The sequence below is a fragment of the Methylocystis echinoides genome (assembly GCF_040687965.1).
Classification (GTDB): Bacteria; Pseudomonadota; Alphaproteobacteria; order Rhizobiales; family Beijerinckiaceae; genus Methylocystis; species Methylocystis echinoides_A.
In genome coordinates this window covers 2,032,967-2,148,309 of the sequence record NZ_CP156084.1, presented here as the reverse complement: position 1 = coordinate 2,148,309, position 115,343 = coordinate 2,032,967, and the positions used below count along the sequence as shown (strand labels likewise).

Below are 115,343 nucleotides of genomic sequence, written 5' to 3'. Positions count from 1 at the left end.
CTCGAAAAAGCGCAGCATGTCCGAGACGATGTCGATTCCGGGATCCGTCTCGGAGCGGTTGTGCATCACGACGACCCCCGCCCCCGCCTCGGCGATGGCCGGCGCCATGTCGGGATCGCGCTGCAGGCCCCAGACGTCGTTAACGACCGCGACGCCGACCGACAGCGCGCGCCGCGCGGTGATCGCCTTATAAGTGTCAATCGAAACCGGAACGCCCGCCTCTCGCACTAGCGCGGAGAGCAGCGGCTCGAGCCGCGCCCATTCCTCCTCCGCCGGGACCGGCGTGTGTCCGGGCCGGGTCGATTCGGCCCCGACGTCGACAATGTCGGCCCCGCCGGCGGCGAGCTTCGTCGCCTGGGCCAGCGCCGCCGCCCTCGAGACGAACAGTCCCCCGTCCGAGAAGGAATCGGGGGTGACGTTGACGATGCCCATGATGACGGGACGCCGACCGATGGGCTCGAAAAATCGATCCCGGGCGGCGGCGATCGCGGCCCGGTCGAACGACAAAGGCTCAGTCATATTTAATGTAGGCGAAGCGCTGATCGGTCTCCGGGGTGCCTTCGAGCGGGCCGCCCTCCTTGCCGGGCCGCCAGCCGACGACTTCCTCGATCTTCTTTGCGAGGTCGAAGTCCTTGTCGGTGATGCCCTTTGCGGTATGGGTCATCAGCTTGACCTCGACCCAGGCGTAAGAGGCGGCAATATCGGGATGATGCCAGGCGGCCTCGGCGAGATGGCCCACGGTATTGATGACCATCAGCGTGCCCTTCCAGCTGTGGGTCTTGTAGCGTCGGCGAATCCAGCCGTTTTCATAGCGCCAATGCGGCAGCTCCCGGCCCAGCCGCTCGACCACCTCATTCTCCGGCAGCGCTTTTTCTTCCTTGCTCATGAAAGCTTTCCTCCCCGGCGCCCGCGGTCGGCGGGCGGCTTCTTTCGCCAAAGGCAGATATAGCCTAAACGAGCGTGAAGTCTTGCGCGATCGACGGACAGGAGCCCCATGTCGGCACAAGTGAGCGTCACGGCGACGGCCCGGCTGCATCTGGGTTTTCTCGACATGAACGGCGGCGTCGGGCGCAAATTCGGCAGCCTCGGCCTGTCGCTCGACGCGCCTGCGACCCGACTCACTCTCTCCCCAGCGCCGCAGAATAGCGTTACCGGGCCGGAACAGGCGCGGGCGGCGCAGCTTTTGGCCAAGGCCGAGGCGGCGCTTGCGCCGGGAGACTGTCACGAGCTGACGATCGAGGAAGCCATTCCGGCCCATTCTGGCTTCGGCTCCGGCACTCAGCTCGCGCTCGCCATCGCGGCTGCGATGCGGCGGCTTCACGACCTGCCGCATGACGCCGCCGCCGACGCCGCGCTCATGTCGCGAGGCGCCCGCTCGGGGCTCGGCGCCGGGCTGTTCGTCACCGGGGGCCTCGTTGTGGACGGCGGGCGCGGGCCACAGACGCAGACGCCCCCCGTCATCGCGCGCGCCGAATTTCCGGAGGACTGGCGCGTCTTGCTCGTCTGCGACCCGACGGCCGTCGGCCTCCATGGGACGGATGAAAAGGAGGCTTTCGTCGCTTTGCCTCCGTCGAGCGCCGCCGAAAGCGGCGAACTGTGCCGGCTGGTGCTGATGCAGGCGCTCCCGGCGCTGGCCGAGCGGGACCTCGGCCCCTTCGGCGCCGCCGTGACGCGCATCCAGGAAATCGTCGGCGATTATTTCGCCCCGCGCCAGGGCGGGCGGCGCTTCGCCAGCGCGAAAGTCGAGGCGGCGATCGGCGGCTTGACCCGCGCGGGCGCAACGGGCGGCGGCCAGACCTCCTGGGGGCCGACAGGCTTCGCCTTTGTGGAGAGCGAAGCCGCGGCGCGGCGGCTGCTAACGCAGATTGAGCCAGAGGCGCGCGCGGCGGGGCTGGAAATATCGATCCGCAAGGGGCTCAACCACGGCGCGAGGATCGACGCAGTTTATGCGCAAGTGGCTTAGCCCCCGATCTCCCGCATCAACCCCGCGAAAGGCCTGAACACAAAGCGCACCTCATGGCGCCCCTCGGGGATCGGGACCGCGCGAAACATCGCATTCGCCCGCAAGATTTCGGCCTCCTCCCCGTCCCGTGTCGCGAACCACCAGGGATGCCAGACATCATACAGGACGAGCCAGCCGCCGCCCGACGGCGCTTGGGCTTCGACCAAGATCTCCGTATTGCCATAAGAAAGAATCCGCGCCCGCGCGGCGTCGGGCGGCAGGCCCTTGCGTGAATGGCAGATCGGCGGCTCTTCGAGCAGAACGGTTTCGCGGTAGTCGGCCTCGGGCCATTCGCCGCTTTTCTCCAAAGCCGCGAAATCGACGTGCAGGGCGCAGGTTGCGACCATCACGCGCGGGAAGGCGCTTTTGTTCTCGTAGATGCGCACCTTGCCGATGCGGGTCAGCTCAGCGAAGTCGCCGGGCCGGTAGCGCTTGTCGATTGCTTCGATCGGGACCCCGGTCGCGACGTACCGAAGACCGAGCATGTCGGAGAGCGGCGAGCGGTAGCTGGGATAAAGCTTGGTGAATTCGCGCTGCTCGGGCAGCGCCAGATGGTCGCCGGCGCCAGTCGCGTCCTCCAGCACCTTCAGGCGGATGGGATTATAGCCGAGGTCATGTTCGAAGCCATGGACGAGCGGGACGTTGGGCCAGTGGAAGTCGATTGCGGCGAGTTCGATGCGGTCGCGCCGATCGGGCGCGGGGTTCTCGGCGAGCTTGCCCTCGAGAAACTGGATGACGGGGTCCTTCGAATTGGCGCGAAGCGCCTCGAATTGCTCGGGCGGCAAGGCGGTTGATTCGTTCGGGCCGTTGTTGAAGGCGAGATCCCCCGTCACCAGGGCGGCGACGGCGAGGACGCGCGCGGCGCCGTTGAGCTTGCCCATGCGCGTGAGAATGATCAGCGCGCCGGCCGCGGCGGCAAAAGCCGCGCTTGTCGCGAGAGGGACCGCCGCTTGCGCGAGATGGTCCCTCGAGGCGGCGTAGAAGGCGGCGAGCCCGAAGAGGCAAGCGAAAATCAGCGTCAGCCAGCCGGCGCGCGGCTGCGCGTCGCCGCGCTCGATCAGGGTGAAGGAATAGCCCGCGAGGACTGCGAGGGCGATGTCGAAGAGGAAGGTGGCGTCGGCCGGGCGACGCCACAGGTCGACGCCGGGAATATGATAGAAAAGCGCGAAGGCGGGCGTATAGCGCCCGAGCGCATAGAGCGTGAAAAAGACGAGGGCTCCGAAGAAGAAGCGCGCTTCCCTTTGCGCGAGACAGCGGCGCCCCATCGCGCCGACGATCGCCGCGACGGCGAGCGCGCTCGCGTAAACGTCCGTCATGTTGCGCGCGAGATAGAGGTCGGGCTCGCCGACGGGCGGGCCCCAAAAGTCGGCGAGCGGGCCGTCTGTGCCGAACATGTTGGCGGAAAGCAGTGTGAAAAAGGAGGCCGGCGGCAGCGATCCCTTATGCGCGCCGTCGAGGCTGATCTCCGGACGGTTGGAATGGGCGGCGAGTTCGAGGGTGAAGGCGAGCGGCAACGCGACGATCGCCGCGCCGACCACGCCGCCGGCGAGGAGCGGCGCGACGGCGCTCTCGAGGGGCCTCGCGTCGGTGGCGACGCGATACACGGCGTAAGCGGCAAGCAGCAGCGCGCCGAGAAAAGCGACCTGATCGCGCCCGAGGACCATGAACGCCGCGACCGCCCCGGCCGCGGCGCCATAGGCGGCCGAGCGCCGATCGAGGGCGCGCGCCAGCAGCCACAAAGCGACGGGGAGCCAGGAGAAGCTCATGATCTGCCCGGTATGCTGAATGCGCCAGGCCGCCGACCCGCCGAAAGCGAAAGCCAGCGCCGCCAGAAGCCCGCCCGCCGCGCTCCAGCCGCGGTCGCGGACATAGGCCATGAACCCCAGGCCGCCCATGATGAGCATGCCGAAGACAATGGCGTCTTCCAGAATGAAGGAGGGCTCCGGAACGAGCGCCGCGGCGATCAGGAAGAAGGGCGCGAAGATCAGCGACTGCGGGTCGGCGATCTGCGGCATGCCGGCGAAGACGTTCGGCGTCCAGAAGGGCGACTGGCCGGAATGCAGCGCATGGGCGAGAAAAGCGAACTGCGGCTGGAAATGCGCCTTGGCGTCCCAGGGGATCGTCACGCGGCCCGAAAGCCAGGGAAAGGCGAGCAAGAGTCCGCAGGCGACAAAGAGCGCGGCGGCGAGCGCATAGGGCTCCTCGCGTGTTTCGGTTGCTGGCTTTCGCGAAAGGGTCGTCGTCATGCGCGGCTTCTTAGCGCCTTCGCGCCGCCGCGCAAAATGTGGCGGCCCCTAGGGGGGAAGCGCGAAGACGCGCGTTCCGGTCGTCACCACGAGCTGGCCCCAGTCGCGCGGATCAACCGCATGGCCGCCGGTGAATTCGCCAAAGCAGGGCAGAACGATCTCACGTCCACGCAGGCAGAATACGGGCAGCCGCAGCCTGTCCCGGCCCGGCCCGGAGAGCCACGCGACCGGGTGGATGTGGCCGGAAAGGAGCGTCGGACCGTCGATATCGCCGGGCGGCGGCGCATCGTGCCACCCTTCGACGCCGTTGAGCGCAAAGGGCTCGTCGACGCTCGTGAACCCGCAATCCGCGGGCGGGTCGCCGGCGCGCGCGTCGTGATTGCCGCGCACGACGATGCAGTCGAGATCGCCGCGCGCAGCGCGCCACTCCCGCAATTGCGCGAAAAGGCCTGACGAGCGCGCCAGCCGCCCGTGCAGGAAATCGCCGAGCACGACGAGACGGCGCGCGGCGTGGGCGTCGATGAGCGCGCCGAGCCGGCGCAGGTTCTCCTGCGTGGTGCCGCGCGGCACGGGCTGACCGAGCGCGCGAAAGCTTGCCGCCTTGCCGAGATGCAAATCGGCGATCCACAGCGTGCGCGTCTCCGCCTGCCATGCCGCGCGCTGCGGCAGCAGCGCGAGACCGCGATGGTTATAAGACAATGCGCCTGAGGTCATGCGTCGGCGGCGGAATTGAGCTGCGCGAGCAGGCGCTCGATGCGGGCGTTGAAGCTTTCCGTGCTCAGGCTCTCGCGGAAGCGCTCGGCGATGAGCGGAAAGGCCAGGGGCGAGCAGCGCCTCAAAGCGACGCAGTCCAGACGCCGCGCGTTCATTCTCGTCAACGCCTCATGCAGCCGCCGCACGTCGAGCTCGTCTTCCAAAAGCTCCCGCTCGGCCTGTTGCAGCAAGCCGTTCTCGGGATCGTATTTGCGAAAGACGTCGTAGAACAGGCTGGACGAGGCTTGCAACTGCCGTGCGCTTTTGCGTTCGCCGGGATAGCCCGTGATCACGAGCCCGGCGATTTGTGCGATATCGCGGAACCGGCGGCGGGCGAGTTCCGCGGCGTTGAGGCTCTGGACGACCTCGTCGCGCGTCGCGCCGAGACTGTGGGCGGCGATGAGGCGCGGCAGATCAGCCGCCCAGTCGCGCGCGCCGGCGCTCAGCAATTCGAAGCCGTAATCGTTGACGGCGATGGAGAACGTGCCGGGCGCGATCTGCGCGGCGCGCCAGGCGATGAGGCTCGCGAGACCCAGATGCGCATTGCGCCCCGCGAAGGGATAGAGAAAAAGATGCCAGCCTTCGCGCGATTTCAGCGTCTCGGCGAGCAGCGTCTGCGGAGTCGGCAAGGCGGACCAGCGCTGCTGCAATTTGATGAGCGGCGCCGCCGCGCGCATTTCCGGAGAGGCGATGTCGCCTTCGGCGGCGCGCGCGAGGGTTTCGACCATTTCGTCGGCGAGCGTCGTCGACAGCGGCATGCGCCCGCCCATCCAGCGCGGCGTCGCGCCGCCGCCCGCCCCCTTCTTCACAAAGGCGGTAAGGTCGCGCACGCTCACGAGTTCGAGCAACCGGCCGGCGAACCAGAACTTGTCGCCGGGCTTCATGCGCGCAACGAAGCTTTCCTCGACGGTCCCGAGCTTCTGCCCGCGCGGCGCATATTGCACCATGACGCTCGCGTCGGAGACGATGGCCCCGATGTTAAGGCGGTGACGCAATGCAAGCCGTTTGTCGCGCACCCGCCAAACGCCCTTGGCGTCCGGAACGACGCGGCGGTAATCGGGATAGGCCCGCAGCGTCGGGCCGCCCTGCCGGACGAAATCGAGGCACCAGCGCCAGCTCTCGTCCGAGAGAGTTTCGTAAGCGACGGTCTCGCGCACTTCCGCCAGGAGATCATCAGGCAGGAAGCCGCCGCCCATTCCAACCGTCACGAGATGCTGCGCCAGCACGTCGAGCGGCGCGACCGGCGAGACGCGGCTTTCGACGCGGCCCCTGCGGATCGCCGCCTGCGCCGCGGCGGATTCGACGAGTTCGAGACTGTGGCTCGGGACCATCGTCACGCGCGAGACGCGGCCCGGCGCATGGCCGCTGCGGCCGGCGCGTTGAAGCAGACGCGCCACGCCCTTCGGCGAGCCGATTTGCAGCACGCGCTCGACAGGAAGAAAATCGACGCCGAGATCGAGACTGGAGGTGCAGACGACCGCCTTGAGGTCGCCGACCTTCAGGGCTCGCTCCACCGCGTCGCGCTCCTCCTGCGCAAGCGAACCGTGATGGATGGCGACGCAATCTTCCCAATCGGGACGCAGCCGCAACAGATGTTGCCGCCACAGCTCCGCCTGCGCGCGTGTGTTGGTGAAGACGAGGGTGCTTTTGTGCGCCTCGATCTCGGCGACGACCTGCGGGGCCATTTTGACGCCGAGATGGCCGGCCCACGGAAAACGCTCCGGCGCGTCGGGGATGAGCGTGTCGATGATGAGCTTCTTCTTCAATCGCGCCTCGACGAGCGCCCCCGCGCCGCGCGGCCCGAGCAGCGTGCGTTTTGCCGCTTGAAGATCGCCAAGCGTCGCCGACATGCCCCAGGTCACGAGGCCGGGACGCCAGCGGCGCAGGCGCGCCAGCGCCAACTGAGTCTGCACGCCGCGCTTGTTGCCCAGGAGCTCGTGCCATTCGTCGACGACGACAAAGCGAAGATGTGAAAAATAGTCCTGCGCATTCTCGCGCGAGAGCAGAAGCGACAGGCTTTCGGGCGTCGTGACGAGGAGCGTCGGGGGCTTGCGGCTTTGCGCGGCGCGCTGACTGGACGAGGTGTCGCCGGTGCGAAGGCCCCGGGTCCAGCGCGGGCTCGTCGGATCAAGCGTCTCCAAAGCGTCGAGCGCCTCGCCGAGCGCGCGCATCGTGTCGGCGGCGAGCGCGCGCATCGGCGTGACCCAGAGCAATGTCAGGCCCTGGACCTCTTCCTGAAGCAGCGCGTGCCAGGCGCCGAGCGCGACGGCGAGGGTCTTGCCGGAGCCGGTCGTGGCGTGCAGCAGGCCGCTCTCGCCCGCCGCCATGCGCGCCCAAACGTCTTTCTGAAAGTCGAAGGGCCGCCAGCCGCGCGCCTTGAACAATTGCGCAACCGCGTCCGCCGCGTCGATCCGCTCAAGCATGTTGCGCCGGCAAGAGTTCGCGCAGCGTCTGCAGCGTGTCGGCTTCTTCAACCGGCTTGTCGAGCCGCCAGCGCAGCATGCGCGGGAAACGCACGGCGACGCCGCTTCTGTGACGCTTGCTCTCGGCGATGCCTTCGAAGCCGAGTTCGAAGACGAGCGTGGGTTTCACGCTGCGCACCGGGCCGAAAGTTTCAACCGTCGTCTTGCGAATGATGGCGTCGACCGCGCGCATCTCTTCATCTGTCAGCCCCGAATAGGCCTTGGCGAAGGGAATGAGCATGCGCTCGCGCGCCTCCGGCGAATCGCTCCATACGGCGAACGTATAATCACTATATACGCCGGAGCGCCGCCCGTGGCCGCGCTGGGCGTAGATCAGCACCGCGTCCACGCTCATCGGATCGAGCTTCCATTTCCACCACACATTGTCGCGATCGGAGCCCTTGCGACGCCCGACGCCATAAGCGCCGGCGCGCGCTTTCAAGATCATGCCCTCGACGCCGAGCGCGCGCGCGTCCTCGCGCCTTGCATAAAGCGACGGCCAGTCCGGCGCTGTCAGGAGAGGACTCAAGCGCAGCGGCAGAGCGACGCCGAAATCGCAAGCGCGCGACAAGGCGCCGGCGATGAAGGTCTCGAGTAGCCGGCGCCGTTCGATCTGCGGAGACGGTCGCAGATCGGCGCTGTCCTGTTCGAGAAGATCGTAAGCGATGAACGCGACCGGCAGCTCGCGCAAGATTTTCGCGGTGACGACCTTGCGCCCCAAACGCTGCTGCAACAGCGCGAAGGGTCGCAGTCCTGCAAGATCCTGCGGCGAGGCGGCTCCCTCCGTGCGCATCACGACGAGTTCGCCGTCGAGCGCGACGCCGTCTGGAAGCCAGCGGGAAAGTTCGGCCAGCTCGGGATAGGAGTCCGTGACAAGCTCCTCGCCGCGCGACCACAGCGCGAAGCGCCCGCCGCGTTGGACGTATTGGGCGCGGACGCCATCAAATTTCCATTCGACGATCCAGTCGTCGACGGGCCCCAGGACCTCGGCCATCTCCTCGACCGGCCGCTGGAAAGGATGCGCGAGATAAAAGGGATAGGGCTGGCCTTCCTTCAACGCCGCGTCTTCGTCGGCGCTTGCGGGCGCGGTCAACGCCGCGAAATCCGTGGCGGTCGGCGCGCGCCCCGCCTGCGTATAGCCCATCATGCGTTGCGCCATGCGCGTCTGATCGACGCCGGCGGCGAGCGCCAGCGCCTGGGTCACCTGCAGCCGGGAAACCCCGACCCGCAGTTCGCCGGTAATGAGCTTGAAGAACACGAGCCGCTGCGGCTGCGGCAGCGCGCGGGTCCATTCACAGAGCTGCGCGTATTTCTCCTCTTCCGGCAATAGACGCAGCGGCAGAAGGCGGACGCGCATCCACGCGTCGAGCGAGACCTCCTCGATCGCGCCGCCGAGCGGCAAGAGCAGCGCCAGGGTCTCGGCAAGATCGCCGACCGCGTGATAGCATTCGTCGAAAAGCCATTCGGGAAGCTCGGCCTCCTCCTGCGCGAGGCGGCGCAGCAACTTTGTCGGCGCGAGCTGGCGCGGCTTGCCGCCGGCGAGAAAATAAACCGCCCAGGCGGCGCTCGCATGTTCGGTCGGGTCATCCATGGCGGCGCGCAGATAGTCTCCGAGCGCCTGCTGCTTGCGCTTGATGGCGGTCGCGGCGTCAAGCGCGCGATAGAGCGCGGCGAAGGCCTTCACGACGCCTCCTGCGCGTCCTGCGCCCCGCTCTCCGCTTCCTCCTCGCCATATTCGGTATGCATCGTGCGCGCGTCGAGGCCGGTTTCGCGCAGGTAGCGCGTCAGCGCGCCAGCGGCGCCATGGGTGACGTAAACACGCGTCGCGCCGGTCGCGTGGATCGCGTCGAGAAGGCCGGGCCAGTCGGCGTGATCGGACAGGGGAAACCCCTGGTCGAGGCCGCGCCGGCGCCGGTTCCCGCGGATCTGCATCCAGCCGCTCGCGAAGGCGTCCGAATAATCGCCGAAGCGACGCATCCAGGCGGTCCCAGCGGCGGAGGGCGGCGCAACAATAAGGGCGCGGGCGAAGGCGTCCTTGCCGCTCATCTGAGAAACGAGCGTCGTTGGCGGCAGCGCGACGCCTTGGGCGCGGTAGATGTCGGTGATCGGCTCGATGGCGCCGTGAGAGACGATCGGGCCGATGGCGGGATCGAGATGGGCGAGGAGCCGCTGCGCCTTGCCGAGCCCATAGGCAAAAATGACGCTGGCGCGGCCAGCTTCCGCGTTTTCCCGCCACCAATCATTGATCTCGGTCATGATATCCGCCTGCGGACGCCAGCGATAGATTGGCAGGCCGAAGGTCGATTCCGTGATGAAAACATCGCAACGCAGCGCCTCGAAGGGCGCGCTCACCCCGTCGGGCTCGGTCTTGTAGTCGCCGGAGGCGACCCAGACCTCCCCGCCATGGTCGACGCGCACTTGCGCCGAGCCCAGCACATGGCCGGCCGGATGAAGCGAGACGGCCACGCCATTAATATCGATCCGCTGACCATAATCGACCGCCTCGACGGAAATATCGCCCAGGCGCTTACGCAGGATCGGCGCGCAGTCGCGCTGGCAAAGGTAGCGCTCCGAACCCCAGCGCGCATGATCCGAATGGCCATGGGTGATAATGGCGCGCGCGACCGGCCGCCAGGGGTCGATGTAGAAGTCGCCTCTCGGGCAGTAGAGGCCCTGCGGCGTCGCGGTGATCAGATCCATCCAGTCGCTGCGCTATGATGCTCGACTGTCAAAATGGGTTTTGCGGAGAAGTCCGGCAAGGCGTCGTCGAGGCGTCGTCGAGGCGTCGTCGAGGCTTCGCCGTTTGGGCGCGACAAAGTAAGCTTCGCGCCAGATTGCTGGCGCCATGTTTGCGTGCCGTCTCATCGGGAAACACCTTGGATGGATTGCAACCAACATGGATATTTTTCGCGAAGCCGAAGGCGTCGATTTTGGCGGCCTGCCCGGCCCGGTCGATACGCTCCTGCAACAGGGCGTCGTGGCGTATCGAAGCGACAGGCTGCGCGCCGATCGCCTCTTCCGACAGGCGCTCGACCTCGCGCCGGAGGCCCTTCCCGCCTATTTCTGCCTTTATAAAATCCACACTTACATGGGCAATCTCGAAACCGCCAAAGCCGCGGCCCTGGAAGGCCTGCGGGAAGCGGCGCGGCAGGCGGGCTGGCCCGGCGATCCCAAGCTCTGGCCGAAGGGCCAATCCCATGCGGACGGGCCGGCGCGTTTCGCGCTCTTCACCCTCAAGGCGTTGAGCTTCATCGAACTGAAGCGCGGCGATCGGTCGGCCGCCGACGCGCTCCTGAGAATTCTCGCGGACGTCGATCCGGCGGGGAGCGTCGGCTGGCCTGTGATCGCGGCGCTCGCCGAGGGCGCTCATTGACCGGCTTTTTGACGTAAATGTCCTAAAGCCGACGGGCGCCGCGCGAGGCTTTCGCCTATATCAGGATGCGGACCTGCCGGGCAGGTTCGCGTCCTGAACCGCCAGCCAGAAGGCCCGCCGCTTGAACGCCTGTACGGCAAACGCCGAGTCCACTGCGCGCAATCCGATATCTCCTTTGCTCAGCGTCGTCGGTCTGCGCAAATCCTATGCAACGCCGCAGGGGCCCCTGCCCGTGCTCGCGGGCGTCGACCTGTCGCTTGCCGCAGGCGGAACCCTGGCGTTGATGGGCGAGTCGGGGAGCGGCAAGAGCACCCTGCTCCACCTCATCGGGGCGTTGGACGACGCCGACGGCGGCGCGATCTTCATCGACGGCGTCAATATTTGCCGCCTGTCCGAGGCGGCGCGCGCGGGACTGCGGCGCGAGACGGTTGGCTTCGTCTTCCAGCAGTTCAACCTCATCGCCAGCCTCACGGTCGCGGAAAATCTCGCCTTTCAGGCGCGGCTCGCCGGTCGCTTCGATCCGCTCTGGCAAGAGCGCCTGACCGATCGGCTCGGCCTCGCGGCGCTCGAGTCGCGCTATCCCGAGGAGTTGTCGGGCGGCCAGCAGCAGCGCGTCGCCGTCGGCCGGGCGCTCGCCGTGCGGCCGAAGCTGCTGCTCGCCGACGAGCCGACGGGCAATCTCGACGAGGCGGCGGGGGACGCAGTGCTGGCGCTGACGCTCGACCTCGTCGCCGAGACGGGCTGCGCTTTCCTCATGGTGACGCATAGCGCGCGGCTCGCGGCGCGGCTCGAGCGCCGCGTGGTTCTGGAAGCGGGGGCGCTCGCGTCGGCATGAGAGAGGCGCTCTATACCTTTCTTGCGCTCATGAGCCATTGGCGCCGCCACAAGGCCAATCTGGCGACGCTCGTGATCGGACTCGCCATCGCCACCGCGCTGTGGAGCGGCGTGCAGGCGCTCAACGCCCAGGCGCGCAAGAGCTACGACAGCGCGGCCCGCGTCTTCTCCGGCGGCGAGACGCAAAACCTCGTCGGGGCGCGCGGCGGCCCGTTCCCGCAGGAGGTTTTCGTCAAGCTCAGACGCGCGGGCGTGAAGGTCTCGCCGGCGCTCGAAGGCGCCCTGCGCATTGGCGACAAGAACGCCCGGCTCATTGGCGTCGAGCCGCTCACGCTTCCGCGCTCGACGCCGCTTGGGCCCCTGCGCGACAACGACGAGGCCGAGAAAATTCTCACCGGCGCGGGCCGCGCTTTCGCCAGCCCAGAGACGTTGAGCGCGCTGCAGTTGGCGGAGGGCGCGCAGGCGACGACGGAGCGCGGCTTCCGGCTGCCGCCTGTCGCCGCTTTGGAGGCGGCGCCGCCGGGGACGCTTATCGTCGATATCGGCGTCGCGCAGAAAGCGCTCGACAAGCCCGAGCGGCTCTCGCGGCTGCTCGTCTCGCCCGAGACGCCGCTCGACGCGGCGCGGCTGCGCGACCTCGCGGTCGAGGATCTGCGACTCGTCGAACCCGACGAGGAAAGCGACCTGTCGCGTCTCACGGACAGCTTTCACCTCAATTTGACCGCCTTCGGCCTGCTCGCCTTTCTGGTCGGCTTCTTCATCGTCTCGGCCTCCTTCGGCCTCGCCTTCGAGCAGCGCCTGCCCATGGTGCGCACGTTGCGCGCGCTCGGCGTCTCAGCGCCGACGCTCGCCGTCGCGCTGTTCTGCGAGCTTCTCCTCTTCACGCTGGTTGCTGGCGGATTGGGCGTCGCCGGCGGCTATCTCATCGCCGCCGCGCTGCTGCCCGACGTCGCGGCCAGTCTCGAAGGGCTCTATGGCGCGGCGCTCTCCGGCGAACTCGCGCTCGGCACGCGATTCTGGCTGTCGGGCCTCGCGATGGCGGGCGCCGGCGCGCTGTTCGCCGCCGGCGGCGGCCTTGCAAAGACATTGCGCCTGCCGGTGCTGTCGGTCGCGCGGCCAATTGCCTGGCGCGCGGCGCATTACCGCTATTTGTGGCGCCAAGCCGCGTTGGCGACGCTGGCGCTGACCGCCGCAGCAGTCTTCTATCGCGCGGCGGATGGGCTGCTCATGGGCTTTCTCGTCATCGCGGCCGTCCTGCTTGCGGCGGCGCTCTTCCTGCCGATCGCCCTCGCCGCGCTCCTCGCCCTTGGCGAGCGCTTTGCGCGGCGGCCGCTCGCGCGCTGGTTCTTTGCCGACGGCCGCCAGGAAATCGCCGGCCTGTCGCTCGCCCTCAAGGCGCTTTTGCTGGCGCTCGCCACGAATATCGGCGTCGGCGGCATGGTCGAAGGCTTCCGCCAGACCTTCACCGGCTGGCTCGACGCACGGCTGATCGCAGAGATTTACTACGAGGCGGCGACGCCGGCGGACGCCGCCGACATTGAGGCCTGGGCGCAGAAGCGGCCAGAGATCACAGCAATTCTTCCCGTCTGGCGGGCGAAGACGCGCCTGTCCAACTGGCCGGTCGAAATCATCGGCCTCGCGCCGCATGAAACCTATTCCGCGCATTTCACGCTGCTCGACGGCGGCGCAGGGGCCTGGCGCGCGCTTCACGAGGAAGACGCCATCCTGATCAGCGAGCAGCTCGCGCGCCGTCTCGGCGTCGGCGTTGGATCGACGATCGACGTCCCAACGCAAAGGGACGCGTGGCGCGCGCGGATCGTCGGGGTTTTTCCCGACTACGGCAATCCGCGCGGACAAATGCGTCTCGATCACGCGCGACTCGCGCAGCAATTCAGCGACGCGTCGCGCGTGCATTATTCGCTGCGCGTGGCGCGGGACGACGTCGCCCGCGTGATGGAGGAGATGCGCCGCCGCTTCGGCGCGCGGATCGCGCGGCTCATCGACAATTCCGAAGTGAAGAGAATCTCGACGGACATTTTCGAGCGCACCTTCACGGTGACGGCGGCGCTCGATACGTTAACGCTCATCGTCGCCGCCATCGCCTTGTTCTCGAGCCTGCTGACGCTGAGCAATCTGCGCATCGCCCATATTGCGCCGGTCTGGGCCATCGGCGTGACGCGTCGCCGCCTGGCCGGCCTGGAGCTTTTGCGCATTTTGCTCTTTTCCGGGGGCGCGGCGCTCGTCGCCATTCCGCTCGGGCTCTTCATGACATGGGCGCTCGTCGCCATCGTCAATGTCGCGGCCTTCGGCTGGCGCTTGCCGATGCATGTCTTTCCCGCGCAATGGGCGGAAGTTGTCGTCGTCGCATTGCTCACCGCGCTATGCGCCGCGCTCGTCCCGGCGCTGCGGCTTGCGCGCAGCGCGCCCGTCGATCTCTTGAAGGTTTTCGCCAATGAAAGGTAAGAAGCTCGCCTTTCTCGGCCTGCTGCTGCCGGCGCTCGCGCAGGCGCAAGGCTATGGCGGTCTTTCTTCGCCCGCGCCGGGCTTCGACGCGCCGAAGCCCGGAACCCCCATCGTTTTTCCCAAAGACCACGGGCCGCATCCGACCTTTCGCACCGAGTGGTGGTATCTCACCGCCAATCTGCAAGGCGCCGATGGCGCGACATACGGCGTGCAATGGACGCTTTTTCGCCATGCGCTGGAGCCCGGCGCCGGCGCGGGCTGGGGCGACCGCAACGTCTTCATGGGCCACGCCGCCGCGACGAGCGCGACGCGACATGAATTCGCCCAGACCATGGCGCGGGGCGGCGTCGGGCAGGCCGGCGTCGCGGCCGCGCCCTTCTTGGCCTTTATCGACGACTGGGCGTTCGAGGCGAAGGACGACGGCTTCACCCAGGCCCGCGTCACGGCGCGCGGCCCGCATTTCTCGTATAATCTTGATCTGACGCGCCAAGGCCCATTCGTTCTGCAGGGCGACGTGGGCTTCAGCCTGAAAGCGAGCACGGGTCAGGCCTCGCATTACTACAGCGCGCCCTTCCTCTCCGTTGACGGCGCGCTTTCCTTCGACGGGCGTGAGATAAAGGTCACCGGCCGCGCCTGGATGGACCGCGAGTGGAGCAGCCAGTCGCTCGCGCCGGACCAGAAAGGCTGGGACTGGTTTTCGCTGCATCTGGCGAGCGGCGAGAAAGTCATGGTCTATCGCTTCCGCGGCGCCGACACGCATTGTTCAGGCAACTGGATCGCAGCGGACGGAACGACGCGCCTGTTGGCCGATGAGGATATCTCGCTGACGCCGCGCGCCGAGACGGCGATCAACGGGAAAAGCGTGCCGACGCGCTGGCGCCTGCAGGTGAAAAGCCACGGGCTCGATGTCGAGACCTCGCCGCTCAATCCGAAAAGCTGGATGGGAACGACCTTCTCTTATTGGGAAGGGCCGATCTCCATCGCCGGCTCACAAAGCGGCGAGGGCTATCTCGAGATGACAGGCTACTGATCCTCCATCCTCCGGCGTCAAAGCGCGCCCGGGTCGACGATAACTATAAAAGCCGAAATCGATTGAAACTCCCTGACTTGAGCTTAAGCATATGGTTGCGAAAAGCTCACAGGGCGAACGACGATGAACACACCCGATCTGCAAACCGTGATATCCGATCTCATCGAGATCATCCGCAAACATACGCAGAACGCCGGAGAGAGCTGGAACGGCGCGACGAAGGTTCAGGATGCCGGGCTCGACTCGTTCGACGTTGTCGAACTCGTGTTTCAGGTTGAGGATAAATATGGGATTGTCGTCAGCCTCAACGCCAACACCAGTCTGACGTCGGACACGACGATTCAGGAACTCGGCAGCCTGATCGTCGGCCAGATCGACAACGGCGCCGGCGCTCTCAAATGACGCGCGTCGTCGTCACGGGCATGGGCGTCGTTTCTCCCTGCGGCGCGACTCTCGACGACTATTGGCAAGCGCTGCTGACCGGGAAGGACATTTTCTCGGTCACAGACGCCGCCCCGGGGTTCGCGCTCCGCGTCGGCGCAATCGGGGAAAGCGTCGCCTTCGACAGGCTTTCGCCTTCCTCGCTCGCCGCCTGCGACCGCACGGCGCTTTTCGCGTTGAGCGCGGCGGAGAAAGCGCTGGCGTCCGCCGGTCTTCTGACGGAAGGCTGCGCTGCGGAGCGCATCGCCGTCGTCACCGGCACAGCCGCCGGGGGGATGAATAGTATCGAGGCGCAGTATGAGCGCCTTTTCCGCCAGGGCGTGCCGCGCGCGCATCCCCTGACGATCGTGCGCTCGATGATCAGCTCGACGGCAAGTTGGGTGGCGCTCGCCTTCGGACTGAAGGGGCCGGCGTTCACCGTCTCCAGCGCCTGCGCCTCCTCGGCGCACGCCATCGGATTCGCGGCCCAGCTGATACGCGGCGGCCTCGCCGACGTCGCCGTCGCCGTCGGAACCGAAGCGCCTTTGTCTCAAGGAACGGTGCTCGCGTGGCACGCTTTGAAAGTCATGAGCTTCGTGAAGTGTCGGCCGTTCTCGCGCACACGCGACGGCTTGATGATTTCGGAAGGCGCCGCCGCGCTCGTTCTCGAATCCGAAGCGCATGCGCGCGCTCGAGGACTCAGGCCGGATGTCGCGGTCGCGGGCTTCGCCTGCAACTCAGACGCCGGAGACATTGTGGCGCCGACGCGTGACGGCATGGCGCGCGCGATGCGCGACGCTTTGGCCGACGCCCGGATCGAACCGGGCCGCGTCGATTACGTCAACGCGCACGGCACCGGCACCCGCTCGAACGACGCAACGGAGACGCAAGCGCTGAAACTGCTCTTCGGCGCGGAGCGGACGCCGCCCGTCTCCTCCACAAAAGGCGTTACCGGCCATCCGCTCGGCGCCGCCGGGGCTTTCGAAGCGGTCGCCACGATATTGGCGATGCAGCGAAGCGTTGCGCCCCCGACCGCCAATTTCGACGAGCCGGATCCCGCCTGCGGGATCGACGTGATCCCAAATCAGCCGCGCGCCATGGAGATCGATGTCGCCTTGTCGAACTCTTTCGCCTTCGGCGGTCTGAACGCCGCATTGGCCTTCCAGAAAATCTAAAGCGCGCGCCTCCGCTGAACGCGCCGGCCGGCGGGCGGGCGCCGGATTTCTGCGACCTCCATCGAGCAGCCGCCAACAGACGCGATTGCGCGCCCAAAGCGGGCCTTGCGCCTGTGACGCGCTCGATTTTCACGCGTGAACGCAGCGCGACCGTCCCGAACACTCCCCTCACGACTGCCGATGCGGCGGCGCCAGGAAGGCGGCGCGTTAAGGAAAAGCTGTACCAGGTCCGTAAAGAGAATTGCACGCTTATTTTGACACAAGAATAGAATTAACAAGGATCGTAAATGTATCGCACTGAAATACTAGCTGTAATACATCGAAACAGCGAATATTTTTCAGGTATTTATGGATTTTTTTATTGCAAAGTCTAAGTAGTTTTGCAATACTGCTGAAGGGTTGGATTAAGCCTTCCCCGGCGGCGGATACGCCGCCAAGCTCAAAGGGAGTTATCAAATGAAGAAGCTCGACACCAAAGACCTCAAGCAGATCACCGGCGGCTGCGGCGGCGGCAACGGTTGCTCGGATGGCTGCAATCAGCCCAAGCACAAAAAGAAGAGATGCTGATTTTTGACCAGGCGCACCCGCGCGCGCTCCTTTCCGCCCGAGTTGCACGGACTCGGGCGGGGTCTGATCGTTGACCCGGCTCAATGGGAGCCGGGCGTCGTCCGGCGCGGCTCCGCTGACCCGCCGGTGGCGACGCGCCGAACCCGGCGCGCGCGAAAGCGCCCTCCTGAAATCCCTTCATGACGCAGTTGCGGCGGCGCCAGAAACGCGCCGAACAAGTCTTGCGCTGCGCGTTAACCTTAACACTGAGTTTATTCTCATGTGTAATTGACACGAAGACTGGCGCCAACTGTATCAAAAAGGCACATATGCTTGTAACGCATTGAAACAATGCAATTTTCTAGAGCTTTTTACTAATTTTTTATTGCAGCGCTGAAGTAGTTCTGCCATACTATTGAAGGGTTGGATTAAGCCTTCCCCAGACGGCCCGTTACAGGCCGTCGAATTCGAAGGGAGTTGCCAGATGAAGAAGCTCGACACCAAGGAACTGCAGCAGATCGTTGGCGGTGGCGGCGGCGGCAATGGCGGCGGCTGCTGCGATCAGCCCAAGCACAAGAAGAAGAAGTGCTAATTCGGATTGAATGCTCTTGCGTTCCATCCCGCCCGCCCGAGCCGCTGGACTCGGGCGGGCTTTTTCTTGAGCTTGGCCGTTAACCAGACTCAAACGATGGCCGACTTAATTCTCTGAGGATGAGAGTCGACTCGCCCGTAATCGAATCGGTCGCACGCCTGCCATTGTGGGCGCGACGGCGCGCGTTGCGGCTGGCGTGGCGATACCAGCAATTGGCGAAGCGGCCCGTCGGATTTGGCTACAACCGCTATTTCCGCGATGTGCTGAGGCTGTCGCACGCCGAAGCGCAAAGACTCGACAGGGAGTCGATCTATCACGACGATCTGCTCAGTCTCGAATGGCTTGCGATGCTCTTGCGCAGCACGGAGCAGGTCTCGCAAGACGCGAGCTGCGTCGATATCGTCGACCCCAACCTTCTTGCGCAACTGTCTCAATCGCAAAAGTCGGTCGTGCTCGCTCCCGTGCATACGGGGTTTTTCGCATTGGCCTTTGCACGCATCATGCGCGACTACTTCCCGGGCCGGCGCATGCTCATTCTGCGCGCGAGCGACGACAGCGAGATCGAAACGCGAGTCATCAAGCGCATCTGCGAAATCGGCGTGGACATTCGTTTTTTGAATATCGCGCACAAAAATAACTACATCGACGCCGCCCGTTACGGCCGAGAAGGCGCGATCATCGTGTTTTTTATCGACCTGCCCGGCACCTTCGGGGGCGCCTATGACACTGAACTTTTCGGCGCGCCCGCGCAGCTTGCGCTCGGGGTCGTCTCCTTCGCGCGGATGATCGAGGCGACGGTCGCGCCGCTCGCCATCCATTCCTCGCTCGACGGCGACACGCTGTCGCTGGGGCAACCGTTCGAATGCGTCGATGTCGGCGAACGGGAGAAGGCCCGTGTCTGCGCCATCCTGCGCCGCCACATCGAACGCTCCGTTCTCGCCGCTCCGGACCAATGGATCATGTGGAGTCGCTTTTCTGAATATGTCCCTCCCGGAGCCGCCGCGTGAGCATCGACGAATTCGCCACAGTCGGGGGCCGGTCGCCAACGGAGAGCGTCCGCGCGCCGGCGGTGAGCGCGGATCCGATCAACGATCGGCAGAGCTTTTCGCGCGTTGCGCAGACGATCGACGTTCGCCAGAACCTGACTTCCAAAATCCTCGCCGGCCTGTTTGCGGCGCTGGTTCTCTCGGTTCTTGCCGGCCTCTGGTTGGGACGCTTTTCGAAATTCGAAACCGTGCGCGGCTACGTCGCAACCAGCGGCGGCTTTTCACGCCTCGATGCGCCGCAGGCCGGCGTCATTCGCGAGATATTCGTCAAGCAAGGCGACAGGGTGACGATCGGCCAGCCGATTTACGCGCTGCGGCTGCGCGAGGCGACGTCGGGCGGCGAGACCACGGTCGCGGCCGAGATGCGCAATCTCGAACAGACCCGGCTGCGCCATGTCGCCGAGGTCGCGAGGCTCGAGGCCTTTCTCACGCAGGCCGAGATAGAAAAGCACGACCAGTTGCGCGAGGAGAAAGCCTTGCTGGAAGCGCTCGATCGACAGGAAGCCTCGATCCAGCGCGCGCTCGGCAACGCCCAGTCGGTCGTTCAACGATTGCGCCGCTACGTCGAGACCGGCTATGCGACGCGCGACAATCTCGAAAGCCATGAACGCGTCAGCTTCGATTACGAACGGCAGCTCTCTGAAATCCATCTGAAGCGCATCGAATATAAACGGCTGAAGATGGAGAAGGAGCGACAGCTCGCCAGCCTTATCGCCGACAAGCTCAGTCAGAAGACCGCCGCCGAAAACGCGATTTCGTCGATCGACAGCAAGCTTGCCTCGGTGAGAGCCGATAGCGCGCTCGTCGTCCAAGCGCAGTCGGACGGAACCGTTCTGGCGCTCATGAACAAAGTCGGCGACTCCGTGCAAACGGGACAATTCATCGCCGGGATCGGCGCCCCCGACTCCGATCTGATCGTCATCCTCGACGCGCCGGCGCGCGCCGTCGGTCTTGCCAGGATCGGCCAGCGGGTCGTGCTCAAATACGACGCTTTTCCTTTCAAGACATTCGGAGTGTATCACGGCACGATCAAATATATTTCGTCGGCCGCGTTCAACATCCCGACGTCGTTGCGCTCGGCTGAAGGCGCCGATCCGCGGCCCCCTGCCCCTTCAATCCGAATATCGCATCGAAGTGCAGCCAGACGAGCCTTCGGTCATCGCCTATGGCCAGAAACGTGCGTTGACCGTGGGCGCCACGCTGACTGCTGAAATCGTCGTCGAAAACCGGCAGCTGATCGACTGGGTCCTCGATCCGATCCGGGCGATGCGGCGGCGTGGATGAGCCTGCAAATTCTGCAGATGCGGAAACGCGTCAAGACGATTCTTCAAAATGAAGCGATGGAGTGTGGTCTCGCCTGCGTGGCGATGATCGCCAATTACCACAAGCACGATATCAGCGTCTCTTACTTGCGCTCTCTCGTGTCGGTTTCCATGCGCGGGCTGAGTCTTGCCGATATCGTCGAACTGGCGGGACGGCTCGATCTCGACGCGCAGGGCTTCGCCGTATCGAATGTCGGCGAGCTGAAGAATCTCAGATGCCCGGCGCTGCTTCATTGGAACGGCGACCACTTCGTCGTGCTCGAAGAGGTCTCGCGCGGCGGCGTCTTCAAAATCCACGATCCCGCCTTTGGTCTGAGGATTTACACCCGCGACGACGTCGAGCGTCACTTCAGCGGCGTGGCGCTCGAATTCGAGCCGAGAGTCGATTTCAGCAGCGTCAAGGCCAAGGACAATTCCGTCTTCTGGGAAGTCTTCCGCTCCTGTCGCGGCCTGGAACACGTCATCGCGATCATTACGGTCCTTTCCTTTGCCGCGAGTCTATTCTCTCTGGCGACGCCCATCCTGCTGGAGATCGCGCTCGACGTCGTCATTCCTCAATTCGATCTCGACCTGCTCACCATCGTGATGTTGGGCCTCGGGCTGTTCATGTCGTTCGAGGCGCTGAGCAGATGGCTGCGGGACGTCGTGACGGCACGCGCCGCGACGATGTTTGAAATCCACTTCACGCGCAATATCATCGGGCACGCCTTCCGGCTGCCGCTCCGCTATTTCGAGGCGCGCCACACTGGCGATTTCGTTACGAGGCTGTCATCGATCGACCACATCAAGACCTTCATCGTCTCCGGATTTATCGACACGATCGCGGACGGCGTCATGTCCTTCATGGTCGTTCTGCTCATGTTTTATTATTCGCCGTCCATGGCCTTCGTCTCCATCCTGACGCTGGCCGCGGCGATTGTCTTGCGCCTCGTCACCTATCCGAAAATCGCCATGCGCACCCTCGAAACGCTCGAGGCGCGCAGTGAGGAACAGGCGCTCCTGCTCGACGGGCTTCGGCGCATCGACTCGCTCAAGGCGCACAACACGGCCGAGTTCTTCGGGCTGAAATGGTTCGAGAATTTCGCGCGCTTTGCAAATAAGAGCTACGCCTCGAAAAAACTGTCGATCGACACAGATCTCCTGTTGCATCTGATTTTCATGATTGGGACCGTCGTCACGTTGTATATGGGCGTCAGCGACACGATGAAGAGCACGATTTCGCTCGGCGTCCTCTATGCCTTCTTCACCTTGCGCAATTCGTTCTTTTTCAACATGAACGCCATGATCCTCAGCCTTTTGAACCTGTCGATCATGCGGGTTCATTTCAATCGGCTCGACGACATTCTCAGCGAAAAGACCGAAACTCATACGACCGGCGCGACCATCGCCCGCCCGATCCGACGCAAGGTCAGCCTGCGCGGCGTGTCGGTGGCGTTTGGGCAGAATACGAAGCCGTTGCTTTCCAACGTCGATTTCGACATCGACATCGCAAGGGGCGAGTCGCTCGCCATTGTCGGCCCTTCAGGATGCGGCAAATCTTCGCTTCTCAAAATCGTCGCCAGCCTCCACCACGCCGAAAAAGGCCAGTTTCTGGTGGACGATCGGCCGCTGGAAGAATTCGGCCTCTATCCGTATCGGATGAACATTGGAGCCGTTTTCGCGGATGACGGCGTCATCGCCGGAAGCGTTCTGGATAATCTGAGCATGTTTTCTCCCTCGATCGCCATGTCGACGATCGAGGAGGCGCTCGAAACCGTCGGGCTTCTCGACGACGTGCTCCGGTTGCCGCAGGGACTTGCGACGCGCGTGACGAATGAAAGCGCGATCCTCTCAACCGGACAACGGCGTCGTCTGCTGCTCGCACGCGCGCTCTGCCGTCGGCCGCGCCTGCTCCTTCTCGACGAGGTCACCGCGAATCTCGACGCGGCGTCCGAAGAACGGCTGGTGAAGTCGCTGATGGCCTTTCCGGCGGCCAAATTATTCGTCACGCACAGTGAAAAACTGCTGCCGATGGTGGACCGGGTCTACAGGATCGAAAACGGCGGGCTCAGCGCGCTCACCGCGAAAGCAGCGTAAGTCGGGGGCTTGCTCGAATACGAAAGCGGCGACGTTTTGCGCCGCTTTCGCTCGTGCGCTTACCAGCCGTAATAGCCGTATCCGGGATAGGCGTAGTACCCCGGATAATTATAGTAATAGTTGTTTTGCGCGGCCGCCGCGGCGGCGGCGGCGCCAGCGATGCCGAGAACGGCTCCGGCGGCGACGGCGGCGCCCGGATTATAGCTGTAGCCCCTGCGGTAATAGCCGGGATAATAGCCGCGACGGTAATAGCCGCCGCCTCGATACCAGACCTGCTCCGTCGACCCCTGCAGTCCGACTGTCGCAGGGCTCGTTATCGACAGGGGGCCGGCGAAAGCGTCTGTCGTCAGCGCCGGGAAGGCGGTCGCAGCGGCAAGAACGGCGGTAAGCACACTCTTGGATGATATGGTCATGCGAATTCCTCCTCCGTGACAGCGCGGATTGGCGGCGCTTACGCCTTTTTGATCTTGTCGTTTTTTTCCGTCCGACGTCCGAATGGGACGACAGAGCTCTGCGCACGGTGGCGCGCGGTGAGGCGGCCTCGGCCCGTGCCGGTCAGCACGTAACGGCCCCGCGCGTCGTCCCAGCGCATCAGATCCGCCAGCAGGGCCCGCTGCCGAAGCACCATGGTCATCGGATCCTGCACATGGGCCGGCGCAATGTCGCCATAATCGTCGACCTTGGCCAAGGCCTCGATAAGAATTTGTTCCTGTCGATCCATGTGTCCTCTTGGTCGTTCCGGGCCTCGATCCGAGGCGCATTGGCGTGCGCGTCCCGAATTCAGGAAGTCTTAGCAGATTTTCGCGCCGTCCGCTCGAACCGCGTTTACCTCTCCATATTCGACTTGCCTTCGGTGGCGTTCATCAGAGCGGTAGGGGGGCCAAAGCCTTTTTGCTGCGCTGCGGAAGGAGCGCCTGACGCGTTCGGGGCCGCGGGCGGCGGCGTGCGGGCGGCTGAGGAGACCGCGGGCGGCGGCGTGCGGGCGGCTGAGGAGACCGCGGGCGGCGGCGGCCGGGCGGCTGAGGAGACCGCGGGCGGCAGCGCTTTCGCCCGTTTCGCCGGCGGAGGCGAGACGGCGCGAGGCGCTGGCGACGCAATCACAGCGGCCTTCCGGGCGACGGGGGCGGCTCGGACCTCACGCGATGGCCGCGTCGCCCGAGGCGCCGCGCGCAAGGGGCCCGCTTTCACCAAGCTTCTCCCTGCTCGGGGGCCTGGCGGAGGCGGCTCCCAATGACGCGGGCGGCGCCAATCCGGCTCGTCGAATTCTGGAGCGACAACCAGACCGCGGCGCCTGTGATACATCATCTCCTCTGGATCGAGCTCCGGCGCGTCGAAATCGTCGTCATCCGGGCCGTCGATCGGATGCGCATGGGGAGCGATCGGGGCCGGCGGCACGGGATCGTCATAGGGAGAAGGCGGCGGGCCATAGATCTGCGCCAGAGCGTCGCCTGAGCAAGAAAGCACGAAGAAGGCGGCGCCGCCCATGGCGCGCCATAAGGCGTCGAGCCCCTTTAATCCGCCGGCTTTCACCTGGAACTCCTCTTCACAGGCGTCATATATGCGGCGCCTTCGGCTTTTTTTAGCGTCTTGCCGGCAAGGGCGGCTCGAGGGCCGCCATCGTCGCCTTGATCTGGGTCATCCACTTGCGCTTATCCTCGCTCAAATGCCCGGAATCCGCCAGAGGTTGCAGGATCGCGAGGGCTGCGGCGAGATGTTCGCGCGTCTTGGCCTTGTCCAAGTCGGCGAGCCACCAATGCGGGACGACCGCATAGGCGGCGGTTTGCGCGTCGCCGGGGTTGGCGTGCGCAAGCGTCCGGTAGATTTCCAGCGCCCCCTCGAAAGCGGCGATCGCCTGGGGAACTTCGCGCCGTTTCGCGAGCGTCACGCCAAGCTTTTCATAGCTGACGGCAAGGCCGCGCCGCCAGGCTTCATTCTCGGGATTTGCGGCCGTCAGCGCCTCCCGGATCGCCCGGTCGTTTCCATAGGACTCGAGCGCGCCGTCGACGTCCCCTTGCGCGAGCTGAACGTCGCCCAGTTTTTCGTAGCTTACCGACATGTCCCAGCGTCTTTGCGGATTCTCGGGCGCAGCCGACAGGAGCTTTTTCGCGATCGCAAGATCGTCCGCATAGGATTTCCGGGCCCCCGCCAAATCTCCCGACGCGGCCTGGGCGTCGCCGAGCTTCTCGTAACTGACCGACAGATCGCGCCGCCATCCGTCATCCGCAGGACGAGACTCGGACAGCGCTTGCATTAGAGCGACCGAGCGACCCGCCGCGGCGCGCGCGCCTTCAATATCGCCCTTAGCGAGGCGCACCTCCGAAATATGGTTGAGCGCGACCGACTGACTGCGGCGCAGCTCGACGGCGTTTGCCGGGTAGGCCCCGAGCTTCTCTTGCAAGGAGTTGAGCTGGTTGAAAACATCCACGACGAGCGACGCCTGGCTTTCCGGCTGGCCGGCGAGTTTTCGCGCAAGACCGTCCATGCTTCGATTGATCGAGCCGACCGCAGCCGCAAGCGCCGCTTCCGATTCCTCGAGCCTGGCCGCTGCCTGCCGCTCACTTTTGGCCAGTGATTGCCAGAGCCAGGCGGCGACCGCGACGGAAGCGAGCGTCGTTGCGAGGCCAGCCCAAGCAAAGATTTTCAAGCGTCGAACGCTTTGCGCGTCGCGTTGGGCATAGGCGCTCGTCTTGGCGGCCCGCTCCTCTTCCGGGATCCGCAGCCGATCGGACTTCTGGAGAGATTTTTCCTTTTCTCGACAGGCGAGCAGATAGGCGCGGTCCGTGGCCTCCAGGCGCGACAGGAACTCCGGTTGCGCGTAGAGACTTTCCGCGCCCTGGAGCTCACTTCCGGCATGCTTCGCCCAGTCATGGGCGCGCCCATGCGCGTCCCAATCGCGCGCTGCGCGCTGCAGGGTCTCCAGCGTCGCGTCGAGGCGGCGTTCAGCGGCGATCCAGTCCCTCAGAAGCGTCCAGCGATCGAGCAACACATCATGTGCAAGTTCGTAGGTCGCTTCGCCCGAAACCGCATCGACGCCCCGCGTCGCCAGCCGCTCTTCGACGAGAAGCTCGATCATGGGAATCGAGTCGAGCGGGATTTCCCTGGCGCGCGCGCGGCGCCGCTTCGCGGTCGACGATCCCGGAACGCTGCACGCCAGCCAAGGAACGAGTCCCCTGCGCAACAAGGACAGGCGGGCGTCGCGGTCTCTCGGCAAGTCGGGATCGGCGCCAGCTATCGCAAGGACGCGACCTGCCGCAGCGTCGATTGCTCCCTGCAGCCGCCCGCATCTTTGATAATCCGCCGCCATGACGAGCTTTGCGTCCGAGCAAAGGCGGTAGAGCGCCTGTAAGGCGAAAGCGAGAAGCGGCAAGGCGGCGGCGCCGGTCTTGTCGAGGTCGGCGAGGAGAGTCTCCACCAAAGAGGGCTCGATCTCCCAGCGCCCAGGCGAAGGAAGCCGTTGCAACGGGCCCTCGATCGCCGCTCTATAGGCGTCTTTGGACATGTCCGGCAGCATAAAAAGACGGGGCCGGAAGCGGCTGAAAGGCCCCCTGCGCCAAAGCGCGCCGAACTCCCCGGGGCGAATCGTGAGGATCACGATTGCGGCAGGACGATCTTCGCTGGCGAGGCCAGCCAATAACGTCAGAAATTGCCCGGTCTCTTCATCGTCGCGAAGCAGCTGTTCCGCGTCGTCGACAGCGAGGACGAGCGTGGGGGGACCCTCCTGCCTCGAGAAATCCGCAAGCAAGTCTCGACAAGATTCCGGCCCGCCAGCAATTGCGTCGCGGATGCGGGTCTCGGAAAGCTCGCGCCCGCTGTGACGGGCCGCCTCTGAGAGCGCTGCAGCCAATCCCTTCGGCCCGAACAGCGGTCCTCCGTCGGGTCGGATGACCGGAAGAGGGAAGAAATGTTCACCGTCGCGAGCCAGCCGAGGCCAGAGGCCCGCACTTAGAAACGAGGTTTTCCCGACGCCCCCTTCGCCGATGAGCGCAAGAAACCGCCCCGGCCCCGCCTGCGCCAGGCTGCGAAGCCTGTCGAGCGCGTCGAGCAGCTCGGCGTCCCGGCCGAAGAAAATGCCGGCGTCCGCCGCCTCCAAAGGCTCGAGCCCGCGATAAGGCGCGCGATCGGGTTCGTCCTGAGGCGGCCAGGCGAAAACGTGCGCCGTCAGCCGGGCCTCGCCGAGCGCGGCCTTGAAAGCGTCGAGCCCCTTGGACGAAAGGACGACCTCAAAGGCGTCGCCGTGCTCCGTTTTGCCGCCAAGAACCGCGCGATCGTCGGCGTCGCTCGGAGCCAATGGGAAAATCTGCCCGCGCTTGGCGACCCATTTGGGCAGGTCATCGAGCGAGAGAGGCTCGACCAGAGCGCAGAATATCCGCTTGCCAAGACTGCTCGAGAGCCAATAGGCGAACCGACAGCGATCGTCCGCCAGCCAACTTCGCGTCACGAGGAACACGACGGCTTCGCAGCGGACGAGTCGCTCATCCGATCGGCGATCGCCGCCCTGATCATCAGGCGTCCAGGCGGTTTCTGTGTAGACGCCGGTCCATCCGCTTTCTTCGAGCCAGGCGCGGACCGCGTTTCCTTCCCGGCGGTTATCCTCTGAATACGACAGGCACACGGGCAGCATCATTGGTCCCCAGACGGGCGTCCGACCCAGTGTGACGGTACGACGCAAGAATGGCGAAGCGGGGGCAGATCGACGGAAAGACCGCCTCTACTTTGGCCCAATGCAAGGAGGAGTAAAGCCGCGCTCGCGTCTCTTGCGCGTGACGCGGGCGGCGGCGCCAACCTTGTGGAAAACGTCATATCCGGGCATGTTGGAGCCTAAAATGCGCCGCAGGCCTCACATTGCCTGCAAGCGCTGCAATTTCGAGCGACGAAGGCTACGGAGAATAGGTAGGATGGGCGATATTCTGGCGCGATTACTGCTTCCAATCTTGAGCAGCCTCAACCTTTATTCATCGTGGCTGTACAAAAGGTGTCTGGCTGCGAGGGTGAAGCATCGCAAGGAATTGAAGGCGGCGTCGCCGTTCAAATATACCGACTCTCCGAATTTGTCCTTGGTGCTCTTGTCGTTCAACCACCGAGGGAACATCGTTCCGATTACGTCGCGTCTCAGACAGACTCAGGCGCAAGAAATCATCATCTGCGAGGATGGCTCAATCGATGGATCGGAGAGAGAATGGCTGCGGCGGCTGACCCGTCCCAACGATTTTGTGATCAGATCAAACGATATCCACGAGATCCGGTCCTATAATCGCGCCATCGATTATGCGCGAGGCGATATCGTCTGCGTGCTGCAAGACGACGATCTTCCAGATCCAAGCGGTAAATGGGTCAGCGACGCGCTTGCGCTCTTCGAGCGTTATCCCAAGCTCGCGATCCTGGGAAGCTGGATTGGAATCATGTGGGATCTCTCCGCGCCCGATCCGAGCGCCGCGACAAAGCTCTTCGGACATCAAGCGCTTCCGCTCGCCGCGCATTGGAATGTCCGGCCCATTCCATTCGTTGAGCCAGATTTGAACATGCGCTTCATGTTTGTCCATAGCGTGGGGATCGGGCCGATTTTCTTCAGGCGAGACGTGTTTCGATCTCTCGGAGGCTTCGATCAGAGCTTCAGTAAGCCCGGCCAGCCGGGCGTCCATCTCGACCATGACATATGCTTCAAAGCATGGCTTGCAGGCCACCATGTGGGGTTACATGACGCCCCCGATTTTGAGATCGGCGTAGGCGGGCAAGGAACGCTGATGTTCGGCGCTCAAGCGAGAAGCGCGAACGACAAGCGCAATTTCGAAACAATAAAAGAAAGATATGCCGACAAAACGGAAGCGATCGAGCGCGTGATCGAGCGCTTGAACGGCGACTTGCGCAGTTGCGACGACATTCCGGTCGCTCGGGAGCTTTCTTAGCCCAAGCCACGCCTCAAAAAGCGTAGGTCGAGGCTCTGAAGGCGGCGCCTCGGCCTTGTCGAAACGACCGGATAAGGGCATGCTGGCGTCGCCAACCCGCGAATTCTTCACCGATGCTTTTTGCCAACTTCAAGTCGTTTCGACGCTCGATCGGATTGATCCTCTTTCTGCCCGTCCTGCTCGCGGCCTGCTCTTTGCTGGACAGACAGGCCGCCGTCCCACCCGGGGAGAGGCGGGCGGCGACTGTGCTCGGGATCCCGGACGCCCGCTTTTTCGGCGATGAGCTGGGGTCGATCGAGCGCGTGCAGGAACAGGCGCTCCTTCGCGAGGCCAGACATCTGGGCGTCAAGAGAGGCGGCGTGCTGCCGACCGCTCATCTGCTCGCTTTATCAGGCGGGGGAGATAATGGCGCGTTTGGCGCAGGGCTGCTCGTGGGGTGGACAGCGCATGGCGACCGGCCGGCCTTCAAATTGGTGACGGGCGTCAGCACGGGCGCTCTCATCGCCATCTATGCCTTTCTGGGACCGGAATATGATCCTCTACTGACTGAAGTTTACACCCAAATGGACGCGTCGCGCGTTTTCGAAGAGAGGTTTTTGCCCGTCGCCGCCGTTGCGCAGGACGCGTTGTCAGATACGACCCCGCTCTATCAAACCATTTCACATTACTTCACCGAAGCGCTGATGGAGAAAGTCGCGGCCGAGTATCAGAAGGGCCGGTTGCTCGCGATCCAGACCACCGATCTCGACGCGGGGCGGCCCGTATTCTGGAATATCGGGGCCATAGCGGCGAGCGGGCGCCCGGAGGCCCTCGAGCTCATCAGACACATCCTCCTCGCATCGGCGGCGATCCCCGCCGCGTTCCCGCCCGTCCTCTTCGACGTCGAGGTCAACGGCAAGCGCTATCAGGAACTTCACGTGGATGGCGGCGCCGTCAGTCAGTCGTTCATCTCCCCTTCCGCATACAATCCCGAGAAGGCGCGGGAAGCCGAGGGCTTTAGAAGAAAAGTCGAGACCTACGTCATCAGAAATGGGAAGCTGAGAGCGGATTGGAGCGACGTTGATCGCCAGACGCTGTCTGTAGCGCAGAAGGCCGTCTCTGTTCTCACGAGTTACAGCGGCGCCGGTGACTTGTATAAAATGTACATGATCGCCAAGCGCGGCGGCAGCTCTTTCAGAATCGCCTATATCGGCGAGGATTTCAACGCCCCGCATCCGGCGGACTTTGATCGCGCTTATATGACGGCTCTCTATCGCTACGCATTCGACAAAGCGAAGAACGGCTACCCATGGGAGAATGCTCCCCCCGGCTTCCAAACAAAGTAATTATTGGCCCGCCAAGATGTCGTGATGGCGTTCGGGAAGGCCGTGGGCCAACGCTGAGTTATGGGCGCGGGAGCCGCACGCGCGCCCGCCCGCGTGGCGCTTCATAGGCGTCCCTTGAGCGGCAAGCGCTGCGCGAATTAATTGGACGCCTTGCGGCGAAGTACGAACCGACGGACGCCAGAAAAGTTTGCTCCGCGCAACGTCGGAGAGACCCATGCCTTTTAATCCACTCGCAGAGCACGGCTTGCCGCTGGAACGTCAGCTCCGCTCCTGGTCCGAGCTGAATGTCGAGCCGTATTCGGCTTTTTGGAGGATTTTGACCATCTCTACCGCTACGCCAATCTGATGGACCTCGTGGGCAATGGGCGTAAGTGTCGCTGCGCGCTTACCCGGCGGGTTGCGGGGTTTGACAGGAGGATCTAGCCAATGACCATTCGTCTCAACCACACGATCGTTTCTGCTCACAACAAGCAGGATGCGGCGCGCTGGTTTGCTGACGTCTTTGGTCTAGCCTTCGTAGAAGCGGATGCCGACCACTTTGCGCCAGTGCGGGTGAATGACACTTTGACGCTTTTGTTCGCCGACGCGGCGTCATTCGACGCTCAGCATTATGCTTTCCATGTCAGCGACGCTGAATTCGATGCTATTCTCGGACGAGTCAAGGATAAGGGGTTGGCCTTCGGCAGCGCGCCCTGGAGCCGAAGCGACCGAAAGCTGAATGACTGGGGCGGAGGCCGGGGAGTGTATTTCGAGACGCCAGACAGCCACCTCATGGAGCTCATGACGGTTCCACAGTGACGGACCAGCGCGAGCGGTCTTGCAATTCTCGTCGAGAAAAACGCTAGAACGACAGTCCTACGCATCCGACATGGCGGCGACGCGCTCCGCCTTTTGCGGCGCGGGGGCCGTCGCGAGGCTGGGCTCCCAATAATTGCCTTTCTCGAACATGTAGCGCGCTTGGGCGTATTGGAACATGATGCGGCCAACGATGGTCATCGTCTCGGGCTTACGTACGGCTGCGCCCCAGATTTTGTTCCACATCCGACCCTCCGACTCGCCATAATTACGCACTTGCATGGCGACCTGCATTGACTGCCTTTCGATCTCGCGCAGCGCGTTCGAATCGGTCGGCTCGGACGCCGGTCCATTGCGACGTCGCCCGAAGCTGTCGATCAGACGGAGCATGCGCGCGGTTAAGGCCGGCGGCGAATAAAGCGCATTGCAGAGGTTCTGCATTCCCTCATGCAGCTCTTCCATGCTCATGGTTTTGCACTTGATATTGGAGCTCCATGGCACGGCCTGGGTCTCGATGCCGCCCGTGAGGAGTCGTCCCTCGCGCAAGATGCGATCGTATAGGGGCGTCGCCTCGGAAGCCATCAGACCGCCAAGGCTGAATATGGGAATGGGCGTCGCCATCGCGAATTCATACTGCTGTCGAAAGATGTCGGGCCCGTCATGGTCGAAACCAACGATCATTCCTCCCATGACCGAGATCCCGCGCTCGACGAGCTTTTGAACCTCCTCAATGAGGCTGATCTTGAGGTTCTGCCTTTTTCCCGTTTCACGAAGGCTTTCCAGGTTCGGCGTCTCGATGCCGATGAACACTTGCGTCAACCCTGCGGCCACACACAGATCGATCAATTCGTCGTCACGCGTCGCGTCGATGGAGATCTGGGTGACGAACTCCATCGGGTGGCCGCGACGCCACTTTGCGATTGCCGCAAGCAGCTCCTTGCAATGCGCCCGATAGGCGGTGAAATTATCATCGGCCAGAAACGTCGTGCGATAGCCCAGGGCCCAGAGCGCCTCGAGCTCGCTGATGACATTGGCGATGGGTTTGTGCCGCTGCTTGCGCCCGAGATATTGGATAACGTCGCAGAATTCGCATTCGAACGGGCATCCGCGGGAAGTTTGCACGGCGCCAAGCATGGCGCGGTCGTTGCGATAGAGGTCCCAGCGGGGCGCGGGAGACAGCGCTAAAGACGGCTTGTCGCCAAAATAAGCGTCCTTAGGCTTTCCGGCCCGCAAATCTGAAAACAGGGCGCTGGCGATCTCCTCTGCTTCTCCGCACACCATGACGTCACAATGGCCGCGCAGCCGTTCCGGGGAGAGACTTGCATAAGGACCGCCGATAATGACGCGTTTGCCGCGCCTGCGGAATTCGTCAGCGATCGCCGTCATGCGCTGGCGCTGGCTGACCTTGCCCGTGATCGCGATCCAGTCGGCCGGATGATCGAAGTCGACGCGGGAGGCGCTCTCGTCGCAAATCTCGACCTTGAAATCCGAAGGGGCCAACGCCGCAACAGTCGAACAGGCGAGATCCGCCATCATCACGCCGCCCGGCCCGCCTCGAGCCGCGAGCGCCTCGGCGCCAAAGTAAGTGGGAAAATCGGCCATTGGATTAATAAGATAAACCGTAGTCATGACCGAACCCGCCGCCATTAATTACTCCAATATCTCACTTCGAAATTGGGGAGACAAGCTGAAGCGTTTCCTCGCTGGAGGCTATGAATCCCTTAAATCTTCTGCTCCTGCTCTTTACTGTTGAGATGACTGCCGCGATCCCGCCGAGCTCGGATCGTGCGACGGCGCACGCCGCTGCGGACGGACGGCAGCTACGTTCTTTCCACTAAAACATCGACTTCCTTGGAGGGAACAATGAACATTCGCAAAGTCGTCGCCGGCGCCGCCGCCGCCGCCATCCTCACATTCACCGCTGCGGCGTCCACGACGCCCGCTTCTGCCGCCATCTCATCCGAGCACACCAGATCACATCGCACAGCCGTCTTCGAAAACGTGGCCCCGGGCACGATTGTCGTCAGCGTCTCCCAGCGCCGCCTCTTCCTGGTGCAGAATGACGGCAGCACGATCAGCTACCCGGTCGCAGTGCCGAAGCACGGCAAGGAGTGGTTCGGGGTCACTTCGATCCGCGAGAAGTTCACCAATCCCGACTGGACGCCGCCGACCGATGTCCGCGCCGACCACCCCGAGTTGCCCGATGTGATCCCCGGCGGGGCGCCGAACAATCCGATGGGGACCCGCGCGATGCTGCTCGATGGCGATCAGGTCGCGATCCACGGCACGACCAACAAGATGCGCGCTTCGATTGGCACGGCCGCGTCTTATGGCTGTATCCGCATGCGTAACGAGGACGTGACCGATTTGTTCGAGCGCGTGAGCGTGGGGACGACTGTCATCATGCAGCCCTGATTGAGCGTCGCCCCTCATGACATGGCCACTGCCCTCTTCACGGAAGACGTCGGCGAGCAGCTACATTGCGGCCAAGATGGACCATGGAGAAGGGGCGCTCGTCAGGGCATGTGCACAAGGCGCAATCGAGTTGAGCGGCGTCGCGCTACGCATCCAAGAAACGTCTCCCCCGCATGCATGTGTACGGCGAAAGAATATTGCGCCCCTGCCAATAGGCGCTTCGATCCTCTGCAAGCGCCGGGTGCGCGCCACGAGCCCCGTTAGAAGAGAACCGCATCACGAGAGCCTTACTGCTCAATGAAGGTCGGAACCGCAATCGACGACCGGATTCGGTTTGTCTCGGCTTCGAAGGCGTCGAGCGCGTCCTCCTCGAACATGGACCTCAGCTTGCCATGCCCCAGATGCATTTCATCTGCGGCAAGATCGCGCTGGGTCTCGAAATCCTCGATCTCGGTCGGGCATAGTCGCTCGAATTCCTGCGGCGGCGTCGTCAGCGCGAGCAGCGTCAAGCGCCGCGCCGCAGACAAGGCGAGTTCTTTGGCGGTCTGGCTGTGTAGACGGCTGTAGCGCATGGCGATGTTCCTCTCCGTTTAGCTGGGGCAAAAACCCCCGGCGGGAAGCGGCGGGCGCTAAGCTGCAGGCCATATTGGCGGCTGCCGCCAGCTGGAGCGTCACGCCACAGTCGGTGGCAGACATGTTGAAAACAATCGAGATCATCGATGGTTTCTCGAGGCGAAGCGCGTCGGGAGGGAAATGTTGCGAATGTAATACTCCTCAAGCGGAGGTCGCGCCGGCTCTTTGGCTTCAGCTTTGTTTTGCGCGCGTCTTCGCTCGCGAATGATTAGTCGTTGGAATGCACGGCGGAAAAACTAGAACTTGCAAATAACGCTCCCCGACACGGACCTGGGCTCGCCGTGATAGAGCGCGCCGTTGGAGGTCCAATTTTGCTGGTTGGTGAGATTTGCGGCGTTGACCTCGAATTTGAAATTGTCGCTGAGCTTATAGCCAAGCGACGCGCCGAGCATTTGCTGGGGCGGGAGGGTGAAGCCGGGGGTGTTCGGCAGGGTCGCTTCGGCGCGGCTGGCGTAATAATAGCTCGCGCCGAGTTCGAGGCCGTCGAGGAGGCCGAAATCCAGCGTATAGGCGAGCGAGACATTGTAGACGCGGCGCGGCGCGCCCAGAAGATCGCTGCCTTGCTGGGAGGGGACGTTGTCGTCTTTGGTGACGAGCGCATGCAGAAAGGTCGCGCCGGCGGTCAGACGCAGATTGGGCGTAAACTGCGCCGTTACATTCGCCTCGATCCCATGGCTGTGCTGCTGGCCGGTCACGACCGAATAGAAGCCCGAGGGATTGGCCGGATTGGGGATGGCGACATTGTCGCGAGTGATGTCGAACAGGCCGATCTCGACGATCGCGCGGCGGTCGAAGAGCTCGCGCCGCACGCCAAGCTCATATTGCGTATCCTGCTGCGGCGGCGGCGTCTCGCCGCCTTGAACCCGCACGCCGGTATTGGGAATGAGCGACTTGCCATAGGCGGCGAAGATCTGCGTCTCGGCGTCGGGCCGAAACAACAGGCCGGCGCGCGGCGAGAAATAGCCGTCGATTCCCTTGCTCAGGCTCGCCGTCGGCTCTCCCGTGAGCGCGCCCGAGGGATCGAACACGCGCTCGCGCTGTGAAAGAAGATCGTAGCGTCCGCCCAGAAGAATGCGCCAGTTTTCATTGAGGTCGATGAGGTCCTGGCCGTAGACCGACCGGCTGATTGCGCGGGCGACGCCGTTCGACCAATAGGCGCCTGCATAATCGACGCCCGGCGGATAGACGGGGAAGAAGATGTTGAGCGGCGCCGCTTCATAGCGGAACATGTCATTGGAATAGCCGAAAAAATAATCCCAGTGCTCGGCGGCCATGAACACCGTGTGGGAAAGAAAGCCCGTCTCGAACCGGCCGTTGAGCCGCAGTTGCGCGTCGAAGCTGCGGTTGGCGGTGCGGCTGCGCGCCGGATTGCCGAAGACGACGGACTGAAAGCCGTCATAGCCCCAGCCGGTGAACCAACCCCAGCGACTGGCGTAGAGAAAATAATCCACGACGGCGGAAACGCTCCAGTTCGGGCCGAGCGCATGCTCATAGGTGAAGGTTAGATCGTCGAAGAAGGGCGTTTCATGTTCATTGGCGGGAATGCCGGCGTAGAACTCGCGCGCAATTCCAAAGAAGATCGGATCGGCCGGCACGCCGTCCCGCCACACCAGCCGCGCGCCATTGTGCTCGGCGCGCAGCGTGGCGCGGTCGCCATTGTCGGCGGTGAAAGCGAGCATCGGCGCGACGTCGAAGCTGCGCGTGCGCACGAAGTCGACGAAGCTGCCCAGACTCTGCGCCGAGCCGGTCAGCCGGAACAATAGGTTCTTGTCGTCGGTGAGCGGGACGTTGATGTCGACGGTGAGACGCTTGAGGCCGAAGGAGCCGAGGCTCGTCGCCGCGCGGCTGAAAGTCTCCAGCGTCGGCGCCTTGCGAATATAATTGGCGGCCCCGCCATAGCCGCCGAGAGCCTTGCCGAACAGCATGGCGCTCGGCCCCTTGAAGAACTCGACGTGGTCGACGGTCGAGAGATCGACGTCCTGCGCCGTGAAGCCATGCGCAGCGCCCTCGAAGAGCGTAACGCCGGAAGGAAAGCCGCGCATGACGAAGCTTGGCGAATAGGCGGCGTTGGAAGCCGACTCGTTGACGAAGACGCCGCTCTGATCGCGTCCGAGCGTTTGCGCGCGCGGCGCGGCTTTTGGTTTGTCGTCGGCCGTCTCCCGGCGCTGCGCGCGAGATCTGTCCTGGTCCCGGCCCTCGCCTGTCTCCTGCGGGTCGCGGTCGCGTCGGTCGCGCGCCGCACGCGGCCGCTGTTTGTGTGCGCGCCGCTCGTCGCGCGCGCGCGAACCCTGTGCGGCGGCAATCTCTTCGCTGGCGTCGCGGCGCTCGTCCCCGCCTTCGGCGGCGGACGCGGGGAGGCCGCCGCAGAGAAGCAGGACGAGAACGAGGCGCGCCGCCCTCATGCAGCGGTCGGCGCGCCGTCGCAGACGAGCCGCACGAGCGCGCGCGCCGCCGGATATTTGCGGTCGACGGCGATGTGCTTCAACGGCGCGACAAAGCTCTGCGCGCGCGTGTCGCCGCAAATCGAGAAGCGGCACATCGGCCCATGCGCGCCGCCGCCGTCGAAGACGTCGATCACCAACAGGCGCGGCGTACGCCGTCCAGCGGCGCCCTGGGCGCAAAGATAGGCGAGCAGCGCTTGCCGCGGATAGGCTCCGATCGGGCCGGCGCGGCGCAGGCGGTCGATAAGGCGGGAAAGGCCTTCGTGATCAAAAATCATGCTGATCTCCACGCGCAATTGCAGAGTTCAAATCAAGGGGTGCGTCGGCTTGAAAAAACTCAACAAGCGGCCTCCTCCCGTTCACGCGCCCGGCCAGGCGCCGGGCGCCGACCGCGCTCCCGCCGCGCCGAACGCTTCTTCCACCAGATGTAAACGCCGGTCACGGAGAGCATGATTATCAGCAAGCCGAAAAGGCTCACGAAAATTCTGTAGGTCAAACCAAAGACATTGGCTTTGTGCAATTCGTAAAGCCACGTCGTGATCGTATTGCCGGCGCGATGCCCTGTTGGCAGCGAGACGTCACGCAGCGCCCCCGATGAGGCGTCGAACCACACCGACGTCTGCCCGTATTTGTCGCCGATGTCCCGCGACGACCGCACGCGATATTCCCACACGCCTTTGTCGCGGAGAATATAGAGCGCGAGGTCGCGTTCGATCTCGAACCCATGCGCGCGAGCCTGCTCCGCCATAAGTTGACGCCCTCGAGATTGCGCCCGTTCCCAGGACAGCGGTTCGATATCGCGCGGCGGCGATACAGTTGGCGCGAAATAATAGGGTTGCTCGTAAGCGAAGACGAGCGACATGACGCGCGAATAAAACCCGTTGAGATTCATGTAGACGCTCGACCAGGCGAAAATCAGCAAGAACGCCCAGAGCCATAGGCCTCCGGCCCTGTGCAGGTCGAAGTTCACTCGGTAGAACGATCCCGCGACCTTGACCAGCCATGCAGGCTTCCAGCGTGCAAGAAAGCTCTTGCGGCTGCGTTCGCCGGCCGCTGGCAGCGTCAAATAGAAGGCCACGAAGCAATCGAGCGTCCAAACGAGCGCGGTGAGCCCGAGTAGCCAAGCCCCGATTTCACCGGCGGCAAGCGTCATATGAACGCGATAGACAAAAGGCATGACGCCCGCCCGCGTCGTCGGGAAGGCGCCCCAAAACAGGCGTCCGAGTTCTGCGCCCGTCCGCCGGTCGAGATAAATGTAGTCGAAACCGAGCGGCGCTGCGCCGCTCTTCGACTCCATGCTCATCTCGACGAGAGAATCATAGCCGAAATAGACCGTATTGACCTGCCCGTTGGGCGCGAGCGCTTCGGCGCGCTGCGCGAGCGCGGCGGCGTCGAGGCCTGCCGTCCCCGGCAGGTCGGCGTAGAGTTCAGGCGCTAACAGATGGTTCAATTCTCCGTAGAATGCGAGGAGGCTCCCCGTCCCGCCAACGATGATGAGGAAGCCCGCCATCGCCAAGCCGGTCCATCGATGAAGCAAAACCAGGAGCGCGCGCGCCATGACTAAAACTCCATTCTTACCGTCCCCGTCGCGGTGAAGGGCTTGGCGGGAATGCTGGAGTACGGCGCGGAAAAGTTGTTGAAGAAGTTGTCCGGCCCAACGAAATACTGCGCATTATTGATATTCTTCAAATTCAACTGCGCGGTTAGCTTGTGGCCTTCGAACAAGGTCGCATAACTTGCAAAGGCGTCTAGCCGCGCCCACCCAGGCAGCAGGAACGTATTCTGGATGTCGCCCCACGCGCGCGTCGCGGCGGTGACGCCTCCGCCTACTCGGAAACCAAGGCCGTTGTCGCCAAAATCATACGTCAGGAAGACTTTGCCGGAGTGACGCGGGACATTGTCTCTGTGACGTCCGAGCAGACCGCCCTGTTGCCCGAAAATCAAAGGATCGAGAATGCCGAAGGGATTGAGCGGGTTGAAGGGATTGTCCGCAATAACCTTGGCGTCGATATAGGCGTAGTTCGCGGTAACCGCGAGCCGGTCGGTGATCGCGCCGAGGACGTCGAGTTCGACGCCGCGGCTGCGCTGCAGGCCAGCCAGGATGAAAGCCCCAGGACCACCCGCGAAATCGCGGGTCGGCACGCCCGACTTGGTGATCTGATAGAAAGCGAGGGTCGCATTAAGGCCGGGAAGAGGTTCGGCTTTCAGTCCAGCCTCCCACTGCAGGCCCCTTTGTGGTCCAAGCGGCGCGCCGGTGGCGGAGAAGCCATTTCCGACGCCGAAGGAGCGCGAGTAGTTCGCATAGACGCTCACCTGCGGAAGGACATCGAGGACGAAACCGGCGCGCGGGCTCCAGGCTGTGTCAACGGCGGTGTCCGCCGCAAGGCGCGCGTCGATCGCCGCCTGCTGAGTCGCTGTGTAATCGCCGCAACAGCTGCTAGAGAAGCCGGCCGTCTGATCGGCGACGTCATAGCGGGCCCCCAGCAAAATGTGCAGACGCTCAAAATAGGTGACCAGATCCTGAACGTAAAAGCCTTTCTGACGCGTCAGGGTCGAGGAATGATATTTGAAGCCTGAGCCTGCAATCGCGTCCCAATAGGCGTAGTCGGGCACGCCGCCGTAGACGGGGTTGACTATATTGATCGGGTAAAGCCCCGCGCCACCGCCGGCGTAATAGGAGAAGTTATTGTTGTAATAGTCGAGGCCCATCAGAAAATTATGTCTTCCGCCGAGCGCGAGGAATTTTCCTTCGAGGTCGATGTTGGTCGAAAATGTCTGGCCGCTGACCGTTTGGGTTTGGGTGAGACGTTGGAGAGTCTGCCAGTCGGGGTCGACACAGAATGGCGTCGAGCAGGACGCCGACAGGTTGACCCCTTGCAGACTGCTATGGGCGTAAAGAAACCTGTTCGTGACCTTCCAGTCCTCGTTCAGGTTTTGTCGAAAGCGATAGCTAACAGTTACGTTATCGCTCGAATCAATGGGATCGGTCGGCTCCTGAAAGGAGCGGCTGAGCGGAACGGGAGCGGGAGCGGGGCCGATTGTGGGTATCCCGACGTCGGACTGCGCCCTTTGGCCGAAATATTGCGTGTCTAGTGTAAAATCTGTCCATTCCGTCGGCCGGTAGGCGATGACAGGCGCGACAAGGACGCGTTCGCCGCCCTGGAAGGTTCGGAACGAGCCGTTATTCTGATAAGCGCCCGACACGCGGTAAGCGAGGCCCTCCACCTGGTCGATCGGCGCAGACAGATCCCATTGCGTGCGATAATAGTTGAATGAACCGAACTGCTGCTCCAAAACGTAGCGCGGGGCGCCAAGCGGCTCTTTGGTAATCAGATTGATGATGCCGCCAGGCTCGGAGCGTCCGTAAAGCACCGACGCGGGACCCTTGAGCACTTCGATACGCTCGATATTGGCGGTATCAAAGTTGAAACCGTCGGCCTTCAGATTGTTGCGGAAGAAATTCAGAACCTGGAAGCCGCGAATGTTGAAATTATATCCGGCCGTGTCGGTGTTGTTGGACTGGACGCCCGAAACGTTCTCGAGCGCTTCCTGGACCAGCGTCGTGTTCTGGTCGACGATGACCTGCCGCGGAACGACGCCAACCGAGACGGGCAATTCTCTCAGCGGGACGTCCATCTTCGCGCCGGTGGTCACGTTGTGGACGACATATCCCTCAGTCGGCGTTCTGGGCACGCTCGCAAAGCGCGACGCGACGGATGATCCCGAACCGGCATTGGGACCGGGCGCCGCGGCGCCCGTGGCGGCGCCGCCGCTGCCGCCGTTTTCGCCGGGAACGGGCTTCGGCTTCCCTCGCACGCCGCCGATCTCGATCGTCGGGAGGGTTTGCTGAGCCATCGCCAGGGAAGAAGGGGCAAAGGCAAGCGCGCCGGCGCAGACGCCGCGCGAAAGAAGCAAGCGTAACATTTGTTATCTCCTGCGGCGCATCGGCGCCCGATCGTCGGATGTGAGCGAGGGGGATCGATCAGGAGACAACAGGCGGCGCTTGAGCCGACCAGACGCTCCCCCAGCCTGACGGCCGCTCGCAGGAGAGCGAGACAGAGACATTTATTGGCGCGAGATGGACAAAGAGGGCGCGGCTGCTGATGTCGCGTTCGGGGGAGAGCGGCGCTTTGGCGTAGGCCGCGGCGCCGCAAAGGATGCAGCAGACAGACGCCTTCCCGGAAGGCGCTCCCGATCCGTCGGCGCCGGATGAACTCTTGCACGGGATATCCAGCAACGAAGTTACGGCGTCGCCGTCTGCGAAACGGGACTTCGGTCCCCCGGAATGAGCGGCAATGACGCCTTGAGCGAAGAGAGCAATCGCGATCAGCAAAGCCAGCAGGAAGCGACGCGCGAACCGCTCCGTCTCCCGGCTGGTTCCTGATCTCGTCACGTCGCCTCGCATCTCGATCGCTTTGCCCTCTGCTCCACGCCGTCCGTCGAAACCGCTTCATTCGGTTGGAAGCAGGCGCAATTCAGGGATAACGAAGAAAGATCGCAGGAACCTCGCAAGCGGAGCCTCCGCGCGGGAAATTGCATTCTGTTGCAAGAATGCAACAGCTGCAGCGATGTCGTCACAGCCCGGTCTTGGCGATCGACAGGCTTTGCAGCGATAATGGCGGTTGCGTCGGCGTCCGCCGCCGCCAGTCCAGCTTGGGAGCGGCGCCCATGCGTATCCTTCTGGTCGAGGATCACCCCGACCTATCGCGCCAAGTGGCCGAAAAAATCCATCGAGCCGGCTACAATGTCGATAGCGTCGACACGATCGAGGATGCGGATCGCGCACTCGAGCGCTGCGCCTATGCGCTCGCGCTGATTGATCGCAGATTGCCGGATGGCGACGGCATCGCGCTGGTCCCGCGGATGCGCAGAAAGAGACCCGACATAAGAATCTTGCTGCTGACTGCGCTCGACGCCGTCGACAACAGGATCGAAGGGCTCGAGGCAGGGGCCGATGATTATCTTACAAAGCCTTTCAATCTCGACGAGCTCGTTGCACGCATTCGCGCGAATCTGAGAAAGCATAGCAGTGGACCGACCCCGCCGGTTCAAGTCGGCGCTCTCAGATTCGATCTCGAAAACCGGGCCGTCCACATTAGCGGAACGCAGGCGCTTCTGTCGCGCGGGGAGCTTGTCCTGCTCGAGACCCTTGTCAGGCGGGCCAATTGCGTCGTCTCACGGGAGACCCTGCACGCCGAGCTTTACGGATATGGCGAGGAAGTGCAGGATCATGCGCTCACGTCGCTCGTCTCGCGTTTGCGAGCGCGTCTTGCCGCAATGAACGCCGGCGCTGAAATCTTTTCTGCGCGCTCGCTCGGCTACATTCTGCGTGAAACTAGGGAGCGCGAGGAGCGACGGTGAAGGCTCACTCTTCGCTCGCCCGGCGCACCGTCGGCTATCTGGTCATCGCTCAGTTCAACGCATTTTTCCTCGCCTGGGCGGCGACGCTCGGCTTGGGTCTCGCCGGCGTCGAGAGGTTCACGCAGTCTTGGGACGAACTTGCCGCTTATAGAACGGCTAGCCTTGTCGTCGACTCGTTGAAACGGGGCGCGGACGGCCATATTGAAATCGAGCCATCGTCCGGGTTGCAGGATGAAGTTGCGCGTATTCCAAAACTGAAATTTGCCGCTTTCGAATCGAAAAGCAAAACGCCGGTCGACGGCTCGTCGCCTGAGCTCGTCGCGAGACTCGAAAAGGTCATCGAGGTCAATTCCTCTCACACGCATTTCGTTTTGCCTAGCGACCCCGAAACGCCCGCGCTTGGCTTCATGGGACCGGCGCGCACGCCCTATGGGCGATTCCACATCGCGACGTATCACGCCACATTTCGACTCGAAGACCTCTTTCATTCAATGCGCGAAGATCTGCTGACTTATGCAGCCTATTTCGTCTTTGCCGTGCTGCTCTCTGGGGCGACGGCCTGGTTTGCTGTTCGACAGGGACTCGCGCCGTTGCGAGACGCGGCTGCAGAGGTGGCCAAAATTGAACTGGACAGCTTGTCGAAGCCGCTGCTGCCGACCGACGTCCCCGTCGAGGTAAGCCCCTTCGTGGATGCGGTCAACGAAGCGCTCCGGCGCCTCGATGCATGGGCCATTCGGCAGCGTCGCATTACCGCGAACGCCGCTCACGAATTGCGTACGCCGCTCGCTGTCATGCGGGCCCGGCTGGAAAACGCCAAAGCTAGCGCTCTTGCTTCCGAACTCCTTAGCGACGCCAGTCAGTTGCGCTCTATCGTCGAGCAGATGCTCGTGGCGTCGCGTCTGTTCGAGGGGCAAGTAAGCATGGATCAGGAAGTCAATTTATCGAATCTGACTGCCGGCGTCGTGGCTGGTCTTCTCCCCTTGGCGATGGATTGCAACAGGTTTCTCGATTTCGAAGCCAATCCCCCGCACGCGATCATTAAAGGAAACCAGCGAGCGATTGAATGCGTTCTTACGAATCTTCTCGATAATGCCATTCGCGCGGAGCCTAAGAATGGAACGATTTTTGTCGAAGTAAACGCCGAAGGCTTGATATCGATCATCGATCATGGAGAGGGTGTTTCTCCTGACCACACAGACATGATTTTCGAGCCCTTCTGGCGGAAGAGCGAAAAGCTCCCCGGAACAGGCCTTGGCCTGGCTATTGCCAAAGAGATTGTCGATACCCACGGGGGCAAAATCTGGGTCGAGGAGACCCCGGGCGGCGGCGCGACTTTCAAGCTGGTTTTTCCGAAAGTCTCCGATGTCGGGGACGCCGTGGCGTAGGGGCCCTTCCGATTGGCGTCGATGGCCTGGAAACACTTCCTTGGCTTCTTGTCGGGCGGGATGGAGAGGAGCCATCAGACAACGAGACCCGCTCCACCTTGCGCGCAAGCTTTTCCTTTGGAATGAGCGGGCTGTCTTTGCCTTGGAGAAAAGGCGCCAGCCCGTCGCGTCGCTGCCCTATCCGGGCTTAAACTATACTTGGCCAAAGTTAATCTCTGCAAGACCGGAGGAACCTCTATCCGAGGCACCTGTCGTGCCTTAGATGTCCTCTGGGAGGCGGAGGTCGTCATGGGGTCTGATCAAGCTCGTGCGTCGCCTGAGCCCGGCGATTTCGTAGCTATGGTTGAACACTTGCCTGTCCTTTGTTGGATGGCTGACGCTCAGGGCTATATTTTCTATTATAATAAGAAATGGTACGAATATACTGGAACCGCGCCTGCCCAAATGGAGGGCTGGGGCTGGCAATCCGTGCACGATCCTGATGAACTTCCGATCGTCATGGAGAGATGGCGGAGGGCGCTCGCAACGGGGCAGGTCTTCGAGATGACGTTCCCCTTGCGGGGGGCCGACGGCGTGTTGCGGCCTTTCCTTACCCGCGCCGTTCCGCATCGCGCGCCGGACGGCTCAATTCTGCACTGGTTCGGCACAAACACCGATATAACGGAACTGGAGAACGCCGAGGCGAAAGCGCGGGAAAGCGCGCGCACCCTCCAAAGCGTGATCGATGAAGTTCCGGCTCTTGTCTACGTAAAAGACCTGGCAGGACGCCTCAAGCTCGCCAATGCAGCCGTCTTCCGTCTACTCGCCCAGGACGGGGGGAGGACGGGGCAGCAGGCGCAGTGGTTCAGCGAGGCGCAGGCCAAGAGCATTGCCGACAGCGACCGACGAGCGATTGACCTTGGCCAGACCCAGGAAGTCGAGGAGCAGGCGGGGTACGACGAACGGGGCCCGCGTGTTCTTCTCACGCGCAAGAGTCCGTTCCGTGATGAGACGGGCCGCGTCGTTGGCGTGATCGGGACGTCGATCGACATAACGGAACGAAAGCGGGCCGAACAGGCTGTAGCCGAGAGCGAGGCTCTGCTTCGCCAGGTTCTCGATCAACTCTTCGCCTTCGTCGGCCTTATGACGCTGGATGGCGTCCTCATTGCCGCAAACGAGGCTCCGCTCAAGGCTGCGGGGCTTTCATCCAGTGACGTCTTGGGAAAGCATTTCTGGGAGACTTACTGGTGGAGCTATTGCGCGAAGGTCCAGGCGCGAATCAAGGCTGCGACGATCGCCGCCGCTAAGGGAGAAACGAGCCGGTTCGATGTGGACGCTCGCATCGCAGGCGGAGCGCTTCTCACCATCGATTTTCAGCTGGCGCCGCTGAGAAACGCGGAAGGCGTGATCACTCACCTGGTGCCGTCCGCAGTCGTCATTGAGGAGCGCGTGCGTCTCGAAAAAGCGCGCCTCTTGCTCATTCGCGAGCTCCACCACCGCGTTAAAAATCTTTTTGCAGTCGCAGTAAGCATGGTCAATATGGGCGCCCGATCCGCCGGCGATGTGCGAGCATTTGCCGATACGCTGATTGACCGTCTTATGGCGCTTGCTCGAGCCCATGAGCTCATCGCACCTTCCTGGGACAGGGAATGCGATGCGACGGATGCAAAGACGACGATTGACCGCGTGGTCAGCACAGTGCTTGAGCCGCATATAAGAGATCCCGCTCAGGCCAGGATCTCGGGGCCGCCCGTCCTTGTCGGACCGAGCTCCCTCACCAGCCTGTGCCTCATTCTGCATGAGCTCGCGACAAACGCTTCGAAGTATGGGGCGCTGTCGGCGCCTCAAGGGCGCGTTACGATCCGCTGGGAACAGGCCGACGAAAAAATTCTGCGCTTGAGCTGGAGAGAGGAGGGCGGCCCGGCAATATCCAGATCAACCGAGAAGAAAGGCTTTGGAAGCCAACTGATGGAATTGAGCGCGAAAGGCCAACTAGGCGGCGAGTTGAGGACAGAGTGGCCCCCCGGCGGAGTGCAGGTGACGCTCACCGCCTTGCTCGACCGCCTTCCCCGTTAGGAATTTGCCGCATGCCCGCAGCCAATGCTCTCGCCGATCGGCTCGTCCTCGTTGTTGAGGACGAGGCTGTGATCGCCATGGATCTTTGCCTGACCATCGAGGAATGGAGCGGCAAGCCGGTCGGGCCCGCGTCTTCCGTGCGGGAAGCGCTCGATCTGTTGTCTGATACGCCCGAATGCAGGGCTGCGATTGTCGATGTCAATTTGCCGGACGGGGATATCGGACCCGTGCTCGACGTTCTCAAGGAACGCGGCGCTGCTGTCGTCGTCAGCACGGGCTTCGCTCTTCCGCCCGATGTTCAGGCCCGGCACCCGGACACGATGCTCTTAAGAAAGCCAACGCCTTCAAAGCGAGCGGTTGAAACTCTCATCGCGCTGATGGCCGGCCCCTAGAACGAGGGCCTCAATGCTCCTGAGCTGCAACTTGTCTGTTAGTGCGACGCCCGCATAAGAGGCACACCGGCGCTTTGGTCGTGGAGCGAAATTCGGGAATGAATCTCGCATTGTGACTTTCATGCCATTTCCCAGTGAACGGGAATCACCAAACTGAACCAGCCGGCCGAAGGGGGCAAGCAGCGCGCCTGCGACATTTTCCATTTCGAGCCCGGATCGCAATTCTATTGTCTTTCGCTCAAACTGGACCAGTCCTTGCGGCAAGAGCGCCGTGACGGCAAGGATGAAAGCACATTCTTCGCAAGGACCGCAACATCAGCCGCCCGCCTGCGGGTTCGGAGCCGGGGCGCGCGATCGCGAGAAGCTTTAATCCAGGAGAAGCGCGAAGGCGAAGCAAGGAAAGACCCCGGCTGTGACGAAGGCTGTCAACCCTGCGGGCGCTTACGATCGGTCCGCGTCGCTACCCAGACGACATGCCGGGCGCCGCCTCTCTTGGCGTTGGCCCGCACCTTGATTTCCTCGACGCCGAACCCGGCCCTGTGAAGCCGCTGAGTGAAGCTGCGGTCGGGGCCGGAGGACCAGACGGCCAGGACGCCGCCCGGGCGCAAAGCTACGCGGGCTGCGGCCAGTCCCGCCATCTGATAAAGACCGTCATTGGCTTCGCGCGACAGCCCCTCGGGGCCATTATCGACGTCGAGCAGGATTGCGTCATAGGACGCGCGCGCCGCGTGAATGAGCCGGGCCACATCCGTTTCATGAATCGTGACGCGTGGATCGGTCAGGCTCGCGCCGTGCAGGTCAACCATTGGGCCGCGCGCCCACGCCACCACCGCTGGAACGAGCTCCGCGACGACGACGCGCGCCTCTGCATCGAGGACCGCAAGCATGGCGCGCAAAGTAAAACCCATCCCCAGCCCGCCGATGAGGATTCGCGGCTCCGGCCTGCAACCGAGTCTCTCATGTGTGAGCGTTGCCAGCGCTTGCTCGGATCCACTGAGGCGGCTGTTCATCAGCTCGTTATTGCCGAGCATGATCGAGAATTCTGCGCCCCGCCGCATGAGCCGCAGCGCGCCTTCGCCGCCCGGTATCGGCGCCGTGTCGAGCAGGACCCACGGAATCATGCTGGCCTCTTCAACTTGTCGTCCATGTCTCCTCCTTCTTTCATCGATCGACCCGAGGACGACCGCCGACGGAATATCAGACTGAGATTATTCGCCGGCATTTCTACGATCTCGGGCTTTTCGAAGCCGCTCCGGCAACCAAGATCGGCCATTGCTTCGAGATCACGGACGCCCCAAGAGGGGTCCTGAGCGCGAAGCCCGGCGTCGAATGCGGCGTTGCTCGGGGCGGTATGGGCGCCGCCCCGCTTGTAGGGACCATAAAGATAGAGCGGCGCGCCGGGGGGCAGAATCTCCCCCGCATGATTGAAGAGGCCTTCCGTCGCCGCCCACGGCGAAATATGGACCATGTTGATGCAGATGACGGCGTCGGCTCGATCGATTGGCCAGGGCGCCGTCGCCGCATCGAGAGCGAGCGGGGCCTGCACATTGCGAACGCCCGTCGACGCGATCCACGCCAGGATGCTCTTGCGAGCCTTTGCGCTGGGATCCGACGGCGCGAATGTCAGCTTTGCAAGCTCTGCGGCGAAGTGCACGGCATGTTCGCCGGAGCCGCTCGCCACCTCCAGTACGAGCCCTCGTTCCGGCAGAACCGCGCGCAGGACGTCCAGGATGGGTCCGCGGTTGCGCGCGGCCGCGGCAGAGAAAAGGCGGTCATCGCTCATGAACTTGCCCTAACTCCCAAAAGCGAGCTCGACCGAACCGTCATCGCCTTATCCGACTCCTCAACGGTTGGCCTTCCCGGCCAAGCGCGCCACCATCCCCCAGATCGCCTGAATCTGCGTCCCGCTTTTCGTGTGGTATTCGCCTCCGTCATAACCCCACCAGTCCCAGCAGGCGTTTGGATTCCATCTGAAATTGAAAGTATAGAACGGCCATCCCCATCCCCAGCGGCTGATCGTCTGAGGGTAGAGCACGATGATGTGGTTCGTATCGGCCCAGCGGTTATAGCCGGCGTGTTTGTAAAAGCGGTCGCCGATTGCGTCCACCTGCTGGCGGCAGCCATGGAAGGCGACGTGCACGCGGCAGGATTCTTCAGCGCAGGCCGTCGGGACATAGGCGTAGCCCGCATCGCTCAGACTATGTCCGCGCGCGTCGCCGTCGGGCAGAAATTCTTTCTGGTCGAACTGAATGTAGCGGCCGCTTTCCTGCGCATTGCGCGGATTGAGCTTGCCGTAAATCTGCGCGAGGATGGCCCCGGCGGCGTCGAGGTTGCAGTCATCGATGAAAGGCTCGCCAGTAACGTCGCAGGCGTCTCCATAGTCCTCGGTGATCATCGCGTGGCCCGCATCCACGTCTTTTCGGTAGACGATTTGCTCGGCGGTCGGCAGGTAGAGCGCGTAATAGTCCCGCACGACGTCCATGACCGGCGTCAAGACAACCTTGTCGGCCCGGCCAGAAAACAGCCATACGCGAGAACTGTTGAGGTTGGCCACGTCGTCCACTGCGCGCGAACGCACGAGGCCGTCCGTCATCGCCTTGAGATGCGCCAGATCGGGGGCGGGATGGTCGGCGTCGGGCTTCATGCAATTTCGAGTCGCTCGGGTCGCGCTATTCTCGGCGCAGCCATAAGGGACGCCGGCGATCACGCCAGCTCCTTTCACCGTACTGGAATGCGCGACGTGGAACTGCACCGCCATGGCGGCGCCGGATGAAATGCCGGAGACTGAAGTCTCAGAGATACTCGCGCCATAGGCCGGCAGAGGATCTGCGGCAAAGGCTGGCCCTGAGCCCCCGCAAGCCAGAACCGGGGCGATGATCGCTGATCGAAAAATTTTGTCCCCAAACATTGGCCTTCTCCAAAAATGTTATGAACCCGAAGCCGCCGCAGATATGGAAGTAAGATCGTAAAGCGCGCCCGCGACGGTCGCGCTCGTACAGGTGGCCATCGTTCCAGACAGGATCGACCGCAGGCCGAGACGCGCGATTTCGGCGCGCCGTTCTGGCAACATGGCGTTGAGGCCGCCCACGAGAATGCCCATACTGCCGAAATTTGCGAAACCGCATAGCGCATAGGTGAGCAGCAAGCGGCTTTTCGGGGAAAGCGCGTCGACGCTCAACTCGCTCATTGCGCGATAGGCGACAAATTCATTCACGACCGTCTTCGTCGCCATCAACGACGCGGCGACGGGGGTTTCTTCCCAAGGCACGCCGATGAGCCATGCGACAGGCCGAAACGGCCAGGCGAAAATCCACTGGAGACTCACGACCCGACCGCCCAGAGGCGGCAATTGCGCGAGCGCAATGTTGACGAGCGTCACCAGAGCGATTGTCGTCAACAGGACGCTGACAATGCCGACGAGCGGGCCGACGCCCTCCGCGACCCCTCTGATGATCGCGTCAAAGGGCCCCGCGGGCGGATGATCGACCATCAACGAAGCATCGTCTGCATCTTCGTCCAGCCGCCACGGCGACATGATGGCGGCGATGGAGATCGCGGCTGGCGTAGCGATGACGGACGCGATGAGAATATGGCCCAGGGCGTCCGGAATGAAGGGCGCGAGAAAGCCCGCATAGATCACCATGACCGTGCCGGCGACGCCAGCCATGCCGCAGCTCATCAAGGCAAAAAGCTCGCCCCGCTGCATCTGCGCAAGATAGGGGCGAATTAAGAGCGGCGCCTCGATCATGCCCACAAAAACATGGACGGCCGCGCCCAGCGCCAAAGGTCCGTTCAAGCCCATCGAACGTCGCAACAGCCAGGCGAGCGCGCCGGCGACGCGCTGCAGGACACCCCAGTAAAAAAACAGGGACGCCAAGGCAGAAATCGTGAGCACCATCGGCAGGGCCCGGAAGGCGAGGATAAAACTGGCGCTCGGCTTCTGCACGGCGAAGGGCGTTTCGCCGCCTCCGAGATAGCCGAACACAAAGCTCGACCCGGCGTCGGTCGCCGTCTGCAGCGCATGGGCGGACTCGCTCATGAACAGCAAAATTCTCTTTACAGGCGAAAAGCCGCTCAGGACAACCGCGAGGCCGATTGAGAGGGCCAGTCCTGCAAAAACGACCCGCCAGGGAATCTTGCGTCGATTGTCGCTGAGAGCGTAGGCGATAAGCAGAAAGCAAAGTAAGGCGAGCAAGGGGCGAGCGGCGTCTGCCATATGCGCGAGTCTCTGAGCTGGATAGCCAGGGAGAATTTTGCTTTGCAGCTTAGGCCAGGGCGCCGCCGCGGTCCAGGCGGGCGAGGTCCCTTCGGCGCGCGTGAATCATTTCGACGCCCGCATGCGGCCCGCTTTCTGCGGTCATGCGTTTGGCGCGCCGTCAAACGCGCGACTTGAACGCCACGCCTGCGGAATCCGCAGCGTAGAGCGCATCCATGACAGCCTCGGCGGTGACTTCGAAAGGCTCGTTATGCGCGCTCTCTCCGGGAGCGATGGCGCGTTCCGCAATGGCGCGCGCCTTTTCCTTCGTCAACCTGTCGAGACCAAGCTCGGCGAGCGTCACTGGCAAGCCGACAGACAGGCAGAAGCCCATGACCTCCTCCATGACCGAACTGTGCTTTCCTTCCAGAACAAGCTGAACGAGCGTTCCGAATGCGACCTTTTCGCCATGCAGGCGATCATGCGTTTCGCGAGCGGCGGTCAATCCATTGTGAACGGAAGGGGCGACGGCCAGGCCGCCCGACTCGAAGCCGACGCCGGAGAGAAGGGTGTTTGCTTCTCTGATGCGCTCGAGCGCGGGCGTGATCGCCCCCACACGCGCCGCAGCCACGGCCGATGTCCCGTCGTTCAGGAGCGTCTTGTAACAGAGTTCGGCGATTGCGCCCGCGGCCAATGTGCTCACGCCGCCGACCACATTCTTTCGATGGGCGCGCATTGACGCCTCCGCCTCAAAATATGTCGCGAGCGCGTCGCCCATGCCCGAGATCAGTTGCCGCACCGGCGCGCGCGCAATGACGGCGCTATCGACGAGGACGAGATCGGGGTTTCGCTTGTAATAGAGGCATCGCTCGAACACGCCGTCTTCCGTATAAACAACGGAAAGCGCGCTGCAGGGCGCGTCGCTCGACGCGGTCGTCGGGCAACAGGCGACCGGCAGATTGAGTTCCGAGGCGACCGCCCGCGCCGTATCCAAGGTCTTGCCGCCCCCAGCGCCGATGATCACCGAGGCCGACGCCCGCCGCGCGGCTTCCTTTCCGCGCAAGATCTCCGGAAAGCTACATTCGCCGGCAAAATCCAGAACGGTGAATTGCAGCCCTGCGGAAGGAAAGGTCTCCGCCCAGGCTGCTTCGGCAATGCGCCGAGCAGTTCGGCTTGCAATGATCAGCGCCATGCCCGAAACGCCCAGTCGCTGAAGCTCCGCCGCCAAGGATCGCGTAGCGTTCCGACCTTGAACATATCTGGAAGGCGAACAGAAAACTTGCAGCATGACGTCGGCCCCGTATCCATTCCCCGGGCCACAAGGAAGCACGACGGCAGGTTTCATGTCGAGGACATAGGCCGATGGAAAAGCAATGGCTGAACAGAGGTGTAAACTTTGAACGGTGATGTCCCGACCGCCTTCGCGCCGTTCTCCGGTCCGACCTGGGTCCCAGAGCATTTTGAAAGGCGCGTCAAAGTGTCTGAGACGCCAGCCCGCCCCCGTTGACGACCACCTGATCGCCCGCGTCGATCGCCCCGGCCTTGATCTCGACAAATACGCCGTCATCGAGGCCCGGCTGGATGACGACCGGAACCGCGACCCCGTTGCGCCACGCCCACACACGCGCCCATCCGGCGGGCGGCGGCTCCAGCGACGCGCTGCCTGCGGGCGCGTATTGCAGGGCATGGCGCGGAACGCGCAGGACATCTTTTCTGCGGTCAAGCTCTATGTGCAGCAACGCCGTCGCGCCGGGTTGCGCACTGGAAGGGAGGGTCCGGGTCTCAATGACGATCCTCGGGCCGTCCTTTCCTTGAAGGGTTGCGAGCACCTCGCCTTTAACGCGCTGCGACGGATCCCTAGTAAAACTCACCGTCGCCGGGGCGCCGAGCGGCGGCGGCGCGCCCGCGTCGGGGGCGACAGCTTCAATGCGCAAGGTTCTTTCCGCTGGCGTGACCTGAAAAAGCCGCTCGCCCACATGCGTTGCGCGGCGGGTCTCCAGGCGGCTCTCGCCAATGGTCCCGCCGATCGGCGCGATGACCGGCGCGCCCTTCTCCTGCGCCGCGCGCAACGCCGCTTCGCGCTGGACCGTCACGGTCTGCGCTTGCGCCAGACGGGCCTTTGCGCGAGCAATCGCGGCGCTGGGGCGCGCCCTCGCCGCACGGTCGACCGCGGTGGCGCTCTTGCGCTGCGCCGCCTGCGCGACAGAGAGGGCCCTGCGCGCGCGGTCGATTTCGGCTTGGCGGTCAGGCGGAATGATCCTGGCGCAGACCCGCCCCGCTTCGACGCGCTCGCCGTTGTTGCAGGCGACAGCCTCGATCTTCCCGGCGACAGGCGCAGCCGCCTCGGCCGGCGGCGCGGAAACGACGACGCCCGCCACTTCGGCAACGCCGACGATCTCGCCGCGCTCGACCGTCGCAAATTCATGAGGCGCGCCTTGCCGAATCGTTCGCCAATAAAGCGCTCCGCCCACGACCGCCGTCACGAAAAGCGCGGCGCTCGCCGCGACGGCCGCGTAGCGGCCAAGGCGGGCGGACGCGACGGTCACAGCCGCAGGCCCTCGCCGCGACTTCGGCCGCTTGTGACGCTCCGTCCACCATTTTTCCAGCTCCATCACGAGGAGGAGCGACGAGCCCGCGGCGAGCAACGCGCCCCATTCCGCGACCGTCGGCGGCCAGATTCGCAGCGTATCGGCGAGGCCGGGGACATGCGACGCCGCTAGATGAAGCGCCTGCGCGCCGAAGACGCTCGCAACCAACAGCGGACTGGAGAAAAGCCCCCTGTGGAAGAGCGAATGACGTTCCGAACGCGCATTCAGCGCCTGGAAGTTTTCAAAGATGACGAAAAGCAGAAGCAGCAGGTTCCGCGCGTGATCGGCGTCGGCGCCCTGAGCGATCAGCCAGTAAAACAGGCCGAAGCCGACTCCGGCCATGACGAGCGCCGAATAGGCGTTGCGCGTGATCATCACCCGGTCGAAGATCGGCTCCTCCGGCTTGCGCGGCGGATAGGTCAGCTCGTCGCCCTCCGGCTTTTCGGCGGCCAGCGCGACATGCTGAACGCCATTGGTGACGAGGTTGAGCCACAGCAATTGCACGGGCAACAGGGGCATGGGCATGCCGGCCGGGATCGCGAGCAGGAAGAGAAGCAGCTCGGCTGCGCCGGTCGAAACCAGAAGGAAGATGACCTTGCGGATATTGGCGTAGGCGACGCGGCCTTCGAAAACGCCGCGCACGATCGATGCGAAATTATCGTCGGCGATGATGATGTCGGCGCTTTCCTTTGCGACGTCCGTCCCCTGCTTGCCCATTGCGACGCCGACATGCGCATGTTTGAGCGCCGGCGCGTCATTCACCCCATCGCCCGTGACGGCGACGAAATGGCCGTTGCGCGTCAGCGACAGGACGATTGCGAGCTTCTGGATCGGCTCGACGCGGGCGTAGATCCGCGCGCGGCGGGTCAACGCGTCGAGTGCGCTTTCTCCCGCTTCCTCTGCGCGCTTCACCGCGTCGCCCGTCACGATCTGGTCCGGGGAAAAAGCCATGCCCGCCTCTTTGGCGATGGCCGCGGCCGTGCCGGGGGCGTCGCCGGTCACCATCGTCACAACGACGCCGGCGTCATGACACGCGCCGATGGCGCGCCGCACGTCCGGCCGCAGCGGATCATGCATGCCGACGAGGCCGAGAAACACGAGATTTTCGAGATGGCGCGGGCCATAGCCATGGTCCGGCTCCGGCGCGATTTCGCCCTCGGCGAAGGCCAGAACGCGCAGCCCTCTGGCCGAAAGCGCGTCCTTCTGTCGAGAGAGGGCGTCGCGGTCGATTGGCGCCAGCGCGCCGCCGACATCCATCCGGCCGGCCATGGCGATCAACGTCTCGGGGGCGCCCTTCACGAAGACGCGCACGGCGTCCTTCTCTTCGTGGAGATGGAAGGACGCCGCATATTTGAGGTCTGGCTCGTAGGGGATGCGCTTCACCAGCGGATAGCGCGCTCTGAGCTCCTCATGCCCGACGCCGCTTCGGTGCGCGGCGACGAGCAGGGCGACGTCGACGGTGTCGCCTACGCCCCGAACCTCTTCCCTCTCGCGCCGGATCTCTGCTTCATTGGGGAGCGCCGCCGCACGCAGCAGCGCCGCGAGCAGGAGATCGGCCTGTTCATTGGGCGCTACGCCGCGGAAGCAATAGGATTCGACGCCCTCGTCCGGCTGAAGGGAGAGAGCCGATCCGTCGGCCAAGACGATTTCGGTGACGGTGAGCTCATTGCGGGTGAGCGTGCCGGTCTTGTCGGTGGCGATGAGGGTGCAGGAGCCGAGCGACTCGACCGCCGCCATCTTCCGCACGATCACATTGGCTTTGGCCATGCGCCGCATGCCGATCGCCAGCGCCACGGCGATCGCGACCGGAAGTCCTTCCGGAATGGCCGAGACGGCGAGTCCGACCGCCATCATGAAAAGGTCCACGAGGCCGATGTGGCGCAAATAACCGACAATCATCAGAATCGCGACGGCGACGGCGACCAGAATCGCGATGAGCTTGGAGAAGCGCTCCATTCGGATGATCAGCGGCGGCTGAGACGCAGACGGCTTGATGAGCTCTCCGGCGATTTTGCCAACCTCCGTCGCGCGACCCGTCGCTGTCGCTTCGCCGACGCCGCGCCCACGGATGACCATCGACCCGGCGAAGGCCATCCCGTCGCGCGGCGCCGGCTTCACGTCGGCCGCGGCGCGCTTTTTCACTGGGAGAGATTCGCCTGTGAGCAGCGATTCATCGCAGCGCAGATCAACCGTCTCGATGAGGCGCATGTCCGCAGGCACGCGGCGTCCGGCCTCGAGGAAGACGATGTCGCTCGGCACGAGATCGCGCGCGTCAATTTCCTGCTGGACGCCGTCGCGCAACACGAGCGCATGGGGCTGATCCTTCTGGCGCAGCGCGGCCGCCGCCTGACCCGCCGAATATTCCTGAACCGCGCCGATAATCCCGTTGACGATCAATACGACGCCGATGAAAGCGGCGTCTTTTGCGTCGCCGATCGTCATCGCAACGGCGGCCGCGGCGACGAGAATGTAAATCAGCGGACTGAGAAACTGTCTGAGGAAAACCGCTGCGAAGGAGGGCGGTCGCGCTTCTGGCAGTGTGTTCGGGCCGAATTCGGCGAGGCGCGCGCGCGCCTCGAGGGTCGTCAGTCCCTGCATCATGCTCCTGTTTCGCCCAATGTTTGGCTTTCGCTCGCGCCGCTCCACAGCGGGCGCAACTGGCCGTTGCGCGACATCCTCGCCTCGTCCGTAGCGCTGGCGCATTCCCCGGGCGCTTGCGCCCAGCAAAGCTGGCCTCTGCGCCGTGCGACTTGTTTCGGTCAAGACGTTCAAACAAGAGATAGAGTAGCGGGCTGCTCAGGCAAACGGCCGAACAGAAGGACAAGAGGAGACGCCGCCCCGACCGGCCGCCGGCCGCTTTGGATCGTTGGCCGCTGCTGAAGCCGCGCCAGGCAAACGCGCGCCTCGTGAAGCGCCACGCTCTCGCACGCTTTAGTAATACACGCGTGGCGGCACGCGCCTTGCGTCACGCGTCCCAAGGAAACGAAGCGGAGCGCGCAGTGCTCGATGTCGCAATAGTGGGCGCTGGGATTTGCGGCCTCGCGCTCGCCCGGCGCCTTGCAAAGGCAGGCGCCGCCGTCGCGCTGTTCGAGGCGCGCGACAGGTTGGGCGGCCGCGCTTTTTCTGTAGAAAACCCGCCAAGCGGACAAAAGCTCGATCTTGGGCCGACCTGGTTTTGGCCGGACAGCCAGCCGGCAATGGTCGCGCTCATTGGCGAGCTCGGCCTCAAGGCTCTCGATCAGCACGACCCCGGCGACGTCTTGCTGATGAGCGATGCGGAAGCGCCCCCAGCCGTCCAATTTTCGCCTCGCCTGCACGGCGGGGCTCGCCGGTTGCACGGCGGCATGGCGGCGCTCGTCGAGCGTTTGGCCGCCGAGGTTCCCGGCGCGAAGGCGCATCTCCAACATGTTCTGTTGCAGGCGCGCAATTGTCACGAATATGTCGAACTCCGGTTCGATCGCCGCGGCGAGACGGTGATCACATGCGCCCGCAAGGTCGTTCTCGCCCTCCCGCCGCGCCTTATGGTCGAACGGATACACTTTGCCCCGCCCCTGCCCGCCGACCTTACGGCGACAATGCGAGACACGCCCACCTGGATGGCGGCGCAAGCCAAAGCGGTCATCGGCTTTTCCGACCCGCCGGCCTGGCGCGCGCGCGGACTTTCCGGAAACGCCTTCGTGCCTCACGGGCAGGCCGTGCTCGGCGAAGTTTTCGACGCCTGCGACGCTTCAGGCGAGAGGGCCGCGCTCGGCGGCTTTTTCGCACTGCCGCCCAACGCGCGCGAGCGGTTTCGCAAGGGCCTTCCGATGCTCGCGGCCAGCCAATTCGTCCAGCTCTTCGGCAAGGCGCTCGAAAATGGGGAGCTGCATCTCTTGGATTGGGCGCGGGAGCCCTTCACCTGTTCGGAAGAGGACCGGGCCGGGTCGGGCGCGCATCCCGACTATGGCGCGCCGCTCCTTGGCGCGCCGCTCTGGGACGGCAAGCTCTATATCGGCGGGACGGAGACGGCGCGCGACGGGGGCGGCTATGTCGAGGGCGCCCTCAACGCCGCCCGGCGCATCGAAGGGCAACTGGCGCCCGCTCGACGCGCCGAAACGCGACGCGCGTCGCATGACTCCCTTGACGTCAACCAGCGCTCGCTCGAGCGCTTTGCGCAATGGGTCGCTTCGAAGCGCACGGCGACTTTCGCGAGCTATCGGGAAAGACTGAAAGACGCTCTGTCACGTGGACAAAGGGAGCAACTCACGCAGCGGGCGATGCTCGGCGCGATGGAGGCCCTGTTCGCCGAGGCGCTGGCGGTGATCGAAGACTTGCCTTTCGATCTCACCGACGTCGCAGTCGAACGCGGACGCTGCGATCTCACGCCGCAAGTGCAGGCCGCATTCGACGGCGCCATCCAGGCCCTGCTGGACGCGGCGATCGACTTCAACCAGACGTCCTGTGCGCTTTCGAATTTTCCGCTCGAGCACAGGCCGTCGAAAGAATATGTCTCGACCACGTTGCGCGACATCGCGGCCGCTTGGCGGGAATTCTCTATCGCGGCGAACAGCCGGCTGCTGGCCAAGCGCGCCGCGTGACGGGCGATCCCTCAGCTGATCGAGGAAATGCGAATCGGCGCCTCGAGGTCCGCGTAAGCAATCTTGATGCCGGCCTTCGCAACGGCGGCCTCGTCCGGGTACCAGGTGGATTCGTGGTCCAGGCCGCCATATTTATTGAAAACCATTACATATTTCGCTTTGAGATCCACTTCACAACGCAGGCCTTTGCCGGGCCGGTCAATCGGGCGAAGCTTGCCGTCCCAGTCGATAAAGTAACCATTAGTTGATGTTTGCGCCTCGGACATGTCCGCTTCCCGACTTTGTTTGACACCAAGCGCAGGGAAGCATTTTGTGCGCCAGACAGGAGATGGCCGGAGCCGTTTCCTTCAAGACTTCGGGGGCGCCGCCCTAACGAAAAAGAAAGACGCCCGCCCCCGCCGCCAGCAACATGAGCGGCAAGGGATTCATATGCGTGAGCATTAAAACGGCGAACACGGCGGCGGCGATCGCGCCGCCAGTCCATCCCGCGACCGCCGCCTTCGCAATGCTGATGACGCCGGCGAGCAGCAGACCAATCGACACCGCGCCAAGCGCGCGCTGGATCGAGGCGCGCCAGGGCCAGTCGGCGAGATTCGTCCAGAGTCGGCCAACCCACCACGTCAACATTCCGGCCGGAAGGAAAAAAGCAATGGTTACAAGCAACGCGCCGCTCGGTCCGGCGACCCACTCGCCGATGGCGGCGATCATCATCATATTGGGACCCGGAGCCATTTGGCCGAGGCTGTAAAGATGCACGAGCTCCGAATCCGTCAGCCAATGAAAGACTCGAACAGTAAGGTCCTTCATTTCCGGGAAGGCCGCCATGCCGCCGCCGACCGTGAGCAGCGACAGATAAGCGGAAACGCCCACCAAACCGATCATCTCTTTCATGGATCACGCCTAGGACGATAGCAGATTGTCGCCACCGCACCGACCGCAACCAGCGCCAGCAGGACGGATTGGTGAAGCCCCGCAACAATGAAAAGGGCGACGGCGGCAAAGAAGATTTCAGACGGGCGACGGATGGTCTTGGCGCCGAGTTGGATAGCCACGTAGAGCACCATGCCGACGGCCGCCGCCGACACCCCATGAAGCACCGCCGTGACGATGGGGTAGTCCCGATGCGTTGCATGATACGCTGCGGCCGCAGCCGCCATAATGAGACCGCCGGGCAGACAGATTCCAATAAGCGCGCAAAGGGCCCCGGGGCCGCCGCGCAACCGGTCGCCGACGAGAATGGCCATATTGGAGGCGTTGAGGCCGGGAAGGCACTGGCTGATGGAGAGCAGTTCGACGAAAGTCTCGTCGTCGACCCATTTGAGCGATCCGACCAGACTCGAGCGCAGATAGCCAACCACGCCGCCGCCGAAACTGGTTGCGCCGATCGTCAAGAACGCCAGAAAAATCCTTCCGAGCGACACCTCTGTCTCGGGATGCAATTCATTACTCATGGCTTTGCGGAGGATTACCTTTGAGCCGGTATACCGCGGCTGTTTTGGTGACGCCAAGGCTGACCCAGTCCTGCGCCTCGTGTTGCAGCAAAGCAAAAAACGCGGCGCATTTTTCGAGCGCCTTGGCGCTCAAATCCTCCCGCCGCTGGAACTTGCTCTGAAAAGAAAATTCACCCACGAGTTGGCGATGGTCTCCCCGTGCGCGCCATACAGAGACATTGCTCGCCGCCTCGAATCCCTTGCCAAAATCCAGGGAGCCGAGCTGTTGCAGCACCTCCTCGACCGCCGTGTGATTGACGAGTTGCAAGTGTCGTCTCGTGCGACTGAGCAACGGCTGAAGGGCGGGAAAGACCTCGGCAAGCGTCTCGCTCGACGTGAGATCGTTAGCGAAATGCAAGGGATTCAATTTGAATTCGACATTATGGGAGAATAGCGAACGCGAACCGCCAATACGGTCCTTTCGAGGCAGCCATTCTTCCTTGAACTTGATGCGATAGGCTCCCTGTATGCTCGGCCGCACATCCAGCGCCGACGCGGCGTCGAGATCAGGATGCCGAAACTTGAAGACGATTTCCGGTTCGCCCGCGGGAAACCCGTCTTCATATGACGTGCGGCGGCGCAGAATGAAGAAGTTATTATAAAGTGCGAAGTCCTTGGTGTCGAGAAACAGCACCTCTCGAATTTGAGGACGCAGGCCCTCGCAAGACTCCGTCTCGAAATCGACGCCGGCGCGTTTGGCCGCCTTGCGCACGATCTTGGCAAAATCCTTGAAACTCTGGACCGAGGTGAAGCGGAGCCCATTCAAGATGATCTTGGCTTCAATGTAATGGACTTCATCGAGCGGATGGCCGTCAGCGTAAAACCGCTCCCCTGATAAATGACCGTCCCCTATGCTTCTGTGTTCAGCCAAGCGCAATTCCTCCGGCCCCGGGGAGTCGATTCCAGCGCGAGTATAAGGCTGACGCGCTCTGGTTTCAATTTGAAACGTTATGAACTCGGGTCGCCAAATGAAGCGGAAGCCGGCCGGAAAGCCGAGCTTCTCGCCGCCGACGGTCGACAACGCTTTTCTCGAGTCGCAGCGGCTGACCGAAGGGTCGTCTCAGAGTTTGACGGACGCGATTGCGCAAGCGCGGCTGCTTCGACGACGCGCATAGCAATTGTCTGACTGGGCCAGCTATGTTTGTCTTGTCGCGACGGGACGAGGGAGAGCTGAATGAATGCGCAAAAAGCAGACGTGCGCAAGCTGCAAAAGATATGGCTGTCAATCTTTGCGATGTTTCTACTCAGTTCTCAGGTCTCGGCGCAAAGCCAAACGATCGCGTCTGATCTGGCGATCGCTCGGCCTGTGACGTCACGACACGCTATGGTCGTTAGTCAGGAGGCGGCGGCTTCTCGGGTTGGGATAGACATTTTGAAGAAGGGAGGCAACGCCGTGGACGCCGCGGTCGCTATAGGATTTTCGCTTGCGGTAACCTTGCCGCGCGCCGGCAATCTCGGCGGCGGCGGGTTTATGTTGATTCATCTGTCGGAGAGCAAGACAACAACCTGCGTCGATTACCGCGAGACGGCGCCGGCGCTGACCACAAAGGACATGTTTCTCAACGAGAAACGCCAACCGGACCGCATGAAGTCACTTTTCAGCGGCCTATCGATCGGCGTGCCAGGGACAGTAGCCGGGTTGGAGCTCGCTTGGCGCAAATATGGATCGGGCCGATTTACCTTCGCCGAATTGATCGCCCCGGCGGCGGCTCTGGCGCGCCAAGGCCTGATGGTCGATGACGATCTCGCGGATTCGCTTCCCTTCGCCGCGGCGGCGCTCGCGCGCCACCCTTCTTCCGCAAAGATCTATCTGAGGCCTGATAAAACGGCGCCGCGCCCAGGCGACCATCTTGCGCTCAACGACCTCGTAGCGACGTTGGAGACGATCGCGTCCCGTGGAGCCGCTGGCTTCTATACCGGCCCGGTGGCCGAGAAGATCGTCGCCGCAGTCCAGGAGGCGGGAGGGCGCATGACTTTGGAGGATTTGGCGGGCTACCATGCTGTTGAGCGCGCGCCGGTGCGTGGAAACTATCGAGGGCATGGGATCGTCTCGATGCCGCCACCTTCCTCCGGCGGCGTGCACATCATCGAGATCGCCAATATTCTCGAAGGCTTTCCGCTGGGGGCGCAGGGCTTCAATTCCGCGGCGACCATCCACGCGATGGCGGAGGCGGAGAAACTCGCCTTCGCCGACCGCTCCCTCTATCTGGGCGATCCCGACTTTGTGCAAATTCCCGTAAGCAGCCTCATCTCGAAAATCTACGCCGATGATTTGCGGAAAAAAATCGTCAGCGATCACGCCCGGCCCGCCATCGAGGTCTCGCCTGGCCGCCCTGAGCGCTACGAAAGCGACCAGACGACTCATTTTTCGATCGTCGACGAAAATGGAAACGCGGTCGCAAATACCTATACCCTCAACCTCCCCTACGGCTCCGGGCTCGTTGCTGAAGGGACGGGCGTCCTGCTGAATGTCGAACTCGACGATTTTTCCGCGAAGCCGGGCGCTCCGAACAATTACGGATTGCTCGGCGGCGACGCCAACGCGCCTGCGCCCGCAAAGCGCCCGCTCTCCTCCATGAGTCCAACGATGGTTTTCAAGGACGGGATGCTGGAATTGGTGACAGGAGGCGCGGGTGGCTCGCGCATCATTTCCATCGTGCTTCAAATTATTCTGGACACCGTCGACCACGGTCTGAACGTTGCGGAGGCCGCGCAGGCGCCCCGCGTCCACCATCAGTGGCAGCCCGACGAATTGCGCATCGAACGCGGCGTTTCACCAGACACCATCCGTATCCTCGAGGCCTTTGGGCACCGAGTGGTCGTGCGCGAAGCGATCGGGTCCGCTTATACGATCGCTCGCAAGGATGGTCTTCTGACTGGCGCCGCCGATCCGAGGCATCGCGGAGCGCTCGCGGAAGGTTATTGAGCTCTGCGCCCTTATTGACGCTAAGGTCAGACCGCAGCGTCCGAGTTGCGATGGCGAAAGCCGACCTCACGCCATTTATAGTTAGCCGCGCTCGTTTCTCTGTTCGACTAGATATTCTGATTGTTACAGGCTTATCTATCCTGCGTTCATCCTAGGCGCTACAGCCATCATACTGTGTGGCTGCATTGATTCGCCGTGGGAGGTCAATTCATCGGCCTTCGACTGGATGACGGTCTGTACGAAGCCCAGCTTTTCGGAGACGGTCGGAGAAATAACGAAGGGGTAAAGATCCGCCTGTCCCATCGCACGCGCGATGTTGTTGAGCGCAAAGGCCAGATCGAGCCAATGGTCGAGCATGTCCGCCATTTTTGGAAACCGATAGGGATCGAATGCAACGGCGGCCGCCTTGCCATCTGCTCGTCTCAGAGTGAGGCCCGCGGCTCTTCCGGTTTCGAGCGTGTCGACAATATGTAGATAGTGCGCGAATGTTTCTGCGAAGTCCTCCCATGGATGGGTAGAGGCATAGGCGCTGATGTAGCGATCCTGCCAATCGGCTGGAGGGCCCGCCTCGTAATGTCGTTTCAGGGAGGCTTCGTAGTCTACGCGCTCGTCGCCAAACATGCTCCTGAACTGCTGGATTGCGTTGTCGTCCCGAACCAGCCTGTCCCAGTAGTAATGGCCGATCTCATGCCTGAAATGCCCCAGAAGCGTTCGGTAAGGTTCGCCCATGTCCTGTCGCGTCTTCTCCCTCGCTGCATCATCGGCTTCAGCGAGAGAGATTGTAATAACGCCGCAATCGTGCCCCGTGAAAACTGGCCTGGAATGTTCGGGCTCCAGGAAGTCAAAGATAAGCGGCTCCGGATCTTCGTCCGCCGCAGACGGATGCGGGAGTCCGAGCTTGATCAAGCTGTACAAAAGCCGCCGCTTCGCCAGCTCGATCTTCTGCCACGCCACAGCGGAGGCGGGATCTGATATATTTGGAATGGTCCGATTGTGGCGGCACGCTTCGCAAAATTCTTCCTTGGAGTCGAGCGCGATCAGCCAATTGCATCCGCGCATCTCCCAGTTCTTGCAAAAGCGATACCGCTCTGGAGCCGCATCATGGGTGCGCCATCCCCCGCCGTCGGCTTCGACAGACACCATTCGATCGCGCGTGGGATCGTACCCGAGATGGCGGTCGCAACTTATGCAGATTGTATTCTCGAATACGACCGTGTGTCCGCAATTCTGACAGTAGAACGCTTTCATAGTTGGTCCTTACGCCTGAGCCGAGCAATTATATATTACGGAGCATGGATCGTCGCTTCACGTGCATAGTAGCGTTTTGCTGCGGCCTTCACGAAGGCGGCGGCCTTCGAGGCGTCTACGACGCCCTCGTCTGCCTTGACGTCGGCCTTGTCCAGAATAGCCCTGGCTTCTGGCGTGACCGCAATCGCCTTCAAATGGGCATAGGCGTCGCTCACGAAATTAATAGCGGCGCGATCTGCGAGCAGCGCTGAAGCGCCTTCTTTGGCGACGAGCAGGACCACAGCGTCAAATATCGCCGACGGGCTTCCCTGAAGTTGCGCATCGGCTTGAAGGGTCGAACCGTCCTTCAGCATCACTCCACCGATCCTCGAGGAGACGATTTTAGCGCTCGCGCGGGCTTTTGTGACGGCGCTTATCAACGCCTCCAGCAGCTTCCCGTCTGCGCCGTCCGTAACGAGGATTCCAATACAGCGACCCTCCAACGTCGGCGGATATTTATCAATCAGACGCAACGCCGGCGACGGCGTCATGTCGACGATTTCGGCGGCGCGCGGCGCGGGTTCGGTCGGGGCCTTTATGCCGAGCCCCCTCGATACCCCCTCGACGAGAGTAACATCGACATTGAGCAGGTTTTGTAGGATCCGGCCTCTGATAGCGGGAATCTGAACCTTCGAAAGTTCAAAGACGATTGCGGATGCAATGTGTTGCTGCTCGACATTTGACTGTGAGCGGTAAAAGAGCCGCGCCTGGGAGTAATGGTCGGCGAAAGTCTCCGAACGCACCCGCGCCTTGACGCCCTCGGTCGGGACAGGGTGTGTCCGATATCCTGACGGCGTCTCACGCGGCCCACCCGGTTCGCCCGCTTCTGCAAGGCTGTTTGGTTCATAGTTGGCCCGGCCCATGGGAACCATCGTCTGCATGTGGCCGTCTCGCTGCATATTGTGAAACGGGCACCCCTTTGGGCGATTGACCGGGATCTGATGAAAATTCGTGCTTCCCAGACGCGAGAGTTGCGTATCCTGATAGGAAAAGAAGCGACCTTGAAGCAATGGGTCTTCGGACGCTTCGATCCCGGGCGGCATGTTTGATGGCAGAAACGCCACCTGTTCTGTTTCGGCGAAAAAATTGTCCGGATTCTCATTCAAAACCAAGTGTCCAACCACCTGGACCGGAACCATTTCTTCCGGCACGAGTTTTGTCGCGTCGAGCACGTCAAAAGGAAACTGCAGAGCTTGCTCTTCAGTGAAGATCTGCACGCCGAGATCCCACTCGGGGAAATTGCCGCTCGCGATCGCTTCATACAAATCGCGGCGATGAAAATCCGGGTCTGCGCCTGCAATCTTCACCGCCTCATCCCAGCAGGTCGACTGCAATCCAAGCTTGGGCCGCCAATGAAATTTGACGAAGTGGGATTCGCCGCCGTCCAGCGTCAAACGAAATGTGTGAACGCCAAACCCTTCGATCATGCGCAGCGATCGTGGGATTGCGCGGTCGGACATTGCCCACAGCAGCATATGAGTGGTTTCCGGCGAAAGACTAATGAAATCCCAGAATGTATCGTGAGCGGACGCCGCCTGCGGATACCCTCTGTCGGCCTCCATTTTTACAGAGTGAATGAGATCCGGAAATTTGATGGCATCCTGGATGAAAAAAACGGGAATGTTGTTTCCAACAAGATCCCAGTTTCCTTCCTTCGTGTAGAACTTGACGGCGAAGCCCCTGACGTCGCGCGGGGTGTCGACGGAGCCCGCTCCGCCGGCGACGGTCGAGAATCGCACAAACACTTGGGTCTTTTGCCCAACTTCAGTCAAAACTTTCGCGCGGGTATAATTCGCGAGCGACTTCGTGAGTTCGAAATATCCACGAGCGCCCGAGCCGCGGGCATGGACGATCCGTTCAGGAATACGCTCGTGGTCGAAATGGAAGATCTTCTCACGGAATGCGAAATCCTCTAGCAGCGTCGGGCCTCTCCCCCCTGCTCGGAGCGAATTCTGATTATCAGAGATAGCAACGCCGTGATTGGTTGTCAGTCGTTCCATGGACGCCGAGGCCGTCTGGTGGGTCTCTCCGCCGCTTCCAACAAAATCGATATCAGCTCGCCCATTCGTCATTTTCGGCTCCCCAGGAGGCTTAATTAAGTCGCGCAGCGGCCTTTGGGACGCGTCTGTGAGGTAAATGGAGTTTTGGCCGAACGCGCGGGTTAATTGCAGCGTTTTACTCTAAACTTGGCTTTTGCTTTTTTGTTCCGCAGACCCTTCAGATTCGTTCGACCTGGCGAGGCGTTTGAAGAAGGAGTGAAGTTGTCGTTCGTCTGATGTGTTTTGACGCCCCTTCGTTGGACCGTGCGAAGCGAAGGTGGACGCAGACGGCGTTTCGCGGTTGTGCAGTACGCTGCAGTAACGCAGCGCCGGCTACGAAAGCGGACGTCGGCAGTTCGGCTATGAATTTCGCAGATGCGGCTGTGATTGTCTCGCACCCGCCGACTGCCGACGGGATGTCGCGCGGAGAATGGCCTTCCCGCCGTTCGAAGTCGAAGAGAGCGTAAGCGTTTGTCGTTATTAGATAATCCGAGCTCGAGTTTGAGGGCTGGTCCCGGCGCAAGGAACAGCTTAGTCTCGATCGGCGTTACTGTTTGTTTCGCGTCTACAGACCCTGGATCGCCGCAATGTCTGTTACCATCCTGGAAACGCCCCGGTTTCGCTCCGGCGTCCCTGGTCTCGACGAGGTCCTGAAGGGCGGGCTTCCGCGAGGCGCGCTATTGCTGGTCGAGGGGCCTCCGGGTAGCGGAAAGACCACGATTGCGCTGCAATTCCTGCTCGAGGCGCTCAGGCGTGGCGAGACCTGTCTGCTCGCATCGAATGCAGAGACGCCTGAGCAACTCGGATCAATCGCGGCTTCGCACGGTTGGAGCCTGGACGGCGTCCAAACCACTCACTTAGCGGACGACGCCCGCGAAGCGGACGCCGCCTCTGATTACACGCTCTTTCCGGAGGCCGAGGTAGAGGTCGGAGAGACGCTTTCGCATCTTTTCGCTGAGGTCGAGCGGCTACGGCCGACTCTGCTCGTCCTCGACACAATTTCGAGCCTTCGGGTTTTGGCGCCGACGCCGGCCTTTTATCGCCGGCAACTGAAGCGTATTCGCGACTTTATGGCCGCACGCGCGTGTACGACCGTGATGCTGGACGAAGCCTCCATGACCGAGAAGGACCTGCGCAGCCAGACCCTCGCCGATGGAATAATTGAACTGCATCAGGCGGATTATACTTATGGCGCGGACCGAAGACGGCTGCGTGTGAGGAAGATGCGCGGCTGCAGATATCTCAGCGGCGCGCATGATTTCGTCATCGCAACGGGCGGGATTGTCGTCTACCCGCGCCTCATCGCCCAGAGCTATGTGAGCTTGGCCAGCACTGAACCCCTGCAGTGTGGAATTGGGCAGATCGACGCCCTCACCGGCGGCGGGCTTCCACGTGGCTCCAGCACCCTCGTTGTCGGACCTGCGGGCATCGGCAAGTCAACGATCACGACGCTCTACGCGTTTGCAGCCGCCACGCACGCCGAAAAGAGTTCTCTTCTCCTCTTCGACGAGAGCGTCGAGACTCATTTGACCCGGAGCCACGGTCTGGGGCTCGACTTGGCGGGGGCGCGGGACGCGGGACGGCTTTACATAGACCATTTGGACCCGGCGGAGCTTAGCGCTGGCCAAATTGCCCATCTTCTTGTCCGGCAGGTCGAGGAGGAGAATGTCAAGGTCGTGGTGATTGACACCTTGAACGGCTACCTTCAGTCGGCAATGGAGGAGCCCACGGTTCTTCTGCACATCCGTGAGCTCGTCTCCTACTTAAACCGCCGACAGGTTGTGACGCTCCTGACCTTAACCCAGCACGGCATACTCGGTCCCGAGATGACCGCGCCGATCGATTTGAGCTTTCTGGCCGACAATGTCTTTTTGCTGCGCTATTTTGAAACGGAAGGGACGATCCGAAAGGCGCTGTCCGTGGTCAAGAAGCGTAGTGGGAAGCACGAGCACACCATCCGTGAGTTCATTCTGCAACCGGGCGGCGTCCGAGTGAGCGAACCCTTGACCGGCTTTACTGGAGTGCTCACAGGCACGCCGGTTTATAGCAGCGCACCGGGGACACGGGGGCTTGAATGAATCCAGTTGCCGTCGCTGCCCACGACAGTCACGACGCCACGGACTTTCGCATCCTCATTCTCACGCCGCAGGGGCGCGACGCCGCCCTTGCAGAGCAAACGCTCTTGCGCAGCGGTCTTCGTCCCCATGTCTGCGCTGATATCGAATCGCTTCGCCGCGAGATCGCAATCGGCGCTGGCGCGGTGCTCATCGCGGAAGAAGCGCTTGCCGGCAAAGACGCCGCAAAACCGGACGCTTTGATCGATTCAGAGCCGCCCTGGTCGTCAATGCCAATCGTCATGCTCCTTGGCAGATCAGCTGCTTCGAGAGATTTCATTGCGCTGCATTGGCTCGAACGTCGTCCGAACGTGAACTTCCTCGAACGTCCCGTCCCCAAACGCACGTTGGTCAGCACCCTGCGCGCCGCCATTGAAGCCCGGCGCCTTCAGTACATCATCCGCGATGCGCTCGAGACCGCCGAATCAGCCGGCCGTAAGAAGGACGAGTTTCTCGCTACGCTGGCGCATGAACTGCGCAATCCACTGGCTCCCATTCGCAGCGCCGTCTACGTCCTGCGCAGGTTGAACGGCGACGATGCGGCCTCCAGAGAGAAAGCCAGCTCGCTCATCTCGATGGTTGAACGTCAGGTTGACCACCTGGTCCGGCTCGTCGACGATCTTCTCGAAGTGTCTCGCATCAGCACGGGAAAAATCACACTGCAGCGGCGGGTCGTGAACCTCGCGGACATCATCGAACGGGCGGTCGAGATCAGCGAGCCTTTAATCAAGTCTGAGCAGCACGAACTCGTCGTATCGCTGGGCGACGAACGCCTCGCGGTCAACGGCGATCCTGTGCGTCTCGCGCAGGTCTTCGCCAATCTCATCAATAACGCAGCGAAATACACCCCACGCGGCGGACGCATAGAAATTTCACTGCGGCGCGAAAGGCAAACCGCCGTCGTCAGCGTGCGCGACAATGGGATGGGCATTCTTCCAGGAATGCTGCCGCGCGTCTTCGAACTTTTCTCCCAATCCTATCGCGCCAGGGGCCGCGATCAGGGCGGTCTCGGCATCGGCTTGGCCCTCGTCCGCAGCCTAACTGAAATGCACGAAGGCCGCGTCGAAGCTCGCAGCGGCGGCGCCGGTCAAGGCAGCGAGTTTGTCATATCTCTGCCCGTGGTCGTCACGCGGGGCGAGCGCGCAAAGGTCGAGTCGAACGCCTACACGCCGTCGACCTCGCGTCGGGTGTTGGTTGTCGACGATGACAAAGACGTGGCCGACAGTTTCGTCGTATTGTTGCAATCGCTCGGCGCCGAGACGCGCGTTGCTTACAGCGGCGCCGAAGCGCTGGACGGCATGGCTGCATTCAAGCCCCACTTGGCGTTCCTCGACATTGGAATGCCAGAGATGGACGGCTATGAAATCTCGCGTCGAATACGCTTGTCCCCCGGGGGAGAAAACATCGTTCTCGTCGCGCTGAGCGGATGGGGCAGCGAAAAGGACCGCCAGCTTACCCTGGAGGCCGGGTTCGATTGCCACTATGTGAAGCCAATTAGCTTTGAGACGTTGGCAAAAATTCTCGCGTCAGACGCCCTCGATAATCTGTCGCCGGGACGGATTTGTCCGGAGGAGAGCGGCGCGCTGCCTTAGTCCGGCGGTCACGCTGCTGCGAGATTGACCGCTACCGCCCGGTACCGCTGACTCCGGCGGCGCTCCTCACAGCCTGTCCGAGCGACGTGGGACTCATATCGCTCAGCGCATCGTGAGGTAAGACCGTAACGCTTCCAGGAATGTCCATGATCGGCTGCTTTTGCCCCGTGGGTCCAGTCGCGCATGTTGCTGTATAGCCGCGCTCACTGGCTTGGCATGCATCCTGGCGCACGATTTTCCGTCCAGCGTCATGTGGACCCGCGAGCGCGCCAGGAATCAACGCGACGGCTGCTGCAACGCTTATGCATGTGGTCGCGAGACGCGGCATGCGAGCACCCAGGTTGACACGCCGCCACCCTATCGGCGGCCAATGAGTCCAGTATCCGCGCACCTGCTTTCCGCGTCAAACGTGGATCCTCAACTCTTCGGTTGCGCTAGCAGCCGCACCTGCAACCCGTACGGCTTTGTCGAGAAGGCTGGCTTAAACTCTGATCGACTCTTTGGATTGACGCTTCCGACGCGAGACCTTCTATTGAAAGCAACTCTTCGTCGGGGAGAGGTCGATCGCACGAGCGAATTCTGCGCCGTGGCTGACAGTGAGCCGCCCCCTGTGCAAGGGATGCCTCGGCGGGAGGACGTCGAAGAGCGGAAGGACAATGCAATGACAGTTGCGAAGAATACGATCTGCCTGTGGTACGATAGGGACGCAGAGGCTGCAGCCCGCTTCTACGCCGCGACGTTCCCCGACAGCGCCGTGAGCGCAGTCCATCATGCCCCGAGCGACTACCCGTCCGGCAAGGCCGGCGACGTCCTGACGGTTGAATTCACGGTCGCCGGCATCCCTTGTCTGGGCCTCAATGGCGGGCCCGCGTTCAAACACAGCGAAGCCTTCTCGTTCCAGATCGCCACCGACGATCAGGAAGAGACCGACCGCTACTGGAACGCTATTGTCGGCAATGGCGGCCAGGAGAGTGCGTGCGGCTGGTGCAGAGACAAATGGGGCGTCTCATGGCAAATCACGCCCCGCGTGCTGACCGAGGCGCTCGCGGCCGGCGGCGCGGAAGCAAAGCGCGCGTTTGATGCGATGATGCATATGACAAAAATCGACGTCGCGGCGATCGAGGCGGCTCGGCGAGGCTGACCACGCCGCTTCGCGCATTACTCGGGCTGCCTCAGCAGTGCGGAATGCGCGGTCGGCGATGTTTGAAATGGTGAAGGTCAGTATGTGCGGGAAAGATAGTCGACGATGAGTTCAACATCCGATTCAGGAATTGGCGCATTATGCGCTTTCACCATTCTCGAAACGACGCCTTGCCAGAAATTTCGACCAAGCTGCGGCGGCTGCGTGGTCACATAGTCTGCCGAGTGACAGGACAAGCAGTTGTTCTGCACAGCCTCGACACCGAGGCCTGGCTGAAAGGCCGCGGTCTCCTCAGGGAGAACGTAACGGCTTGGCTCCGCCAGAGCAATTGTCGGAACGAGCGAGGCATAAAGAGCAGTTCGGAGCAGCGTCCACATTGAAAGTCTCCATCACTGCGCAGTTACACGCACGGTCTCCACTACGTTCCGCATGTAGCCCGCAGGGCTCCACAATGGCTCCAAGGGCTGCGCATGGCCGATTGCATTGAGTGCGCAAACTTTCAAGAAATGCTCCCCTGCGGGAAGCTGCGCCAGCACATTCCACTCGCGGAAAGAGTAGCGGCCGAGGTCCGGCCCGAGTTTTGCCTCAGTCCAATCCCGCCCCCCATTGCTCGAAAACAAAACGGATTTGACCCCGTATCCGCCGTCGAAGGCGATACCCTTTATCGCAGTGTCGGCATTTGCCTTCACAATAGCGCCATCCGCAAGATTAGTGATAAAGGAGCGGACGTTCAATCGTTTGATTGGCACAGTCGCTTTTGCCGGTCGCCCCGGCTCCGTGCATGCGCAAGCGTTGTCTGGGATGCGATAGGCCGTCGTCATCCAGAAACCCGGGAAGGCTTCGTCCACGACTGCAATATCGCTCAAGTGTTTTACCCAGTATGTGCCGTAATAGCCGGGCACGACCAGCCGCGCGGGATATCCATTGAGCCACGGCAGGTCCTCTCCGTTCATGGCGTAAGCGATCAGGACTTCCCCATCGCGCGCGTGATCAATGTCCAAGGATTTGACGAAGTCGGCCGTTCCCGGCCAAACAGGTTGATCCAGTCCATTGAAAACGACTTGACGCGCGCCGGCCTGAATGCCTGCCTTGTCGAGCACTTCCTTTAGAGACGCGCCGCGCCACCGGGCGTTCCCCATCGCGCCATTTCCAAGCTGCCCCCCGCCGACACGCGGCTCCAAAAATCCGCGGCTGTTACCTGAACACTGGTTGACCGCGACAAGTTCGACCGGCTCAAAGGCTGTCTTGAGGTCGGTGAGCGACAAGGACAGGGTTCGGTCTATCTTGCCGCGGACATCGATACGATAGGCCTCTGGATCGATAGCGAGCGGAATGTCGGCCAAATGGTAACGGACAAAGAAGGCGTCGTTCGGCGTGATTGGTCCCTCGTCAAAGACAGCGAACGGCGTTTCCAGCTGTGGCGGTCGTGTCGTAAGCCGTATTAATGGGCGTTTCCCGGGATAGCGTACAAGCGGGCGCTCACCATTGGCGAACGGAAGTTGCCGGCTTTCTTCCGCCAGTGCGTATTGACGAAAAGACGCCTGGCTCAATGGCGGGCCAATCAAGGCGCCACAAGCGGCCTGTAGGAGAGCGCGCCGATCAATCATGATCATCCCTCTTCGAGGCGGACGCAAGCTGATGGATCGACGGCCGCATCAACTCAAGATGTGCGTGGAAAATGCATCGAACTGCAATCCATTCAACGGGCCACCGGCCCTTGGGCCTTTTTCCAGGCGTCGATACCTCCTTCAACATGGCGCGTCGCCTTAATGCCCGCATTCTGCGCGGCCTCCACCGCCATTGCGGAGCGCTCGCCGAAAGCGCAATAAAACAGAATATTCTTGCCAGTCGTCTCCGCCAGTTCGTGCAACAGGCCGCCATCGGCGAGGTTCTCTTGCAGATCGGTATAAGGCATATGCAGCGAGCCCGGGATGCTTCCGTGTCTGTCGCGTTCGCTCTTCTCCCGCAGGTCCACAAACGCCGTGTCCGAACGACTGCGCAGAACCAACGCGTCCGTCGCCGAAACGGCCCACCCCTTGCGCGCAATCTCATCCTGGCGAAGGCCAATGTGCATATTGGCCGGCACCGCCACGTCCATCATCTTGGGATTCGCCAGCTTCAGACTGCTCATAAGCTCGACATATTCTTCAGGCGATCCGACCTGGAGGCGCGGATTGTATCGCCTCTCCTCGTCGATCGTCGAGACGGTGTCGCCTTTGTAGTCGTGGGCGGGATAAACAAAGGTTTCGCCGGGAAGTTTCAGCAGCTTGTTGAAGATCGAGTCATATTGCGCTCTGGCGTCGCCATTCTGGAAATCGGTACGTCCTGTGCCGCGGATAAGCAGCGTATCGCCCGTAAAAACTCGATCGCCCATGACGAATGAATAGGAGTCATCGGTGTGCCCTGGCGTGTAAAGCACGTCGAGGCTCACGCCTTCAATTTCGATCCGATCGCCTTCAGCAACACGCATGGCGACGACATCCGCTTGCGTCTGCTCCCCCATCACCGTGATGCAATGGGTTCGGTCGCGTAGCGCGGCCGAGCCTGTGATGTGATCGGCGTGCAGGTGAGTGTCTACCGCCTTGACGAGCCGTAAATCGAGTTCGCGCGCGAGAAGCAGGTAGCGATCGACCTTCTCCAGCACAGGATCGATGATCAGCGCCTCGCCGCCGCGCCGGCTGGCGATCAAGTAGGTGTAGGTGCTCGAAGCAGCGTCAAAAAGCTGGCGGAAGATCACAACGCATGCTCCTTCACGACGAGACCCCGTGCAGCCTCCCGGCTCGTCGAAGAAGCTGCGTGGCAGGAACGTTAGTTAGGTGGGACAACCCTTGTGTCAAGGTAACGCCGGAACGTGGCGCCGAACCAGCGCCAGGCTTGCCGTTTGCGCGCTTCTATTTGTGCGAGTGACGAAGTCACCATGATCACTCAATGGTCTTGGGCGCCTTCGCGCCCGAGCGAGACGCCTTCGAGGCTTCTTGTTCGCGGTAGGCCTGCCAGCTTTTGTCGATGATATAGGCGTGGATGTTGTCCACGTCCCTTTCGCTCAAGATGTCCCCGAAAGCCTCCATTCCCATTGGGGCAAGGGCGCCGCCGAGCAGGATGTCCTTGAAGAGGTTGTGGGTTTCCTGCGACATCTTCCGCAGATCGGGCGTAATGTTGGGTCCGAGAGCGTGGCAGCGCGAGCATTGCGCAATGAATGCGATCTCACCAGACTGGATGTCGGCAGGCGTCGCATTATTCGCGGGCGGTCTCCGAAAGGGCTCATCTCGACGGAGCGCCGGCGTTGGGACGAGACCGCCGTCGAGCTTGAACGCGATAATTCGATTCGAATTCTGGAATTTCCGCGCGGCGCTCGACGGGGGAATTTCACCAACGCCGAATGCAGTTCCTCCGTAACCTGTTTGCACTGCGACATATTGAACGCCGTCGACCGCATAGGTGACGGGGGCGGCCATGATATGGCTCCCGGTCTGAATGGTCTTCAGGAGCTTTCCAGTGTCCGCGGCATAGACCCGGAACTCGCCATTGCCACAGCCTTGAAAGACGAGATTGCCAGCGGTGCTCATCGCGCCGCCGTCATATCCGCGCATGCCCGAACTCGTCTCCTGCTCCCACACAATTTCTTGGGCTACCGGGTCCCAGGCCCTCATGAGCTCACGGACAAGCTTAACCTTACGGGCAGCCTGGAGCGTCCTGCGGTCGGGCAGCGGCCCGAATAACGGCTTCAACGCCGCTGCGTCGTAAGAGTCGTCGGGGAAAATGCCCAGCGCGGAGAGAAAGCTGTTGACGAAGCGAACCCGCCCGCCGCTCTGCTGCAGATCAATCCAAACGCTCGATGCGTCTATGACGGGGATATAGATCAGGCCGGTCACCGGATTGAACGACATCGGCTGCCAACTGTGCCCGCCTGCCCAGGATGGATAGACGTTTTTCGGCCCAGAGTACCAGTCGGCGTCGTCGGAGGGGCGTGGCCGCCCGGTTCTGCTGTCGAGGCCAGACGTCCAATTTACAAAAGTATAAGGCTTCGCCGAGATGAATTCGCCCGTGCGACGGTCAAGGACGTAGAAAAAGCCATTCTTGTTCGCCTGCATGATAACGGAGCGCGTCACGCCGCGGAGTCGCAAATCGGCCAGAACGAGTTTCTGGGTTGCGTCGAAATCCCAGTGATCCCCCGGCGTTGTCTGATAATGCCAAGCGAGCCGGCCCGTATCCGCGTGCAAGGCCACAATAGAGGCCGTATACAACGCGTCCTTCGACGGTCCAGCGACCAGCCTGAGATCATAGGGGGCTGGGTTGGCCGTTCCAAAGAACACCAGCCTGAGATCCGGGTCATAGGCGAACCCATCCCAGGCTGTCCCGCCGCCCTGATAATCGGGAGAGCGATCGGGATTCCATGTCGTGGCCGCAAGCGCCATAGCCTCGTCTTCCGGCGGCTGCCCTGGCGCGCCCGGCACTGTGTAAAAGCGCCATGCAAGCCTGCCCGTCTCGATCTCATAGGCGGAGACGTAACCGCGCACGCCCCCCTTATCCATGTCAGCGCCGCTATTTCCGATGACCGCGAGATCTCCGGCGATATAAACCGCGCCCGTGCTGGAGTAGGGAAGCTTGTGGTCGACGATCGTATCCGCGCTCCAGAGCTCCTTGCCGGTTCCCGCGTCAAGGGCGTGCAAGCGACCATCGACGGAGGCGACAAGCACTCTGCCCTTCCAAAACGCGACGCCACGGTTGACGAGGTCACAGCATGGGTTGCGCGCGGCGCGCGGATCGGCCTTGGGGTCGAACCGCCAGATCTCTCGCCCCGTTGACGCGTCTATGGCGTAGACGTAACCCCATGCGCCCGAGGTGATCATAACGCCATCGACCACAAGCGGGGTCGCTTCCTGACCCCGCGTCGTTCCGAGATCATAGGCCCAGGCGAACCCGAGACGGGTGACGTTGCCGGCGTTGATCGACGCGAGAGGAGAATAATAGCTTTGGTTCTGGTCGCGCCCGACAGTAAACCAGTTTTGCGGCGAAGGAGTCGCGCCTTCCGCCTTGAAGGACTCAAGGTCTTCGGCGGCGTACGATAAGAGCGGCGCAAGTGCGAACGCCAAGGCCGTGAAACAGGCCCACAGCAGGCGACCTGTGCAGCTCGTCATGCGCATGGTTGAGACCCTTGCCTCTGCTGCAACAATTTTTCGCGGCGCCGCGGCGCAGGAGGCCAGCGCTCATACCCTCTCCCTCTTAGCACACGCCCACGGCTGGCGCCGCCAGTATAGTCCAAGAGGCGCGATGGAAGACCTGCCGCGCAGCGGCGCGCCTCCCCTCATCGGCCGCGCCTCATTCCGACCCCTTTCCAATTGCGACGTCGCCAGCCTCGCCTAGTTATGCCTTCAGGACAATCGTTGGTTCTGGAGGCCAGCGAACGTCGCCCGAGGTCGAAACGCGCGGAACCGGCATGACCCCGCCCCAAATAGCCATGTTCATCATCAAGCGGTGGCGTCTCGAGCACTCCATCGACGCGATCATGGTCGCCCTTTATCGGGCGGGCCATCCACTGGCCAAGACAACCATCCTGAAAGTCATCCGCACCTACGTGAACGCAAGTTCAGAAAATAACGGCTACCGCGGGAAAGCCTCGCGTTCCGCCGATCGACGAAAGCTTAACCGTCGAGACCAAGCCGGCGAGATCGGAGGCCTGTGATGGCGAATCAAATCACAAAATCACCGATGCAATATCTCGATCGCGCGGCGGACGCGCTGCGTGACCTTCACGTCGCGCCGGCGCGGCCCGACTTCGCGCCCATCAATGCCCTGCTGGAGAAAATTTCAGATCTGGACAAAGACCGCATCGCCGTCATCTCCCGCACGCTTGCACAAACCGAGACCTTCAACCAGGTCGTTCGCGAGCAGACGGAAGGAATGGAGATCGGCAATCGTTACGATGAGATCGCCAAAGCCTTCAACTCCATCCGCGACGACGCCAAGAAGATGGTCGATCAGCTCGGCGACGGCAGGGTAGGCCTTTTCGAGCGGGTGACGAACATATGGATGAAACTCACGCGCGGGGATATCGCCGACAGGTTCGACAAGATACGCGAGACCTATCTCGACGTGACGCGGGCGACCAAGGACCAGATCGAGCGCGAAGGGCTCATTTTGGAGGCCTATCACAATTTTCGGGGCGCATTGAAGCAGGCGGAAGTGCTGGCCGCCGAAATATTGAAAAAGGCCGAGGCGCGGCTGCAGACGTCGAAGGACGATCTCAAGCGGGCGGCGGATGCGCTCGCGGCGTATAGCGGTGCGGATATTGCGGAGCGCGCGCGTTTCGAGCTCGAACGCGACGAGCGCTTGCGCGATCTCCAGGACGAAGACAAGCGCTATCAGATCTCAAAGGACCTCTCGGATAATCTCAAGGTTAGTTACAACACGTCTGAAGTCATCATGGCGCGCCTCAACCAGACGACCGGCGCCAAGGAGCGCGTCTATGCCCAGGCCGTGAGCTTCTTCTCGACGAATGATTCCGTGCTGACGGCGCTGAAGGCCTCCTTCACCGGACTCGTGGGTCTGCATGAATCGACGCAGACGTTGGAGACGATGAAGGAAGGCGTGTCGCGCAGCATCGAAATACTGGCCGAGCTCGGGGACAAGGTTCAGGAGGCTGCGGTCCGCGCGGGCTATGGCCCGACGATTCGCGCCGACGCCGTGATAAAACTCGTGGAATCGATCACTAATTTCCAGGAAAAGACTCTTGGTATCGTCGCCGAGATGCGAAGCCTTGCGACACGAAATTCGGAGGAAATCCGGTCGGCGGTCGAAAGCGGTCGAAAGCGTATCCAAACGTTGATTCTCGAAGGCAAGTCGCTCGGCGTCGATGTCTGAGGCTTCCGCAGCGCCACGGCCCGCCGAGCACAAACTCGACGACCTCATGCTGGCTATGGACGTCGTGGACACGATTCGCCATGACCAGCGCCTGGCGGAACGGGAGCTGTCCTTACAGCTGTCGGACGACGCGCTGATTGGGCGCCTGCGCAAAATTTACAGTGATCAGGGGATCGACGTCTCCGACGCGATTTTGCAGGAGGGCGTCAAGGCGCTACGCGAGAGGCGGTTCGCCTATGCGTCGCCAAAGCCTGGCGTTCCCCGCAGCCTTGCGCTCGCCTGGGTGAATCGCGCCCGGTTCGGCCGGGCGCTCGCAGTCTTTCTCATATCCGTCGCGGCGCTTGCGGGCGGTTATTACCTTGCCGTCGAGAGACCGCAAAAACTGGCGCAAACCGAGATTTCCGAACGGCTGCCGCAATCCCTCAAGAGCGCATATTCGCAGGCTCTAAATGAATCCAGAATAGCGGCCGCGAGGGAACGCGCGCAGCAATTGCTCGCGAACGGCGAAGCCGCCTTGGCGCGCGGCGATGCGGAAGGAACGCGCAAGGCGATCGCCGAAACGACAGCGCTGCTGAGCACGTTGCGTGAGGAATATAAGCTGCGCGTCGTCAGTCGTCCCACAAGCGCCGTATGGCGACGACCGCGCATCAATCCGCTGGCCCGCAACTATTATCTGATTGTCGAGGCTGTCGACGAAAACGGCCGAGTGCTTGCAAAGACCATTCGCAGCGAGGAAACCGGCGAAACCGCAACCGTTGAGAAATGGGGCGTTCGCGTCGGCGAGGACGTATACAAGAAGATAATGGCTGACAAGCTTGATGACGGAATCATCCAGCAGAGCGTGATCGGCGAAAAGAAGCGCGGCTATCTGGAGCCGGATTATACGACGCCCGTCACGAGCGGCGCGATAACGCAATGGTAGGATCACGATGATTACGGGGCTCGAGACGCTGCGGTTCATCGAGAACGCCTACGCGGAGGCGCGTGAAGAGGAAATGCGTATTGGCGCCGCGTTGAGCGAAGCGTCGCAACGCGCCGCGAAGCTCCGACGCGATCGCCTCACGCAGCTTAACGCGCTGGCGCAGGTCAAATTCGAGCTCATCCGCGGCGGAGAGCTTGTCGAGGACCTCGACGCAGCCGAGAAGCAGGCGAAAGCGGCGTTGGACCAGATCAATCGCAACCTGGAAGACGCGTCCCGGCGACGCGACGCGTCGGCCGAGGCTCTCCGCAAAGCAGAGGCGGAGAAGGACGACCGGGCGCGCGACGATGAGGCGGCGGCGCTGGCCTTGCAGAACTTCGAGCACGATGTAGCCGCTCGCCTCGGCGAGGACGCGAAATGGCGCGACCTCAACGAAAGGATCGCGTCGCTGCAAGAGACCCTTGCGCAGGCGCAAAGAAAGGCGTCGCAGGCCGAGGCCGACCGTGAGCGCAAAAAAATTCCTTACGAAGAAGATCCGCTTTTCATGTATCTGTGGAGCCGCAAATTTGGCGAGCCGGACTATAAAGCCTCCGCACTCGTCCGATACATCGACGGGCTCGTCGCGAAACTGGTCGACTTCAAGACGGCGCGTGGCAATTACCAGTTGCTCAATGACATCCCGGGCAGATTGCAGGCCCATGCGCATGAAATCGCCGCGACCCTGCAAACCGAACAGCGGCGCATGAGCTTATTGCTCCAGAGCAGGATCGAAGAGGCGGGTGGGGCCGCGTTGCAGCAGAAGGCGCGAGAGAAGAGAGAAGCTCTCGAGGCGAGCGAGGCGGCGCGCGCCGCGGCGGCGCGCGCGTTCGAGGAGGCGAACCGGCAGTATTATTTGCTCATCGGGCGAAACAATGAGGGAGCCTTCGCCGAGGCCGTAACGATGATGCGCGAGAATGACGAGCGCGACGAGGTGTTGACGCTCTTTCGCGAGGCCGAGCGCACCAAAACTGAAAAGGATCAACGCATCGTCGAAACGATTGATGCGCTGACCAAGGCTCTCGGCAAAACAGAGGCCGACATCTCGCAGCTGAGGACGATGCTCGACGCCGCAGCCGCGAAACGGACGGAAATAGAACGCGCGCGCGCGGAGTTTCAGCGGCGTCGCTATGACTATCCGGGAACGACGTTCCGCAATGAAAGCGCCATCGGCGACGTGATCGGCGGCATTCTCAAAGGCGCGCTCGCGGGCGCTGTTCTCGGCCAAATTCTCCGCCAGGGCTATCAGCGGCCGCCTTTACCGCCTTGGGGCGAGACCATCGATCCGGGCCCGTTCTTTCCGCCCGGCGGGGCGTTCGGCGGCGCGCCGGACGATGAATTCACCACCGGGGGCGGGTTTTAGCGCGCCGTATCCTCGCGTCGCTCAGGTCGCGTTCGCTGAGCGCCACGCCTTTTGCTCGAAGAGGCGGTGCAATATGTCCCGGTCGAGATGCACCCGCCCGCCCGCGGCTTCGTGATTTTCGCCCCAGTCCATGAGCATCGTCAGACAGGCGTGATCGATATAGGTGAGGCCGCGCAGATGTATGTGCGCATCGTAGCCGGCCGGAATCCTCTCGAGCGCCGCGGCGAATCTCGGCAGGCGGATGAACGTCGCCGCGCCGTCGAGAAACACATGCGCCGCGCCCGAGGCTTCGTTCTTCTCGACCGTAACCGCGAGATGGGAGAAAGTGTAGATCAGCCGCGCCAGCGACACGACAAGGCCGAGCAGAATGCCTGTCAGGAGATCGAAGCCCACGACTCCTGCGAAGGTGACGCCGAAGACCAGCGCTTCGATGCGATCCTGTCGCCACAGATCCTTCGCGAAATCAAGCTTAACGAGCTTCGCCCCGGTATACACCAGGATCGCGGCGAGGGCGGCGATCGGGATCATGGTCAACAATTGCGGGAGCAGCAGCACGAAGAGCAGTATCCAGGCGCCGTGCAAAAAGGCGGAAAGCCGCGTGCGCGCGCCAGCCATGACATTTGCGGAGGTGCGCACGATCACGCCCGTGAGCGGCAAGACGTTCATCACGCCGCACAGAATGTTCCCGATCCCCTGCGCGACCAGTTCCCGGCTGTACGCCGTACGCTCGGCATGGCGCTGCAGCGAGTCCGCCGCCGTCGCGGTGAGCAGCGACTCGGCGCTGGCGACGAAGGCGAGCGACAGCCCGGCAAGCCAGACGCCGACGTCGCGCAAAGCGTCGAGATCGGCCAGGCTTGGGGGGCGCGCGGCGTCGAGCAGGCGCTCCGGCACCGGCACGCGCCTGACGTCCAGATCGAAAGCCCAGGCGGCTAATGTCGCGGCGACGACTCCAAGCAGGGCGGCGGGCACGAGTCTCAGCGCTTTCGGCGCCAGGACGGCCCATGAAGCGACGATCGAGACGGCCAGGAGCCCGATGAGCGCTGCGGGGCGGTGTTCCGGCTCGGCGACGCCTTTCACAATCGCCCCCGGCAAAAGCCAGAGATTGATGACGCCGCCGAATTCCTTGCCCGTGCCGGGCGGGACGTCGTCCACCATGACGTGAAACTGTGAGGCGAAGATCAGCACGCCGATGCCGGCGAGCATGCCCTGAATGAGCGCCGGAGATACGGCCCGAAACACGGGCCCGAGACGACAGACCCCGGCAAGAACCTGGATGAGGCCGCCGATCGCTACGATGATCCCCAGCGTCTCGAAGCCATATTTCTGGATGAAGGCCGCGACCATCACCGTGAGGCCGGCGGCCGGGCCGCTCACCTGCAACGGACTGCCCGAGAGGGGCCCGACAACGAGGCCGCCGATGATCGCCGTCGCCAGGCCAACCGCGGCGGCCTTTTCAATGGGCACGCCGGAGGCGATCGCAATGCCCATGGAAAGCGGCAGCGCGACCAGGAAGACGACGACGGAGGCAAAGACGTCATGTCCGAAGGACCGCGCGCGCGGCGCCTTTAGCGGATTCATGGGACGTCTCCTCTCATGCTCGACGGCTGCTGCGTCAGATATGGAGAGTGGCCCATTCTACCAGCCTGCCGTCGGCCAAAAGCGAAGCGTCCTATTGGATCGTCAGGGAGCCGGTCATGCAGAAGCGTCGCATATGAAAGCCGGGTTTTTCCAGCTAAGGTGCAAGCGTAAAGGGAATCGCGCTCGCGCCTATCGGCCGGCGGCGCAACTAATGATTTGGAAGGCCTCAATGGTTAGATATGGCTTGCTTCGCAATTTCAGCGCCCTGCTGCTCGTCCTCAGCTTAACCCCGGCAGCTTCGGCTCAAACCGCAAAGGTTGGCACGCTGGTCTGCCATATTTCCGGCGGCGTCGGGATGATCCTGATGGAAAACCAGGCCCTCGATTGCGTGTTTACCGATAAAGGCGGGGCGACATCGCATTATATCGGCCGCCTGACCAATGTCGGCCTGAACATCGGCGTCAGCGGCTCGGGCCAATTGGTCTGGGGCGTGCTGGCGGCGACGGATACGGTCGGTCCCGGCGCGCTTGCCGGAGATTACGCCGGCGCGCAAGGGTCCGTGGCGGTTGGCGCCGGCGTCGGCGGCGCCGTGCTCGTCGGCGGCTCCGGCAAGACCATCTCCCTGCAGCCGATCTCGGTGTCGGCCGGAACCGGCCTCAATCTGTCTGCGGGCATCGGCAACGTCAGTCTGCAGTATATGCCAGTGACGCCGCCGCCCCCCGCCGCGGAGCCGGCCCCGACGCCGGCGCCAAAGAAAGCGCGCGCCCGGGGCCACTGAGCGACGACGAAAAATGGGCGGTTCGTCCCTTTCCGGGAGAACCGCCCGACAGCTTCGGCGCCCGGCCGCGCGCCGATCGCGGCCTATCGCGAGGTCTCGGCCCACGGACGATCATCTGACCTTGCCCCAGCGACCCAGACGGCGGAGACAGAGATATCTCTCGGATCGAAGGCCGCCATGTCGGCCCGATATCCCGGCGCGAGGCGGCCGAGCGAATGTCCGAGGCCGAGAAAATCGGCGGGGTGAAGCGAAGCGCAGCGCAAGGCGCGCTCCAGCGGGAGCCCGAGAAGCCTGACGCAATTGCGAACCGCGGTGGCCATATCGATGGACGAGCCCGCGAGCGCGCCGTCCTGCGTGCGGCAACTGCCGTCGCGGACTGTAATCCGCCGGCCCAGGAGATCGAACTCCGAAGACGTTCCGCCGACCGGCGGCATGGCGTCGCTGACCAGCATGGGCCGACCGACGCCGCGCATCGCCAACGCCAGCATGGCGGGGGCGACATGCTCGCCGTCGACGATGAGGCCATAGTATGCGTTGGGCGACTCGAGCGCCGCCGCGACGGGTCCGGGCTCGCGCGCGGAAAGCGGGCGCATCGCGTTGAAGAGATGGGTGAAGCCCGTCAGCCCTTCGGCCATTGCGGCGCGCGTTTGCTCATAGGTCGCCATCGAATGGCCGAGCGAGACCTTCGCGCCGGCGGCGACGAGTTCGGCGATGAAGCCCTTTGGCGCCTCCTCGGGCGCAAGGGTCACGAGCAAGACGCCGCCGTGGAAAGCGCCGAGCATTCGGCGATCCTCTGCTCGCGGACGGCGGATGAAGTCACGCCGATGAACGCCTGGCTTCTGAGGAGATAGAAACGGGCCCTCGAGATGGATTCCCAGAACGCCCGGCTCCGCGGGCATGATAGCGCTTACGGCCGCGAGCGCCGCAGCGATCGTCTCGTCATCGTCGGTGATGAGCGTGGGCATAAGCCCCGTCACTCCGAATTTGCGATGAGCCGAGACGATTTTGGCGAGAGCCGCCGGCGTCGGATCGGCGTTGAACAGAACATCTCCGCCGCCGTTCGCCTGAATGTCGATAAAGCCCGGCGCGAGCCACGCGCCCGGGGCCGCCGTGTAGACGCCGATGGTGGAGGAGAGGGCCGACCGCGCCGTCAGCGCGGCGATTCGTCCGTCTTCAATCACGACGGCGACGTCGCCGTGCCGCGTTTCGCCGTCGAAGACGACGTCCGCGGCGACCGCATGCGTCGAGGAGCGGCTCATCGCGTGCGGGTAATTTTGTGTAGGTGGCGCGGGCGATCGGCGTTCTTTCCGCGTCTTGCCGCCAAGCGAACGACCATGGCGTAGAAGCTTTGGATGAGGCAGATCGCGTCGGTTTCAGGATGATGGGAGGGCAGCGCGGGAAGCCGGTTCAGCGTCGATTCCTGCGAGGAGGTGACGAAGACCGCCGCGCCCTTCGCCGTCAGATCGGCGGCGAGCGCCGTCATGCCAGCGGCGGCGGCGTCCGTCGGCGCAAACATGAGCACGGGATAACGAGGCGAAACCAAAGCGATTGGACCGTGGCGAAATTCGGCTGCGGAGAAGGCCTCGGCATGAATATCCGACGCTTCCTTCAGTTTCAACGCCGCCTCGCGCGCGATGGCGAGCGTCGGACCGCGCCCGATCGTCACGAGGCTTTCTGCGTCTGCAAGAACCTCCAGGAGGCAGCCCCAGTCGAGGGCGCCGGCGGCGGCGAGACGATCCGGCAATGACCGCAACGCGCCCGCGAGCGCCGCGTCTTGCGCCCAGAGGGCCGCTAATCGCGCCAGAGCCGACAAGGATGCGACGAAGGTCTTGGTCGCGGGGATGCTGTGTTCAGGGCCGGCCGCCATTGGCAAGACGAATTCGCAGGCCTGCGCCAGCTGGCTTTCCGGACTATTCGTAATGCAGGCGGTCACCGCTCCGCAGGAACGCGCCGCGACCGCCTGTTCAATGATATCGTTGCTTTCTCCCGACTGCGAAATCGCCAGAAGGAACTGATCGGACAGGCGCAGACGCTGATGGTAGATCGTCGCGATGTTTGGCGCCGCGGCCGCGACGACAATGCCGAGGTATCGCTCGATGAGATGCTTGCCGAAGGTGGCCGCATGGGCGGAGCTGCCGCGCGCACAGGTAACGACAACCTGTGGAGGCTTGCGCCGCAACCTCTCGATAAGGACCGGAAGAACGCCGGCGAGCGCCTCCTCCTGTCGCTCCACGGCGGCCGGAGCCGCTCGCATGTCCTCGCTCATCTGCGCGTCGATAACGCTCATTATCTTCATCTTTCGCTCGGGCCCAACGTAGAGGAAATTGCCGCAGACCAACTGGAAGGCAAGTTCCGTCAATGGGTCGTCGGACACTTGAACGAAGCTTCGCTTGAACTTCTCCAGGCGCTGGCCATATGCGGCATGTCAGCTGGAATTACGCCGATGAGTCCGACTGAGACGGAACGCCAGAGCCCGCGCTACGCAAAAATCGATCTTTGGGAGCCGGCGGAAATACTGGAGTCCATGATCGAGGGTCATTTTTCCGCAGTCGCGGCCGTGCGCGCCGCGCGGCCTGCGATCGAGCGCGCCGGGCTTGCGATCGAGCGCCGGCTACGCGGACCCGGGCGGCTCGTTTACGTAGGGGCCGGCACGTCCGGTCGTTTGGCGGCTCAGGACGGGGCCGAGCTCATGCCGACCTTCGGCTGGCCGCAAGATAGACTTCTGCTCCTCATTGCCGGCGGGCAAACCGCCCTCCTCCGCGCCGTCGAAGGCGCCGAAGATCAGGACCAGCAAGCGATCGAACTCGTCCGGCGTCATGAGATCGGCGCGTCGGATGTGATCATAGGGGTCGCCGCTAGCGGCACGACGCCTTTCACGCTCGCCTGCTTACGCGAGGCCAAGAAAAGAGGCGCCTTGACGATCGGCGTCGCCAATAACCGGGGGACGCCGCTTCTTCAGGAGGCCGATCACGCGATCTTTCTCGAAACGGGCCCGGAGCCGATCGCCGGCTCAACCCGAATGAAGGCCGGAACCGCCCAGCGCATCACGCTCATTCTGCTGTCGTCTCTCGTCATGATCCTGCTTGGTCGGGTTTACGACGGCCTCATGGTGGACGTGCAGGCCTCGAACAGGAAGCTGATCAAAAGGAGCGAGAAAATCCTCTCACGCCTGACGGGCCGCGATGAAGAGGAGATTCACGCGGCGCTGCAGCAAGCCGGCGGAAGCGTGAAACTTGCTTTCCTGCTGCTGCAGGGTTACGGGCGCGACGCGGCGGAAGCGGCGCTCAACCAGGCCGAAGGTCATTTGCGGCGCGCCATGAGCCTGATCGTCGAAGCGCCCCAAGGGACGAACTTTCGAGAGACGCAGCCATCCTTTCACGAGGACGCGACGCACGAGTAGCGTCGTTCTCGCGCCTTTGGCCTCGCCGCAGCTTTGGATCCGAGCGAAAACGCCCTCGACGCAGATTCAGTAACGAAATCGACCTTCAGACCGGCGCTCGCTGGCTCGGCGTGGCGGGCGGCGCTTGAAAGACATCCTGCCCGCGCCACTATCTTCCATGACGCGCGCCGGCGCGGCGAGAAGATGCAGGCCTAGAGTTATGGAACGTTTTTCGGATGGCGCGGGCGCGGCCGCGGTCTGGTCGCGTAATGACCTTGCCGCCTTCCTGATGGAGCTGCACGACGTCGTGCGCGCCCATGCCCGTCGATTGGTCGTTGGACACCCGGAGTTAGGCCACAGCCGGCAAGCATGGCTCGACGCCAGGGCAGAAGCCCTCGCAGACGAGCTGGCGTATTTGGACGAGCGGTATGGCGAAGACATCTCCTATTCTCGTCACCTTCGCGCGCAGCAAGCTCTGCTCGCGTCCCTCGCCGAGAGATACGGATTGCGGCGACCGACGCAGGAGACTTCTCGAACCCGTCGCAAGGCGACCCGCTGGTGGTCGCGCCCAGCGCAACGCGAGATCAATCCGCGGTATGGCGCCATCATCAATCTCGAAGACATTCCGCTGAGCTGCCCAACCATCCATGCCGACGAATTGAAGCCCGGCGTGGCGCTGGTGAAACCGGTCCCCTGCTGGAATGGGCAGTGCTGTCGCGTCGAGGTCGTGTCGATCGAAATGCGTCCGAGCGAAGACGCCGTCCGTATCGACCTGCGCTATCACGATGGCTCGCGCCGCGTCGCCCCATTTTTTAATAAAGTGCATTTGATCTGGCCAGAGTAGCTTTGAAACTCCTAAAGGAAGCCAATCAGGGATGCCGAGATGAAGCGGGTCGCAGCGTTTTTGGCGTTCACGCTCTGGGCGGCTCCCGCCTGCGCCGTGGAGCAACGGAGCCACTATGGTCACTTGCCTATCCACGTTCGCGGCATATTGCATGGCTGGCAGGCGCATGAAGACGTTTTTCATGGCCGCGCCGGTCAGCGCATTCAAATAAGATATCGGTCGACCCGGCCGAAATGGCTGGAGATTGTCCTGACGCCGCTCTCCGCGAGAGCGCCAATCTATCGCTCAACCTCGACGAAGGGGTGGAGCGGCGATGTGACTTTGCCAAAGGAGGGCGCCTATCGGCTGCGGGTTACGATCCGTCACGACGAAGCGCGGCGCGGCGGGCGTGTCGACTTCAAGATTGACGTCACCGAGTTGTCGCGTCTCGCTGAGTCACAGCTTGGCCTGCTGTAACGCCCGCAGCCGCGAAACTAGGGATCCATACAGTAGCAGGCGCTGCCGTCAAAATTGTTGAAGCCTTCAGGAGCCGCAGAGGCCGTGTTGGCGAGACCGACGCTCAAGACCAGAACGACTGCGGCGACGATGGTGGACAGCTTGGTCATGATCGGCTCCCGCCTGAATCTCTTCCGTCTCTCGATGAACAAACGTAAATGAACGCGCGCGGCTCGAACGTGCGTTGGCGCACGTTGGCTTATGAGAAGACCCGAGGATCATAAGCCTCGACCTCGGCCAGACTTGACGGCGATCCGCTATCTCCTGCCGCCCGTCCCGGCGACATAGGCATTGTCGTCCGGGCGTGTGTTGTTCGGGGCGGCGAAGGACGTCAAGAATCCAAGAGCTACGAAGCCGATCCAGAATAAGACGGGAATGAGTTTGCTCCTGGACGGAAGCATCCGATCGACCCTTCTGAAATGGCTCGCCCTGACCGCTCTTCCGCCCGCATCGCCGAGAGGCCTTGCGAATAATTAGCGCATGGCCCAGCGGCTGCACGACCAGAGCCGCGAAATCCTCATGGCGGCGTGGCGGCGGGTCAGGGCTGAATAATCCTTGCGCCCGGAGCTGACGCTCCGACTCAGCTTGCGCCAAAGCTGCGCACGCGCCAAACTTTGCACTCGGCGCGGCGAATGTCAGGAAGGCGCCGCAGGCGAATGCTTACGACCTGCCCTCTAGAACACGAACATCGACGCTGCGACGAAATAAGTTAGCAGCGAGAAGGAATCCTGCACGACCGTTGCGACCGGCCCCGAGCCAAGCGCTGCGTCATACCCAAGCCGGGCGAAAAGCCAGGGCATCATAAACCCGAAGGCGGTTGCGATTGTGCTGGCGACGGCGAGGGCCACTGCGACCGCCGCGGCGAGGCCGAGGCTCGAGAAAGCGAACCAGATGACAGGAAAGGCCAGGCATCCAAGTATCAAGCCGAGCAATGCGCCCGTGCCGAGCTCTCCGAAAAACAGCGGCAGCAGGGCGGAGTCGGTCAAGGACAGGCCGCGCACCACGACCACTTCCGACTGCGTTCCAACCGAGTCCGCGAGATAAACGATCGCCGGCATAAAAAAGGCGACGGCGACATGCGCGCTGAGCGATGTCTCATAGCGCGAGATCAGCCCGGTCGAAACCGCCATGCCAGCCATGCCGACGAGAAGCCACGGCAGCCGATAGATCGCGCGCCGGTGCGGCGGCGCGGTGAGCGCCTCTTTCGCGGCCTCCGACTTGTTCAAAATCCCGGCCATATGGTGGAGATCTTCAATGTGCGCGTTTCGAAGAATGGTCATCAGGGCCCGCGCCGGTATCGCGCCGAGCAGCCGGCGTTGCGCGTCGCAGACCGCGAGAATGGACAGGCCTGCATGAATGGCCTGCCCCGCGGCGTCGACGGGATCATCGTCGAGACAGACGCATAGGGATCGGCGTCTCGCGCAATGGCGAGGAGCGGCGTCGTCTCCGCGGCCGCGAGCAGGTCCCTCATGGCGACGATGCCGGCGAGACGACTCTCCTTCGTGAGCAGAAAGACATGCGAGGCGTCTTCATATCGCTCGCCGAGAAACCGCAGCCGGGCCTGTCCGGCGGTCTCCCAGTCGGCGCCCAGCGGGATGACCGACACGAGGTAATCCGAGATATTGTTCGAGGAGAGGTGAGAAGCAGGCGATGCGTCGCTCATGTCTTGTCGTTCTATCTGAAGCCCCGCGTCTTTTCCCACAGCATTCGACATTTTCCATTAAAAAAGCGCGGCTCGGCGAAAGTGAGCGTCGTTGGGGAAATTGAAAACTGTCAAAAAACCTTCATAATCCCATCGGACGGTGCGCCCTCCTCTCGCGGCGCGGCGGGAAGCCCGCGCCAAAGGTCTGTATCCTCGCCTCTAACGAACGACACTCGCCTCCTTTGGAGATTCTCACTCATGAAGCCCTGGGGATTTGCATTGGGCGCGTTGACTGGCGCCGCCGCGACCATCTTGTTGACGCGCCAGGGCAGCCGCGCGCGGCCCGCAGCCAAAGCCGCACTCAAGGCGGCCATCATGGCTTATCATGAGGCGCGAACCCAGGGCGCGGAGTTGATGGAGGCGGCAGAGGATCTTTTCGCCGAAGCAAAGAGCGAGGCCGCCGCCGATATTTTTGCAGCGACCATGGCGGGGGCCGCGAAGAGAGCGCCAAACGGCGCGCAAAAGGCGGAAGAAAAGCCAAAGGCCGAGACGCCTGCGCAAGAAGCTGAGGCCGCCGCCGCAGGCCGCGCGGAAGGGGCCTCACCATGAACATGGAACTGCCTGCCGCCCAAATTGCGCACGCCATGCCTGGTCGCACGCGACTCCGCCTCCCCGATCGTCGGGGCGACGCCGACTTTCTTGCCTCCGTCGCAAGCGGCTTGGCATCGTTGCCGGGCGTCTTCGACGTTGAAACGCGACCCCTGACCGGAAGCGTTCTAATCGCCCATTTCAGCCCGCTCGATGAACTCGCCGACGCCGCGCGCAACGCGGGGCTTTTCGACCTGCGCTCAGCGCCCGCCGCGCCCGGCCCGGAACCGAAGGTCGAATTCGATCCCAAGCTCGTCGTCGCGCTTGCGCTCGCCGGCCTTGCTCTATGGCAGATGTCCCGGGAAAAGATTGTCCCGCCTGCTTTGACGTTGCTCTGGTATGCAAGCAACCTCGGCGGCCTCTGGCGCTACGACGCCACGACGGACGGGGAGTAGCCTGTCTGCGCGAGGTCCGTCGACCTATGGCGGACGTCTCCTTCGCATTTGTCATCCGCATGTCATCTTGCAAGCGCGAAATTCCCAGCTCGTTTCCGCGCCGAGTCAGGTTGACCGGGAGGCACGACAATGCCGAAGGCCTTCGCCATCTTCATCGACATGATTGTCGGCTATCTGAACGGCGCGGGCCTCGGCGCGCTTTCACTCGAGTTCCTGTCCAATCGTATCGATAGCCAACCGCAAACGGCGCTGCTCGCCTTGTTGGTGGTTGGTCCGCTCGGCGCCTTTTTCAGCCTGCTGCTCGCAGCCGGCAAAAAAGAAGAAGCAGAGACACCGCAAGGGGCGTGAGAAAATGGAAATCCTCCTGCGTTTAATCGGAACGGCGTTGCTGATCCATGGCCTTGCGAGCGAGGGAGCGACGGGTCAATTTCTGCTCGTCGCGGGCGGTCTGATCATCCTGTTCGGCATATACGGGCGCCTCACGCGGCGACATGTCATCGTGGCGCCGGCGCCATAGAAAGGCTGCGCGATGGGCTGGTCCCGCTCGAGAGTTGGCGCGCGCTTTGGCGACAAGGTCGTCCATGGCCATCGCCTGCTTTCGCCCTTATCTCCAGAAACAGCGCGCGCTTTTGAAAGCGAGCCATTGATCGTTCAGGTACGGCTCGGGGCTGGTGATTTCGCGGGCGCACCAGCCCATGACGATCCCGGCGGCCGGCGACGTCGACGGCGCGGCTGCTTGCGCCACCAATCTCGCGGCGGAGACCGAATCGTTGTGGGCGCCGAGCGCGTCCTGAAGCGCGCCCGCAGCTTTGGCGAATTTCCTGACGCCCGCCGCCTCATATAGCGAGGCGAAAAACTCCGACGCGTAGCGCAAATTTTTTAGGATGATCCTCAGACGGTGGCGCTGGTCGGGTTCGGCCGCCATCAACTCTTTCCCAAGCTTGCGCGCGCGCCTGTAGAGTTGTTCGAGCGCTTCGTCCGCAAGGCTTCGCGCGGGGCGCCCGAGTTTCTTGAGATCATCCGTTCCGAGTTGATTGCGCCAGCCTCGCGACGCCAAGAAGGCCTGCAGCTCGAGCACGAAGCGGGAGGTTTCCGGGGCGCAGATCGTTTCCCTGGCCTTTCGATAGGCGTCGAGACGTTCTGCCGAGGACGCCGCAAGAAGCGCCTGGAAAGAGGGCTCGGCGGGAAACGCTTTGAGCGGCCCCTCCGAAACAAGCGCGATGAACACGTCCTGATCGCGCGCCGGCCCGAGCGCATTGGCCGCGCGTTTGGCGTCTTCGCGGAACCTTTTGAAACCGGTGCCGGGCAACGCCTTCTCGAACAGCCCGAGCGCCGCGCGGAGGCGCCTGAGAGCGACCCGCATCTGATGAACCGACTCGGGGAGGTCGCGGTCGAGCAACGCCGGCCAGTTTTCGACAAATTGCGTGAGACAGTCTTGGATTACGGCGCGCATGGCGTCTTCGATCGACGCCGCCGTCTCCAACTGCAGCCCAGTGGCTCTGACTTCCGCCGGCTTTTCTCCCCGGGCCAGAAGGAAGCCGCGCCGCGACTTCGACGACGGGTTGAGCCTCAACCCCGCGCGCATCGTCAGCTGCGCCGCGAAGGAAAAGAGCGTCGCCGGGTCGCCGTCCTTGAGCTCCAATTCGCACTCCGAAATTTTGACGCGGCTTTCGGACGCGACGATTTCGCCCTCGTCTATTACGATCTCCAGGACCGAGGAGCTGAGACGCAGTTCGGCCGTGCGGCGACGCACGCGAGTTTCGAAACGCGGAACCAGCGCTTCGCCGCCGGTCGCCCGCATCACTCTCTCGGAGATTTCCGGTCCGAAAATGCTTACGTCAGGTTGATCGTCGTGGAAAGGCGCTTCTACTTCTCCTCGCGAGAAGCCGTCGCTCTTCTGCAGCGTCCACTTCAAGTTCATGAGGCAGCGCGCGCCGTTCTTGCGCAGGCGCAAGGAGATCCCGGCGCGATCGAGCGCATCGTCCCGCGTGTCGAAATAGGCGGCGACCAGCCGTTGCGCGCGCGGCCGAACGGTCGCCGTGGCCAGCAACTCGAGATCAAAGAGCGATGCTAAAAGATCGGGCGAACCTTCCAGTTTGACTTCCACCTCCCGATCGGATTTCTCAAGCGGGGAAGGCGTCGACACATTCCTCTCCATGGCGCCCTGATCCCAGTATCGCCCGTCACGCGTTCGTCGGCTGGTTTGCGAGCTTGTCCTTCTTCTTGTTCTTTTTCACGACAAGCGTGAGCTTGTTGCCTTTCTTGGATATTTTAACCGACTTGAGTTTCCCGTCCCCGACGAAAATGTTGCCGCCGACGCCCTCGAGCCATGCGCGCATGCGCGCAACGTCAGGGGTTTCGAGACCTTTTTCGTCTTGCATGATCGTCTCCAGCTCGTTTGAATTTTTCAGCGCCGCCGTAAGCGGGCGTCATCTATTCCACATGAGACTGTCACAATGAATTACTTTCTGAAACGCCGCCAAGCGGCGTCCCAATAAGCGACAACGGCGGCGTTTCCACGTCTCTTCAGCTGCGCAGGGCCCCGGCCAGGTCGGTCGTCTCCCAGGGAAGATCGAGGTCGGCGCGGCCGAAATGGCCATAGGTCGCGAGCGGCAGATAGAAGCCTTTCGGCCCCGCGGCGGCCGCCCGCCGGCGCAGGCCGAAGCGCCGCACGATCGCAGCGGGTCGGAAGTCGAAGACCGCAGCCAGGCGTCGCGCAATCGCCTCGTCGCTCGTCTTTCCGGTGTTGAAAGTCTCGACGCTGAGGCTCAGCGGCTCCGCCTGGCCGATGGCGTAGGCCAGATGCACCTCACAGCGATCTGCGAGACCCGCCGCGACGATGTTCTTCGCCGCGTGACGCGCGGCATAGGCGCCGGCGCGGTCGATGCGCGAGGGGTCCTTGCCCGAGAGCGCAGAGCCGCTCTGACGCGCAATCTCGCCGTAGGAGTCGATGCCGATCTTGCGGCCGGTCAGGCCGGCGTGGCGCGCGGGTCCGCCGATTTCGAGCGGGCCGCCGGCATTGATGACGACGCGGGTCTGGGCGTCCGGCATTATGTCCCCCGTCGAGAGAGCGTCGAGCGCGATGGCGCGCAGCCGGTCCTGGGCCTCCGACCCTGCAGAGCCGTCGAGGGCGACGGTGAGCGACAGGCTGTGCAGGCGCGTCGGGCGGCCGTCGCGATAGTGCACGGAAACCTGCGTCTTGGCGTCGGGCGACAGCGCGGAGAAACCATGGCGACGCGCCGCGTCCAGCGCCCTCGCCACCTTGTGCGCGAAATAGATGGGCGCGGGCATGAGCTCCGCCGTGTCGCGGCACGCGTATCCGAACGCATTCGCCTGTTCATGCGCGACGCGCCGCGCGATCGCCTCCTCGTCATCTTCCGCGAGCTCCGGCTCCCGGCTTTCCAGCGGAAGTTCGGCGAGACTGGTCAGGATCGAGCAGCTCCGCGCGTCGAAGCCTTCGGACGTATAACCGGCGTCCTGGATCGCCTTGCGCGCCAGAGCGGGCAGGTCCACCCGCGCGTCCGCGGCATAGCGCGCGGCGAGAAACAGGACCCCAGTCGCCAGCGCGCATTCGACGACCACCCGCGCGCTTTCGTCCTCCCGCATCAGGGCGTCGACCGCCGCGTCGCTGATCTGGTCGCAGAGCTTGTCGGGATGGCCGGGGGTGACCGACTCCGAGGTGAAAATCATGTCAGGAGACACGCCGTCCTCCATCGTGGCGCACAGGCCGCCCGTCGCCCGGACGGGGGTTCGAAGCCCGGCCGATCACGTCGTTCAGGAGCGAGCTGCCGATCGCAATCGCGCCGATGCGGAGCAGATCGCCGGGCCCGAGCGGCGCGAGCCCCAAGAGGCGCTGCGCGGGCGGCAAGAATTGCGCCGCGCCCTGAAAAAGCAGGGACAGAGCGACGCCGCCATAGAGTCGCGGGTTTGGCCGGCGGCGAATCTCGCTCGAGACGCCCCGCGTTTCCGAACGGCAGGAGATAGCGTGCAGCAACTGGCCGACGGTCAGTCCGTGGAAGGTGACGGCGCTGGCCCGCGCCCCGCCGGCGAGGCCGTTGACGCTGAGATAGCCCATGAGCGCCGCGCTCGCCATCACCGCGCCTTCGCGCAGCGTGCGGCGGAAATCGTCGGCCCCGAGGATCGGCGCGGCAGGGTCGTGCGGGGGCTGCTCGAGAACGTCGCTTTCCGGCGGCTCGAGCCCGAGCGCGAGAGCCGGCAGGGCGTCGGTCGCCAGATTGAGCCAAAGGAGCTGCATAGGGGTCAGCGGCTCGCGGAGATTGAAAAGCCCCGCGCCCAGCATGACGAACGTTTCCGAGGCGTTGGTCGAGACGAGATAGCGCAGCACCTTGCGGATATTGGCGTAGGTCGCGCGGCCGAGGCGGATCGCCTCGACGACGCCGTCGAGGTCGTCGCTCGCGAGCACGATGTCCGCCACCTGTCGCGCAACGTCCGTTCCTTCGCCGCCCATGGCGATCCCGACGTCGGCGGCGCGCAGCGCCGGCCCGTCGTTGACGCCGTCGCCAGTCATGGCGACGATCCGGCCGCTCGCCTGCAGCGCCTTGACGATGTTGAGCTTGTCGACCGGGCTCACGCGCGCGAAGACGTCCGGCTGCGCCGCCAGCGCTTCGAACAGCTCGGGACGAAGATTGGCGATCTGCCCCGCCTCCAGCACGCGCAATTCGCCGCCGTCATTGAGATCGAGCCTGCGCGCGATGGCGAAGGCCGTGGCGCTCTGGTCGCCGGTGATCATCACCGTCCGGACGCCGGCGCGATGCAGTCGCTGCAGCGCCGGACGCACGCTGGCCCGGATGGGATTGGCGATGCCGGCGAGGCCGAGCCAGACGAGATCGCTTTCGTCGCGGAGATCTCCGCCGCCCTCGCAATATGCGACGCCGAGGACCCGCAGCGCGTCGCCCGCCATGCGCTCATTGGCTCTGAGCGCTGCGGCGCGCGCCGGCTCGTCGAGCGTGACGACGCCCGCGGCGGAAAGGCGCCGCGTGCAGCGCGCCAGCACTTCCACGGGATCTCCCTTGACGCAAAGGAGACGCGCGCCCTCCGCCGTCTCGCGCAAGGCGCTCATTCGCTTGCGTCCGTCGCCGCGGGCGGCGGTCGAGAGGACCCGCGCCGAGAGACGCAGCGCCACCGGATCGACGCCGAGCGCGACGCCGGCCGCCAGCAGGGCGGTTTCAGTTGGCGTGCCGTCGAACTCGAAGCGGTCGTCGCCGTACGTCGCGACGGCGTCGCTGCAAAGGACCGCAATTTCGAACAGACGTCGCGCCTGAACGCGCAGCGCGCCGTCCATCTCCGCGCCGTCGCGCAGCAACCGTCCCTCACGCAATTCGAGGGCCGCGCCGTCGACGTGGACCGCGACCGCCGCCATACGGTTTTCGGTGAGCGTGCCCGTCTTGTCGAGGCCGACGATCTCGACGGCCCCGAGCGTCTCGACCGCGTCGATCTTGCGAACCAGCACCTTGCGCCGGCGCATGTCCTGGACGCCGACGGCTAACGTCGTCGTCGCAACGGCTGGGAGGCCTTCGGGTATCGCGGCGACGGCGAGCGAAATTGCGCTGCGCAACGTCTGCAGAAGAGGGTGACCGCGCATCAGGCCCAGACCGAAAACACAGGCGCAGATCAGGCCGTTGATCGCCACGAGCTCCCGCCCGACCTCCCCCAGCTCGCGCTGGATCGGCGTTTCCGGCGGGCGCACGGCCCCGAGCAGTTCCTGCACCCGGCCGATCTCGGTGCGCCGCCCGACCGCCGTGACGACGGCGGCGCCCGAGCCGCCGGTGACCGCCGTGCCCCTGAAAACCATGTTGCGGCGGTCCGAGACGACCGTATCCGGGGGCAGCAGGGCCAGCGCATCCTTGACCGCGGGCTGCGCTTCGCCCGTCAAGGGCGACTCGTTGACGCTCAGTCCATCGCTCTCGACCAGTCGCGCATCCGCAGGAATCATCGCGCCGCGCTCGATGAGGATGAGATCGCCCACCGTCAGCTCGGCAGGGTCGATCAGGCTTCGCGATCCGTCGCGAATGACCACGGCCTGCTGCGGCGCGTCGTCCATGAGGTTGACGATCGTGCGGTCCGCTTCCCGTTCGGTCGCCGTGGCGATGCCGGCGTTGACCAGCACCACGGCGGCGATCATCACGGCGTCGGCCACGCCGCCCGTCGCGACCGACAACGCCGCCGAGGCGGCGAGCAGCGCAATCGGCAGGCTGGTCATCTGCTCGGCCAAAATGGCGGCGGCCGAACGGGGTTTTGCCCGCGGCAATTCGTTCCGGCCCCAATTGGCGACGCGCGCCGCCGCTCCTCGCAGCGTCAATCCCTCGACCAGCCGCGTTTCCAGCCGCGCGACGAGCTCCAGGACCGGGGCGGCGTGGGCCACAACGTCGTCCGAAGGGAAATCGAGCGCGGGAACGCCTGGCGGCGGCGACGAGGCCGTCTCCGCCGCCGTGACGGTGGAATCAAGCGCGGAAAGAATCTGGCGCTCCGTCGCCGGAAACGCATATCTCACGAGAGCGGAACCGGTCAGCGCGTTCGTCCTGACCGCAAAGACGCCAGGAACCCGCTTCAAGGCCTCGGCGGCCCGCCCGCAGAGTTCGTCACGCCTCCATAGGCCCGGATGTCGCAGCCGCAGGCGACCGGGCACGGCGTCGTGAACGACAAATGCGCCCGCCGGCGCATCTGATCTCTCTTCTGCGCGGCTGAAATAATTCATGAGGCTGCCGTTGGCGTCCGGTCGTCGGGCTTCCCTCGACGGATCACCTTCGTATGAAGCAACAATGACACGCCGGCGGCAAGGGTCTCACCGGCTTCGACCCGGCCCGTAGCCGCGCGCGGCGGCGGGCCCCGCGCGAACGAAGTTCGCGCAAGGAAGTTGGCGCTTTTTGGTGCTTCCTATTGAAATGGTTAGTTGAATTTATCAAAAGAAAAGCGTCATCTCGTCGGTTGTGGGCAAGTGGGGTTGACGTGCTCGCCTGTGCAAATAACGCGCAGGCTTCGTTGCATTCGGCACGGAGACGCATATGACGACCCACTTAATAAAGGTAGCCCTGGCCACTGGCGCACTGGCGGCCGCGCTGCTGGCGCATACGGGCGCAGCGGATGCGCAGGTCAGAGGCGGCCGCATGGGCGGGGGGTTTAGAGCCGGGGGCTTTGGCGGCGGGGGATTTGGCGGATTTCGGAGTGGGGGCTTTGGCGGCGGCGGATTTAGCGGATTTCGCAGCGGGGGCCTTGGCGGCGGCTTTAGCGGATTCCGTAGTGGGGGCTTGGGCGGGGGCTTGGGCGGCGGTTTTCGCGGCGGGCTGCAAGGCGGGCGCCTGGGCGGCTTCCCAAGCGCAATGACGCCAGGCGGCGGCTTCCGTGGAGCGGTCATTCCCGGCGGCTTCCGCACGGGGTTGGACGGGCGCGGCCTGATCGGACGCCCCCCTGGCGCGCAGGGCTGGAACGGGCGTCCCGTCGGCTGGCCGAATACAGGCTGGCGGAACCCTGGGCATGTCGGGCCGGGCGGCTGGGCCTGGCGACGAAATCGGGGGTATCGTCACTGGCCGTTTTACGCCGGGCTTGGTTGGGGCGGGCTTGGCTGGCCCTATTATTACGCCGACCTCGGCTACGACAGCTGCTACCGGCCTCGACTCATTTACACTCGGTGGGGCTTGCGCAGGGTTTGGGTCAACGTCTGCGATCCCTATAATGGCTGGGATTACACTTGGGGCGCGCCCTCGGTCAGGGTCGGCTGGGGCTGGTGATCTAAGACTGCTGCAACTGCGTCCTCCCGCAACAGGGAGGGCGCGCACGCGGCGGCGCCCCTGCGGACTTTCCCTAGCAACCGGCCGATTGCCCGCTCTAGGCCCGATCACGCATGAGGCGACGCCTATCCGTGTCGCTGACGTTCTTTGCGGCGCATGCGAACGACTAATAGTAATAGTGACGCCGATAAATGCGTCTACCGACTCGACGGTAGTGGCGCCGGTAGACCCGGCGACCAACTCGACGGTAGTGTCGCCGGCCGACGCGGCGCCAGCGCCCATATTGCGCGTCCTCGACCTGCACGCGTTCGACATCGTCTTGCGTAGCGACCGCTGACTCCACCTCCGAACGACGATCGTGACCGGAACTAGCAGGCGGAATGAATGCATGGGCGGGCATGGCTGTAACGGCCCCGATCCCCACGCAAAGCATTTGCAAAAAAGCGCGCCGTTGCATCGAAGCCTCCTGATCCCTTGCTTGCGCTAGCCCCGTCTGGGAACTTGCGAGGGCTAGAGCCGGTTCCTCTCCCACTGAGAACAAGGTGGCAAAGCACGCGTCATTGTGGGGGGGCTCAATCCTGCCGCCGATATCCGCAAGGCGGGCAGACACGGCTATTTATGGGCGATCGCCCGGAACCCAAAGCGTCGACGTGAGATGGTTAGTGAAGGTTGGCGAGGAGCGCGATTGCCCGTCTTTGTGGCCGACGTGCTCCACTGCATCTACCAGCTCATCACGTTCCATTTCCTTTATCCCCTGGAGTTGCTGTTTACGGCGCGCGCTGCTTGCGCTTGTCCCGTATGCGCTCGTGCGGTGGCCCTTCAATCGCCTCGCGCGCTTGCTGTTTGCTCTTTTCCTAACCGCGGACAATTCGATCGAAGAAGCAAGACCGGCGGAGAAGAAGCCTATGCCAAACGAACAGACGCAGGATTGGTCGAAGCCCGCCGCAATGGCGATCCCAAAGGGCGGCTTTTTCTCCGAAAAGGTCGAGCAAGGGCGATACGGCCCCATCTTTCCCAAGACTCCCGCTTGTTACGGCTTTTCGATCCTCGCCAAGGTCATTCCGGGTCGCGAGGAAGGCTTCTACCAGCACGCTAAAGACATCGAGAAAGCAGTGGCGGAACAGCCGGACTGTCTTGCTATCTTGCAGCTGCATTACCGTCGATGACGCCAGATGGAATACGAGTTCTGGCGCGCCAGCCGATCGACCTTGAGCGCCCGCATCCGTTTACGGCTGCGGGGAACAGGGAGTTCAACTGTCTTCTCTGGATGCCGCCCAAGGAAGATCGGGCCGGCGACATCGTCTTGGCGGACTCAACCAACTTCACCACGCTGTTCGGTGGCGACGAGAGCCTGAAGCACTTTTGGAACAACCTCGCCGCCATGAGATAGGAAGAGCGCCCAGCCAAGAGAAGAAGCCCCCGGCGGCCTGGCTAATACCGACCGGACGGCGCGGTGAAACCGTGTCGGCGCCCGTTACGGGTATTGGCGACGTCTGCCTCTGGCCTTGGTGCGTCTCTCAGGCCAAGCGACGGCGACTCGAAAAGGGGTGGGGTCGCTGTGAGATTGGCTCGGACCAGCGTTCGCAACCCTTTTGCGCCGCCACAATTCTAACATCAATCACGGTCCACCTTGGCTCAGGGCGCAAAAGCCAGGTCTGGGTCTTCGCGCTTCCAGTTTGGATTGGCAGCGTAGGTATTTTCAACCGTTTGCCGTTTTTTCGCCATGTCCTTCTTCATCAGATCGCCGGAATGGCTGCCCGGATCCCAAAGGCCAACGCATAACAAGAAACGAAGAACAGGAGCGAGGTATGGCAGAGGTTCTTTTCAGCGACTGGACCCTCACAGCGTTCATGCAAAGAGAAGAAGAGCGCCGGAGGAAGGAGCAAACTGAAGCGGCTGTTATCTCCCCTAATCGGGAGACGCCACGCAGCGCGGAACCTCTCCGCAACGAATGGACGATCGCGGCTTTGCAACAAAGATTCGCTGCGCTGGAGCAACGAATTAACAATTTGGAACAAGTAGTGGGAGAACAGAGCAGGAAAGAGCAGGCCGAGGCGGCTAGCGTCGCGCCAAGAGAAATGACGCCGGGCGGAGAGAAACTCCTTCTCACCAACCCTACGCTCGTCGAGCCTGACGTAGTAGACCGACAGGCTCAATATGCCGCAGCCAGAATCGACGATTTACGAGTGGAAAGCGCCGGCGCCGCTGGCGAGCAAAGGCTGGATCGAAACGAGGCCAAGATCGCAAGGCTCGATGCGGGAGGCCGGCTGGATAGACATCCGATCGAAGTCCGCCCGGACAAGACCGAGCATGTCGAACGGGTCCAAAAAAAGGCGACGCGCGGATTTGTCTCGTTCGCCATCATCGCTCTCACCGCGGGAGCAACAGGTTTTGGAGCGGCGATTCACGTAGTGCCGATCGAGAAGGCCGTTCATTTTCGGGATCTGACAAACCGCGGCCTCGCCTCTATTTTTGAGGGCCGTTCACTTCCAATAAAACGTTAGTTCAAATTGTGATGCTCGCCCTTGGCGTGTCGAAAGGCGAGCATATCAAAGGCTCCATACGGGGCATGAACGAGCGTGAGCCGGCGTGGACGAATACGGGCGTGGAGCGACGAAGCTGTAACCACGGGTTTGGGGCGGCAAGACAAGCTGAACCGTGAAAAGACGCGCCCCAAAAGAAACAAAAGCCTTGCTGGACTAAACTTTTGGACGAGCCAGGCCGGCTTGACACGACCATTTAATTTCATAATATTGGAAGTATGGAAAAACAGAAAGCGATTGCGGTCCTCGTCGCGCTCGGTAACGAAACCCGTTTGGATATTTTCAGGCTGCTCATGCAGGCCGGACCTGAAGGGCTCCCCGCGGGACAAATTGGCGTGCGGCTGGGGCTCCCGCCCGCGACGCTGTCCTTTCACCTCAACCAACTCAAACACGCGGACCTAATAACCTTCCGCCGTGAGAGGCGGTCGCTAATCTACTCGGCGGCTTATCCGGTCATGAACGCGCTGCTCGCCTACATGACCGAGAATTGCTGCCAAGGCGCAGCCGCGTTGTGCGAAGCCGCTGTTCCTTCAACTTGCCAGCCAAAGGAAATCCATGAAACGCCTGCACGTGCACGTGTCCGTTGATGACCTTCAGGGGTCGATCCGCTTCTACAGCGGGCTTTTCGGGACTCAGCCGACCGTCGCCAAGCCAGACTATGCAAAATGGATGCTTGATGACCCACGCGTGAACTTCGCGATTTCGGCCCGAGGCGGAAAAGCGGGCGTCGATCATCTCGGGATTCAGGTCGAGACGCCCGATGAGTTGCGGGAAGTCCATGGCCGCCTGCAACAGGCTGAACGGCCTGTGCTGGAAGAAGGCGCGACAACTTGCTGCTACGCCGAGTCCGAAAAAGCGTGGACCTCCGACCCACAAGGGCTTTTGTGGGAGTCGTTCATGACGACCGGCGAAAGCACGGTTTTTGGTGACGACACCAGGTTGGCGGGATTCCGCACAAGCGGCGGGAAGGCGGAGTCCTCTCCCTGTTGCGGCGCGAAACCTGCGCCGGTCATTGAAGCCGCTTGTTGTTCTGGAACGGGAGCCAATAAATGACCGAGCGCGTCTATAATGTCCTCTTTCTCTGCACCGGCAACACGGCGCGCTCGGTACTCGCGGAGGGCATCCTCCGCAAGGACGGCGCGGGCCGCTTCAACGCCTTCTCGGCGGGACGCCAGCCTAAGGGCGTGGTCAATCCTTACGCCCTCAAGACGCTATAGGCCTACGACTATCCAACCGATGGCTTCCGCTCGAAGAGCCGGGTATGAATTCGCCGGCCCCGGCGAGCCGAAGATGGATTTCGTTTTCACAGTGTGTGACAGCGCGGCGGGCGAAGCCTGCCCGGTCTGGCCGGGGATCCAATGACGGCCGCCAACCACAAAGCAGAAGCCTGACCGCATTACGCATTCCCGAAAGCACTCTCATGACCACCATCCAAGTTTTCGATCCCGCCCTTTGTTGCAGCACCGGCGTCTGCGGCGTCGAGGCCGACCAGGCGCTTGTCACCTTCGCGGCGGATGTAGACTGGGCGAAAAAGAACGGCGCGCAAATCGAGCGCTTCAACCTTGCGCAGCAACCCATGGCCTTTGCCGACAACGCCACGGTGAAAGGCTTTCTTGAGCGTTCGGGTCAAGAGGCGCTGCCGCTGATCCTCGTCAATGGCGACATTGCGCTTGCCGGACGCTACCCAAGCCGCGCTGAGCTGGCGCGCTGGGCTGGCGTCAAGGAAGCCGAAGCGCAACAGGGCTCATGCTGCAGCGGCAAGACCTCCTGCTGCTGAAGGAACGCCATGAGATTCCTCGAAAGCGCGCCGCGTTTCCTGTTCTTCACCGGCAAGGGTGGCGTCGGCAAAACCTCGATTGCCTGCGCTACGGCGATCGAGCTCGCAGAAGCGGGACGCCGCGTGCTGCTGGTTAGCACCGATCCGGCGTCGAATGTCGGCCAAGTTTTCGGGGTTTCGATCGGGAATAAGATCACCCCGATTAGCGACGTTCCACGGCTGTTTGCCCTCGAAATCGATCCGGAAATGGCGGCGCAAGCCTATCGCGACCGCATTGTTGGCCCGGTGCGCGGCAAGCTGCCGGACCCCGTGGTGAAGGGCATCGAGGAGCAACTGTCGGGAGCCTGCACGACGGAAATCGCGGCCTTCGACGAATTCACCGCGCTGCTGACTGATACGGAAATCACTTCGGCTTACGACCATATTGTTTTCGACACCGCGCCCACTGGTCACACCATCCGCCTGCTGCAACTGCCCGTCGCTTGGTCTGGCTTCCTTGAGGCCGGGAAAGGCGATCCCTCATGCCTGGGGCCGCTCGCGGGCCTTGGGAAGCAGCGCGCGCAATATAACGCCGCAGTGCAGGCGCTCGCGGATGGACAGCGCACCCGGCTCGTCCTTGTTGCCCGCGCCCAGAATTTGGCCCTACGTGAAGCGGCGCGCACCCATGGCGAGCTCGCGGCAATCGGCCTCTCCCAGCAATTCCTCATCGTCAACGGGCTGTTGCCCAAGGACGAAGCGGCGCTCGACCCTCTCGCCAAGGCAATTTACGGACGCGAGCAAGCGGCCTTGGCCGCGATGCCGGACGAACTGCGCGCTTTGCCCCGCGATGATGTGCCTTTAAAGCCGTTCAACCTCGTCGGGCTCAATGCGCTGCGTCAGCTGCTCGTTGAAGCCACCCCTCAACCGGAAGCGACGGGGGAGCCGGTCGCGCTGCACGCGTCAAGCCTCTCCGATCTCGTGGATGACATCGCCGCCGAAGGCCATGGACTCGTCATGCTGATGGGCAAGGGCGGTGTCGGCAAGACGACCCTGGCGGCGGCAGTCGCCGTCCAGCTGGCGCGGCGCGGGCTGCCAGTTCACCTCACCACCTCCGACCCTGCCGCGCATCTCACTGAGACGCTGCATGGCTCCATGGCGCATCTGACGGTCAGCCGTATCGATCCGCACGCCGAGACCGAACGCTACCGGCAGGAAGTGCTGCGAACGAAAGGCGCGAAGCTCGATGCCCAAGGGCGCGCTTTGCTCGAAGAGGATTTGCGTTCGCCATGCACCGAGGAAATCGCCGTCTTTCAGGCCTTCTCACGCATCATCCGCGAGGCGGGCGAAAAATTCGTGGTCATGGACACCGCGCCAACCGGCCACACCCTGCTGCTTCTGGACGCGACAGGCGCCTACCACCGCGAGGTCGCGCGCATGCTCGATGCCAAAGGCGCGCATTACACGACCCCGATGATGCAGCTTCAGGATCCGAAGCGCACCAAGGTCCTTCTCGTTACCTTGGCCGAAACCACACCCGTCCTCGAAGCCGCCAACCTGCAAGCCGATCTGCGGCGCGCCGGGATCGAGCCATGGGCATGGGTCATCAATAACAGCGTCGCGGCAGCGCGTCCGCGCGCGCGCCTCTTACGCAAGCGCGCGCAAAACGAGCTGGCTGAAGTGGAGAAGGTGGCGACGGTCCATGCCCGCCGCTACGCCGCCGTGCCGCTTCTTGAGGAAGAGCCCGTCGGCGTGGAACGCCTTCTGAAACTGGCCGCAGCTGTCAGGGAACCGGCCTAAGCCTGCTTTCTGCTTCTCGACAGGAAGAGTAACGATCATGAGTGAAGCCACGACCCTCACGCGCCCGCCTCAAACCCGCCAAGCGCCAGCCATGGGCGTCTTCGAGCGTTACCTGACGCTCTGGGTCGCGCTCTGCATCGTCGCCGGGGTTGTCCTCGGCCAGGCCATGCCTGCCGTCTTCCATGCCGTTGACGGGGCGACGGTCGCCGATGTCAATTTGCCGGTCGCCGTGCTTGTCTGGCTGATGATTATCCCCATGCTCCTGAAAATCGACCTCGCCGCTCTCGGGCACGTCAAGGAACATTGGCGCGGGACTACCGGCACGGTCGGCATCAACTGGCTGGTGAAGCCCTTCTCCATGGCGCTGCACTTAATCGGGCGCGGCGCTGGCGACGGTCGTCGGTGTGCTCGTCGAGGTGCCGGTCATGCTCTCGGTCGTCCATATCGTCCGCCGCACGCGCGGATGGTATGAACATAAAGCGGCGGCTTAACTCATAGCTCGAACGGAGCAGTCTAAATGTCGAAAAATCCGCTTCGCCACCACACGCCTGAGGACGACCCGGAATCTGGCGCTCCCGGTACGGGGGAGGATGTTTGCCCGGAATGCCATGGGACCGGCAAACAGGTGGATAAGAAGACCGGCCAATCCACGGAGGAGGCCTGCGAACGCTGCGACGGAACCGGGCGGATCATCGAGGGAATTGGCTAGGCCCCATGGGTGAACTGGAAAAGGCGAAGGCCAAGGCCGCCGCCGCTTACAACGCGGCGGCGGATTATTTCGACCATCCCGTCAGCTCCTTCTGGCACCGCTTCGGACGGCGGACCGTCGAGCGCCTCGGCCTGCGTGCGGGTGAGACGGTTCTCGATGTTTGCTGCGGAAGTGGCGGATCGGCCTTGCCTGCCGCCGAAGCCGTCGGATCGCAGGGGAAGGTTGTCGCCGTGGATTTGGCCGAACGCCTCGTTAAGCTGGGCGAAACGAAAGCGCGCGCCAGGGGCCTCCGCAATATCGAGTTCAAGACAGGGGACATGCTGGCGCTCGGCTATCCCGACGCCAGCTTCGACGCCATCGTGTGCGTCTTCGGGATTTTCTTCGTCCCGGACATGGTGGCGGCTGCCAAGGAACTCTGGCGCATGCTGCGCCCCGGCGGGCGGCTGGCCGTCACGACATGGGGACCGGACCTCTTCGAGCCCGCTAATAGCGCCTTTTGGGAAGCTATTGGCGCCGAGCGCCCCGACCTCATGAAGGGCTTCAACCCATGGGAGCGGATTTCGACGCCTACGGGGCTACGAAAGATGCTCGGCGAGGCAGGTATCGAAAACGCAGAGATTGTCGCTCAAGCGAGAAACCACCCGCTCAATTCACCCGAGGATTGGTGGTTGATCGCCATGGGCAGCGGCTATCGCGGCGCCATTGCCCAGATCGATGCCGAAACACTCGCAAGGGTCCGCGACAGGAATCTCGCCCTTCTAGGGCAATGCGACGCGATTACGACGAACATCGTATACAGCGTAGCTGTGAAATAGAATCGCATCACCTTGCGATAGGGAACCTGAAGCCTCCCTTTTCGCCAAAAGGAAAAAGACGGCTAAGCGAAGAGAGCTCCAACCTCGAAGGGAGTGACGGTGGCGCTGACTCGCCGTCACAGCCGTCACAGCCGTCACGAGAGCGCGAAGCGGCGGGCCCGCGCTCTTGAACAGGTTGAACCGGTGTGAACACGCAGGCACAGGCGTGGAGCGACGAAGCTGTAACCCGCTCGTATCCGGGGGAAATCGCGCTCTTGTCGCGCGTGCCCCTAGTGCAGCGCGGCAAAGGGGTGTCTATTGGCCTTCGGGCGCGGGTGTTAAGTCCGGCAACTCAACCTCAGACGCGTGCCGCGGTGACCACCCCAGCTCCACCCCCTAACCGGCGGCTTTTCCACCGCCCGGGGGCCGTAAATTACACCACGCCCGTGCACGCTATCCGCTGTGCCCGGTGGTGAACGACGTTATTGGGCGCTCAACCGCTTTACGACACTGCCGCAACATTTCTATCGGCAGCTGAGATTCTTCGAACAGCATCGGAAAGCAGCGCCGCCGCCTTTTTGACTCGCCGACAGCCCGTGCTGTCACGCCAGTGTGACAGCACCGCGCGGCTAAGATTACGGGCTGTTGTTAAATGCTGCAAATCCCGACCCTTGGCCTTGAAGGCCACGGCGGGTGCGCCCAAACTGCCTTAATTTCTCCAACCGGACCCGGTTTAGTTGGGCTCGATAGGCTATTCAAGCCCCAAACGCGGAGCGCTTGCTATGTCCAAAGAAGCCATTTCAACCGCGTCGAAGAAGACGGACGTGAGCGAACACGCCAAGCTGTTGAAGCAGTTACACGATAAAATCTTGGCGCAACTTAATTCGACGAACGCAATAAAATCCGACGACTTAATAGCAAAAATGTCTTCCGTTACGTCTTCTTAAAGGGGCAACGCCGCGCCAATCCGGCTATCGCAGTAAGACATCAAGTCTTTATTAACAAATTGGGCGTCGCATTAATCCCGCAACGTCAGGCAATTTTGATCCGCCAGCGTCAGCAAACCTTGGCGACACCAAGCTTGGCGTTGCACCATCTGAGAGCCAACGGTCCGCCAGAGCGAGCTCGGAGAAAGCGGCCTGCCCCCAAAGGGTCTAAGGACGGGCCGCTCGCTGACACCAAATAACCCTTGAGACAGCCTGGACCTAGCCTCACTTCATCGATGGTTAAAGCTAAGAAATTGATTCGAAAATCTGTTCCTGGAAGCATGCGCCTATTTGGCAACACAGCAACTTGGGAGACGTGCGCCCCTGCCCTAATCCATCAACAGCCGCCCCTCCCAATTTCATGCCTGACCGGTGCAAGACGGGCTTCCTCTTCTCCTCCGCGGGCGCAACAAATGTCATTTCATCGCGTATCAGGCCAAGAATACAGGAGGGTCTTCTTCAGCCACTCCAAGCCGAAGCGCCTCGATAACCGACGCCGCAGGCGATGAGCGCGATCGGAGAGGTTGTTCCAAGAAAACAGCTTTTCCTCAGCTGCCTCCAGCAGGCCCTGGTAATAGATAGCGTTGTATTTTGCCATAGCCTGGATTTTCTGCTTTTTCCCGATCAAGTAATTAAAATGCAAGACGTAAGCCGAATCGAACGGAAACGGCGTCGAGGGCCGGTCAATACGTTCGGGAGTGTCCAACATATCTCGACCTAGGAACTGATTTGCGCACGCGAACAGCTCTACATCCAGCGCGTGGACCTTGATGTCTCGTTCGCGGCCCAATCGGTTAAGGCATTCCTGATCGCTGAAATCTGTTTTGATCTCGACGAGGTGCGATTGGATATCTCGAAAGAGCTCCAAAACTACCGGGTCAGGCCTGGCGAGCCAAAATCCTGCACAGTACACGCCTTTCGGACTTTCAAATTGCATAATGAGCGGAGCTGTGGTGGTCTCCAAGATCAATTTGAGATGTTCGCCAGGATTTCGTAAGAAGACAATATCGCCATCAACAAAAAAAACTTTCTTACCGGTTTTCAATATTTCAGCCGCCACGGCGTACTTGTACGCCATCGTTTCGCACCATCCGCTTTCGCCGAAATTTGTCCATTTGTTATAGGAATTACGCCCGAAGACCTCTGCCCGAATTCCCCTAGCCGATAACATTTGCTGCACGGAGGGATCAGGCGTGTAAACGACGAGTTCGCCACCCAATCCGATTTGCTCGAGAGATGCATGCAAATTCAAGATAAAGGGCAAATATCCAGCTGTGCAGACTGTGATCAAGGTAGTATCGGGGAGGATTGAGTCGGTTTTGACGATGTCCATCGGAAGCATCTGCGCGTGTGGGGAAGACCAATCGCGGTCCGATTTGAAGACTTACCCCAGTCGTCCGCCTTTCTCAATCCGAAGGAACTGGCCCAATGACGCTTAGGGGGCAGCTCGACCCCCGCCCAGGGGAAGGCATGTTTAAATCGTCCAGAGCATGGCCGCACCCCAAAGCCTCAAAAATACCTATATTCTAAATTCTTGGGACGTTCCATCTGCCAAAAGCCGTGTTCGGGGGCTTTTGGCTAAACATGAATTCCAAGAATCGAAGGCAAAATCCATATGGGCGCAAACGAAACGAATTTCACACCCTATGGCTCTCGATTTGCTACGCACATCGGTGACTACATAAGGCTTGCCACTCAATTTCCTACGATTCGTGCGCGTGAATTCGAAGCTCTCGTGAACTTCGCCGACCTGCGACGTCCAGAATCTGTTCTGGAGGCGCCAGCGGAGGGCCGCATCATCGAACGGCTCCTGCCCAAAACGAAGGTAGTTAGAGCCGACATGATGGAGGTGAAATCCGCGGATGCTGGACATATCGATCTGACAAACTGGACTCTTGCAAATTTTGAAAACGATCGGTTCGACGCGGTGCTCTCCATCGTGCCGATACATCATGCCGGCGAAGAAGAAAAGAGAGCCTACGTCGATGGCGCGTTTCGCGTTTTGCGGGCAAACGGAGTACTTGCTTTTGGAGAAGTGCAGCGCAACTCCAAAGTCCATACTTTTCTTGACGAGTTTGTGAATACGTATAGCAAGACTGGCCATGTCGGAGCATATGTCGAAAGGGACTTTCTGACGACACTGGATGATGTCGGCTTCGAGCAAACGTCAAGCGAACTTCTTAATTGTGACTGGATATTCGATTCGTATGATGCCGTTTTCTTCTACGTAACCAGACTATTTGACCTTGAAGGACTGACGCATGATGTTTTAATTGAAATTCTGGCTACACAGTTCGGCTTGAAAAGAGATAGAGACAAGATAGTCATGCCATGGGAGTTGCTTTTCTTTCGTGGGGTCAAGCCCTCTAGCTGAAATGCAAGAAACAACCTCGGGGGTGCGCCGCGCCGCTTGCCCGGAATGTAGCCAAGCAAATCGAGCGACAGCCAAACTCACCATATGCGCTCCAAGGCCTTCAGTGAGGCCTAAACTTCTATGAGAGTTGTGAATGAAGAAAAGCTTTGACCGTTTCAATCTCCAAAAATACAGGTTCACATGAACGCGGGCATCAGAGTCTTTTTGAAAGCATTTTTACCCGCGCCCCTGCTGAAGACGGGACAGGTCGGGCAGGATTTCATCCGAAAGCGTTACGCCAAGATCACTTCACAGCGTTTGGTTAGGCGCTTGGAAAGGCAGCCTGGATCAATTTTCAAGAAACCGCCCCGGGCTGGCTATTCGCGCGGAATCAATTTTTATGCGAGGCGCGATCTCATAGATGCAATCGCAAAAGCCATCTACGACTACAAATTGTACCATGGCGTCTATCCAAAGCTCATGACCCCACAGCGCCTGAATGAAAAAATCACTTGGGCGAAGTTTTTCTCCGAGTTACGCGTGCCGGAAAGCGGGGATAAGCTCTCAACGGAAAAGTTCATACCTCCAGAACTTGAGGGCGCGATTTCGTGCCCGACAGTGGTTTGGCGTTCGGCTTTCTTTCAATTGCCCAACAATGGTGAAGTTGCAGCCGGCGATTATTATTTGAAGGCTAATCACGGCAGCGGCTTTGTCAAACGACTATCCTACCCTTTGTCGGACCAAGATCGGTCGGCGGCAGAGGAATGTACTAAGAAATGGCTAGAGAGCGCCTACGGGCTTCAACACGGGGAATGGTGGTATAGCTGCTTCAAAAAAGAAATCTTCCTCGAAGAATCGGTTTGCGACGAGGAGAATTCAGTTGCAGTCATGTTTCATGTTTTCCATGGGACCGTGCACATGATTACGGCGTGTAAGAAAAGCCGCTCGGGAACCGTGGAAAAATCACTCTGGCTTGATTCCGACTTCGTTCCCCTTCCTCAGTGCAGCGAGGCGCCCAGGTTGGATATTTCATTTGCCTTCGAAACCAAACGGACCCTAAAGCACCTCGCGTCATGCATCGGCAGTCAATTTCGATATGTGAGAGTTGACTTTCTTCTGGATCATGCAGAGCGGCCATTTTTAGGTGAACTAACCTTCGCGCCAAACAATGGACTCATGTGTTGGCCGGAGCAATTGGACTTCTGGCTCGGGGGAAAGTGGATTTTAGATGACGCTGTCGGCTCAACGCACCTTGGCTCGAAACGTGAAATAAGCTCGTAAAGCAAACTTCGATCGAGAGAGGGAGACTTGCGTTGTCAGTGCGCTATCACTCGATGCGGCCACGCCCGGGCAGTATCGAAAGGAGACGCTTTCAATATCCATCGCAGGGGGCGTAACGCATATAGCGACTGCTTCGCCAGCCATATCGGCGACTTAGCCGCATCCAATAGAGTTCCGCTCTCTAACAAGTCGACGGCGCGCTGAATCATCGCATCGTAAATGGGAACTTCCTTGGGAGGACACGGTGAGGATGGAGTTCACCCCACTCTATTAATCAGCATCACATTCCTGAGACGCCTTTCATGATTTCGTCAGCCTTTTTCTTCTGTTCTGGAGTCAAAATGGCGTAGAGTGGCGCGATCGCCGCCTGCATCGCCCGTACGGAGTCCAACCGCGCCGTCAAACGATCAGCCATGATCCCCATTGAAGCGGGAAGAGGGGCAGTCGCCATTGAACGGGCCTGTTCTTGCGCCGCTGCGCAAAGCTGAGCTTGCTTTTCTTTATCCGCGCGGAATGCGCCAGCGAAGACATTCCACTGGGGGACCTGCGCCTCTGATATTTTAAGCTCCGCTTGTATAAAGCCGAGTTGACCGTCGACGTGTTCGTTCATGCGGCACGTCGCGCCTTGGTCGGCAGAATCTTGATTACTTGATCTCGCCCCGCGTGCTTGTGCACTGATCGTGCAAAAAGCCATGCTGATGGCTAAAGCCACTGAGGCAACTGTGAACTTGTTCATCCTGCTGTTGTTCCTCTTGTGAGATCGGCGGCCGAGAGGGGCCGCATACGGCGTTCTTTCAGCGACCATGCTGAAACCTTACCAAAGCGGCACTCCGTAAACTGCGTAGGATGCCGGGGAGTCGAAAGCAGGCTCGGGATAGTCAGCCAGGGGATACCCAAAACCATAGAGAGGATACTCATAGGCGGGAACGGGATATGCATAGGGTGCATAGGCCACGTCCCACGCATAGGCGCTGGCCAGGGTCAGACCGGCCCAAAGAGGCCATAAATCCCAGCCCCAAATGCCAGGCCAGACACCCCAGGCGTCATATGCGATTGGCCAGCCGCCCCAGGGCCCACTCCAAAAGCCAGGCCAAGCCACCCACCCATCGTAGGCAACCCAACTATACGGCCAACCACCCCAGCCCCAAGCGCCAGGCCAAACAGCCCAACCAGCGTAACCGCCCCAACCATCGATACTATTCCAGCCGCGCCAGCCGTAGCCACCCCAACCATCACGGCCACCCCAGCCTACCGACCAACCGCCCCAGCCACCATGGTCCCAACCGCTGCGAAAACCATTCCAGCCGCCGTAACCGGCCAGGCGCGCCAAACCGCCGTGGCCTCCTGCCCAGCCACCGAACCCGCCGCTCCCCAGGAAGCCAGCGCGACTCGGGCCCAAACCGCCATGAAGGCCGGCAAGACCCCTAGCGCTTAGGCCGCCGGAGTAACCGCCTGCGCGCCTTCCTCCTCCCCAGCCGCCACCTCCAAAGTCACCAAAGCCGCGGCCATGGGGGCCGCCGAAGCCCCCTCTTCCGCCAGAGAAGCCAGGAAACCCGCCGCCGCCGCCATGAGAGCCACCAAAGCCTCCGCCGCCATGGGGGCCACCGAACCCGCCGCCCCTCCCTCCGAAACCACCAAGCAAGCCGCCAAGGCCGCCGCCATGGGGGCCACCGAAGCCTCCTCTTCCGCCAGAGAAGCCAGGAAACCCGCCGCCTCCACCATGAGGGCCACCAAAGCCCCCGCCGCCATGGGGGCCCCCCCTCCCTCCGAAACCGCCAAGCAAGCCGCCAAGGCCGCCGCCATGGGGGCCACCGAAGCCTCCTCTTCCGCCAGAGAAGCCAGGAAACCCGCCGCCTCCACCATGAGGACCACCAAAGCCTCCGCCGCCTCCGCCACCACCGTGGCCACCTGCAACTCCCGGCTTAGACTGACCGACGCCCATCGCTACGACGATCGCTGCAGTGCAAAGGAATTTGATTAAGCGCTTCACAAAGGGCCTCGTTCTCGAATGGGAACGCGGCGTGCAATCGCATCTGGATGAGGCGTAATTTCGACGGCTTTCGCAGGGTCTCCTGTGAACGCGAAAGTTGCGCGCTCGACCACCAAAAATCTGCCAAAAAGTCCACTCCGTCCTCCGACGATTCTGGCGAATGGAGAAGCGGGGCGTCCGCTTTTGTTGGCGGCGTCAGAGCGTCCAGACGAGAAGCGAAGTTTTCCCCAGAACCCCGAACTTGCTGCGCGCGCAAGGCAAAAGGGTGGGCAGAGCGTAGACCCCTGCAAGCGCAGCTTCTCGGGAACTACACGCTCGCGTCGGAAGCCGGCCAGAAGGGCCGGCACGCGTCTCACAGCCATCGTGAGCCCAGATAAGAATTCGGCCCGAGCGCTAGCCAGTGCACTCAGGCCGTTTTCGTCGACAAAGAGGCAACCTTGTCAATTGGCGGTTATCGTCGCTCTTCGTTAGTCGGCTGGCAAGCTGAGCGGAGATGGGGCGAAACGTCGCCGAATGAAGCGGCCCGAAAGCGAGCTTGCAGGTGACGCTCGCCTCAGGGCATAGTCTGAAGCCGCGACCCTGTGCTGGCATTATGCTCCGACCAGAAACGTCATTGCCGACTCGCTTCTTATCTCGATGATATGGAGATGGTTGATGGCCTTAGGCGACGCGCCCGCAATTCAATGCAATATAGATGTGGAGAATCAAAAAGGCAGCGTGTCCCTTCGCGGCCGCATTGTTAGCGCCAGGGCAACGAGCGGGGATTATCGACTGGAAATCCAGTCCCGGAGTCGCTCTAGCAGTTCGAACATCAGCCAAGCCGGACAATTCAAGGCGGAGCCCCAAGCGCCGGTCTTCGTCGGACTTGCAAACTTGAGTATGGAGGCGGGAACCCGATTGGTGGCGCGGCTGACGGTACAGACTGCTGATGCGCGGCGGTGCAGTTCTGAAAGAGAGATTTCTGACGAGTGAGAGCAGGCCACTATGGGCGCTCGGGCCAAACTTATGGTCTCAATGTTGCGCGCGTCGCAAATGCTGAGCGGGCGGCAGTAATCGAACAGCCTGGCTCATATTGCGCCTCGCGGGTTGGCCTCTGCCCCTCGTAAAGACACGTGTTCACGCGCCTTCGGTTTGGTGCGGCTTTCTGGGGAGTGTCGGAATGAAGAAGAAAGATTCTTTTTGCAGTAATCATGGCGCTCCCCATCTGTGTCACCCGGGCCGCCGACGTGGGCGTGACCAAGTTTGAAGCTGTTCCACAGGGCGAAACGCAAGAGATTGACGAGATGGTCGATCTCACGCACAAGCTGCTCGCACGGCGCTACGGCGACGCGACTGGCGAGACTATGGCGCGGCGCGCGGTGCATCCCAAAGCGCATGGCTGCGTCAAGGCGGACTACACGGTCAACGCCGACTCCCCGAGAAATATCGCGTCGGTCTCTTTGCGACGCCGGGCAAGAGTTACAAGGCCTGGGTGCGTTACTCTAACGCGACGGCGATCATTCGGCCGGACGAAACAAAAGCGCTAATGATGAATGGAAGCCGAAAGGCGACGGATTGGCGGCCTATCAGAATGTCGCGACCATCACCATTCGTCAGCAGGATTTCGATACGCCGCTGCAAAGCACCGAGTGCGAACATCTCGTCTTCACGCCCTGGCACGGTCTCTGCCTACTCCCACTGGGACGCGAGGCAGGGCGCCGTTGGTGCTGTGATCGGCCTCCTGGGAGCTTGCGTCTACCCTGGCCGCTGCCTGCATATAGGTGGGGACCTGCGCAAAGCTGGCCCAGCCCGTCCTCGTTTTTCGAACTTGTAACCGCGCGGTAACCACGCGGCTACGCTCGCGCTTCACGCTCTCGCGCGAATGGCCGCGCTTGCGTCTCCCGGTTGCGCGAGAGTGCATCCGAGTGCGCGCCTGTACATCGAAAGTTGTAGAGAAAATGGTACCGCCACCCCGGCTCGAACGGGGGACCCCCAGATCCACAATCTGGTGCTCTAACCAACTGAGCTATGGCGGCCCGACGCGGCGCGAAACTATTCGCAAGCGGTCTGGATTGCAAGCGTTCTGACGCAGGGTTCCGCGCCGCTGGCTTTCCCGCCTTTCTATGGCCGGTCGTCCTTTCGCTTACCGGCCAAGGCTCGTTCGCCGAGCTTCACCAGCGCCGCCCGCAGCGCCGGTTCGGTCACGCCCTCGGTCGCGGCTTCGGCGGCTGCGCGCCGGGCGGGGTCGGGCGGGGCGGGGCGCGCCGGCGGTGCGGACGCCCGAATGTCCAGCGCCTGTTGACGCAGCGCCACACGGTCGACGCACCGCCAGCCCAGATGGGCGTTCACGCGATCCAGAATCGCCGGCGCCATATGCTGAATTTCGAGGCCGAAGCCGGGCTCGACCCGCAGGACGAGGGTCGCAGGCTCCTGCGGCCGCCCCGGCGCCGCCTTGCGGCCGCGAGCAGGCCATTGCAGCCGCTCGGGCGAACATAGATTGGCGACGCGGGCGCCGACGATCTCCCGCCACCGGATCAGCAGGGACGCTTCCCCAAAGCCTTGCCGCGCCGCGAGGGGGTCGATCTGCCGTTGCACATATTCGGCGAGCGAACGGGTGATTGGTTTTTTCCCGCGCGGCGGGGCGCCCATGCGGTTCCCTTCCCTTGCCTTGGCGCCGGCGCGCCGCCTATTGCTGCGGCGATGATAGAGCCTTTCCAAACCCCGAGAAAGCGCGCCGCCGCGCTCCTCGCCTGGTACGACGCCCACCGGCGCGATCTGCCGTGGCGGGCGGGGCCCGGTGAGCGCGCGGACCCTTACGCGGTCTGGCTTTCCGAAATCATGCTGCAACAGACCACTGTCGCGACGGTCAGGGGCTATTACGAAGCCTTTCTGGCGCGATGGCCCACGGTCGAGGCGCTGGCGGCGGCGCCGCTGGAGGATGTGCTCGCGGCCTGGGCGGGTCTCGGCTATTACGCCCGCGCCCGCAATCTTCACGCCTGCGCGGGCCGTGTCGCCCGCGAGCTGGGCGGCCGCTTTCCTCAAAGCGAAGCCGCGCTCAGGGGCTTGCCCGGCGTCGGGCCTTATACGGCGGGAGCGATCGCGGCGATCGCCTTTGACGCGCCCTCAGCGGCGATCGACGGCAATGTCGAGCGGGTGATGGCGCGGCTCCACGCCATCGCCGCCCCTTTGCGGCAGGCGAAGCCGCTCGTGCGCGAAAAAGTCGAGGAGATGCTTCCCGCCGCACGGGCGGGAGATTTCGCGCAGGCGCTGATGGACCTCGGCGCCACGGTCTGCACGCCGCGCGCGCCGAATTGCGGCGCCTGCCCGCTCGCCGCCGACTGCGTCGCCTATCGGTGCGGCGTGGCGGAGGCATATCCGATCAAGGGTAAGAAAGCCGAAAAGCCGAAGCGGCGCGGCGCCATTTTTGTCCTGCAGCGCGGCGATTTCGCGCTTCTCGCCCGCCGCCCGCCCAAGGGGCTTCTTGGCGGCATGAGCGCATTCCCGGCGACCCCCTTCGACCGCGACGTGCCTCCCGACGACTGGCTCGGCTTCGCGCCCTGCCCCGCGGCCTGGCGGGCGCTGCCCGAATCCGTCGCTCATGTGTTTACCCATTTTGCGTTGAGCGCCACGGTCTTCGTGGCGAGGACGACATCGCCGCGGCCGCTCGGCTCCGCCGGCCGCTGGGCGGCGCTAAGCGATCTCGATAAGGAAGGCCTGCCGACGCTGATGCGCAAGGCGGCGGCGGCGGCGGGGCTGCTTTAGACTGGGGCTGCGGGAGGAGCGACGATGGCGCGGATGAAGATCAAGGTCGAGATGACAGAGGGCGCGATCAGGGTGCGCCACGACAGCCGCACGCTGACGATCCACGCCGAAGCCCCCGACGCGGAGTCGGGCGACGAAACCGATTTCGTCGTGCGGCTCGATGAGATCGATCACTGGGACGCCCCTGACCAGGACAAAGAAATCGACATCGTCGAACTGCAACAAATATTGGACGCGGTCGAAAAGGAACTGGCCAAGCACGGCCTCACAGTCGATTTCGACTGAAACGGCCGCTTCACGCTGACCAGCCGAGCGACCTCTCGACGGCCTTCTCCCACGACGCCACCAGCCGGGCGCGCTCCACGTCCCCCATGCCGGGCTCGAAGCGGCGCTCCGCCCGCCAATGGGCGGCGATGTCGTCGACGCCTTTGAAGAACCCAACCGCGAGCCCGGCGGCGTAGGCGGCGCCGAGGGCGGTGGTTTCGAGATGGTGCGGCCGCACCACCGGGGCGCCCAGAATGTCGGCCTGGAACTGCATCAGCAGGTCGTTCGCCGCCATGCCGCCGTCGACCTTGAGTTCGGAGAGCGCGACGCCGGAATCGGCGCTCATGGCGGCCATCACCTCGCGCGTCTGATACGCAGCCGCCTCCAGAGCGGCGCGGGCGATGTGGCCCTTGTTGGAAAATCTTGTCAGCCCGGCGATGATCCCCCGCGCGTCGCCACGCCAGCGCGGCGCGTAGAGCCCCGAAAAAGCGGGCACGAAATAGACGTCGCCATTATCGGGGACCGACCGCGCCAGCGCCTCTACGTCGGCGCTTTTTTCGATAAGCCCGAGATTGTCGCGCAGCCATTGAATCAGCGCGCCGGCGATGGCGATCGAGCCTTCGAGCGCATAGACGGCCGGCGCGGCGCCGAGCTTGTAGCCGAGCGTCGTGAGCAGGCCGCTTTGCGAAGGGCGCGGCGTCTCGCCCGTGTTCATCAACAGAAAGCAGCCCGTGCCATAGGTGTTCTTGGCGTCGCCCGCTCTGACGCAGGCCTGCCCGAGCAAAGCGGCGTGCTGATCGCCGAGCGCGCCGGCGAGCGGGACGCCCGCGAGCGGATCGCGACAGACGCCGTAAAGCTCGCTCGAAGAGCGGATTTCGGGCAGGCAGGCGCGCGGGATGTCGAAGAGCGTCAGCAATTCGTCGTCCCAGTCGAGCGTCGAGAGATTCATGAGCTGCGTGCGCGACGCGTTTGTGGCGTCGGTGACATGACGGCCGCCCGTCATGTTCCAAATGAGCCAGCTGTCCATGGTTCCGAACAGCGCCTCGCCGCGCTCGGCCTTCCCGCGCGCGCCGGGAAGAGAGTCGAGAAGCCAGGCGAGCTTCAGGCCCGAGAAATAGGCCGCGGGCGGCAGACCGGTTTTCGCGCGAAGGAGACCGCCGGCGCCCTTTGCGGCGAGACGCTCGGCCGCCGCCTGTGTGCGCATGTCCATCCAGACGAGCGCATTGTGCAGCGGCCTTCCGGTCGCGCGGTCCCACAAGAGGCTCGTTTCACGCTGATTTGTGACGCCGACGGCGGCGAGGTCGCCCGGAGTCAGACGCGCGCTGGCGAGCGCGCCGGCGATGGCCGCTCGCGCATTTTGGAGAATCTCGGCCGCGTCATGCTCGACCCAGCCGGGGCGCGGGTAGATTTGCGCATGCTCGCGCTGATCGACCGCGCGGATCTCGCCCGCCT

General features: G+C 62.6%; 99 protein-coding genes, 1 tRNA gene and 3 pseudogenes (2 of these 103 running past the window's edge). 54 read left to right on the top strand and 49 right to left on the bottom strand.

Annotation, left to right across the window (positions count from 1 at the left end; all coding sequences use genetic code 11):
- Window positions 1-519: the 5' portion of a dihydropteroate synthase gene (folP, locus tag RVU70_RS10460; RefSeq protein WP_363345975.1), read on the bottom strand. The gene continues 336 nt to the left of window position 1, outside the view; only the first 519 of its 855 coding nucleotides appear in the window; its start codon is at window positions 517-519; the stop codon falls past the left edge of the window.
- Complete coding sequence (locus tag RVU70_RS10455; RefSeq protein WP_363345973.1) at window positions 512-886, bottom strand: 4a-hydroxytetrahydrobiopterin dehydratase; 375 nt, start codon at window positions 884-886, stop codon at window positions 512-514. Before RVU70_RS10455 ends, folP begins: the two co-directional genes overlap by 8 nt.
- Window positions 887-994: 108 nt before the next feature.
- Between RVU70_RS10455 and RVU70_RS10450 the strand changes: the two genes are divergently transcribed.
- Entirely contained in the window at window positions 995-1,963 is a 969-nt protein-coding gene (locus RVU70_RS10450; protein WP_363345971.1) for a beta-ribofuranosylaminobenzene 5'-phosphate synthase family protein, read from the top strand.
- Here RVU70_RS10450 and RVU70_RS10445 read toward each other — a convergent pair.
- Genes RVU70_RS10445 through RVU70_RS10425 form a run of 5 tightly spaced genes read right to left on the bottom strand, consistent with a single transcriptional unit; the run spans window position 1,960 to window position 10,163 of the window.
- The gene (locus tag RVU70_RS10445) at window positions 1,960-4,248 is read right to left on the bottom strand and encodes a hypothetical protein (protein ID WP_363345969.1); all 2,289 of its coding nucleotides are present in this window, start codon (window positions 4,246-4,248) and stop codon (window positions 1,960-1,962) included. The genes RVU70_RS10450 and RVU70_RS10445 overlap by 4 nt on opposite strands.
- Before the next feature lie 48 nt (window positions 4,249-4,296).
- A complete protein-coding gene (gene pdeM / locus RVU70_RS10440) occupies window positions 4,297-4,947 on the bottom strand; it encodes a ligase-associated DNA damage response endonuclease PdeM (RefSeq protein WP_363345967.1) in 651 nt (216 codons plus the stop codon).
- Between the two features lie 11 nt (window positions 4,948-4,958).
- Complete coding sequence (locus RVU70_RS10435) at window positions 4,959-7,424, bottom strand: ligase-associated DNA damage response DEXH box helicase (protein WP_363345965.1); 2,466 nt, start codon at window positions 7,422-7,424, stop codon at window positions 4,959-4,961.
- Window positions 7,417-9,147 (bottom strand): ATP-dependent DNA ligase, encoded by a 1,731-nt coding sequence (locus RVU70_RS10430; RefSeq protein WP_363345963.1) that lies wholly within the window; start codon window positions 9,145-9,147, stop codon window positions 7,417-7,419. The genes RVU70_RS10435 and RVU70_RS10430 overlap by 8 nt, the downstream gene beginning before the upstream one ends.
- Window positions 9,144-10,163: a ligase-associated DNA damage response exonuclease gene (locus tag RVU70_RS10425; protein ID WP_363345961.1), complete on the bottom strand. Its 1,020-nt coding sequence runs from the start codon at window positions 10,161-10,163 to the stop codon at window positions 9,144-9,146. Before RVU70_RS10425 ends, RVU70_RS10430 begins: the two co-directional genes overlap by 4 nt.
- 196 nt (window positions 10,164-10,359) lie before the next feature.
- Here RVU70_RS10425 and RVU70_RS10420 point away from each other — a divergent pair, with 196 nt between their 5' ends.
- From RVU70_RS10420 to RVU70_RS10370, 11 genes are all read left to right on the top strand, one after another.
- Complete coding sequence (locus tag RVU70_RS10420) at window positions 10,360-10,836, top strand: hypothetical protein (RefSeq protein ID WP_363345959.1); 477 nt, start codon at window positions 10,360-10,362, stop codon at window positions 10,834-10,836.
- Window positions 10,837-10,957: 121 nt separating this feature from the next.
- Window positions 10,958-11,671, top strand: coding sequence for an ABC transporter ATP-binding protein (locus tag RVU70_RS10415; protein ID WP_363345957.1), 714 nt, complete (start codon window positions 10,958-10,960; stop codon window positions 11,669-11,671).
- Entirely contained in the window at window positions 11,668-14,133 is a 2,466-nt protein-coding gene (locus tag RVU70_RS10410; protein WP_363345955.1) for an ABC transporter permease, read from the top strand. Before RVU70_RS10415 ends, RVU70_RS10410 begins: the two co-directional genes overlap by 4 nt.
- Complete coding sequence (locus tag RVU70_RS10405) at window positions 14,123-15,163, top strand: lipocalin-like domain-containing protein (protein WP_363345953.1); 1,041 nt, start codon at window positions 14,123-14,125, stop codon at window positions 15,161-15,163. Before RVU70_RS10410 ends, RVU70_RS10405 begins: the two co-directional genes overlap by 11 nt.
- A 123-nt stretch (window positions 15,164-15,286) precedes the next feature.
- A complete protein-coding gene (locus RVU70_RS10400) occupies window positions 15,287-15,565 on the top strand; it encodes a phosphopantetheine-binding protein (RefSeq protein WP_363345951.1) in 279 nt (92 codons plus the stop codon).
- Window positions 15,562-16,758 (top strand): beta-ketoacyl-[acyl-carrier-protein] synthase family protein, encoded by a 1,197-nt coding sequence (locus tag RVU70_RS10395; protein WP_363345949.1) that lies wholly within the window; start codon window positions 15,562-15,564, stop codon window positions 16,756-16,758. The genes RVU70_RS10400 and RVU70_RS10395 overlap by 4 nt, the downstream gene beginning before the upstream one ends.
- A gap of 456 nt (window positions 16,759-17,214) precedes the next feature.
- Window positions 17,215-17,325 carry a bacteriocin gene (locus tag RVU70_RS10390; protein ID WP_363345947.1) on the top strand — a complete coding sequence of 37 codons (111 nt, stop codon included), beginning with the start codon at window positions 17,215-17,217 and terminating at the stop codon, window positions 17,323-17,325.
- 463 nt (window positions 17,326-17,788) lie between these two features.
- Window positions 17,789-17,896 carry a bacteriocin gene (locus tag RVU70_RS10385; RefSeq protein ID WP_363345945.1) on the top strand — a complete coding sequence of 36 codons (108 nt, stop codon included), beginning with the start codon at window positions 17,789-17,791 and terminating at the stop codon, window positions 17,894-17,896.
- Window positions 17,897-18,108: 212 nt separating this feature from the next.
- On the top strand, window positions 18,109-18,903 hold the full coding sequence (locus RVU70_RS10380; RefSeq protein WP_363345943.1) for a hypothetical protein: 795 nt from the start codon (window positions 18,109-18,111) through the stop codon (window positions 18,901-18,903).
- Window positions 18,900-20,153: an HlyD family efflux transporter periplasmic adaptor subunit gene (locus RVU70_RS10375; protein WP_363345941.1), complete on the top strand. Its 1,254-nt coding sequence runs from the start codon at window positions 18,900-18,902 to the stop codon at window positions 20,151-20,153. The genes RVU70_RS10380 and RVU70_RS10375 overlap by 4 nt, the downstream gene beginning before the upstream one ends.
- 69 nt (window positions 20,154-20,222) lie before the next feature.
- Window positions 20,223-22,340 carry a peptidase domain-containing ABC transporter gene (locus RVU70_RS10370; protein ID WP_363345939.1) on the top strand — a complete coding sequence of 706 codons (2,118 nt, stop codon included), beginning with the start codon at window positions 20,223-20,225 and terminating at the stop codon, window positions 22,338-22,340.
- Window positions 22,341-22,399: 59 nt separating this feature from the next.
- Here RVU70_RS10370 and RVU70_RS10365 read toward each other — a convergent pair whose 3' ends face one another.
- The 4 genes from RVU70_RS10365 to RVU70_RS10350 form a co-directional block, all read right to left on the bottom strand.
- Window positions 22,400-22,753 carry a hypothetical protein gene (locus RVU70_RS10365; RefSeq protein WP_363345937.1) on the bottom strand — a complete coding sequence of 118 codons (354 nt, stop codon included), beginning with the start codon at window positions 22,751-22,753 and terminating at the stop codon, window positions 22,400-22,402.
- A gap of 38 nt (window positions 22,754-22,791) precedes the next feature.
- The gene (locus tag RVU70_RS10360; protein ID WP_363345936.1) at window positions 22,792-23,061 is read right to left on the bottom strand and encodes a hypothetical protein; all 270 of its coding nucleotides are present in this window, start codon (window positions 23,059-23,061) and stop codon (window positions 22,792-22,794) included.
- Window positions 23,062-23,165: 104 nt separating this feature from the next.
- The gene (locus RVU70_RS10355) at window positions 23,166-23,870 is read right to left on the bottom strand and encodes a hypothetical protein (RefSeq protein WP_363345934.1); all 705 of its coding nucleotides are present in this window, start codon (window positions 23,868-23,870) and stop codon (window positions 23,166-23,168) included.
- Window positions 23,871-23,919: 49 nt separating this feature from the next.
- Window positions 23,920-26,964 (bottom strand): AAA family ATPase, encoded by a 3,045-nt coding sequence (locus RVU70_RS10350; protein WP_363345932.1) that lies wholly within the window; start codon window positions 26,962-26,964, stop codon window positions 23,920-23,922.
- A 136-nt stretch (window positions 26,965-27,100) separates the two neighbouring features.
- Between RVU70_RS10350 and RVU70_RS10345 the strand changes: the two genes are divergently transcribed.
- From RVU70_RS10345 to RVU70_RS10335, 3 genes are all read left to right on the top strand, one after another.
- On the top strand, window positions 27,101-28,243 hold the full coding sequence (locus tag RVU70_RS10345; protein WP_363351296.1) for a glycosyltransferase: 1,143 nt from the start codon (window positions 27,101-27,103) through the stop codon (window positions 28,241-28,243).
- Between the two features lie 113 nt (window positions 28,244-28,356).
- Complete coding sequence (locus RVU70_RS10340) at window positions 28,357-29,568, top strand: patatin-like phospholipase family protein (RefSeq protein WP_363345930.1); 1,212 nt, start codon at window positions 28,357-28,359, stop codon at window positions 29,566-29,568.
- 426 nt (window positions 29,569-29,994) lie between these two features.
- Window positions 29,995-30,366: a VOC family protein gene (locus RVU70_RS10335; protein WP_363345928.1), complete on the top strand. Its 372-nt coding sequence runs from the start codon at window positions 29,995-29,997 to the stop codon at window positions 30,364-30,366.
- Window positions 30,367-30,423: 57 nt separating this feature from the next.
- Here RVU70_RS10335 and RVU70_RS10330 read toward each other — a convergent pair whose 3' ends face one another.
- Entirely contained in the window at window positions 30,424-31,992 is a 1,569-nt protein-coding gene (locus RVU70_RS10330) for a radical SAM protein (RefSeq protein WP_363345926.1), read from the bottom strand.
- Between the two features lie 234 nt (window positions 31,993-32,226).
- Here RVU70_RS10330 and RVU70_RS10325 point away from each other — a divergent pair, with 234 nt between their 5' ends.
- The gene (locus RVU70_RS10325) at window positions 32,227-32,778 is read left to right on the top strand and encodes a L,D-transpeptidase (RefSeq protein WP_363345924.1); all 552 of its coding nucleotides are present in this window, start codon (window positions 32,227-32,229) and stop codon (window positions 32,776-32,778) included.
- Between the two features lie 287 nt (window positions 32,779-33,065).
- On the opposite strand, the gene RVU70_RS10320 is transcribed toward RVU70_RS10325, so the two are convergent.
- The 5 genes from RVU70_RS10320 to RVU70_RS10300 form a co-directional block, all read right to left on the bottom strand.
- Window positions 33,066-33,350, bottom strand: a complete 285-nt coding sequence (locus RVU70_RS10320) for a hypothetical protein (protein WP_363345922.1) — start codon at window positions 33,348-33,350, stop codon at window positions 33,066-33,068.
- 297 nt (window positions 33,351-33,647) lie between these two features.
- Complete coding sequence (locus tag RVU70_RS10315; protein WP_363345920.1) at window positions 33,648-35,813, bottom strand: TonB-dependent receptor domain-containing protein; 2,166 nt, start codon at window positions 35,811-35,813, stop codon at window positions 33,648-33,650.
- A complete protein-coding gene (locus RVU70_RS10310) occupies window positions 35,810-36,130 on the bottom strand; it encodes a hypothetical protein (RefSeq protein WP_363345918.1) in 321 nt (106 codons plus the stop codon). The genes RVU70_RS10315 and RVU70_RS10310 overlap by 4 nt, the downstream gene beginning before the upstream one ends.
- Before the next feature lie 59 nt (window positions 36,131-36,189).
- Complete coding sequence (locus RVU70_RS10305; protein WP_363345916.1) at window positions 36,190-37,410, bottom strand: PepSY-associated TM helix domain-containing protein; 1,221 nt, start codon at window positions 37,408-37,410, stop codon at window positions 36,190-36,192.
- Window positions 37,411-37,412: 2 nt separating this feature from the next.
- Window positions 37,413-39,776 carry a TonB-dependent siderophore receptor gene (locus RVU70_RS10300; RefSeq protein WP_363345914.1) on the bottom strand — a complete coding sequence of 788 codons (2,364 nt, stop codon included), beginning with the start codon at window positions 39,774-39,776 and terminating at the stop codon, window positions 37,413-37,415.
- Between the two features lie 744 nt (window positions 39,777-40,520).
- Between RVU70_RS10300 and RVU70_RS10295 the strand changes: the two genes are divergently transcribed.
- The 4 genes from RVU70_RS10295 to RVU70_RS10280 all read left to right on the top strand — a co-directional run bounded on the left by RVU70_RS10295 (window position 40,521) and on the right by RVU70_RS10280 (window position 45,045).
- A complete protein-coding gene (locus RVU70_RS10295) occupies window positions 40,521-41,213 on the top strand; it encodes a response regulator transcription factor (protein WP_363345912.1) in 693 nt (230 codons plus the stop codon).
- Window positions 41,210-42,598: a HAMP domain-containing sensor histidine kinase gene (locus tag RVU70_RS10290; protein WP_363345910.1), complete on the top strand. Its 1,389-nt coding sequence runs from the start codon at window positions 41,210-41,212 to the stop codon at window positions 42,596-42,598. Before RVU70_RS10295 ends, RVU70_RS10290 begins: the two co-directional genes overlap by 4 nt.
- Window positions 42,599-42,796: 198 nt before the next feature.
- Window positions 42,797-44,653: a PAS domain-containing protein gene (locus tag RVU70_RS10285; protein ID WP_363345908.1), complete on the top strand. Its 1,857-nt coding sequence runs from the start codon at window positions 42,797-42,799 to the stop codon at window positions 44,651-44,653.
- A gap of 68 nt (window positions 44,654-44,721) precedes the next feature.
- A complete protein-coding gene (locus RVU70_RS10280; protein WP_405044793.1) occupies window positions 44,722-45,045 on the top strand; it encodes a response regulator in 324 nt (107 codons plus the stop codon).
- A 425-nt stretch (window positions 45,046-45,470) separates the two neighbouring features.
- On the opposite strand, the gene RVU70_RS10275 is transcribed toward RVU70_RS10280, so the two are convergent.
- From RVU70_RS10275 to RVU70_RS10250, 6 genes are all read right to left on the bottom strand, one after another.
- Window positions 45,471-46,166 (bottom strand): spermidine synthase, encoded by a 696-nt coding sequence (locus RVU70_RS10275; RefSeq protein WP_363345906.1) that lies wholly within the window; start codon window positions 46,164-46,166, stop codon window positions 45,471-45,473.
- On the bottom strand, window positions 46,163-46,828 hold the full coding sequence (locus RVU70_RS10270) for a DUF938 domain-containing protein (RefSeq protein WP_363345904.1): 666 nt from the start codon (window positions 46,826-46,828) through the stop codon (window positions 46,163-46,165). The genes RVU70_RS10275 and RVU70_RS10270 overlap by 4 nt, the downstream gene beginning before the upstream one ends.
- A gap of 60 nt (window positions 46,829-46,888) precedes the next feature.
- The gene (locus RVU70_RS10265; RefSeq protein ID WP_363345902.1) at window positions 46,889-47,953 is read right to left on the bottom strand and encodes a polyhydroxybutyrate depolymerase; all 1,065 of its coding nucleotides are present in this window, start codon (window positions 47,951-47,953) and stop codon (window positions 46,889-46,891) included.
- Window positions 47,954-47,971: 18 nt separating this feature from the next.
- Window positions 47,972-49,261, bottom strand: a complete 1,290-nt coding sequence (locus RVU70_RS10260) for a nucleoside transporter C-terminal domain-containing protein (protein ID WP_363345900.1) — start codon at window positions 49,259-49,261, stop codon at window positions 47,972-47,974.
- A gap of 160 nt (window positions 49,262-49,421) precedes the next feature.
- Window positions 49,422-50,528 (bottom strand): glycerol dehydrogenase, encoded by a 1,107-nt coding sequence (locus RVU70_RS10255; RefSeq protein WP_363345898.1) that lies wholly within the window; start codon window positions 50,526-50,528, stop codon window positions 49,422-49,424.
- A 184-nt stretch (window positions 50,529-50,712) separates the two neighbouring features.
- On the bottom strand, window positions 50,713-54,429 hold the full coding sequence (locus RVU70_RS10250) for an HAD-IC family P-type ATPase (protein ID WP_405044792.1): 3,717 nt from the start codon (window positions 54,427-54,429) through the stop codon (window positions 50,713-50,715).
- A 398-nt stretch (window positions 54,430-54,827) separates the two neighbouring features.
- Here RVU70_RS10250 and RVU70_RS10245 point away from each other — a divergent pair, with 398 nt between their 5' ends.
- Window positions 54,828-56,405 carry an FAD-dependent oxidoreductase gene (locus RVU70_RS10245; RefSeq protein WP_363345896.1) on the top strand — a complete coding sequence of 526 codons (1,578 nt, stop codon included), beginning with the start codon at window positions 54,828-54,830 and terminating at the stop codon, window positions 56,403-56,405.
- 11 nt (window positions 56,406-56,416) lie between these two features.
- Here RVU70_RS10245 and RVU70_RS10240 read toward each other — a convergent pair whose 3' ends face one another.
- From RVU70_RS10240 to RVU70_RS10225, 4 genes are all read right to left on the bottom strand, one after another.
- Entirely contained in the window at window positions 56,417-56,671 is a 255-nt protein-coding gene (locus RVU70_RS10240) for a hypothetical protein (protein ID WP_363345894.1), read from the bottom strand.
- A gap of 103 nt (window positions 56,672-56,774) precedes the next feature.
- The gene (locus RVU70_RS10235) at window positions 56,775-57,296 is read right to left on the bottom strand and encodes a chromate transporter (protein ID WP_363345892.1); all 522 of its coding nucleotides are present in this window, start codon (window positions 57,294-57,296) and stop codon (window positions 56,775-56,777) included.
- Complete coding sequence (locus RVU70_RS10230) at window positions 57,293-57,856, bottom strand: chromate transporter (protein ID WP_363345890.1); 564 nt, start codon at window positions 57,854-57,856, stop codon at window positions 57,293-57,295. The genes RVU70_RS10235 and RVU70_RS10230 overlap by 4 nt, the downstream gene beginning before the upstream one ends.
- Window positions 57,849-58,916: a hypothetical protein gene (locus RVU70_RS10225; RefSeq protein WP_363345888.1), complete on the bottom strand. Its 1,068-nt coding sequence runs from the start codon at window positions 58,914-58,916 to the stop codon at window positions 57,849-57,851. The genes RVU70_RS10230 and RVU70_RS10225 overlap by 8 nt, the downstream gene beginning before the upstream one ends.
- 213 nt (window positions 58,917-59,129) lie before the next feature.
- Between RVU70_RS10225 and ggt the strand changes: the two genes are divergently transcribed.
- Window positions 59,130-60,821 carry a gamma-glutamyltransferase gene (gene ggt, locus RVU70_RS10220; RefSeq protein ID WP_405044882.1) on the top strand — a complete coding sequence of 564 codons (1,692 nt, stop codon included), beginning with the start codon at window positions 59,130-59,132 and terminating at the stop codon, window positions 60,819-60,821.
- Between the two features lie 135 nt (window positions 60,822-60,956).
- On the opposite strand, the gene RVU70_RS10215 is transcribed toward ggt, so the two are convergent.
- Together RVU70_RS10215 and RVU70_RS10210 are read right to left on the bottom strand one after the other, a co-directional pair.
- On the bottom strand, window positions 60,957-62,069 hold the full coding sequence (locus tag RVU70_RS10215) for a putative zinc-binding peptidase (protein WP_363345884.1): 1,113 nt from the start codon (window positions 62,067-62,069) through the stop codon (window positions 60,957-60,959).
- A 35-nt stretch (window positions 62,070-62,104) separates the two neighbouring features.
- The gene (locus tag RVU70_RS10210; RefSeq protein WP_363345882.1) at window positions 62,105-64,180 is read right to left on the bottom strand and encodes a catalase; all 2,076 of its coding nucleotides are present in this window, start codon (window positions 64,178-64,180) and stop codon (window positions 62,105-62,107) included.
- Between the two features lie 521 nt (window positions 64,181-64,701).
- On the opposite strand from RVU70_RS10210, the gene RVU70_RS10205 reads away from it, so the two are divergent.
- From RVU70_RS10205 to RVU70_RS10195, 3 genes are all read left to right on the top strand, one after another.
- A complete protein-coding gene (locus RVU70_RS10205) occupies window positions 64,702-66,225 on the top strand; it encodes an ATPase domain-containing protein (protein WP_363345880.1) in 1,524 nt (507 codons plus the stop codon).
- Between the two features lie 347 nt (window positions 66,226-66,572).
- Window positions 66,573-67,853: a hybrid sensor histidine kinase/response regulator gene (locus RVU70_RS10200; protein WP_363345878.1), complete on the top strand. Its 1,281-nt coding sequence runs from the start codon at window positions 66,573-66,575 to the stop codon at window positions 67,851-67,853.
- Between the two features lie 661 nt (window positions 67,854-68,514).
- On the top strand, window positions 68,515-68,994 hold the full coding sequence (locus RVU70_RS10195) for a VOC family protein (RefSeq protein WP_363345876.1): 480 nt from the start codon (window positions 68,515-68,517) through the stop codon (window positions 68,992-68,994).
- A gap of 77 nt (window positions 68,995-69,071) precedes the next feature.
- Here RVU70_RS10195 and RVU70_RS10190 read toward each other — a convergent pair whose 3' ends face one another.
- The 4 genes from RVU70_RS10190 to RVU70_RS10175 all read right to left on the bottom strand — a co-directional run bounded on the left by RVU70_RS10190 (window position 69,072) and on the right by RVU70_RS10175 (window position 74,138).
- Complete coding sequence (locus RVU70_RS10190; protein WP_363345874.1) at window positions 69,072-69,371, bottom strand: cytochrome c; 300 nt, start codon at window positions 69,369-69,371, stop codon at window positions 69,072-69,074.
- Between the two features lie 12 nt (window positions 69,372-69,383).
- Window positions 69,384-70,601: a molybdopterin-dependent oxidoreductase gene (locus RVU70_RS10185; RefSeq protein WP_363351292.1), complete on the bottom strand. Its 1,218-nt coding sequence runs from the start codon at window positions 70,599-70,601 to the stop codon at window positions 69,384-69,386.
- A 92-nt stretch (window positions 70,602-70,693) separates the two neighbouring features.
- Complete coding sequence (locus RVU70_RS10180) at window positions 70,694-71,731, bottom strand: MBL fold metallo-hydrolase (RefSeq protein ID WP_363345872.1); 1,038 nt, start codon at window positions 71,729-71,731, stop codon at window positions 70,694-70,696.
- 184 nt (window positions 71,732-71,915) lie between these two features.
- Window positions 71,916-74,138 carry a PQQ-dependent dehydrogenase, methanol/ethanol family gene (locus RVU70_RS10175; protein WP_363345870.1) on the bottom strand — a complete coding sequence of 741 codons (2,223 nt, stop codon included), beginning with the start codon at window positions 74,136-74,138 and terminating at the stop codon, window positions 71,916-71,918.
- Window positions 74,139-74,431: 293 nt separating this feature from the next.
- Here RVU70_RS10175 and RVU70_RS10170 point away from each other — a divergent pair, with 293 nt between their 5' ends.
- The 4 genes from RVU70_RS10170 to RVU70_RS10155 are packed head-to-tail and all read left to right on the top strand — an operon-like array spanning window position 74,432 to window position 78,173.
- Window positions 74,432-74,677, top strand: a complete 246-nt coding sequence (locus RVU70_RS10170) for a hypothetical protein (RefSeq protein ID WP_363345868.1) — start codon at window positions 74,432-74,434, stop codon at window positions 74,675-74,677.
- Window positions 74,677-75,855, top strand: a complete 1,179-nt coding sequence (locus RVU70_RS10165; protein WP_363345866.1) for a cell surface protein — start codon at window positions 74,677-74,679, stop codon at window positions 75,853-75,855. The genes RVU70_RS10170 and RVU70_RS10165 overlap by 1 nt, the downstream gene beginning before the upstream one ends.
- The gene (locus RVU70_RS10160) at window positions 75,848-76,777 is read left to right on the top strand and encodes a DUF6384 family protein (RefSeq protein ID WP_363345864.1); all 930 of its coding nucleotides are present in this window, start codon (window positions 75,848-75,850) and stop codon (window positions 76,775-76,777) included. Before RVU70_RS10165 ends, RVU70_RS10160 begins: the two co-directional genes overlap by 8 nt.
- 7 nt (window positions 76,778-76,784) lie before the next feature.
- Window positions 76,785-78,173 (top strand): hypothetical protein, encoded by a 1,389-nt coding sequence (locus tag RVU70_RS10155; protein ID WP_363345862.1) that lies wholly within the window; start codon window positions 76,785-76,787, stop codon window positions 78,171-78,173.
- Window positions 78,174-78,194: 21 nt separating this feature from the next.
- Here RVU70_RS10155 and RVU70_RS10150 read toward each other — a convergent pair whose 3' ends face one another.
- The gene (locus tag RVU70_RS10150; protein WP_363345860.1) at window positions 78,195-79,751 is read right to left on the bottom strand and encodes a SulP family inorganic anion transporter; all 1,557 of its coding nucleotides are present in this window, start codon (window positions 79,749-79,751) and stop codon (window positions 78,195-78,197) included.
- A gap of 229 nt (window positions 79,752-79,980) precedes the next feature.
- On the opposite strand from RVU70_RS10150, the gene RVU70_RS10145 reads away from it, so the two are divergent.
- Entirely contained in the window at window positions 79,981-80,529 is a 549-nt protein-coding gene (locus RVU70_RS10145) for a DUF992 domain-containing protein (RefSeq protein ID WP_363345858.1), read from the top strand.
- Between the two features lie 83 nt (window positions 80,530-80,612).
- On the opposite strand, the gene nagA is transcribed toward RVU70_RS10145, so the two are convergent.
- The gene (gene nagA / locus RVU70_RS10140) at window positions 80,613-81,788 is read right to left on the bottom strand and encodes an N-acetylglucosamine-6-phosphate deacetylase (RefSeq protein ID WP_363345856.1); all 1,176 of its coding nucleotides are present in this window, start codon (window positions 81,786-81,788) and stop codon (window positions 80,613-80,615) included.
- Window positions 81,785-82,816 (bottom strand): SIS domain-containing protein, encoded by a 1,032-nt coding sequence (locus RVU70_RS10135; protein WP_363345854.1) that lies wholly within the window; start codon window positions 82,814-82,816, stop codon window positions 81,785-81,787. The genes nagA and RVU70_RS10135 overlap by 4 nt, the downstream gene beginning before the upstream one ends.
- Before the next feature lie 156 nt (window positions 82,817-82,972).
- Between RVU70_RS10135 and RVU70_RS10130 the strand changes: the two genes are divergently transcribed.
- The 3 genes from RVU70_RS10130 to RVU70_RS10120 all read left to right on the top strand — a co-directional run bounded on the left by RVU70_RS10130 (window position 82,973) and on the right by RVU70_RS10120 (window position 85,208).
- Window positions 82,973-83,929 carry an N-acetylmuramic acid 6-phosphate etherase gene (locus RVU70_RS10130; protein ID WP_363345851.1) on the top strand — a complete coding sequence of 319 codons (957 nt, stop codon included), beginning with the start codon at window positions 82,973-82,975 and terminating at the stop codon, window positions 83,927-83,929.
- 124 nt (window positions 83,930-84,053) lie between these two features.
- A complete protein-coding gene (locus RVU70_RS10125) occupies window positions 84,054-84,752 on the top strand; it encodes a hypothetical protein (protein ID WP_363345849.1) in 699 nt (232 codons plus the stop codon).
- 39 nt (window positions 84,753-84,791) lie between these two features.
- A complete protein-coding gene (locus tag RVU70_RS10120; protein WP_363345847.1) occupies window positions 84,792-85,208 on the top strand; it encodes a hypothetical protein in 417 nt (138 codons plus the stop codon).
- A 17-nt stretch (window positions 85,209-85,225) separates the two neighbouring features.
- Here the strand turns inward: RVU70_RS10120 and RVU70_RS10115 are convergent, their stop codons facing one another.
- From RVU70_RS10115 to RVU70_RS10105, 3 genes are all read right to left on the bottom strand, one after another.
- On the bottom strand, window positions 85,226-85,357 hold the full coding sequence (locus RVU70_RS10115; protein WP_363345845.1) for a hypothetical protein: 132 nt from the start codon (window positions 85,355-85,357) through the stop codon (window positions 85,226-85,228).
- Between the two features lie 564 nt (window positions 85,358-85,921).
- Window positions 85,922-86,527 (bottom strand): magnesium transporter, encoded by a 606-nt coding sequence (locus RVU70_RS10110; protein ID WP_363345843.1) that lies wholly within the window; start codon window positions 86,525-86,527, stop codon window positions 85,922-85,924.
- Window positions 86,527-86,910, bottom strand: coding sequence for a hypothetical protein (locus RVU70_RS10105; RefSeq protein WP_363345841.1), 384 nt, complete (start codon window positions 86,908-86,910; stop codon window positions 86,527-86,529). Before RVU70_RS10105 ends, RVU70_RS10110 begins: the two co-directional genes overlap by 1 nt.
- A 237-nt stretch (window positions 86,911-87,147) precedes the next feature.
- On the opposite strand from RVU70_RS10105, the gene RVU70_RS10100 reads away from it, so the two are divergent.
- The 4 genes from RVU70_RS10100 (at window position 87,148) to RVU70_RS10085 (ending at window position 88,449) form a co-directional block, all read left to right on the top strand.
- Window positions 87,148-87,498 carry a DUF5132 domain-containing protein gene (locus RVU70_RS10100; protein ID WP_363345839.1) on the top strand — a complete coding sequence of 117 codons (351 nt, stop codon included), beginning with the start codon at window positions 87,148-87,150 and terminating at the stop codon, window positions 87,496-87,498.
- The gene (locus RVU70_RS10095) at window positions 87,495-87,932 is read left to right on the top strand and encodes a hypothetical protein (RefSeq protein WP_363345837.1); all 438 of its coding nucleotides are present in this window, start codon (window positions 87,495-87,497) and stop codon (window positions 87,930-87,932) included. Before RVU70_RS10100 ends, RVU70_RS10095 begins: the two co-directional genes overlap by 4 nt.
- A gap of 129 nt (window positions 87,933-88,061) precedes the next feature.
- Window positions 88,062-88,280, top strand: coding sequence for a hypothetical protein (locus RVU70_RS10090; RefSeq protein ID WP_363345835.1), 219 nt, complete (start codon window positions 88,062-88,064; stop codon window positions 88,278-88,280).
- A gap of 4 nt (window positions 88,281-88,284) precedes the next feature.
- Window positions 88,285-88,449 carry a hypothetical protein gene (locus RVU70_RS10085; protein WP_363345833.1) on the top strand — a complete coding sequence of 55 codons (165 nt, stop codon included), beginning with the start codon at window positions 88,285-88,287 and terminating at the stop codon, window positions 88,447-88,449.
- A gap of 87 nt (window positions 88,450-88,536) precedes the next feature.
- Here RVU70_RS10085 and RVU70_RS10080 read toward each other — a convergent pair whose 3' ends face one another.
- From RVU70_RS10080 to RVU70_RS10065, 4 genes are all read right to left on the bottom strand, one after another.
- Entirely contained in the window at window positions 88,537-90,078 is a 1,542-nt protein-coding gene (locus tag RVU70_RS10080) for a CHAD domain-containing protein (protein ID WP_363345831.1), read from the bottom strand.
- A gap of 37 nt (window positions 90,079-90,115) precedes the next feature.
- Entirely contained in the window at window positions 90,116-90,313 is a 198-nt protein-coding gene (locus tag RVU70_RS10075) for a hypothetical protein (protein ID WP_363345829.1), read from the bottom strand.
- Window positions 90,314-90,458: 145 nt separating this feature from the next.
- Window positions 90,459-91,634, bottom strand: coding sequence for a methionine adenosyltransferase (metK, locus tag RVU70_RS10070; RefSeq protein WP_363345827.1), 1,176 nt, complete (start codon window positions 91,632-91,634; stop codon window positions 90,459-90,461).
- Window positions 91,624-94,647: an HAD-IC family P-type ATPase gene (locus RVU70_RS10065; protein ID WP_363345825.1), complete on the bottom strand. Its 3,024-nt coding sequence runs from the start codon at window positions 94,645-94,647 to the stop codon at window positions 91,624-91,626. The genes metK and RVU70_RS10065 overlap by 11 nt, the downstream gene beginning before the upstream one ends.
- Window positions 94,648-95,269: 622 nt before the next feature.
- Between RVU70_RS10065 and RVU70_RS10060 the strand changes: the two genes are divergently transcribed.
- The 11 genes and pseudogenes from RVU70_RS10060 (at window position 95,270) to RVU70_RS10010 (ending at window position 103,297) form a co-directional block, all read left to right on the top strand.
- Window positions 95,270-95,677, top strand: a complete 408-nt coding sequence (locus RVU70_RS10060) for a hypothetical protein (RefSeq protein WP_363345823.1) — start codon at window positions 95,270-95,272, stop codon at window positions 95,675-95,677.
- Between the two features lie 905 nt (window positions 95,678-96,582).
- Complete coding sequence (locus RVU70_RS10055) at window positions 96,583-96,843, top strand: hypothetical protein (protein WP_363345821.1); 261 nt, start codon at window positions 96,583-96,585, stop codon at window positions 96,841-96,843.
- The gene (locus RVU70_RS10050; RefSeq protein WP_363345819.1) at window positions 96,840-97,067 is read left to right on the top strand and encodes a hypothetical protein; all 228 of its coding nucleotides are present in this window, start codon (window positions 96,840-96,842) and stop codon (window positions 97,065-97,067) included. Before RVU70_RS10055 ends, RVU70_RS10050 begins: the two co-directional genes overlap by 4 nt.
- 418 nt (window positions 97,068-97,485) lie before the next feature.
- On the top strand, window positions 97,486-98,181 hold the full coding sequence (locus RVU70_RS10045) for a hypothetical protein (RefSeq protein WP_363345817.1): 696 nt from the start codon (window positions 97,486-97,488) through the stop codon (window positions 98,179-98,181).
- A gap of 257 nt (window positions 98,182-98,438) precedes the next feature.
- Entirely contained in the window at window positions 98,439-98,807 is a 369-nt protein-coding gene (locus tag RVU70_RS10040) for a metalloregulator ArsR/SmtB family transcription factor (protein WP_363345815.1), read from the top strand.
- A complete protein-coding gene (locus tag RVU70_RS10035) occupies window positions 98,776-99,273 on the top strand; it encodes an ArsI/CadI family heavy metal resistance metalloenzyme (protein WP_363345813.1) in 498 nt (165 codons plus the stop codon). The genes RVU70_RS10040 and RVU70_RS10035 overlap by 32 nt, the downstream gene beginning before the upstream one ends.
- Window positions 99,270-99,573: pseudogene (locus RVU70_RS10030) on the top strand (arsenate reductase ArsC); the annotation flags it as partial. The gene RVU70_RS10035 and the pseudogene RVU70_RS10030, both read left to right, overlap by 4 nt.
- 67 nt (window positions 99,574-99,640) lie before the next feature.
- Window positions 99,641-99,997, top strand: coding sequence for an arsenite efflux transporter metallochaperone ArsD (arsD, locus tag RVU70_RS10025; protein WP_363345811.1), 357 nt, complete (start codon window positions 99,641-99,643; stop codon window positions 99,995-99,997).
- Window positions 99,998-100,006: 9 nt separating this feature from the next.
- Complete coding sequence (gene arsA / locus RVU70_RS10020) at window positions 100,007-101,773, top strand: arsenical pump-driving ATPase (protein ID WP_363345809.1); 1,767 nt, start codon at window positions 100,007-100,009, stop codon at window positions 101,771-101,773.
- Between the two features lie 91 nt (window positions 101,774-101,864).
- Window positions 101,865-102,140, top strand: a pseudogene (locus tag RVU70_RS10015) (arsenic resistance protein); the annotation flags it as partial.
- 347 nt (window positions 102,141-102,487) lie between these two features.
- A complete protein-coding gene (locus RVU70_RS10010) occupies window positions 102,488-103,297 on the top strand; it encodes a class I SAM-dependent methyltransferase (RefSeq protein ID WP_363345807.1) in 810 nt (269 codons plus the stop codon).
- Window positions 103,298-104,683: 1,386 nt separating this feature from the next.
- On the opposite strand, the gene RVU70_RS10005 is transcribed toward RVU70_RS10010, so the two are convergent.
- Window positions 104,684-105,595 (bottom strand): putative nucleotide-diphospho-sugar transferase, encoded by a 912-nt coding sequence (locus tag RVU70_RS10005; protein ID WP_363345805.1) that lies wholly within the window; start codon window positions 105,593-105,595, stop codon window positions 104,684-104,686.
- Between the two features lie 282 nt (window positions 105,596-105,877).
- Here RVU70_RS10005 and RVU70_RS10000 point away from each other — a divergent pair, with 282 nt between their 5' ends.
- Both RVU70_RS10000 and RVU70_RS09995 read left to right on the top strand, forming a co-directional pair.
- Entirely contained in the window at window positions 105,878-106,636 is a 759-nt protein-coding gene (locus RVU70_RS10000; RefSeq protein ID WP_363345803.1) for a class I SAM-dependent methyltransferase, read from the top strand.
- Window positions 106,637-106,816: 180 nt separating this feature from the next.
- Window positions 106,817-107,896, top strand: a complete 1,080-nt coding sequence (locus RVU70_RS09995) for an ATP-grasp fold amidoligase family protein (protein ID WP_363345801.1) — start codon at window positions 106,817-106,819, stop codon at window positions 107,894-107,896.
- Between the two features lie 280 nt (window positions 107,897-108,176).
- Here the strand turns inward: RVU70_RS09995 and RVU70_RS09990 are convergent, their stop codons facing one another.
- Window positions 108,177-108,632 carry a Spy/CpxP family protein refolding chaperone gene (locus tag RVU70_RS09990; RefSeq protein ID WP_363345799.1) on the bottom strand — a complete coding sequence of 152 codons (456 nt, stop codon included), beginning with the start codon at window positions 108,630-108,632 and terminating at the stop codon, window positions 108,177-108,179.
- 695 nt (window positions 108,633-109,327) lie between these two features.
- Complete coding sequence (locus RVU70_RS09985) at window positions 109,328-109,804, bottom strand: hypothetical protein (RefSeq protein WP_363345797.1); 477 nt, start codon at window positions 109,802-109,804, stop codon at window positions 109,328-109,330.
- Window positions 109,805-110,039: 235 nt separating this feature from the next.
- On the opposite strand from RVU70_RS09985, the pseudogene RVU70_RS09980 reads away from it, so the two are divergent.
- Both RVU70_RS09980 and csgH read left to right on the top strand, forming a co-directional pair.
- A pseudogene (locus RVU70_RS09980) lies at window positions 110,040-110,263 on the top strand (general stress protein).
- A 259-nt stretch (window positions 110,264-110,522) separates the two neighbouring features.
- Entirely contained in the window at window positions 110,523-110,858 is a 336-nt protein-coding gene (csgH, locus tag RVU70_RS09975) for a curli-like amyloid fiber formation chaperone CsgH (protein ID WP_363345795.1), read from the top strand.
- 966 nt (window positions 110,859-111,824) lie between these two features.
- Here csgH and RVU70_RS09970 read toward each other — a convergent pair.
- Both RVU70_RS09970 and RVU70_RS09965 read right to left on the bottom strand, forming a co-directional pair.
- Window positions 111,825-111,901, bottom strand: a tRNA-His gene (locus RVU70_RS09970).
- Window positions 111,902-111,986: 85 nt separating this feature from the next.
- Window positions 111,987-112,514, bottom strand: a complete 528-nt coding sequence (locus tag RVU70_RS09965; RefSeq protein WP_363345793.1) for a DciA family protein — start codon at window positions 112,512-112,514, stop codon at window positions 111,987-111,989.
- A 51-nt stretch (window positions 112,515-112,565) separates the two neighbouring features.
- Here RVU70_RS09965 and mutY point away from each other — a divergent pair, with 51 nt between their 5' ends.
- On the top strand, window positions 112,566-113,627 hold the full coding sequence (gene mutY, locus RVU70_RS09960) for an A/G-specific adenine glycosylase (RefSeq protein WP_363345791.1): 1,062 nt from the start codon (window positions 112,566-112,568) through the stop codon (window positions 113,625-113,627).
- A gap of 24 nt (window positions 113,628-113,651) precedes the next feature.
- Window positions 113,652-113,912 carry an Imm74 family immunity protein gene (locus tag RVU70_RS09955; RefSeq protein ID WP_363345789.1) on the top strand — a complete coding sequence of 87 codons (261 nt, stop codon included), beginning with the start codon at window positions 113,652-113,654 and terminating at the stop codon, window positions 113,910-113,912.
- A 10-nt stretch (window positions 113,913-113,922) separates the two neighbouring features.
- On the opposite strand, the gene glpK is transcribed toward RVU70_RS09955, so the two are convergent.
- Window positions 113,923-115,343: the 3' portion of a glycerol kinase GlpK gene (glpK, locus tag RVU70_RS09950; RefSeq protein ID WP_363345787.1), read on the bottom strand. The gene runs 64 nt beyond the window's last position; the window shows 1,421 of its 1,485 coding nt (coding positions 65-1,485); its start codon lies beyond the right edge, outside the window — the gene reads right to left on this strand; it ends in the stop codon at window positions 113,923-113,925.

Coding starts and splice junctions, on each gene's coding strand:
- RVU70_RS10185 (WP_363351292.1), bottom strand. CDS start 70,601: ATGATTGATCGGCGCGCTCTCCTACAGGCCGCTTGTGGCGCCTTGATT.
- RVU70_RS10330 (WP_363345926.1), bottom strand. CDS start 31,992: ATGACTACGGTTTATCTTATTAATCCAATGGCCGATTTTCCCACTTAC.
- RVU70_RS10405 (WP_363345953.1), top strand. CDS start 14,123: ATGAAAGGTAAGAAGCTCGCCTTTCTCGGCCTGCTGCTGCCGGCGCTC.
- RVU70_RS10150 (WP_363345860.1), bottom strand. CDS start 79,751: ATGAATCCGCTAAAGGCGCCGCGCGCGCGGTCCTTCGGACATGACGTC.
- RVU70_RS10425 (WP_363345961.1), bottom strand. CDS start 10,163: ATGGATCTGATCACCGCGACGCCGCAGGGCCTCTACTGCCCGAGAGGC.
- RVU70_RS10360 (WP_363345936.1), bottom strand. CDS start 23,061: ATGGATCGACAGGAACAAATTCTTATCGAGGCCTTGGCCAAGGTCGAC.
- RVU70_RS10195 (WP_363345876.1), top strand. CDS start 68,515: ATGACAGTTGCGAAGAATACGATCTGCCTGTGGTACGATAGGGACGCA.
- RVU70_RS10190 (WP_363345874.1), bottom strand. CDS start 69,371: ATGTGGACGCTGCTCCGAACTGCTCTTTATGCCTCGCTCGTTCCGACA.
- RVU70_RS10260 (WP_363345900.1), bottom strand. CDS start 49,261: ATGGCAGACGCCGCTCGCCCCTTGCTCGCCTTACTTTGCTTTCTGCTT.
- RVU70_RS10090 (WP_363345835.1), top strand. CDS start 88,062: ATGCCGAAGGCCTTCGCCATCTTCATCGACATGATTGTCGGCTATCTG.
- RVU70_RS10350 (WP_363345932.1), bottom strand. CDS start 26,964: ATGATGCTGCCCGTGTGCCTGTCGTATTCAGAGGATAACCGCCGGGAA.
- RVU70_RS10230 (WP_363345890.1), bottom strand. CDS start 57,856: ATGAGTAATGAATTGCATCCCGAGACAGAGGTGTCGCTCGGAAGGATT.
- RVU70_RS10085 (WP_363345833.1), top strand. CDS start 88,285: ATGGAAATCCTCCTGCGTTTAATCGGAACGGCGTTGCTGATCCATGGC.
- RVU70_RS10310 (WP_363345918.1), bottom strand. CDS start 36,130: ATGATTTTTGATCACGAAGGCCTTTCCCGCCTTATCGACCGCCTGCGC.
- RVU70_RS10315 (WP_363345920.1), bottom strand. CDS start 35,813: ATGAGGGCGGCGCGCCTCGTTCTCGTCCTGCTTCTCTGCGGCGGCCTC.
- RVU70_RS09965 (WP_363345793.1), bottom strand. CDS start 112,514: ATGGGCGCCCCGCCGCGCGGGAAAAAACCAATCACCCGTTCGCTCGCC.
- RVU70_RS10410 (WP_363345955.1), top strand. CDS start 11,668: ATGAGAGAGGCGCTCTATACCTTTCTTGCGCTCATGAGCCATTGGCGC.
- RVU70_RS09955 (WP_363345789.1), top strand. CDS start 113,652: ATGGCGCGGATGAAGATCAAGGTCGAGATGACAGAGGGCGCGATCAGG.
- RVU70_RS10100 (WP_363345839.1), top strand. CDS start 87,148: ATGAAGCCCTGGGGATTTGCATTGGGCGCGTTGACTGGCGCCGCCGCG.
- RVU70_RS09990 (WP_363345799.1), bottom strand. CDS start 108,632: ATGAACAAGTTCACAGTTGCCTCAGTGGCTTTAGCCATCAGCATGGCT.
- mutY (WP_363345791.1), top strand. CDS start 112,566: ATGATAGAGCCTTTCCAAACCCCGAGAAAGCGCGCCGCCGCGCTCCTC.
- RVU70_RS10045 (WP_363345817.1), top strand. CDS start 97,486: ATGGCAGAGGTTCTTTTCAGCGACTGGACCCTCACAGCGTTCATGCAA.
- RVU70_RS10295 (WP_363345912.1), top strand. CDS start 40,521: ATGCGTATCCTTCTGGTCGAGGATCACCCCGACCTATCGCGCCAAGTG.
- RVU70_RS10165 (WP_363345866.1), top strand. CDS start 74,677: ATGGCGAATCAAATCACAAAATCACCGATGCAATATCTCGATCGCGCG.
- RVU70_RS09995 (WP_363345801.1), top strand. CDS start 106,817: ATGAACGCGGGCATCAGAGTCTTTTTGAAAGCATTTTTACCCGCGCCC.
- RVU70_RS10055 (WP_363345821.1), top strand. CDS start 96,583: ATGCCAAACGAACAGACGCAGGATTGGTCGAAGCCCGCCGCAATGGCG.
- arsA (WP_363345809.1), top strand. CDS start 100,007: ATGAGATTCCTCGAAAGCGCGCCGCGTTTCCTGTTCTTCACCGGCAAG.
- RVU70_RS10130 (WP_363345851.1), top strand. CDS start 82,973: ATGAGTCCGACTGAGACGGAACGCCAGAGCCCGCGCTACGCAAAAATC.
- RVU70_RS10215 (WP_363345884.1), bottom strand. CDS start 62,069: ATGAAAGCGTTCTACTGTCAGAATTGCGGACACACGGTCGTATTCGAG.
- RVU70_RS10335 (WP_363345928.1), top strand. CDS start 29,995: ATGACCATTCGTCTCAACCACACGATCGTTTCTGCTCACAACAAGCAG.
- RVU70_RS10040 (WP_363345815.1), top strand. CDS start 98,439: ATGGAAAAACAGAAAGCGATTGCGGTCCTCGTCGCGCTCGGTAACGAA.
- RVU70_RS10340 (WP_363345930.1), top strand. CDS start 28,357: ATGCTTTTTGCCAACTTCAAGTCGTTTCGACGCTCGATCGGATTGATC.
- RVU70_RS10005 (WP_363345805.1), bottom strand. CDS start 105,595: ATGGACATCGTCAAAACCGACTCAATCCTCCCCGATACTACCTTGATC.
- RVU70_RS10275 (WP_363345906.1), bottom strand. CDS start 46,166: ATGATTCCGTGGGTCCTGCTCGACACGGCGCCGATACCGGGCGGCGAA.
- RVU70_RS10155 (WP_363345862.1), top strand. CDS start 76,785: ATGATTACGGGGCTCGAGACGCTGCGGTTCATCGAGAACGCCTACGCG.
- RVU70_RS10210 (WP_363345882.1), bottom strand. CDS start 64,180: ATGACGAATGGGCGAGCTGATATCGATTTTGTTGGAAGCGGCGGAGAG.
- RVU70_RS10050 (WP_363345819.1), top strand. CDS start 96,840: ATGACGCCAGATGGAATACGAGTTCTGGCGCGCCAGCCGATCGACCTT.
- RVU70_RS10035 (WP_363345813.1), top strand. CDS start 98,776: ATGAAACGCCTGCACGTGCACGTGTCCGTTGATGACCTTCAGGGGTCG.
- RVU70_RS10370 (WP_363345939.1), top strand. CDS start 20,223: ATGAGCCTGCAAATTCTGCAGATGCGGAAACGCGTCAAGACGATTCTT.
- RVU70_RS10305 (WP_363345916.1), bottom strand. CDS start 37,410: ATGGCGCGCGCGCTCCTGGTTTTGCTTCATCGATGGACCGGCTTGGCG.
- RVU70_RS10120 (WP_363345847.1), top strand. CDS start 84,792: ATGAAGCGGGTCGCAGCGTTTTTGGCGTTCACGCTCTGGGCGGCTCCC.
- RVU70_RS10265 (WP_363345902.1), bottom strand. CDS start 47,953: ATGTTTGGGGACAAAATTTTTCGATCAGCGATCATCGCCCCGGTTCTG.
- ggt (WP_405044882.1), top strand. CDS start 59,130: ATGTTTCTACTCAGTTCTCAGGTCTCGGCGCAAAGCCAAACGATCGCG.
- RVU70_RS10420 (WP_363345959.1), top strand. CDS start 10,360: ATGGATATTTTTCGCGAAGCCGAAGGCGTCGATTTTGGCGGCCTGCCC.
- RVU70_RS10175 (WP_363345870.1), bottom strand. CDS start 74,138: ATGCGCATGACGAGCTGCACAGGTCGCCTGCTGTGGGCCTGTTTCACG.
- RVU70_RS10250 (WP_405044792.1), bottom strand. CDS start 54,429: ATGATGCAGGGACTGACGACCCTCGAGGCGCGCGCGCGCCTCGCCGAA.
- RVU70_RS10385 (WP_363345945.1), top strand. CDS start 17,789: ATGAAGAAGCTCGACACCAAGGAACTGCAGCAGATCGTTGGCGGTGGC.
- RVU70_RS10325 (WP_363345924.1), top strand. CDS start 32,227: ATGAACATTCGCAAAGTCGTCGCCGGCGCCGCCGCCGCCGCCATCCTC.
- RVU70_RS10065 (WP_363345825.1), bottom strand. CDS start 94,647: ATGAATTATTTCAGCCGCGCAGAAGAGAGATCAGATGCGCCGGCGGGC.
- RVU70_RS10060 (WP_363345823.1), top strand. CDS start 95,270: ATGACGCCAGGCGGCGGCTTCCGTGGAGCGGTCATTCCCGGCGGCTTC.
- RVU70_RS10390 (WP_363345947.1), top strand. CDS start 17,215: ATGAAGAAGCTCGACACCAAAGACCTCAAGCAGATCACCGGCGGCTGC.
- RVU70_RS10115 (WP_363345845.1), bottom strand. CDS start 85,357: ATGACCAAGCTGTCCACCATCGTCGCCGCAGTCGTTCTGGTCTTGAGC.
- RVU70_RS10400 (WP_363345951.1), top strand. CDS start 15,287: ATGAACACACCCGATCTGCAAACCGTGATATCCGATCTCATCGAGATC.
- RVU70_RS10450 (WP_363345971.1), top strand. CDS start 995: ATGTCGGCACAAGTGAGCGTCACGGCGACGGCCCGGCTGCATCTGGGT.
- RVU70_RS10455 (WP_363345973.1), bottom strand. CDS start 886: ATGAGCAAGGAAGAAAAAGCGCTGCCGGAGAATGAGGTGGTCGAGCGG.
- arsD (WP_363345811.1), top strand. CDS start 99,641: ATGACCACCATCCAAGTTTTCGATCCCGCCCTTTGTTGCAGCACCGGC.
- RVU70_RS10000 (WP_363345803.1), top strand. CDS start 105,878: ATGGGCGCAAACGAAACGAATTTCACACCCTATGGCTCTCGATTTGCT.
- RVU70_RS10445 (WP_363345969.1), bottom strand. CDS start 4,248: ATGACGACGACCCTTTCGCGAAAGCCAGCAACCGAAACACGCGAGGAG.
- RVU70_RS10255 (WP_363345898.1), bottom strand. CDS start 50,528: ATGCTGCAAGTTTTCTGTTCGCCTTCCAGATATGTTCAAGGTCGGAAC.
- RVU70_RS10395 (WP_363345949.1), top strand. CDS start 15,562: ATGACGCGCGTCGTCGTCACGGGCATGGGCGTCGTTTCTCCCTGCGGC.
- RVU70_RS10365 (WP_363345937.1), bottom strand. CDS start 22,753: ATGACCATATCATCCAAGAGTGTGCTTACCGCCGTTCTTGCCGCTGCG.
- RVU70_RS10235 (WP_363345892.1), bottom strand. CDS start 57,296: ATGAAAGAGATGATCGGTTTGGTGGGCGTTTCCGCTTATCTGTCGCTG.
- RVU70_RS10010 (WP_363345807.1), top strand. CDS start 102,488: ATGGGTGAACTGGAAAAGGCGAAGGCCAAGGCCGCCGCCGCTTACAAC.
- nagA (WP_363345856.1), bottom strand. CDS start 81,788: ATGAGCCGCTCCTCGACGCATGCGGTCGCCGCGGACGTCGTCTTCGAC.
- RVU70_RS10160 (WP_363345864.1), top strand. CDS start 75,848: ATGTCTGAGGCTTCCGCAGCGCCACGGCCCGCCGAGCACAAACTCGAC.
- RVU70_RS10110 (WP_363345843.1), bottom strand. CDS start 86,527: ATGACCATTCTTCGAAACGCGCACATTGAAGATCTCCACCATATGGCC.
- RVU70_RS10075 (WP_363345829.1), bottom strand. CDS start 90,313: ATGCAAGACGAAAAAGGTCTCGAAACCCCTGACGTTGCGCGCATGCGC.
- RVU70_RS10300 (WP_363345914.1), bottom strand. CDS start 39,776: ATGTTACGCTTGCTTCTTTCGCGCGGCGTCTGCGCCGGCGCGCTTGCC.
- RVU70_RS10435 (WP_363345965.1), bottom strand. CDS start 7,424: ATGCTTGAGCGGATCGACGCGGCGGACGCGGTTGCGCAATTGTTCAAG.
- RVU70_RS10240 (WP_363345894.1), bottom strand. CDS start 56,671: ATGTCCGAGGCGCAAACATCAACTAATGGTTACTTTATCGACTGGGAC.
- RVU70_RS10145 (WP_363345858.1), top strand. CDS start 79,981: ATGGTTAGATATGGCTTGCTTCGCAATTTCAGCGCCCTGCTGCTCGTC.
- csgH (WP_363345795.1), top strand. CDS start 110,523: ATGATATGGAGATGGTTGATGGCCTTAGGCGACGCGCCCGCAATTCAA.
- RVU70_RS10320 (WP_363345922.1), bottom strand. CDS start 33,350: ATGCGCTACAGCCGTCTACACAGCCAGACCGCCAAAGAACTCGCCTTG.
- RVU70_RS10270 (WP_363345904.1), bottom strand. CDS start 46,828: ATGAGCGATGACCGCCTTTTCTCTGCCGCGGCCGCGCGCAACCGCGGA.
- RVU70_RS10170 (WP_363345868.1), top strand. CDS start 74,432: ATGACCCCGCCCCAAATAGCCATGTTCATCATCAAGCGGTGGCGTCTC.
- RVU70_RS10135 (WP_363345854.1), bottom strand. CDS start 82,816: ATGAGCGTTATCGACGCGCAGATGAGCGAGGACATGCGAGCGGCTCCG.
- RVU70_RS10095 (WP_363345837.1), top strand. CDS start 87,495: ATGAACATGGAACTGCCTGCCGCCCAAATTGCGCACGCCATGCCTGGT.
- RVU70_RS10105 (WP_363345841.1), bottom strand. CDS start 86,910: ATGAGCGACGCATCGCCTGCTTCTCACCTCTCCTCGAACAATATCTCG.